The sequence below is a fragment of the Sporosarcina sp. 179-K 3D1 HS genome (assembly GCF_047228905.1).
GTDB lineage: Bacteria > Bacillota > Bacilli > Bacillales_A > Planococcaceae > Sporosarcina.
Genome location: NZ_JBFEGI010000004.1, coordinates 1 through 115,343 on the forward strand (window position 1 = coordinate 1; position 115,343 = coordinate 115,343).

Sequence of the window (115,343 nt, forward strand, 5' to 3'; positions counted from 1 at the left end):
CAAGCGATCATAACTTGCGGCACGCTCATAAGTCACGGCAGGCGATCATAACTCCCGTGAACCGCTCATAAGTCACGACAAGCGATCATAACTCCCGTGAACCGCTCATAAGTCACGACAAGCGATCATTACTTCCGGGGAACGCTCATATGTCACGGCAAGCGATCATAACTTTCGCGGAACGCTCATATGTCACAACAAGCGATCATAATTCCAGCGAAACGATTCCACTACTAATACAAAAAACTCCCCACACGCCATAGGACATGCAGGGAGTTAGGTTAGTTTTGTAACCCTTCTTCTTTTTTCTTTTGCCTTCCTTTTCTCCATACCGAGAAGAGGAAGCCGAGGAAGAGGACATATACGAGAATGGAAGCAATCAGATAAGGGGTGTTAAATCCTTTGTCTTCCCCTGCAAAATAGATTTCCACCATCTCACGTTCCAATACAACACGGAACAAACCGTCATCCGATTGGCGGACCAAGTCACCGTCCAGGAGACCTCGTAAGACTTTTTTATCCCCGATGACGTCTTCCGGAATGGCCGTATTGGCCGTTTCCGGTGAGTTGTTCAATGCGACAATCCATGTCTCGTTCGGTGATGAGATTTTATAGACGACAAATCCTTTTTCGTTATGCAGCATCTCGAACTCGCCAGTCCGGAGCGCTTCGGATTTGTTGCGCAAGCTGTTCAGGTCCGCGATGAAATCCTTCAATTCCATATCCGTCTTGAAGTTCATCAATGGGTGGCTAGCAGGCGCCGTTTCGCCATTGACCGCAATTTCCGTTCCGTACGGCACCATCGGAATTCCCGGCATGGTAAATAAAGCGGCAGCCGCCAATTTCCATCGGGTCGGCGGGAACATCCGTGCTTCCACGATATCAAATGTGTAGCGCGGACCTGTCAAATCATCCAATTGGATAAGTTGTGTCCGGTTCTCACTCGAAAAGATATCAATTGGCGAAGTGTCTGCATTGAACGAAACAAACGCACTGCGGAGGGCATTCATTTCCTCTGCATTCGGCTTCAAATCAAATTCGGCTTCCGTTTCTTCATTCGCCAAAACATACGCTTCCGGATTCACTTCTTTAATAGCCTGAATCAATTCATTCAAATAGGCCGTATCGATCTCGGTAATTTTCGTTAGCCGGATTCCATCAAGATCATACGTAGTCATAAATTCAATGACAGCGTCTTTGATGGCTTGTTGGACGGCCGTGTCGGCATAATCCCAATTAATTGTCCCTTCCCCAGCCGGAAGAGTGGTCAATTCATCCACCCACACATGATTGGCGCTCACTTCGTTTAATGGAACATCCGCAATGACTTTCAAATCATTGGCATGAATGGCTTCGATCATCGAGTTGAATTCCTCCGCGGTGCCGAAATGCGGCTCCAGCTCGGTATAATCAAGCACTTCATTCCCATCATATGTGGCCGTTTGGAAAACCGGCCCCAGTGAAATGACAGTGAATCCCATATCCAAAATATGTTGCAGCCGATCTACCACCCCGGCAAAGTCACCGCCATTAAACACCTGCGGATTCTGGGCATCGGCATCCGCATCATTTTGCCCACTGCCGTTATTGAAACGGTCCACAAGCAAGTCATATATACTTTCATCCGCAATCGTGCGCGCTTTCTCCGCCCCTGCAAGCGACGGAAAAACAGCCGACACGGAGAGCAGCACAGCAATTAGCAGTCCGATCCATCGATTCACTTTCAACAATATTGCCTCCTCACAACAAACTATCCCTCGTTATTTTACCAAACGCCCCCCCTTCCCGCTATTCTTTCAGCAAAATTTGGAATGCTCACTCATGGAAATAGGTCGATTTTGTGAATTTGGCGAATTAAGTTGGTTGGTTGCAATAACAGTTTCTCTAGGGCATACATTTGACCCTCACATTTGCGTAAATTGCCATGACAGTTGGACAACTTGACCTTACAGTTGTACGAATTGCCATGTCAGTTCCGCCGGGGCATGACAGTTTCCCGGAGAGCCACGACAGTTGTGACAGTTTGACCTTACAGTTGTACGAATTGCCATGACAGTTCTGCCGGGGCATTACAGTTTCCCGGCGGGCCATGACAGTTGGACAATTTGACCTTACAGTTGCACGAATTGCCATGACAGTTCCGCCGGGGCATGACAGTTTCCCGGCGAGCCATGACAGTTGGACAATTTGACCTCACAGTTGCACGAATTGCCATGACAGTTCTGCCGGGACATGACAGTTTCCCAGCGGGCCATGACAGTTGGACAACTTGACCTTACAGTTGAACGAATTGCCATGACAGTTCCCCGCCCAATTCCCATCCCACAAAAAAACCTGCCAGCAACACGCTAGCAGGTTCCTCTATTATTCATCCATTTCGTCTTGCACTCGCATTCTTCTATAGGTAATGAAGACTGATATGGCGAACAGCGCCATCAACAGTAAGACAACTCCAAAGGCGATCGGTCCCATCGTCCACATCCTCTCCATTTCCTATATCCTTACAAGTTAGCGAACCACGAAATCCCAATTGGAAGGTAGAATCCGATGAAAATCGTAGCTAGTAAAAAGATAAAGAACAGAATCCAAAGCGTTCCTGTCTTTTTCCCCTTTTCTCCGCGGACGAGCACCATTTCCATCAGGCCGATCGTCAGGAAGCCAAGCAAGAATTTAACTCCATACAGAGCAGCGTTCGCGCTGGAATACTTAAAGAATAACAATGCTCCAGAAATCAAAATTAGTACATAGAACAGTCGCGCAATCATGTGCGTGATTTTTTTACCTTTAGTCCCGTTCGCCATTACGGCTGCCACGAGGAATAAAATGATGCCGACCACCCATGTGAACACATGAAAATGGGTCGTGCTAGCCAATGCGTCCAAACTCGTCACCTCATTCATTATTCATACATAATGATGGTATCATAACAGGCAATTCAAGTGAAAGGATATGGACTTGCCGCTCACTGATGCCTGGCAACGTTTTTATACGAACCGATTCACCAACGTACCGATGCCTTCCACGGAGATTTTCACCGTATCTCCTTTTCTTAGGAACTTTGGCGGGGTCATCCCTTTCCCGACCCCTGCCGGCGTACCTGTCAAGATGACGTCGCCCGGCTCCAATGTCACATAACGGGAGATTTCCGCAATCACTTCATCAATTTTGAATATCATATTCGATGTGTTGCTATTCTGTCTGACGTCGTCATTCACTTTCGTCACGATGGAAAGATTATGCGGGTTCGGCAGTTCATCCTTTGTCACCAAATAAGGGCCTAATGGACAAGATCCTTCCAAACTTTTACCAAGGAAATATTGTTGATGCTCCTCTTGTACGTCTCGCGCCGTCACATCATTGGCGATTGTGTAGCCGAAGACATAATCATATGCCAATTGACGAGGGATCTGTTTCCCTTTCTTGCCGATGACCACTGCCAGTTCCCCTTCGTAGTCCAGGCTGCCGGTCACATCATCGTGAATGGGCAAGTCTTGTTCGTCCGCTGCAATCGTTGTCGGCGATTTGGTGAAGACGACCACCTTCTCAGGAGGCGCGTCCGATCCCATTTCTGCCGCGTGTTCCGCATAGTTCTTACCTACGCAGAAAATATTTTTTGGCGTTCTCGGGATCGGAGACAACCATTCGATATCCGTGAACGCGTACTTGAAGCGTTCCGGGTTTTCATCCGCCCGCGCCCGTTCCGCGAGCTGTCTCACTTTCTCGACGAAATCGAGGCCACCTGCCACGCCTTCCGTGATTGTTTGCGGAAAATCAGTCTCCCCGTAAGCTTCCGCAATGGCGAGCACGTCCCAAACCGCGTCTTCCCTTTTCACTTTCGGACCAAATGAAGTCCTGTTTTCGTAACGGAACGACAATAATTTCATCTTCTTTATCCATCCCTTCTCAAAATCAATCACGCCATCCGATTTTCCATAGTCTAATCACTTCTACCATTCTATCGTGTTGGCAACTCCTTATTTTCATGTTACAACAATTCCACAAATTTCTCCTCTTAATTCGACAATTTCTTTCCATACGTCGCTCTGCGCCACAACCATTCAAGCGGGCCCATCCGGAATTTCGACAGCCACACTTCAGCGAAAATCACTTGGATGACAAAGATGCCTAGCGCAATCCACGTCCCTGTTTCAAGATCCACCTTGCCGTACAAACCGAGACCATAAGCGTAAAAGATGAGTGTGGCCACGATGGATTGAGTGATATACGTCGTCAACGACATGCGGCCCGCCTTAGCAACCGGACGGAAAATCGAACGAAATAGCCGAATTTGCGACAAGAGCAAGAAAAGGGCAATATAGCCCAATGCAAGAATGACACCACCGAACGCTTCCTGCGTAAACTGGTTCGTCGCGGACGCCCCGTTTGTAAAAGGAAGTGCCTTAAGCCAAATCCCTGCGGCAATGAAAAGAACAGCCCCTACTGCGAGCCATCTCTTCATCTCCCCTGCCCGCTCAATCACTTTCCATTTGGAGAAAACCGCCCCCAATAGGAGCAATGGCAAAATCATGAAAAAGCCGAGGAAGATTCCGCTGACCACTCCGACTTGCAGCCAATCATGGAACCGTTGTGCCATGATATCCATAAAGTTCCCGTGGGCATAGGCTGAAATAGATAATTCCACTTGATGGATATTGACAAAGGCGCCATCCATCGTTGTTGAACCCAATTTTTCCATTAATGCGATTAAGACAAGGAGCCCGCCCATTGGAAGGACGTACAGGACAAACGCGATCGGCAGAAGCCATTTCACCGGAATTCGAACGAACAGAATGAGCAAGAAGCCCATCACCGCGTATGACATCAAAATATCGCCAGCCCAAATGAGCAGACCATGAATCAAGCCGAACACGAGCAGAAGGGTGAGGCGACGTGCCAATACCGGTGCAAACGGAGATCCGTTGCGAACGGCCTTTTCATACTGCATGTTTAACCCATATCCGAACAATATGGCGAAAATCGGATAGAAGCTCCCTTGGATGAAAATCGCAATCCATTTATACGTGGCCACATCCGAAGGCGTACTAAACCAACTATGCGGATCGATATACAGAATCGGCGTATGGAAAAAAAGCATATTCGCAATTAAAATCCCGAGGAGCGCAAAGCCCCGCATCAGATCCAGCGCTTCGATCCGTTCCCCGAGGGCCGTCGGTACTTCTTTCAAAATGATTCCTCCTGAATGTGTACAGTCCTCTCTCCATCAAATAAATACAGGACCATTTCCTTAATCTTTATCTTCAAAATTTCCTCCAGCGCTTGACGGTACAAATCCAACTGGATGCCGTACCGCGCCTGCATCTCCGCATCGACTTCCTCCGCTGAACGGAAGCGTCCTCGGACCCGATCGGTCTTATAGTCAAGGAGTACCCAGCCATCTTTTTCTTCAAACAAGCAGTCCACAATTCCTTGCAGAATCTGACGGTCCCCATCTTGCCCATCATAGGCATACGTAAACGGCAATTCACGGAACAATCGGGCTGCCGATTGAAGCCGCTTGGCAAGGGGATTTGTGAAAAAGTGGGCAACCGCCCCGGCATCTACCGCATTCGCTTCTTCCATCGTCAACAATTGCTGTTCCACCAGCTGTGAAATCAGTTCCTCGACCACGCGTACGGAGACGTCTTGGCCAAGCGGGATTTGCTGCATGATCGTGTGCATCGCCGTTCCGACTTCGGCTGCGGACAAAGTGCGGGTCTGCATGAATTCCGGTCGGTCATGCAAATACGGCGTACCCAATTCATCTTCCATCACAGTGAAAGGATCATCCTCGTCCATCTGTTGTTCCAAGATGGCGAGCCGCTTCACATCGCTCACCGTCTGTTTCGATCGTTTCGACACGGAAGCCATATGCGGATAGGTCCAATCAAACCGGCGATGCACTTCCGCTAAAGCGGCTTCATCCACCTTCTCCGACTGCAATAGCTGCGGATCTGCCACCTGTTCGTCAACCGGTTCGTCCTCCGCCTGTTCTAAGAAGGAAGAAACAGGCAGCGCATTGATTTCCCATTTCGAACGATCAGCGATCAGCTCCCCGCCTTGGATGGCGCCGAACTTTCCGAATGCCGGATGCCTCGCAACAGCAGGTCCGATCCAATCGAGATAGCCATTGGCACGGGACCGGACATAATCCGGCAACCGCTCGGCAGGATCCACGAGCTGGGCATCTTGCCATTTCACAATCGTCTTTTCGATATCTTTCACCGAAGCGATGATATCGAGCTGTTCCTTCGCACGTGTCATGGCCACGTACAAGACGCGCATCTCTTCCGCGCGCATCTCCAGCTCCTTCTGCTCTTTCATCGCTAAATAAGGAAGGGATGTATACGTAATCCGATTATCCGGATCGATCGCCTTCACCGCCAGCCCGAAATGCTGGTCGAATAAATACGTCTCATTAAAATCCATCTTATTGAATTTCCGCCCTGCCCCCGCAATGAAGACAAAAGGGAACTCCAGCCCTTTTGAAGAATGGATCGTCATGATCCGCACCACATTTTCCTTTTCGCTAAGCGAGCGCGCCGCTCCGAGATCATCCCCACGGCGTCTCATCCGGTCGACAAAACGTAAAAACCGGAACAGGCCGCGGAATGATGTTTTTTCGTAATCAATGGCCCGGTCATGCAGCGCACGAAGATTCGCCTGACGCTGGTTCCCATTTGGCATCGCGCCGACCATTTCATAATAATGCGTATCGGAATACACTTGCCAAATGAGTTCCGACAAGGATCCACGCCTTGCCAAATTACGCCAATCCTCGAACTGGACAAGGAACCGCTGCAGTTTCAATTGTGTTTCGGGTGCCATCCCCGAACCGCCCGTCGAGATGAACGTTTGCAGCGCTTCATAAAATGGCACATTTTTATTGGCCAGCCGGATTTGCGCCAATTCGTTTTCCGTCATCCCGACAAACGGGGCGCGCAGCACGGAAGCTAGCGGGATATCCTGATACGGATTATCGATGACCCGCAATGTATTCAACATGATCATCACTTCGAGCGCATCGAAATAGCCGCGCTTCAATTCCGTATAGACGGGGATCTCTGCCAATTTGAACTCTTCCGCGATTTCGCCCGACCATGTCATGGAGCGCATGAGAATGACGATATCCCGGTATTCCAACGGGCGTTTTTCGTCCGTGAATGCATCGGTCACTTCCGCTCCGGAATCCATCAGCTCCCGTATTTTATGGATCATATACCGCGCTTCGGCTTGGGAGCTCTTCAAGCTTTGGCCTGCCAATTCTGCGGCCGCATCCGTTTCCTCATCATCCTCTTCTTCCTCGTACAGGAGCGTCAAATGGGTCGGAACGCTTTTATCCGGATATTGGGCTCCATATTTCAGCGCGGCGGCTTCATCGTATTCGATTTCACCGACCCGTTCGCCCATCACTTGACGGAACACGAAATTGGTTGCGTCCAACACTTCCTCCCGGCTCCTGAAGTTTGCGTTCAAGTCGATTTTCAGCCCTTCATCGCCATCCTGCTCGGTAAATCGGTTATACTTCCCGAGGAACAACATCGGTTCAGCTAGCCGGAACCGGTAAATCGACTGTTTGACGTCGCCGACCATGAATAGATTTCCGTCCGCCTCACCGCCCCGTTTCACAAGCTGGATGATCGTTTCTTGCAGTCTGTTCGTATCCTGATATTCATCGACGAGCACTTCTTTGAAACTGTTTCGGTATTCCTGTGCGATGGCGGACGGGTACAGTTCCCCATCCACTTCATCGGACAAAATGCGGAGCGCATAATGCTCCAAATCCGAAAAGTCGACAATTCCTCTATCCAGTTTCACCCGCTCATAGCGTTGTCCGAAGTCGATGACCAGATCGATGAGGGTATGCATCGCAGGGGCCATCAAACGGATCTCCTCCAACAACCGGGCAGGCGTCCTAGTAAAGTAGCATTCCTTCACCGTGTTTATCATCTTCTTCACGTCATCGCGCAACTTCTTCGCCCGCTTCGCCATCTCTTCGTCACAGGAATCCTTTTTGATTCTCCCCGCAGTGACCCACTTCAGCGTCTTGAAGAATTCAAAAGTTTCATCCCAAGTTGTTTCATTCAACCGGCGAATCGCTTCATTGATCCAGAGCAAATCGGCCTCCGCCGTCGCTGCGAGCGGTTCCGGTCCGTCCGGCAAGTAAGCGATGCGGTGCATTTCCTGCGTCAACGCGGCAGCTTCTTCCAACGTATGGAGGATGGCCGTCTTCAAGGGCTGGATGAAATTCAACTCATCGACGGACGCAATTTCCCCGATTTCATATTGCCCCGGAATTCGTCGCAGCCACGCTTCCGGCGATGGGTGCACGCGCGAATAATCATACAGCCGGTCGATGAGCGTTTCGATCGCTTGGTCATTCCGGTCCGACGTGAAGCTATCCGCAAGCCGGTACATCGCATCCGGATTTTCCGCGCCGTACGCCTCTTCCAGAACTTCTCCGATCATATCATCCCGCAACAATGCCGCTTCCGTACTATCTGCGATGCGGAAGCCCGGGTCGATGTCGAGCAAATAGGCATACTGCCGTACGATATTCAGGCAGAAGGAGTGTAAAGTGGAGATTTGTGCTTTATTCAATAAATTCAATTGCCTGCGTAAATGGACAGATTCCGGCTTCGCCGCAATCGCCTCTTCCAACGCTTTCGCCATCCGATGTCGCATTTCCGCCGCGGAAGCATTGGTAAAGGTGACGACGAGCAGCTGATCGACATCGGTCGGATCTTTTTCATCCAGCACTTTCTCGATCATCCGGGTGATCAGCACTTTCGTTTTTCCGGAACCGGCGGCCGCAGAGACGAGAATATCTTTCCCTGATGCCCAAATCGCTTTCCACTGGGCATCCGTAAACGTCACACCCTCAGGTTTCGTTGGTATGTTCATCCTCCGCTACCTCCTTCCGCATTTTTTCTAAAGTGATGTCAGGTGCCAAATCCGTATAAGGACGATATTGCTGTTCCGGATCGGATGGATCGAACTGGCACACCGATCGGTAGGAACAGAACTGGCAAGGCATCTTGTCACGTAATTTATACGGGAACACCCGGGTGTCGCCCGCCAGCATCGCATCGCCCGCTTTCCGATGTCGGGTCCGGACAAATGAGCGCATCATGTCCAGATCTTCAGCAGCCAGCACTTTCGAAGCTTTCGTAAAGGTGCCGTCCGTTTTCAACGCTGCCGGAACAATCGCAGAGATACGGCCAATTTCCGCATCCATCCCCGTTACGACATCTGGATGTTCTAGCAAGTAGCCCTTCATCTTATAGGACTTCCGAATTTCCGCATCTAGCTGTTCAGCTGTCAACTCCATATCCGGCCGGATCATTGGATTATGGACGTGCATATAGAGAACGCCTGCCGGATGCGCTTCAATGCCGAGCCACTCGTCCGCATTTTCCAGCGCTACATCCAAATACGTCAGCATTTGCAAGGACAGGCCATAGTACACTTCTGCCAAATCGAGCGAACGGGCGGAAGATTTATAATCAATGATCCGGACATATTCCTTCCCGCCGATTTCCGTCGCATCGACCCGGTCGATCCGGCCGCGCAGCTGCATTTTATTCCCACGGCGCAGCGGGATTTCAAGAGGAGGCAGTTCCTCCCCCGGTCCGAACCCCGCTTCGATGGCGACCGGTTTGAACACCGTCGCCTTCGCCTGATGGCTGAGGGAATAAATCGTCCGCTGAATGATTTGCATCAGTTTCCGTTTAATATATTGATAGCGATGTGTCGACAATAAAATGCGGTTAAAGAAATATGGTGTAATATCATCGACCGCTTCCCGCGCTAACTTCCAGCATTCCTCCCTGGACAGTTCGCTCCATGATTTAGAAAGTCGCATCACTTCGTCGGACACCCATTTCAATGCGGCATGGAACAGATCTCCGATCGCCGGCGCTTCCAATGTGAATTCAGTCCGCTCTTCCAAGCGCAGACCATACGAAGCATAGTGCTGAAACGGACAGCTATAATACGATTCAACTCTTGACACGCTCGAAACGAACGACTCGCCATACAATCCGGCCGTCAGTTCCGGCCGGAGCCGTTCAGTCGACTTGCCTTCTTTCATCGGCCGGATAATATGACGCAGCACGGAGGACCAAAACGGATCCTCTTCGTAATACGCCATGACGGCCTGCCATTTGACATCCAACAATCCGGAGCGGAACGCTTCTTTCGCTTTGATTGAAGCATACGGCAACGCGGCCCGCGGATGGCTGATATAGGCGAACTGATCGGCATCAAGCGGAAGTTCGGATGGATCCGTCACAACCACTTCAAGCGGCGTCCCCGGCAACAACTGCTGGATCTTGGAAATATAAAGAGATGGAATGAGCGCTTTACCTTCCTCATCCGCAATCGGATACGACACGATCAGTTCTTCCCTTGCCGCGGTGAAGGCACGATATGCCATGAATGTTTCATCCATCAATTTCATCTTTGAAGTCGGGGCCAGGTCAAAGCCAACGTGCATGAACCATTCCCGGTCCGCATCGGAAAGAAGCCCTTCATTGTCAATCCGCTTTGGCAGTACGCCATCATTGACCCCGATGACGAAGACCGCACAAATCTCCATTAACGCTGAAACTTCAAGCGTCGTTACCGTCACTTGGTCGAGGGACGGCGGAATCCTGGAAAATTCGAGCGTGTCGAATCCTTCATCCAAAATGCGCGCCGCTTCTGCCGGATTCATTTCTTTATCGCCGAACATGAGCACAAACTGGTCAAGGACGTTGATCCAGTTATTCCATGCCTGCTCATGCTCCGTCGCACCGAGCAGCCGCCCCGCCTCCTCCTCTTCCACCCGGAGGTCAAGTATCTTCTCATAGACCTGCAGTTTTTCCATGAATAAAAACAATGCTTCTGCCACATCCCGGCCATTGCGGGAACGTTTCAGCCGGGCTTCGAACGAAGCGAGCGGCTCCCGGATGACATCACGGACCAAATGCAGTTCCTGCTCCAATGCCCGTTCTTCATCAGTCTGCACCTCTGTATGCAGCTCGAGCCCTCTGTATTTCTTCACCCGCCAACGCGTGTCGTCAAACCAGCGCGAACCGTAAATTCCCCGTGCCAGTACGTAGTTTTCCAAACGATCGGCCCGCTCCCGCCAAAGGATCTTCTCTTCATTATGCGGAAAAAAGAGATCCGTCTTTACCGCACGGAAAACCGATTCATACGACCAGCCAGCCGTCACCGCTTCCAGGACGGAACGGGAAAACTCGATGAGCGGATGATGCAGCATCGGTTTTTTCCGGCTAATGAACACCGGAATATCATATTGCGGGAAAATCGTTTCAATCAGCTCGTCGTATTTTTCCGGCTGTCGATACAGGATGGCAATCTCCTTATACCGCTTGCCAGCGCGAACCTTCTCGCGGATCGCCCGCGCCACGGCATGAATTTCCGCACGGCGGTCGGCGGCTTCAATGATTTGAACATGCCCTTCCGACTGTTTTGCCGGCGCTGGATAATGGTCAAATTCCGCTTCAAAATGGCGGAGATCGTCATTTTTAAAGCGTTGCCCTTTCGACATATAGACATCGTCTTCCACTTCCACTGATTCCGACCGTGCGATTTCCCGCAAGCGGAATGAAGTACGGACCGGTGTGTAAAACAGTTCGTGATCGCCAAACCCCGAATCGGCCCCTTCCATCGGGAGGGCTACCGTTACGCGGTTGGCGTATTTCATCAGTTCGGTTATGATTTCATATTCACGGGTCGGAAAATGTTCGAAACCGTCTATGTAAATATGTGCATCCCGAAGCAGGTCGGAGTGTTTGATTTGCGAAGCGAGGAGCGCCAAATGTCCTTCACTGTCGATATAGGCAGTGCCAAGCTTTTCTTCTATTTTGGTCAGAAGAATCGCGAGGTCATCCGCTTTGTCGAGCAGCGTACGAGGCGCATCCTGCCCGGCAAGGCTCGTCCGGAGATCTTGCAGCATGGCATGATCCAAGCTGTAGCGGCTGAACTCTTTGAGCAAATCGCCGATCATTTCCGTGAACCCGCGCTTATTCGCTGCCTGGCGGAACAGTTTGAACTCGTCCTGGTTCTCCTCCAGCACGCTGCGCACGAGCATTCGATAGCCGAAGCCATCCACTTCCTTGCGCGCAATCCCGCCTGTCTCCTGCAAGATGCGCCACGCTAGCCGTTTAAACGTCAACACTTGCGCCCGAATGATCCCGTTCAATCCATAATTGACCGACAGGCCATGCTCCATCGAGAAGGACATCTGGTCGGGCACGATTACGATAATCGGTGCCCCGATCGGCCGTTCCGTCAGTTCCGCCGCAATCTCCCTCTCGATAAACGTCGTCTTCCCAGACCCCGATCGTCCGGTGATAAATCGCAATGACATAGGTCGTCCTCCTCTGTTCAATGAAATAAAAAAACCTGTCACCCTTTCTTTCTATTGTACAGAAAGATGAGAGTGACAGAAACTATTTGAATGGAGAGTTTTCGAAAGAATAGAGACACCACCGCAAATCGCAAACTACCGAGGGGCGCTCATATTTCCGGAGAAACGATCATATTTCCACGCAAGCGATCATAACTTTCGAGAACCGCTCATACTTCTACGCGAACGATCATAACTCTGGAGAACCGCCTATACTTCCTCGCAAGCGATCATAACTTCGAAGAACCGCTCATACTTCCTCGCAAGCGATCATAACTTCGAAGAACCGCTCATACTTCTCCGCAAGCGATCATAACCCCCGACAAACGCTCATATTTCCTCGCAAGCGATCATAACTCCCAAGAACCGCTCATAACTCCTCGCAAGCGATTATATCTCCCATGTGCCCCCTCCCCCCTCACGAATCACCTTTGAATTTCCCTCACATCTTTCCCTTCCACACTCATCTGATAAATGCGAAATTCCGGATTCCGCTCTCCGAATTGGCGGTCCACCAAGAAATAAATTTGGTCTTCCGCCCCTCGGATAGGTTTAGACGCGTATTCCTTTAGTTTGGTCAATTGTTTGGTCTTATGCGTTTTCCAGTTATAGCTGAATAATTCATATTCAAATATGCCATCCGCCCCTGTGCCGCCCACCGCTTGGTAAATCAATTCATCCCTCTCTGGCAATACGAGGAAATCATATATATCGTCCTGTCCGACTGGATTACTAATGACAGTTTTTTCGTCAGGTGCATCAAGCGGGATTTGAAAAATCCGCTGTTTGGACGCGAACACGTCCTCCGCTGTTTCCACATTTTCATCATCATCCATCTGGACAAACACGGATTCGTCGGTGGATGACACTTGCAATGATTGCATATGATACTTTTTCATATTGGTATATCTCGTATGCGTTTCATGGACCAAATCATAACATTGTACATCAAAATCATGGGGTCGCTCTCCGACTATCGGCGAGTAATTCGTAAACACTTCCGCTTGCAAATAAAACAACTGGTTAGGATCTTTCGGATCAAACGCCAATTCGGTAATGAAAGCCGATGCCGTAAAAGCAAGCTGACTCGCCCCGGATTCCGGATCGAGAAGATGGACCGTGCTACCGCTGTTGGAGTCCACTTCTTTATCAGATACGATATATGCGAGGGTCTTGCCATCTTTTGAGAAACTGACATCGACAATCGTTTGCTCCACCGGCAATTGCACAAGAGGTTCTGTCACATCTGCCACATAGAGACCGGCCTGCCCTTTCTCAAACTCGACATAGGCGAGGGCGCCATCCACCGAAACATCGTACACATCGGTGAGCCCCTGTTGTTTTTCGTTCTCAGCTTTATCGAATTTGATTCCAAGGACAATGAGAACGGCAGTCGCCAGGCCGATCAAGCCGAGTATATAACCAAACGATTTCTTCATAATCTATCCCTCCATCCCCTACAAGCCCAGCAACCAAAAGGCAAGGCCGCCTAGCAGCACCGCCGTTTGAATGAAAACAATGGCATACGCTCCGCTTTTCTTTTTTTCCGCCAATAAGTGCATTTGTACTGCATACGATACAATCCATGCCCCAATTGGAACCAATAATAATAAAAATCCAGGCGAGAATCCTTCCGCAAACAACAGAAACGCCCATAAAAAGAATAAGGTCACCAGTACGACGATAATGCCTGTCGTAATATTGATATAATGCAGCCGTTTTGCATCCTTTTCGAGAGATTGGCGCTCCGATGGATAATCATAAATCGTCGTCCGATATATGAGGATGATGGAGAACAGCAACAGCAGCGCCGCCACAATCGTCAATATTGTGGAATAGGGCGATTGCAGGTCGGTCGCCAACAAGAAACCGTAAAAGAGTACAATTAGATGGATGAGCAGCAAGCCATTCATCCACAAGCGACGGTTCAGGGATGCGATCGGCCGCACCGTCACAAAGAGTACACCCGTGCTGCTCGAGACAGCGACCACCAACCAAGGAATATGGGCATCGCCCATCACAAGTAATTGACATAAATAGACACTATAGGCAAATAACAATGAAACAACCGAAAGTCCGAGCAGCATTTCCCGGCGGTAAGGATACATGGCATGCTGAAGCTCCTTGCCGACTTCCGGTCCACTTCCAAAGTTTGTCATCACGATCCGCTTGGCCTCCTCTTCCGAATAGCCTTGGCTCCGATAATCCCTGAATCCGTCTTCCAGATGCGAGAGCAATTCTTCAATTAAATCTTCCCGCTCCTCCCGACTGCAATCCGTCTGACGGACAACCCCTTCAACAAAACGCCGAAACGCGGCTTTCATATCAAACCTTCCGAACTTTTCCGGATGAGCGCATTCATCCACTTCCAATTCTCCTGCTTGCTCTCCAAAGCGGCTCCACCTTCATCCGTCAGCCGGTAATACTTCCTTCTGCCGCTTTCTCCCTCTCGCCAGTAAGACGAAACCCATTGTTTCTTTTCCAAACGCTTCAATGCAGCATAAAGCGTCCCTTCCCCCATTTCATAAGTGTCATCACTCAGCTCTTTCAAAACCTTGATAATTTCATAGCCATACAAATCCCGCTGGGCAATCAAAGACAATAAAAGTAAATCAATGCTTCCTTTCATCATTTCCTTGTCCATAAATCTTCACCTCGTTAGGAACATCGTAACACGCGGTACATCGTATTACAATGTATCCAAGATGACTGTCTTCTACATTACAGAAATACCTTCGGATCATACTATTTCACAACCGATCATAAATTCCGAAAACCGCTCACTTTTGCCCATATAAAAAAGATGCCCATAACGTATGGACACCTCTAAAAAGTTCTATCTCTATTGAGTCTGATAAAGATGAATAAGGGATTGATTTTGCCCTCTGGCGAACACATCGGTCCGATTCGGGCCCCACGATACGGCAGCAGGCGGAGAGGTCAACGTACCGCCTAGTTTTTCCCAATTCAACCAGCGGGAGCCGTTCCATTCCCTCAGATAGAGGTTTTGATTCGACCCTCTGGCGAAGACTTGTAGGCGATTCGGTCGTTTGGATGCGACGGCAGGGCCCGAAGTGAGCGTTCCGCCGAGGCTTTCCCAGCCGCTCCATGAAGAACCATCCCACCATTTGTGGATTAAATCCTGGTTCTGCCCTCTTGCAAATACATCCACGCGATTCGGACCCCAGGAAACCGCAGCCGGAGCGGAGGTCAACGTACCGCCAAGGTTCTCCCATTCCTCCCAACGCGAACCGTTCCACGTCTTCTTGTAAAGAGCGTTATCTGTCCCTCTGACGAAAACATCCAGCTGATTCGGTCGCTGCGAAGAAACGGTTGGAGCGCTGGTTAATACGCCGCCCAGGCTCTCCCAATCGTTCCACCTCTGTCCATCCCACCATTTATGATACAACGCGTTGTCCGTCCCCCGGACAAAGACATCGATCCGGTTCGGGCCCCATGAAACAGCTGCCGGGGCGGAAGTCAAGACGCCGCCGAGGTTCTCCCAGTCACTCCACTGACGGCCATCCCACCATTTATGGTACATCGCCTGATCCGTGCCTCGGACAAAGACGTCGAGCCGGTTCGGTTGCCAAGAAGATACGCCCGGTCCCGACGTGAGAGCGCCGCCCAAATCCTCCCAACCGATCCATCCCCGTCCCGGCTGCTGCCCATCCCGGCCCTCCAACGTAAAGCGGATGACTTGCATCAAAATTCGGTTCATAACGTTCTGCGGTATCCGGAATTGCGCAAAAAAGAGCGGAAGCCATGAATATTGGGCTTGGAATTGGTTGTAGATTTGTGCCGCCGTTTGATTTGTATTCGCCTGATTAAGGGTAAAGCCGATCACCAAAAGAAATACATAATCTGCGATGGCACGGTTCATTCCGTACTGCGCCAACTCGGTGTACAATTCGGGATGCTGTGTCCGGATCCGTTGCAACACCTGTTGAGCCGACTGCTGCCGACTTCCCGGCTGTCCGTTCTGAGCATAATAATGAGGTGGCCCAAAAGGCGGCCCTTGATATAAATAATACATGTACATACCTCCTCCAATCGATAGAGTAGTATATGTACTTTTCTACTTGAAGGTCCCGTTATTTCCAGAGGGAAAAGAGGAGACAAGCCTACAGAGCACCTCTGAACGTAAGAAAAACACCGTCTTCGAAACGGTGTCCTCTCTTTATTTCTCCTCCTGCCGAACCGAGAGCGAGCGGAATTCCGCTTCGACTTTCCGGTTGACCCGATTTTCAAACCATTTGCCGACGAACCACAAAAGAACGATCAACGCGACGACAACCGCGGTTCGAATCGGTTGGGTGAGCAAGGCTTTCAAATCATAGCCAATAAAACTGATCGTGAAAATCATGACCAACTTACCCGCCATCAATGTGAATAGATAATACGACTTTTTCATGTCGGATAAACCCGCGACCAAATTGACGAGAGCCGACGGGGTGAATGGAAAACAAAGAAAGAGGAACAGAGGAGCAAATCCATTGCGATCCACCCATTTGATCAATTTCTGGATGCGCGCACTTTTGGTTAGGAACCGTAAAAACCGATTGCGCCCATATTTTCGTACAATTAAAAACACAACGTAGGAACCAGCGACTGTCCCCGCCCACGACAAGATGAACCCGTACCACAAGCCATAGGCGCTCGCGTTCGCAAAAACGAAGACGAATAGCGGTAAAAACGGTAGAAATGACTCAATAAAGGGCAGTAAAATCCCGATGATAGGTCCAAGTGCCTTGTAATGCCTTGCCAATTCTACTATTTTATCAACATCAAGCCATTCTGCCATCGACAACACCCTCGCTACTTCGGCTGGAATTGATTCCAACCCATCATTACTTCTATTTTTCCTTATGGTACCTCCATTTAAACACGAATATAGTGTATAATCACCACAAACAACATAGAAAGATGTGGCAATATGGAGAAAAATCAATTTGTGAACGGTCTGAAAGCGGGCCTGAGCATCGCCATCGGCTATTTCCCTGTCGCCCTCACGTTCGGATTACTTGCCAAAACAGCCGGATTGTCCATCATCGAAGCGACTGCGATGAGCATGTTCGTCTATGCGGGCGCGGCCCAATACATATCTCTCAGCCTGATTTCCAAGGCGGTCGATCCCCTGTTAATCGTCTTAAATACATTCATCGTCAACATCCGCCACTTTCTAATGACGGCATCGTTGAATGAAAAGATGCAGCCCGCGCCGAAATGGGTGAAAGCGATTTACTCTTTCGGCATAACGGACGAATCCTTTTCAGTGCTGGCGACGGGACGGGAAGGCAAGATCTCGACGCCTTTCGCATTTGGAGTTAACTTGATCGCCTACGGCAGCTGGGTTTCTTTTACAGCAATCGGCCATGTCGTTGGTGCGAATTTGCCTTTATTCCTGCAAGCAGCTATGTCAATCGCACTCTATGCGATGTTCGTCGGGCTCTTGGTTCCTTCAATGAAAGGCAATCGCAAAGTCGTCATGCTTGCTGGACTCGCTGCCGCCATCCACAGCTTTTTCTATTTCACCGGACTCCTTTCAACAGGATGGGCGATTCTTGTGGCCACGCTCGTATCCTCGATCGTCATTGAAATGGTCTACGTCCGCCGCGGGAAAACGCCCGATGCACAATACAATCGAAAGGGGGAGGCCTAATGGGACCGACGTATTGGTGGATGCTGTTCGGCATGGCGCTCGTGACCTACATTCCGCGCATGATTCCGCTAACCTGGCTGGACGGCAAAGAATTACCCCCACTCGTGACAGGCGTGCTGCGGAACATCCCTTATGCCGTCCTCGGAGCACTCATTTTCCCCGCTATCCTTTTCGTTCAGGAAGGCAATCTGTTATTCGGCATCATCGGCGCCGCTACCGCGTTCCTCATCGCTTTCATCGGAGGCGGCGTCATGTCCGTCGTCTTGGGTACGATCGGGGTGCTCGCTGTATATAGCTTGTTTATGTAAGAATGAAAGACCGCAGGATTGGCGGTCTTTTTTGGTCGTATCTATTGGGGCAACAATTCGGGAAATAGCCAGAACTGTATCCGTTTTCTTGTTCTAGCCTGATCACCTGATGGATAGACCTTCAAATTCCCTCAAATAGGCTTCTGCTAACGCGTCTGTTTGCTCCGTAAACGCACTGCCAAGTTCCGTAGTGGTTTCATTCTCCCGGCTGCCAACCCAGGCAATCAGCTGTAGGCGTCGCATAAGGATGAATGTCGGGATTTCGAATTCCTCTTCCTCGGAAAGCGGTCGTACTTGGCGATAGCCTTTCAGCCAAGATTCAATTAGCTTTGGAACGTAGCGACGGTGCTCGATGAATGTTAGCGATGCTGCCAAATCAAAGAGAAACCAGCCAAACCCGCTATCGTCGAAATCAATGACTTGCACTTCCCCCTGTCTCACGAGAAGGTTCGCATGCCGCAGGTCCCCATGGATAAGGCCGAACCGTTCACGTCCCTGGCCGAACCGTTCCAACCTGTTTCTGATCACCTTAGAAACCCGGGTGAAAAGCGCTTCACGTGCCGGCGTAATGGCTAGGCCGTCATGCCATCTTCCCCATTTCGCTTTGTCACCCAACAAATTCTCGTAGTCCCAGATCGGGCGTTTGATGTTGGTGAACCCGTTCCCCTTTTCCATGACATGCTTATGGAATTGCGCAGCCGTTTTTCCGATTTCCTCGAATACTTCGATCAGCTTCTCTTCATTTTCGATATCCGGTTCATCTCCTTCAAGGAACGTAAACAGGACACAATGGTATTCAAAATCCCTATAATCCAGCCGGATGGATTGCACATATTCCCCGTTTTCTCCGACAATCGGCTTCGGTACGACGATGGAGGTGTGTTCCCCGATGGACAGCATCCACTGGATTTCACTCTCAATCTCTTCCTTCGAATGATAGTTCGGGCGGCAGACGCGAAGGATCCTCTTCCCCCCCGTCTCAGGATTTTGGAGCAAATACGTGGCGTTCTCCGAGTAATTCAGCAGTTCCAATTTAAATCCCGATAAACCATCATACAAATCTACCGCTTTTCGTGGGACTTCATTAAAAAAATCAACCGAACGATCCCAAGTGTTAATAATTACATCAGGCATACTCGACATCCCTTTCTTTTTCTACACGGCCTATCTGGAACACATTATCCATATTCCATAGTGTAATGGAATTTCTTGAAAGAATCTAATTAGAATTGAGAACGAAGAAAAACGCCGAAGGAAAGTAAATCCCTTCGACGTTGTTTTGTTGCGGGGTTTGAAAGTTTTTGTCGATCTTATAACAGTTCGTCTTCCTCGCCGTTGCGTCTCGCATTTTTCACCATCCGTGTCGCATACCAGAAACCGACCGTCAAGGATAGCGCGTCCGCCGCATAGAGCAGCCAATTATGGGTATACCCCGCGTAAACTGATGCGGCGATTAGGGCAATTGTCAAAATGAGTCCAACGATATGATGAAATGTGACACGCGTAAAAAAGACGACGAGCAGCCCAGGCAAAAACAGAGCCAAGAACAGTTTCGTTTCGAATGAATCCATTGCACACATCCCTTCCAACTCGGCGACTCCCTTTATCGGACAACCAACACCCCGAGGCGATGGTGATCATATCGGTACAGAACCTGCTGCATGAGCCGCACTTCCCCGTCACGGTCAATGACTTGAAGCCGGCAATGTGCGGCATTGATTTGAATCGCATCATATAATTCTTTTTCATTGCTAACCGGAACGCCGTTCACCGCCCGGATGCACTCGCCGGGGGCCAAGCCCATCTTCTCTCCCGGAGAATCCGGCAAAACGCCCGCGATGACAACACCGGCAGAACGGGGTGCTGCTGCATAGCGTCCTTTCCGTTCCCGGATCGACACCAGGATCGACAAGAAAAGACGGCAGATGACTCCGATTACAAGCGCAGTCCACCCAAGGATCGGCATCCATATCGCTGAAAGCCCGACAAGCACCACGGCGACGCCTGTCCAGGAAACCGCCTGTCCCATTTTAGGAAAAAGCGTTTCTGGGAACAGCGAGCGGGCAACTTGTGAAAAGCCGATTACTATAGGGACAGGAATGAAACTGAAAGCCCTCTCGCCGAGCGTAAATTGCGGCCAATACGGGAGGTAGGCCGAAATCATATCCCCCGGCACGAGAAACAGGACGGGCAACAGCCAAATCCGCTTAGCTTTAAATACAGCTGCATGAAGCCCGCGATCCGTTTCTTTTAAATAGGGCGATGCATAGCGGGCGGTATGCCGGCTGATAAGGAAGCCTTCCACGATTAGAAGTAGACCGGCAAGCACCGGAATCGTCACTAACATGCCACTTGACCAATCGACGGTAGACGGCGACCAGCCCCGGACCGTAAAATCGCCGGCGAATCGCTGGAGCAGCACCAACCCGACTGTGGCAGCCGCCGCAAAATAAACCGGCGATGCCCATTTAAAGTAGAAAGTGAGAATCGCAATGAGCATGGCAGCCGAAAAGAGAACCAGCCACCCGGGATCCACTGTAAGTCCAGCCCCACAAATCAATAAGGATAATAGCAACGCATACCCGATCGAGTCCGGTACTAGCCGTTTCAATTCTGTCCAGCCCGGCAACAAACGAACCCGGAAACTCCGCCGCTCCCGCTTCACTCGGAAATACCCGATTGCAACTGCAATGAGCAGCGTAACAAGAAATACAGGATTCAAGAAAAACAGCGCCACCGCTTGCAATACATCCATCATGATTTTCTCCGACATCAACCGCCACCACCCTATTCCGCTACATCGTTTCCCTCCATTGTATCAAAAGAATCCAACTCCATGTGAATCGGAGACGAGATTTTCATGAAATGGGAGAAATGAAGGGGGGACTGTCAGGGCATAACTCTCACTGTGGATCAGGAGAACTGTCATGGCCAGAAAAACTCTCATGGCTATACGGCAAACTGTAAGGGCAATCCTCTGAATTGTCAGGGCTCGGACGAAAACTGTCATTCCCCCACCCCAGACTCACACGCCCCTCACCAACACAAAAAACCCGGCAAGCCGCCGGGTAATCCTCACCTATCCGTAATTTTATGGTGCATATAACCGATTGCCATTTGCAGTTGGCTGTCGTTTTTACTGTCTTTCCGATACGCTTCCACTTTTTCACGCAACGCGGTGAAGAAAGCGCGATCCATCGCATCGTTCGCATCTACTTCGGCATCAATCCGGAAGGCATGAACAGCTTCGGCAGTAGATTCATCAAAGTACCCGTCATCCCGGTCGACACTATAACCCAATCCCGTGAGCAACCTCTGTGCGTAAGCGATATCGTCGTGGAAGTCCCCCTCCGCGTATATTTCGGTTACCATCCGGATGTGTTCGGTAAACAAGTAATTTTGCTCCACTTCCAAATCAGTCCCGACCCCTTTGCCGTGAATCCATTGTTCTTTCGGCGTTAACCATTTATGGGTCGACAGTTTCATTTCCCCGCCGTTGGACAAATCCATCGTCTCTTGCACGGTCCCTTTTCCGAAGCTTGTCGTTCCGGCAATGAACCCCCGTTTCAAGTCCTTCATCGCCCCGGTCAGCACCTCGCTTGCCGAAGCGCTTCCTTCATTTTGCAATAACACGATTGGCATGGTTTTCAACTTTTCATCAAACACTAATCCTTCCGGCGGTTCGGTCACTAGCGGCGTCAGCGCCCCTTTTGCATCCTGCATATAGGCAAAAACTGTGTCATTCTGCAATAAACTTCCCGCGATATTGCCGACGCTATGCAAGTATCCTCCTGGATTGCCGCGCACATCGATGATGAGACCGTCCGCTCCTTCCTTCAAGATCCGATTCGTTTCCTCCTGCCATTCTTTCGCCGTTTCCTCGCCGAATGTCGTAATCGATATGTAACCGATTTTCTCGCCGCGCTCCTCCAACAGCTCCGCCGACACCGTCTTCACCGGAATCACATCCCGCGTGACCGTCACTTCCAAATGCTTTTCCAACTCCGGACGGAAAATCGTCATCGATACGTTCGTCCCTTTTTTTCCGCGAATCCGCTTCACGACGTCCCGTAACGTATCGCCGTCCAGCCGTTCGCCATCAATCCGGACAATCTCATCATATGGGCGCAATCCCGCCTTTTCCGCCGGCGATGATTTGATCGGTGCCACAATGATGAATTTCCCATTGGAACGGGTCAGTTCCGCCCCGATGCCGATCCGCTCACTGGCCAAAGATTCCTTATGAGCCGCCGCTTCCTCTTTTGATAAATACGTCGAGTATGGGTCCCCGATGACATCCGCCATGCCTCGTAAAGCTCCTTCAACGAGCATGTCCCCCTCAACCGGATACACACCCTTTTGCTTAATAACCTCAAACGCTTCGTCAATAACACTGAACGAACTTGTAGAACTCGTTTCCTTTTCCGCTTTCCCCGCGCAGCCGTCCAGCAACAGCAAACTAGCTGTTATCATTACCGCCAATACGGCAAATAAAAGAAACCGGCTTCTCCGCATACGCAACGCCTCCTCCTCCGTTCACTATATGAACCGAGGACAGACATTACGACCGAAGAAGCCGTCTTTTTTCATTTCATTTCTCGTACGAGACTTTTTATTATTTTCTCATCCATCGGACCGATATGACGATGGAAGATGACCCCATCTGTTCCGATAAAATACGTTGTCGGAATGATCATCACTTGATACTGTTGTGCAATCTCTCCGGTCTCATCCAACGGAATCGGGAAAGTCAGACCGTACGCATCGACAAATTGTTCAACTGCGGGAAGGCCTTTCTTTTCCCCTGACGTCAAATTGACCGCCAGAAATTCCACATTATCCTTAACTGCATTCTTCTTATAATATTTCTGCATATGCGGCATTTCAGCCTTACACGGCGGACACCAGGAACCCCAGAAATTCAAGACAACCTTCTTCCCTTTCATCTCAGACAATTTAACAGTCTCACCATCTAACGTAGTAAGCTCAAAATCCGGCGGTATCTCCCCTTTTTTCAAACCGGGTATGGAATCCATCGCCTTCTGTTCCTCCGAAGTATAGACGACCGGTTCCGGCTTATCCAATTTTGATTTCACCATCATCACGACCATCGCGCCGATCAGTAAAGCGGCGACAACATAGCCTATCGTTTTCTTACTCACACGATTTCCCCCGATCTTGGAACTCTTTGAAATAAAACCATTAAAGCCAAGCTGACCACAACCGTCACAGCAAGCGGGATGCCCAACAACCCGTCCGGTTGAAAGGAAGCGCCAAATATATGAACAGCCGCGGCTAATACGATCCACGAACCCACGGTTAGATTCGTACGTTTTTTATAATATACGATTAAAAATAAAGTAAAAATGACAGCAGTCATCCATCTTCCCAGCGTGTCACCCGGGTTCAAGGCTGCCATAGCCACTTGGAATACGGACAGAGCCACAATCCAAGCGGTCACTATCGAGGCCATCCCGATATGACCTTTCCCTCTCTCTCGAAAGAGCTTCATGATCATGACAATCAAGCCCAAGAAAAACCCAACAACCCCTCCGTGAAAATAAAGGATGGAAAGAGGAGCCGATAAGACAGTTTGAAAATCGGTCACAATGACGGAAAGTTTCCAGACGAGGACGAGCCAGAAGATAGAATCCGACACCAGATCCGCTTCTTGCTTTCCATACAGAAAGCGTACTGCAATATAGGATAGAAGAAAAGCGAGGAGAAGTGCAAGCCACGAAGAGGGAACCGTCAAACTCCATATAGTGAACCATTTCGTAACCGGCATTTAGCTTTCGCTCCTTTCCTACATGTATACCCTATATCGTATAGGAAGGGGGAATAAAAATCGATTGATTTGCTCAATCGAGGAGGTGCCTGTTCGGGTGGAAACTGTCATGGCAATTCATCCAACTGTAAGGACATTTTCCGAAACTATCATGGCTACAACGGAAACTCTCATGGCAATTCACCCAAAACCATCATCGTTGAATGAAACCCATTAAAAAATCCGCCCCATAACGAGGCGGATTTTGTTTCATTTAAAATGGTACATATCGAAGCGGGTTCACAGCACTTGGACCACTGGCCGACCAGTTGCCGATGTGGAATTCAAAGTGGAGATGCGGACCGGTTGAACCGCCCGTGTTCCCCAAGCCGGCGATATATTGTCCTTTTTCGACATGCTGGCCGCTGCTGACACCGATGCTCGATAAATGAGCATACAATGTCGTGAAGATTTGACCGTCAACGGAATGGGTGATCATGATGACATTCCCGTATGTCCCCATCGTGCCCGCATAGGAGACGACCCCATCGCCCGCTGCTACGACTGGCGTTCCGATCGAGTTGGCAATATCAGCGCCACGGTGTTGACGTTTGGTCCCACTGATCGGGTGAATCCGATAACCGAAGCCGGAAGTAAATCGTCCGGAAGCCGGCTTTGTCCATGTTCCACTTGCTACGGCAGGTGGTGGTGTATAACTGCCACCGCCACCGCTATTTTTCTGTCCAGCTCGTGCGGCTGCTCGCGCAGCGGCCTCTCTACGTTTGCGCTCTTCTTCGGCTTTCCGCGCAATCTCGGCGAGACGCTTCTGTTCTGCTATGATTTTTTGTTCAACTTCTTTGCTGACTTCATGTGTTTCATGCAGTTCTTCTTCAAGCTGGCCTTTTTCATTCTCCAACTTTTCCTGCTCTTTTTCGAGTTGGTTGATCAGATTGTTTTTCTGCTTTTTCTGCGATTCCAAAGAAGCTCTCATGCCTTCCAACTTCTTTTTATTCGCGACCTGCTCGGCTAACTTTTGTTCAACGAGCGCTTTTTCCTTCTCCAGCTGCTCAATATCGCGAGCTTGCTGATCCATGATTTTCCGGTCCGCATCCATCAAGGTATTAACGGCGGAAAAGCGGTCGATGAAATCTGCAAAACTATTGGCGCCCAATAGGACATCGATATAGTTGACGGAATTTCCTTTCACCTGCATGGCGCGGACCCGCTCACGCAGGACAACATCCCGTTCTGCAATTTTCTTCTCCAGGTCTTCGATGGAAAGTCGAAGTTCAGCGATTTCCTCTTTCGTGACCTCAATGATTTCTTTTATTCTCGCGATATTTTGATTCGTTTCTTCAATCTCGCCATTCAACTTAGAGATTTGATCGAGAATCTTTTCAATCGTCGTCTTTTTCTCTGCGATTTCTTTCTTTTTCGTATTAATATTTGAATTTATTTGGTTTTGTTTTTGTTCTAGTTGCTTATGCTCTTTCTTCAAATCGTTCAAGGAATTTGCCAATACGCCCGGTCCACCTAGGATGGTAGACAATAGAAAGACCGCAACTACGCTTGGCAGTAACAGCTTGTACTTTTTCAACTTCCCAGTTCCCCTTTCGGCTTCTCTTTTAGACTCAGACTTTAAGAAACTTGCGGACTGACATGAAACTTCCCCACGCCCCGATAAAGACACCCATGAAGAGGATTAGCCCGTTCAATTGGAAAATGAAAGGCGTCACATGGAGCAGTTGAAACAGCTCATCTTGCAGTTTGGGTGACCAGTTTTCGTATAATTTGTAATAGGCGATCGAAACGACAACCATCGGAATGATCGAGCCCAGGACACCGAGCCAGATCCCTTCCAGCAGAAATGGAATGCGCACAAAATTATTGGTCGCCCCGACCAGTTTCATAATTTCAATTTCTTTTCCTCTTGCCACAATCGTGATACGAATCGTGTTGGAAATGAGAAACATTGCGGTGAATAGGAGGGCTAAAATGAGGACCAATCCTACGTTTCGGCTCGTATTCAACACTCTGAACAGCTTTTCGACTTTGCCTTCCCCATAGACGACTTCGTAAGTGTAATCATATGTATCGATTTTCTTTGCGATAGTTGCTGTCGCATGCGGGTCTTCCGCTTTCACATAAAGCGCGTCTCCAAGCGGGTTGTTCTGTTTATATAAATTTAATTCATCCCCGAAAGAGAGAATCATCTTCTCCAATTCCTCATCTCGTGATGAATAAACGACTTCTAGCACGCCTTCCGTAGCCCGAACCTCTTCTTCCAACTTCTTGACGGATTCGGTATCGGCACCAGGATCGGCAATGACTTTAATTTCCACGTCGCTTTCAATATTATCCGCCAGCTGATTCAAGTTCATCATGATTACAATGAATACACCGACGAGTAGAAGGGTGACGGTAACAGAGCTGACGGATGCGAACGTCATCCAACTATTACGGCCTAAGCTTTTCAAACTTTCCCGGAAATGCCTTCCGATTGTTCTAGCTTTCATAACCGTAATCACCTCCGTACTCGTCCCGGGTGATTAAACCGCCTTCTACCGCGATAACACGATGCCGCAACGTATTGACGATTTCCCTGTTATGGGTGGCCATGACAATTGTCGTTCCACGCGCATTGATCTGTTCGAAAATCCTCATGATCTCCCATGATGTTTCAGGGTCCAAGTTACCGGTCGGTTCATCGGCAATTACCACTTTGGGGACATTGACGATTGACCGCGCAATCGAAACACGCTGCTGCTCCCCGCCCGACAACTCGCTCGGGAACATGCGCGCCTTCTGCGTCAAGCCGACCAATCCAAGCACATCATTCACTTTCGTACGGATGTTTTTTACCGGCTCTTCAATAACTTCAAGGGCAAACGCCACATTCTCATAAACATTCAATTTTGGTAATAGTTTAAAATCTTGGAACACGACCCCGATCTGCCTTCGTAGGTATGGGACTCTCTTGTTCCGCAAGGTGGCGAGATTGATGCCGTTGATGACGATTTCGCCACTCGTCGGTATTTCTTCGCGGTACATCATTTTGATGAATGTCGATTTTCCGGCGCCGCTCGGACCAACCACGTACACAAATTCGCCGCGCTCTATTTCGACATCGATGCCATTCGCCGCCACGACACCATTCGGGTATTTCTTATATACATTTTTCATCACAATCATGTTTTGAGACCACCTGATTCATAATCCTGTTTTTCGACTCAACATGGCCATTATAGCACGATTCGCCAATAGGTAGGTATTACAGTTATATTTCATTTTAAACCGACAGCATTCGTTGCCATGAAAACAACTCGGTACCAACCGACCAACCCCGATCCATGACTGAAAGCCTACGCTATTTTTCAATTAGATGTCGATATTTGATAACAACAATGCAGAAAAATGTTGAATGAAAAAATGATAGGATATTTTGGGGAATGAGGTAGGATTGCTGGAGATAATGCGGTGAAAGCAGCACTTTGGGTGAATCAACGAGATATGAGGGTATGGTTATGAGCGGGTGAATAAAATTATGAGCGCACGACACGAGTTATCAGCGGGTGAAAAAAGTTAGGAGCGCGCGGCAAGAGTTATCATCGAATGAACAAAGTTATAAGCGCGCGACAAGAGTTATCAGCAGCTGAATAAAGTTATAAGCGAACGACGCGAGTTATCAGCGAATGAACAAAGTTATAAGCGTGCAACGCGAGGTATCAGCGACCGAACAAAGTTATGAGCGCTCGACAAGAGTTTTGGCAGATAAACAAAATGATGAGCAAATGCTAGGAGTCATAAGCGAAAAACATCCCCTACGAAGGAAAAAACCGCAACGGACGCATGTCCGATTGCGGTTTGTGTGTCGAAATCTTATTTTTTCTCAGCAAGCCATTCAGCGACAACTTGAGCTTCTTCACCTTTAAGGAGTCCAGGTGGCATGCCACCTTTTCCATCAACGATAATCGTATTAATTTCTTCTGCGGAATAACGGGAGCCTACATCGTTCAGTGCTGGGCCGCTTGCCCCTTCCAAGTTACCGCCATGGCAGCCGATACAGCTGTTTTTGTAAAGTGCTTCTGGATCCGCCGAAGCCGTTTCGCCGCCTCCGGACGTACCTGTGTTCGCATCATTGTTCGTGTCACCTGCATTGTCGTTGCCGCCGCCGCATGCCCCAAGGACAAGTCCAGCACCTAGCATCATTGCTAACAGCTTTTTCTTCATTGTGTGACCTCCTATTGTGAAATAATGTGCTACAACCCTAAGTATACCAAAACCCGTTATCATTTCCCGTCAGTCGAGCGTCCGAATTTTATCAAATCAATGACAAACGAGAGTGAATTTCGATTTTGGCAAAGTCATCTACACTACACTATTCCCCACTTTCGGTAAGTTAACCGCGGAAAATGAAAAAAGCGCACCGAGGTGCACTTTTCCCCTTCTAGACTCCGGGCGCCAGCCAATCGAACAGCGTAGGGTTCGATTTGCCGTATTTCTGTGTCCTTTGCAGAAATTAAGGCACCAATAAGATAAGGTGGCAGCGCTTGTCGGGGCTGAACAGGCGCCCTACGCTTTTGTTATTAAGAAATACGTGAACGTAAATAAGCATTAATAAATAAATCAATTTCGCCATCCATGACTGCACCGACGTTGCCGGTTTCGGCGTTCGTGCGGTGATCTTTTACCATGGAATAGGGGTGGAATACATAGGAACGGATCTGGCTGCCCCAGCCGATTTCCTTTTGGTCGCCTCGAATTTCAAGCAACCGCGCTTCCTCTTCTTCCATTTTGATTTGATAAATTTTCGCTTTCAATAAATTCAGCGCGCGCTCCCGGTTTTTAATTTGCGAACGCTCAGTTTGGCATGTGACGATGGCGCCTGTTGGAATATGTGTCATCCGGACCGCAGAATCGGTTGTGTTGACGTGCTGCCCGCCTGCACCGCTCGAGCGGTACGTATCGATTTTGACATCTTCCATTTTAATCTCCACATCAATGTCGCCGTCAAATTCCGGCATGACTTCGATCGATGAAAATGACGTATGGCGGCGCCCTGAGGAGTCGAATGGTGAGATCCGGACAAGGCGATGCACGCCTTTTTCCGCTTTCAAATAGCCGTACGCATTATGCCCCTTGATGGACAACGTGACGGATTTGACACCCGCTTCATCACCCGCTTGGTAATCGAGCGTCTCGACCTTGAAGCCTTGATCATCCGCCCAGCGTGTGTACATCCGCAGCAGCATGGATGCCCAGTCCTGAGACTCCGTACCGCCTGCGCCGGAATGAATTTCAAGGACCGCATTGTTTTTATCATATTCATCGCTCAATAGCATTTGCAGCTCGAACGCTTCGACTTTCGTCTTGAATTCCTTTAATTCCGATCCAAGTTCTTCTTGGAGTTCAGCGTCAAATTCCTCTTTCAGCAGTTCAAGCGTCATTTCCAAGTTCTCCTGCTCGTCGTTCAATTCATTGAAATCGCCGACGATGTCTTTCAAGCCATTCGACTCCGAGATCACTTTTTGCGCGGAATCCTGGTCGTCCCAAAATCCCGGCTCGAGCATCACCTCATCGAGTTCCTGGATGCGTGCCTCTTTGTTTTCTAAGTCAAAGAGACCCCCTGAAGTCCGCTAATTTCTTAGCTGTTTTGTCTAACTCATTCCGTACATCGGATAATTCAATCATCGTGGTTTCCTCCTGAAGTTGGGTTGCCCGGCCGCTTACGCTTTGCCGTGGCAGTTTTTAAATTTCTTCCCGCTGCCGCATGGGCATGGATCATTACGTCCGATGTTCACCGCACGCCGTACCGGTTTCTTTCTCACTTGCTCGCCGTCTTCTTTCGGGTTGACAGCCTGCCCTTTCGCGACTTCTTCGCGTTCCAGGTTGTTGCGGATTTCCGCTTTCATGACATATTTCGCAGCATCTGCTTCGATGGCGGAGACCATCTCTTCAAACATTGCGAATCCTTCCGCTTGGTATTCACGGAGTGGATCGGTTTGGCCATAGGCGCGTAAATGGATTCCGCCACGCAGCTGTTCCATCGCATCGATATGGTCCATCCATTTCGTGTCGATTGCACGCAAGAGAACGACTTTTTCGAACTCGCGCATGCGCTCCTCCGACATTTCCTCTTCCTTCTCGTCATAGCGCTCCGTCACGGCATCGGTGATCAATTGTTTCAACTCTTCAGCCGATTTCCCTTCCATATCCGCTTTCGTCAAACGTCCTTCCGGAAGCAAATTGGCACCGAGATAATCTTCCAATGCTTTTAAATTCCAATCCTCCGGCTTTTCCTCGGTCGTATGGATTGCCACGGCATTGTCGATGACATTTGCAAGCATTTGTTCCAGCACGCCGCGGATATTGTCGGATTCCAAAATTTCATTCCGTTCCTTATAAATGATCTCCCGTTGCTGACGAAGGACATCATCGTATTGAAGAAGTCGCTTCCGCGCGTCGAAGTTATTCCCCTCTACCCGTTTCTGCGCTGATTCAACCGATCTTGACACCATCCGCGATTGGATCGGTGTCGTGTCGTCCATTCCCAGTTTCGTCATCATATTTTTCATTTGATCCGAACCGAAGCGGCGCATCAATTCGTCTTCCAAGGATAAATAAAATTGAGTAACCCCCGGGTCTCCTTGACGTCCAGAACGACCGCGGAGCTGATTGTCGATCCGGCGCGACTCATGCCGCTCCGTACCGAGGACCGCCAGACCGCCAAGCTCCTTCACACCTTCGCCGAGCTTGATATCCGTACCGCGGCCCGCCATGTTTGTCGCGATTGTCACGGAGCCGGGTTGCCCGGCTTCCAGGATGATTTCCGCTTCCCGACCGTGGTTTTTCGCGTTTAATACATTATGCTTCACGCCGAATTTCGTCAAGTACTTCGAAATGATTTCGGACGTCTCGATTGCGACTGTCCCGACCAGCACTGGCTGGCCTTTCTCATGTCGTTCCTTGATATCTTCCGCGACCGCCTTGAACTTCCCGTCCATCGTTGCGTAAATCAAATCTGCCCGGTCGTCCCGCGCAATCGGACGGTTCGTCGGAATCACGATAACGTTCATATTATAGATGTTCCGGAACTCTTCCTCTTCCGTTTTCGCCGTCCCGGTCATACCGGCCAGCTTATCGTACATCCGGAAATAGTTCTGGAAGGTGATCGTCGCCAGCGTCATCGATTCATTCTGGACTTCCAAGCCTTCTTTCGCCTCAATTGCCTGATGCAAACCATCGCTATAGCGACGACCTTTCATGAGACGACCTGTGAATGAATCGACGATGACCACTTCGCCTTCCTGGACGACATAATCGACATCGATGTGCATACTCACATGGGCTTTCAGCGACTGGGTGATCGCATGGTTGAGCGAAACATGCTTCAGATCGAAAAGATTATCAATTGAAAATGCCTTCTCTGCCTTCTCAATGCCCGCTTCCGTCAACACGACGCCTTTTGTCGATTCGTCATAGGAATAATCCTCGTCTTTTTTCAATGAAATGACAAAGCGGTTCGCCAACCGGTACAATTCCGCAGATTTTGCGGCTTGCCCGGAAATGATCAACGGCGTCCGCGCCTCATCGATCAAAATCGAGTCGACTTCGTCAATGACCGCATAAAAAAGCGGTCGCTGCACTTTATGTTCACTGTACAGCACCATATTGTCGCGCAAATAATCGAAGCCGAGCTCATTATTCGTACTATATGTGATATCCGCTGCATACGCTTCGCGTTTTTCTTCTTTTGACATACTATTCAAATTCAAGCCGACCGACAGCCCGAGATACTCGTACAGCTGCCCCATTTCCGTCGCGTCCCGGCTCGCCAAGTATTCATTCACCGTTACGACGTGGACCCCTTTGCTAGCCAGCGCGTTTAAATAAACCGCAAGCGTCGACGTCAACGTCTTTCCTTCCCCGGTTTTCATCTCGGCGATATTGCCTTCATGCAAAGCCGCAGCCCCAATGATCTGCACACGGAACGGATACATACCAAGCACTCGGCGTGACGCTTCGCGGACGACCGCAAACGCTTCTGCCTGGAGGTCATCCAATGATTCCCCAGCCTCAAGCCGCTCCTTGAACTCGTCCGTCTTCGCTGTCAGCTGCTCATCGGACAACTGCTCCATCTCTGTAGCGAGTGCTTCCACCTTGTCCGCCACTTTTTCCAGACGCTTTAAATCTCGTTTATTCATATCAAACATTTTATTTAATACGCCAAGCATTTATAGGTCACATCCTCATTTAGTTCACCCTTCATTTTAACACTGCGAAAAGCCTCATGCAAATGAGAACAGTCGGAATTTGGGAGGTGTGGGGCTTGCGGTAAGTGTGAACTCCACATCCTCACAAAAAACCAATCCCCCGGCAGACCTGCTGCACGGGGGATGGCATGATCACTTCATTCAGTTTGTTTCAATCAGACCGTATTTGCCGTCTTTTCGTTTGTAGACGATGTGCGTGCCATCGGATTCCGCATCTGTGAAGATGAAGAAATTGTGGCCGAGCATGTTCATTTGCAAGATCGCTTCTTCCTGATCCATCGGTTTTAAATCGAATTGTTTCGTCCGGACGATTGGGAATTCCGCATCTTCATCTGTCTGAGCCGGAGCGTCGTTTGATTTTTCATTGTTCACGGATGCGAAGAAAGCAGCAACGCCTTCGCGTTCACGGAATTTGCGGTTGACCTTTGTTTTATATTTTCGAATTTGACGCTCAAGCTTGTCAACGATCAGATCGATCGCAGCATACATGTCGTCGTGCCGCTCTTCCGCACGGAGTGTCAAATTTTTCATTGGAATTGTAATTTCCACTTTTGTCTGCTTATCATTATACACTTTCAAATTTACATGAGCTGTTGCATTTGCGCCTTCTGTGAAGTATCTTTCAAGCTTTTGAACTTTTTTCTCCACATGTTCGCGTATAGCTGGAGTCACCTCGATATTTTCACCGCGGATGTTAAAGTCTAGCATATGAACTCCTCCTTTATTTACCGATAATCCTTACTTCTACACGATACCCGGTAAACCCTTTAAAGAAACACGCCTTTTTTTATAAATTGTCGAAGTGTGGCGGATTATTGAATAAACTGCACTGGCTTTCGGAAGCGCGATTCATCACCGATTACTATCCGTTTCAGCACGCCTCCGCAACTTTAATTCACCGATGATCAGCTCGCCGATTTTCCGGTCCTCATCGAATTCAAATCCATACATATGCCCTTGGTTGAATGGCTTTTTCCATAGCACTGTCCCCGGTACTTCCAATGGATAGTTGTAGACTGTGAACTTCAGCGACAACCGGGGGGCTTCATCCTGTCCAATAGGGATGTCGTACGAAGAATATAGCTTTGCGCCGCCTGGGCTGAGATCGACCATCTTGCACTCGCCCGGATTCGACTGGCCCTCCGCCTTTAGAATCCGAAACTCGGCATCCAACGGCTCGCCGAACGTATATCTGAAATACTCGGTACGTTTATAAAGCATAGATCACACTCCGTTCCCTAGCTTATTGTACGTTTACTCTTAGTATAACAGAAAAAGTGCGAATCATTAAATTTCTACTAGGCTCATGGTCCGTTTCACCGTGTCCTCCAACGTCGATACAATCTGTTCATTATCAGCTACGGTCATCTGGATCGACGCATTCAATTCCTCCAAAGAAGCACTTGATTCGGAAATCAAATCGGCCACCGTCCCGGTCATCCGCATAATATCCGTCGTTTCTTGCGTGATCAATTCCATTTTCCCATCAAACATCTCGAATTGGTCATGGAATCGGCTTAGGGTGTGGTGCATTTCGGCAACATCCGTCTCCGCATTGGCGGTCATGGCCCCCTGCTCTATCAATAGTTCCGTGCTTTGTGCTAGGTCCCGGCTCGACCGCTCGTTCATCGCGTTGACATTTGCCAGATTATTGTTAATTTCCGTTAAAGTAGTCGCTGTCATCCCGGCGAGCTTGCGAATTTCCTCTGCCACGACTGCAAACCCTTTCCCGTGGACTCCCGCCCGTGCCGCTTCGATCGACGCATTCAGCGCCAGCAAATTCGTCTGCTCGGTAATCGTCGCTATCGATGCGGCCAGTTCATTCGTCTTCCCGATATTGCCCGACAGTTCGTGGAAGGATTGATTCAACCCGCCTAAATAGGTTTGCACGGCTTCCATCCCGCGCCTCATCGTCTGCATCCGTTGTACAATCTCCTGTGAACTCTCGCATACATTTCGGGCTTCGTCCGCCATGACTCGTGTCTCCTGCAACATGTCTGTCACGTCTTCCTGTGCCCGCCCTGCATTTTCCGCAATGTTCAACACTTGCGCCGCTTCCTGCTCGACTCCTGCCGTCACGCCATTCATGATCGATAGGAGTTCCTGTTGCGACTCCAAATGACGCGTGGCCGTCTCCCCAATCGACTGCAGATCGCCCGCCACCCGCTCCACTACCGCGTGTAAGGCCAGATGCTTCTCTTCTTCCGCAATCGCTTGTGCTGCTTGTTCCTCCGTAAACAAGTCGAGTCTCTCCTGCAACTTCCGCATCTGCTTGATTTGAATAAACAATCCGACCCCCATCAAGATCAGCACAAGCGTCAGACTTCCCTTGCTGGCTGCAATCTGCTCCTGATGCGGGTACTTTACCAGAAAGACGCCCATAACCGACATTGCCAACAAAGAGCCATACGCCATGATGCCCATCGACAAATGGACACTCGCAATTCCCGCAACGAAAAACGCGATGCCCGCCGTCGCAATGGACGGATCACCTACAACACCGTTTAAAATTGCCGCAAACGCTGTCAAACCAAGCGTGATCCACGGAAAAGCCCGTTCTACAAACCGGACTTTCACCGAAGCCAAATACACGATAGTCGTCAACACAGCCGGTATGGCCATACTCACCGTCTTCATGAACCCTTGTCCCGTCAATAAATAAAAGATCAACCCGATGAAGCTTGAACCGCCTAGCGTAACGAATAAAATAAAGTTCTTTCTCGCGAACTCCTTTTCCCGAATCGCCTCCACGTTCTCCATACCGTCTCCCCCTCTTTTTATTGTCGTATCCGTACCGCCTCTTCATGTGTTTGTTGTATATATCCGGAAATTCTTTGTTGATCTTCCGTCAGCTCGGTAAGCGTGGCACTCAATTCCTCGATCGTCGCTGTGCTCTGCTGCATGATTGCCGCGAACTGTTGTGTGCGCTCACGTATCGTGTCGCTATTTTCATTGATTTTCCGGAAGTCCTGGATGAACACCGATAATTCTTCCCTCAACTTCCCCATTGTATTAAATAAAGCACCGAACGATCGATCCGATTCCTCCGCAATAGCCGTCTGCATGTCGACCTGCCGCAATCCATCGTCGAGTTTTGACAAGGCCAGTGTGTTATAGTTGTTCACTTCCGTCAAATTCGTATCAATCTTCTTGAGTGTCGCATCCGTCATTCCCGCCAGCTTTCGGATTTCACTCGCTACGACAGAGAAGCCTTTCCCGTGCTCGCCAGCACGTGCTGCCTCGATGGACGCGTTCAAAGCCAGTAAATTGGTCTGATCGGTTATTTCTTTAATTGAACTTGCAAACCCGTTTGTCTCCGTGATTTTCTCGGATAACCTGTTGAACGTTTCCGTTAACTCGTCGAAGAAAACCGCATACGAGTCTATGCCGGCCTTTAATTCAGCCATATTGACCGTGCCCTCATCCGCTTTTTGCCCAGCTTCCTCGGCCTGCTCCACGATCTCTGTCAAGCCTTCCGATATATGTTGTACTGCTTCATAAGTGTGTTCCGCATTCCGTGCAATCGTCGTAATATGATCCGTTTGTTCCTGGCTCCCTGCGCTCACTTCATGGACAGCCGCCAACATCTCGCGTTGCGAATTTGAAGCGATCTCTGCACCTGCCCGGATTTGCGCCAAGTTTGCACTGATATTCTCCACAGCTTCGTCCAAGTGTTGAGCGTGGGCCTCTTCCTCTTCCGCCTTCTCTGCCGTCAAGGCGACAAGCTCCTCGATATGCGTAAACATCCGTCCATTTTGCCGGACCAACAGAAACAGGACAACACCCGATAGGAAATGAAGGATCAGAAGATTCAACCCGCTCCCCTCCACCAATGCCGGCTCCACGAAATATTGATTATTTAACAGGAGTGCAATGAAGCTCAATGTGTAGCCAACTATGAGAATCTTGACGACACCATGGATCGAACCAATGACCAGCAACAGGATAATGATACCGATGGAGCCCAAATTGGCACCGGATAGGAAGATGACACCAAGCGCAATAAAGAAATTAAGAAAAAGTAGGATAAAAGGCAGAGTCCGGGAAATTGCTTTCACCCGAAGACTAATGATGTAAAAAAGCCCTGCTAAAATAAAAGGAATCGCCACCGAAAAAATGATAGCCGGATTGGACCGCTGAACAAGCTGAGCCGCTAAACCAAGCCCCGACGCGATCAAGAAGCCCGTCGTCATGATTTTATTTTTTTGAAGCCAATCATTTTTCTTTAATTGTTCAATTGACAATCCAAACACCCTTTCCCGCCCTAGTTATTTTCGAATAGTTATTTTACAATAAAGTATGTAAAATATATCATGAATGAACAATCATTCATATAGGATAAATAACTCAATTATTAGATAAATAGGTGTATTTTTGCCTACTTAAGGCGTTTACGGGGAAATTCTAAGACACGTTTTAATTGAGTGATAGAATTACGACCAAGTGGCGAAGGATTTCGACCATTCCATAAAGGAATACGACCAATAGATCGAGAATTACAACCACGTGATCGGATTCCTACCATTTCTTCGAGAAATACGACCATTTCGCCAAAAAGTACGACAATCGACGTAAGAATTGCGTCTATTACCGGGAGAATCACGACCAAGTGAGAGTTGGCCAACCTAGTGCGAAAGTATTACAGCGATTAGACTAAGGTTTCAACTCTTCCTCAGGAGTTCTCCAACTATTCCGTAGGGTAGTCCAACCATTTGACGATGTTCCGCAACTATCAATCGCCGCCCCCTGCTCAGTTAAACAAAAAGCCCAAAAGAGAAATCATCTCTTTCGGACCTTATTGTTTCGTATCGTAATAGCCGCCGTCCCGTCCTAGATTGCTGTAAGGATTGACGTAGCTTTTCATGTTGTCTTTTTTGGCTTGGGTTTCGGTGATGTTGTGCCGGATCTGCTTTAAAAAGGCGGCAAGCTGCTGCTGGACCTTTTGCTCGAGTACCATCAGATCTTTCCCGAAGGCTTCTTCTTCGGGAGTGTGTGGTGCCGCAACATGGGGTTGAAGCTTATCCCGTGCATCAAGCAGACCTTCGATTTCCTGGATGACTTCGTCGCGTTCCGCTTCGCCATTCCGTCGGGTGGCAGCCAGCAGTTGTTCCGTCACATCATGCCAAGCGGTCAGTGCAGGACGGATCATATTTCATCCACATTGGCATATTGTTTTTGTCGATTGATTTGGATCACTTGCTTCCAAGTGTCGCGGAATTCGGTGATGATGTCCGACGCCTCGTCGAAGAACTTGCTGTCGTTCTGAATATTGCCTTCTAAAAGCCGGTGGTTAACGAACTCATAGAGGACCATCATGTTTTTCGAAATCGGCATCGATGTGTCCAAGGTTAGCATCAATTCAGTCACAATCGCTTGCGCCTTCTGGACCGCTTTGTTCTTCTCCTCGATGTTCCCCTCTTCCAATGCTTTCTTTGCCTGCAAAATGAACTTCAGGCATCCGTTGTACAGCATGAGCGTCAGCTCGCCGGGCGTTGAAGTGTTCACCGAGTTGTTCTGGTACGCTGCATAAGGATTATTAATCGCCATTATGTGTATCTCCTTTTGTCCTACTTATTACTTACATGCCACCGCCGAAGGAACTCATCAATTGGGCTGACTGGGCGTTCGCGCGTTGGATAGCCCGCTCCATCGCTGTGAATTGCCTCCAGTACCGGTCTTCTGTCATTTTTAGGCGGTCTTCAAACCGGTCGATCTGGTTATTCATGTCTTTCAAATTGCGCCCCAGAGCGAAGGCATCGTTCGTGTCGCCAGCACGTCCCGCTTTACTGCGAATGTCCTTTTGTGCGTCCAGCAGCACTTGACGATATTGGACCGCAATTCCATTATTTTTTTCGTTATCCTTGTCTGTCCGACCGATCAATTTATATACTTTATCCGGATCGGCCGCAATCGCTTCCCGCAACTTGTCTTCATTTATCAGCAATTTTCCGTTGTCGGTGTAACTTGTAGAAACTGTAATTCCAATATCACGTAAACTCATCTTGTCATTTGGGTTATCCCCAACCTGTACGGAGCTACTCATAATTGTACGAAGCTGAGAGAGCATGCTGGAAATCATAGGATCGTTGCGCAACGTCCCACTCTTCGCCTTCTCTTCCCATAGCTCGATCTCTTTTTCTTTCATTTCCTTCTTCTGTTCATCCGAAAGCGGTTGGAAATTCCGATACTTCGGCTCCCGGAGTTTGGCGTTCAATTCTTCGATCATTTTATTATAGTCGTTGACGAATTGAACGACAGAATCCACGATTTTGTCAGTGTTCGGTGCGGAGCTGAAGGTTACAGCGTTGGTAGTCGATACCGGATCTGTTTGATTTGCTGGAAGTGGATCCGTCACTTGCTTTAGATTAATTTCAAATCCGTTAATTTGGAATGTATTGGATGGGCGCTCTGTTCTTAATCCATTAAATGTAAATACAGCATTTTTTCCTTCTTGGGCAGAGGCCCCTTTACCCGTCGTTAAATTTAAATGATTGGCCAAATCACCGCTAACCTGGATAATATTATCGGCTTCACTACCCCCGCTGTTTTTAGCCGTCATTGCAATCCTTCCTGTATGCGCATCATAGAACGCACTTACACCAGTTTCTTCATTGATTCTTGAAAGTACTTTACTAATTGTGTCGTCCGCAGTAAAGATTAAGTCTTTGGGGGTGGTTTCCCCTGGCACCTGAATGGAAACTTTAATATCTCCTGTGTTAAAGTTCAGTTCTGACAGTTTTAACGTCTTAATTTCCTCATCTGTGTAAGTAGTTGTAAGATCGCTCTTAGTAATCGCTCCACCCTGCAATGTCGCCTGTTTCGCCAACTGATGTACTGCAATGGTTCCCGAGAAATCAGCCGTCGCATTGAGAGCCCGTATATTGACAGCATTTGTATTCGAGACCGTCACCGTTTTCTGGAGATAATTCCTTTCCTTTTGAACGGTATCAAACAACTTATCACTTTGTGTCAGCAAATTCCGGTTAATGCTCCGGTAATCGTCCAGTTGCCATTCTAAGTATTGCTTTTTCTGTGTTATCTTGTCCAACGGGAGTCGGTGGGCTTTCATCATGTCGCGGATGATCGACTCCGTGTCCATTCCCGTTGCCAAACCACTGATTCTCATGTTTCTTCACACCTTTTCTTAAATTTTCCGGTCGATGAGCAGCCCGACGAATTCGCGCATGGCCGCGTGGATGTCCATCAATTTCTTCGATGGGATCTCGCGGACGATTTCGTCAGTTTTCGAATCGACGATCGTTACATAGTACTCGTGTAACTGATCATGTAGTTTAAAGCGTAGTTGCGTGTTCGTGCTCTCCAGAAAATTGTTCATGCTTTCTGTCATTTGCTTTGCTTTTTCAAGCGGCAATTCCTTTTGCTCTACCGCTAGCTGTTTTGCTTGTATCGCTTGCACTTCGCTGACCATCTCAACATCCTTGTTGAATGCCACGCTTTCGCCTGCCGCACCTGTTTGCGCTGTGCCAGGACTTCCCCCAATCCGACTGACCATCTCCCATACCTCCTTGTACTTGAAAACGCTCGTTATTTCTATTATCGGCGAGCCCAGTCCGATGTTGAGCAGATCTTGGAAATTCCCGACAAACACGGGATGCCAGGCACAACCACCATTCGCGTAGTGCTTGCGAATGGTGGCCGAAGCCTGGCCACCTGGAGCAGATTTCTATTAGAAGCTTTGTGTCGTCTCGTTCAGTGTATCCGCCGAATTGGCGATCTGCTCCGTTGCCCGGCCCATTTGCCCGATGCCTTCCACGAGTGCCTGTAACTCGCTGACCGCTGAAGTCACGTAGCGAATGTTCGTATCCATCGCGAAGACGATTTCCTCGAATGCCGTTTTTGTCCCAGCCGAATCGTCACTTCCTTCGGCAATCCTCTCCCGCATCTCCGCAAGTGTGTCCACCGCCTGTCCGATTTGGCCGCTATTACGTTGAATTAATTCCGTAATCTGCCCGATTGAACGCTTCGTCTCGTCCGCCAACTTCCTGATTTCATCCGCCACGACGGCAAAGCCTTTCCCGTACGCCCCCGCTCGTGCCGCTTCGATGCTGGAATTCAACGATAGCAAGTTTGTCTGGTCCGCAATCGTCCGTACAATTGAAATCACTTTCTGGATTTCCTTCGAAGAACCATCCAATTGCCCCATGATTCGCCGCATTTCATTCGCACTTTTCTCGATCTGCATCATTTTCTCATGTAGCGACTCCATTTGCGCGTAGCCGTCGCGTGCCAGCCCTTGCGTGATCACGGATTGCTCTTCTGTCCGCTGCACCGTCGCCGCCACTTCATTGCTGCTCGCGATCAGCTCTTCCATGGACGCTTGCGTTTCTTCGCTGATCGTCACTAGATCCCCGCTCGTTGCGCCGATCCGCTCCTTCACTTCATCTCGTACTTTTGCATTTTCTTCCTTAATGCCACGCTGATAGCTTTTATGATATTCCTCCAACACCAGTTGCTGTTCAAAATTAAACATCTTTGTAACCGCTCCCATAAAGCGATACACATCTTGTGGGTTGTCCACTTTCTCCAGAACGCAGCTCAAAATCGCATCCTGTAACAACTGAAATGCTCCAATATACCAATGCGGATCGAGATCAATCTCATAATGAACCCGAGCAATCGTCATCCGTTGCTGAATGAATGCGTCATCGATGTTTCCGTCCAGCATTTCCGACAAATGGAGACTGAGTTTCCCTTTCAATCGTTCCGGCGAGCTGTGCCGAAAAATAATCGTTTTCAATAGAGGGACTTTTAATAATTTCGCATAGAACTTGTCCACCAAATCTTCCAATTGCGGAGCGATGATCGGCTTCATCTGTTTCATGACTCGCAAATCCTCTTCCGACAAACCGATCAGCATGGCTTGCCTTGTCATTTGTCCGTCCTCCAACTGCATTGTCACTGGCTGCAATTTACTCGCTTCAACAAGACCCTCATTCCTTTTACGGAATATGCTTATTAGACTGTTCACGAAATACCCTCTCTTTCAAATGATAATCCACTTCTAGAATTACATTAGAACTTATATCTATTATACTAATTAAGTTTAATATACAACTAAAAAGTTGATTCTTTTTGAATAAAACGACCTATCCCAGTCTCATTTCCGTCACAAAACAAGGAGAACCTTTCCAATTGTAGAAACTAAAGTAGAGGGAATGAAAATTATTAATTCAACTGGGGGTAAGTGGAATGCAGCCAAAACAACCGATCAAATTGAACGAACGAATCTACATAATCGATGGATTCGACCTTGGTTTAGAAGAGCGGACCGGGACGTATATCATCATGGAAGAAGAAATCACATTGGTCGATACGGGACCGAGCACATCGATTCCTTACGTAAAAAAAGGGTTGGAGGCACTCGGGATTCCGTTGGACCAAATCAAGTACATCATTGCGACACATGTCCACTTGGATCATTCTGGAGGAGCCGGACTGCTCATGACTGAATGTCCGAATGCTAAAGTCATCGTTCATCCAAGAGGGGCCCGGCATCTAGCGGATCCTAGTCGACTGGTGGCGGGCGCACGAGCGATCTACGGTGATAAATTCGATGCGCTTTTCGCGCCTGTCGTACCGATTCCGGAAGACCGGATTTTAGAGATGACAGAAGGCGATACTTTGAAAATCGGAGAAGCGTGCACGCTGGAGTTCTGGGATACGCCGGGACACGCCAATCACCATATCGGGATTTACGACCCTGTCAGCAACGGCATTTTCATCGGAGACACGGCGGGCATCCGCTATGCGCCTTTGATTCGCGACGGAGTGGAGTTCTTCCCGCCATCCACTTCACCGAATCAATTCGACCCTGATATGATGCAGCAATCCATCGATCGATTTACAGCGAAGAACCTCGATGCGTTGTATTTCGGCCATTTCGGCATGAGCGACACGCCGAAGGAAACGTTGCAACAAGTGTCCGAATGGCTCAAGTTATTCATGGAAGAAGCCGAAGCGGCAGCTGCCAATGAAGAAGACCATGAAGCGTTGGCGGAGCGTCTATTGAATCGGGTTCGGACCCATCTTCGGGAGCTTGGCATCCCGGACGATCATAGTGCCTACCGAATGATTGAACTCGATATGTCCGTCAGTGCGATGGGGATTGTGGATTACTTAGGAAAGAAAGCGAAACAGGTAAGGTGATTCGTGGAACTGGCACACTCAGAACCATAACCACTCAAAAAGCGTTGCTTCTCCCCTCGAGACGCAACGCTTTTTATTTTAAATTAAATCCAAATGGATGTATCCCTCTCCCGTCCGCCCTTCTATATAGAAGGCAAAAGGGGGGAATTGACATGACAAGCTATTTGGAAGAATTCACTTACTTCACGGACACACAGGACTTGAACGAGGCGGTCAAGCGGCATGTCGCAAAACACTGGAACAACCTTACCGCCACCGAACGGACCGTCCTCTACACGATCCGTCGCTACTCCACTCAACATGGGGCCGCCCACTTGAGACACGGGACGATTGAACAGGAAATCGGCAAATCCAATTCCACTGTCCGGCGCGCCATCCGCAAGCTCGAAAAGCTCGGCATTATTAAAAGAGTCCACTTCATACGCCCGGCCTGGGCGCCAATATTTATGCAATCATGCCGTGTATAGAACCATAAATCTCACTTCTTCACCATCTTCAAAACCAAAAACAATCCAAATGTACAAACAGTCAAAGCCAAAAGCACTTTCCAATCGATTGTCGATTTGAATTTCACATCTTCCGGTGTAATCTCATAGACGCCTATTGGGTTGATCATAAAACCACCGCCGCCTCCTTCTCCACCGGTACCGTCACTCCCGCCGCCTACTCCGTATCTCACTTTGGCGACAGGGACGACCTTTTTCAGACCCAATTCAATCGGGTCCCCATAGACGAGCGACACATCTCGTTGATTGGCAAACTTCTTAAAGATAGTTTTGACCGGTGTTTCAATCGGTCCTTGTTTCTTTTCCGTACTCGGTAAGAGCTGTTCTGTAGTCATCGTATCCTCCTCCTTATCCATTCTTATTCGGTTCGGATGGACCGTTTTCCTGTTGTTCCTATGGTTTGATTCAGAGAATTCCGGCTAAACTTGGAGAAAAGGATATGTTAAGAAATGAGGGAATCCTACGATGACTACACTAAAAGAAAGATTACTGGCTGATATGAAAACAGCAATGAAAGAAAAAGATTCTGTAAAAAAAGGAGTCGTCAACCTGCTACGAGCGGGTCTACAAAATCAGGAGATCGAGCAGAAGCGCGAATTGACGGAGGAAGAAGAGATCAAGATTGTCCAACGCGAGTTGAAGCAGACGAAACAATCGCTGGAAGAAGCACAAAACGCGGGACGGGACGACATAGCCGAAGCGGAAAAAGCGAAAATCACCATTATCGAATCCTATTTGCCAAAACAACTCACGGAAGATGAATTGAAAGCTCTCATCCAGTCGCTCGGCATCGCGAAAGACATGCCAATGGGGCAGGCAGTCGGGTTGATGATGAAAGAAGTCGGCGGCCGTGCGGAGGGAAAAGTTGTGTCGAAGGTGGTGAAGGAGTATTTGCAGGGGTGATGATACGTTCAAGTTTGCCCTACATAAAAAACCGTTAATCCTAATGGACATAACGGTTTTTTTTCGTATTACTAAACTTTAATCCAAAGACTTTATTTCATAATGGACACTGTTTTCCTCCTTGGAAATACTGTAACAGACGATGTTTTCTTTCACTACCGTCGCTGCGCTTAGTTCCAGCCTTTTATTGATGGTCCCTTTCAGTTTATAGGCACGTTGCACTTTCTTGTCGAACGAATAATAACTGCATTTGATGACGACCTTGCTGCCCGTGCTCAGGGTCACTTCCGTCTCCTCTTTCCCACAAGGCACATAGCGTTCTACATGATGCAAGGCAAGCCAGACGCAATCGTCGCTCGCCGCCGACTTGCTCGGAAACCAGATGATCGAGTCACTGATCCATACCGGGTTCATCTGTGTATTCCCTAGTATGTATTTGGCCCCGTCACTAGCCCCTTGCAAACTCGACCCGTAGTATTGCAAAGTCCGATCCATCAGTGCATTCGGCTTTATCGCCACTTCAATCATTTCCCCGTTTTCCATCACTAGCGTGCAAAGCTTTCCAGTCCCATCATACATCGGCAGAAAAACAGCCGTGTCGTGCGTTAATACGAATTCTGTTCGAATCATCCCTGTCAGTCCTCCTTTTTTTACTTGCTTCTATCATTTCCAAAAAAAAAGGCGTATACTAACAGTAACGTTGGTATACGCCGACGTTCTATCCTCGAGTGGGTCCGTCCAAGACTTAACACTCGGGGATTCTTATTTCTGCATGCTTTTTCACACGTCACTCACCTCCTTTACGGGTCAGCCACGCTACAAGCGCCTCAATATTTCGCTTGTCGCTCGACAGATAAAAATAGTTCTCCTTCCCTCTGAACCGTCCGTTGAAATCAAGCCAGTCCTCTTGGTTTCGGGACCAATCAACCTTCGCCAACTTTCGCATCCGTCGAACGACCTCTGCTTGCTTTTCATCGAAGGACAGCTCCTCCAACCCATCGGTCGCATACACCGCGACTGCATACAACAACGGAAACCCCGCTAACATGGAAACTTCATAGTCCCCGATCGAATCGGCTGGATACAAGGAAAACAACTCATCGAACCATGTGGAGATCAATGCAATGTTCTCCTCTTCAGACATGATGCTTTCCACATCCATGCTCAGCCTGCTTGAAATTGTCTTGCCTGCCATGAAATACCCGATGATCCGGCGCAGTTGTGATAAGGACAGCAAGTGTTTATTGTTCGGCCGAACGATGGCCACCTTTTCCTCATCCACTCCAGCTTCCCGGAGCATCGTATGTTGTTGCAGGAGTCGGTTTGTAATCTGATTGATCGAACTCCTGGAGTCATAGGCAATCCGCTTCGACAGGGCGACTTTCTTCCCTTTTGTGTTCAAATCCACAAATAATTGAGACGCCTCGTCCTCTCCCATCCCTTCGTATACTTGTACGGCAATTTCCAGCGCTTCAAACCGGTACATCAAATGAATAACTTTCTTCTGCTCCTCTTCATCCTCACTCATGAATGATCGATTCACATAGGCATCCAGCTCGACGAACGCCTGCAGCCTTTGCGTACCGTCGATCAAATGAAGCCGGGTCGGTGGTCTTCCGTCCTCAAGTGTCTCGTCCGTGTAAGCGACAAGGGGTGGTAAGTACACTTGCTGTGTAGGTAAATTATCGAGGATGTAATTGCGGATCATCCGGATTTGTTCCTTATTTTGACGACGGATGGTCAAACGCTGGTCAGACAACATTTGAAGCAAATCCATGATTTTAAAATTAAGGATCATCTGCTTCTTTTCAAACACATCATGAATAATCACCGGCTCTCCTCCATTTCTTTTCGGATCGCCCGCAAAAATCCTACCGTTGTCCGCTTGATGGCTGTGGAATTCGAATGATTCCTTAGACAATGCGTCGTTGGATCGTATAAATGAATGAACAACGGATCATCCGCTCTCCAAGTACATTGTTTGTTCAAGTGTTTCAATTGATCGATTGCTTCGATATGAGTCATGCCATGTTCTTTCCGCAACGTAGCCGCAGTCAGGGCTAATGCAATTTGAATCCCGCTCAGCTTGTAGACAGATTGCTGATGTTTCGGAACCCGTTTCGGGAATAGGCTCTTCCAAGACATAAAAAAGTGCCTTCCATATGTAAGCGCTTCCCTTTTGCTGGTCAGCCGATAGGGGTCTCCCGGCTTGACGATGACATTCCCTTCCAGCAAAGCAATCATGCACTTCCGCATGGTTGTCAATGAAGTCAGCGCTGAATTTTTGGAAGTCAGTCGGGAAAGCTCCATCTCGACCTCGATCTCCTCTTTCAGAAGGTCTGCCACTTCCCGTGTCAACCGGCTATAGGAATCCCGCTGATCATACTTGACGATCAATCCGCTATGGGCATCACGCCGCTCCGAATTCAGATCGGAGAACATCTGTCTCTCCTCTTCTCTGGATAAAGATAGGTAGATTTGCATGGAAATCGGATAGGATTCAATCCTTGCCAGATGCTCTTCCAACTCTTCCGCCTCCGAAAACTTCCCCGCCTCCTCGGCCGCTTCGCGTTTGAGCGTCAACTGACTATGAGCGGATAGCAATGCGGACATACGATGCTGGCCGTCGCTTATGTATAATTTCCTACCCGGCATTAGCTCGAAACCATCGTCGGTCCGGTCGAGCGAATCCCGGCTAGAAAAGACAAACGGGGAAAAATAAAACGGTTCATCCGCTTCCAAAGAAGCGAGGATGAAATTCCGGATTTCCCTTCTTCGTTGAATATCCAACTGCCGCTGGACATCATAGTCAATGTCGAATAAGTACCTAAGTGTCTGGAATTTCATTTGCGTAATCAAAATCTCTTTTCCAAATTGCTGATAGGTAGAACCATTAATCGTTGTCGACACCTCAATATTTACCATTTTTATGATTCTCCCTCCCTATAATTAGATTGTAAGCAATTTGTACTTATTAAGCAAGTGGTTATTATCTCAATTTTATGATAACTGGCTTTTTTGGGGTTTTATCTTTTTTACCAGTCTCTTTACAGATTGATTGTTCTGATTTATAATGCCCCGCTTCAAAAATGGATACAGCTGTGAGTTTTGTATGATTCACAAGACTTCCTTCGCCGGGACCCCATACGCCTTTGCGTAGTCACGAATGTCACGCAAGACTACCGAACCGGACCCGACCAATACATGACTGCCCAGACGTACCTTTTGGATAAGGATGGCCCCCGTTCCGATATGCGAGGAATCGCCGATTGTCACGCTTCCCGAACAAGTCACCCCCGGGGCAATATGGCAATGCTGGCCGATGGAGCAGTCATGGTCAATACTTGCATTGGTGTTGATGATCGTATTATCGGCAATCGTAGCGAAAGCCTGAACAACCGCACCCGCCATAATTTGGACGCCTTCCCCCAAAGTGGCGTAAGGAGAAATGAGGGCATTCCTATGAATCAACGTCGCAAAAGAATACCCTTTTACCTTGAAATGTTGAAAGACCCTTTTCCGACTATCTGTATTATCGATCGAGCCAAAACCGAGAACCAACTCAACTTGATCGCAGGGGAAGGATCCTATCACTTCGTCCGTTCCTAAATAAGGGATGCCAAACCGATTTTCCTGCGGCATCGGGGCTGTAAATCCCAGGATATCGAACCTCTGCTGAAGAAGAATCTCAGTCAATACAGCGGCATGCCCACCGTTTCCGATCAAAATCACTTGCTTATTCATCAGTCAGCTCTCCTCGCCATTTACAGATGCAGAGTTCCCAATAAAATGGTGCCATTCCATGTTCACTGGCTAGATAGTGAAGATATGAGTTAATAAGGATTGGGTACGCGGCAATTTTTCGTCTTTGTGGACTAAAGTATAGATGGGGCCTCCTCTAGAAGGTGCGACCATAGCATAGACGGTATACGATTACCAGGTAATTCTGAAAGTGGCCTAGTCAATCCTCCTTCCATAAAATATGCCGTTTTATAATGATATTCTACAAAAAGTCTTATAAAATTTTCGGTTAAAAAAAGTCATTTGTTATCTTATATTGGGAGTATTGCAAGATGATTTGACTGTGGGTCAGTTTGGTGACTTCACTCGCCATTTTCAGACCACTAGATATATAGCCGAATTTTTTGTGAACTTCACTTTCTGTCATGATGAATAGGGCCCGATGCACAAATAAACCTGCAACCCTTCTATTAAGAAGTGTCTGCAGGTTATTTCGCTTAATTTTCAATTTCACATGCACTCTTATCTATTCGTAACAAGATTGGATTCATTCAACAGCGACTCAGCGGATACTTAATCCAACCCTTGCTCGTCGGCAACTGCTTGATAGGTTACGTGACCATTTAATGTATTGATGCCTTTTAGGAGAGATGGATTGTCTAAACATGCTTGTCGGTATCCTTTGTTAGCAATTTGAAGCGCATAAGGAACTGTGACGTTCGTCAATGCCATTGTAGAAGTTTGAGGAACTGCTCCTGGCATATTCGTCACTGCATAATGGATAACCCCATGTTTAACGTAAGTCGGATTGTCATGAGTGGTTACCCGGTCCGAGGTTGCAAAGATGCCTCCTTGGTCGATTGCGATATCAACTAGTACGGAACCAGGTTTCATGGATTTCACTACCTCCTCCGAAACAAGCTTCGGTGCTTTGGCTCCCGGAATTAACACGGCCCCGACAACGAGGTCTGCAGCTTTTACGGATTCTGCGATATTGAAAGGATTCGATACAAGTGTCTTAATGTCATTGCCAAAATTGGCGTAGACGATCGACAAAAACTCCCGCTGGTGCCATAGCAACACCCTTTTTTTGCAAATAAATTCCACAGCGCATGAATCATCCCTGAAAAGATGACCAATGCGAACACTATGACCATCAAATCGAAGCCTTTCTCCCCTATAACTATGTAAGCGTCAAATAAACCCCACCTGTTTTCCAGATGGGGATTATTTGACGCTTAAAGTAAGATGTACACACGCCGGATCTTTCCAATTAGTTAAAATATTTATTAAAAACAATTAATGGTTCATCATTACGACTACGGTAGCTCTCATCAATAATTATTACCGGTTTAATAGTTTCACCGCTATTAGAATCTGCAGCCGCTTGATTAAATTCATTGAATTTATAGAACTTCACGAATTTATCAAACGGGAATTTCCCTTGTTTATGATATTGAATAAGTTGCGGAATCGCAAGTTGTGGAACTGAATCACCCATCAAAACACCTACTACTTTACGGTTTGACATTATTAAATCTGTAAAAGGTTTAAGTTCAAGTGAGTTTGGTTTTACAGCTAAAGGTGCAAAACTACCACCCAGTGCAAGAATATCAATGGATGCTTTCATAATAGAGGAAATTCCTGTTGTATCGATTGAATAGTTAACTCCTCGTCCACCTGTAATTTCATCTATCCGCTCTTGGAGATTCTCGGTTTTACTATTTATTGTATGGGTTGCACCAAGCTCACTAGCTGTTTCCAAACGAGAGTTATGAATATCAATTGCAATTATAGTTGAACAACCTACAATTTTTGCTGTCATCAGTGCACCAAGTCCAACCGCTCCCGTACCAAATATAGCAATAGATGAACCAGTTTGTGGTTGTAAGCCATTGACTACGGTGCCAAATCCCGTTAATAAGCCACAGCCTAAAGGGCCAATTAAACGCAGATCAGCTTCCGGATCAACTTTAATTAAATTCTTTGAATTGGTAATTGTATATGTCGCAAAAGAACTTTGTGTAAAGAAATTTGACACTGGTGTCCCATCTGCTTTATAAAAAGTATAACTGCCGTCTGAACGATTGCCAGAAAAATTTAATGCTGCCCATTCGGTACAGACCGCAGGATGCCCCGTTCGGCAACTCGGACATGTACCACAATAATTATACGCCATTACAACTTGATCTCCCACAGCAAAATCCTTGACAGCGCTTCCAACCTTTTCAATAATACCAGCACCTTCATGACCAAGGACGGCAGGCATTGGATATGCTTCAGCGCCTACACGCAGCGCCTCATCTGATTGACAAATACCAGTTGCAACCATTTTCACAATTACTTCGTCGGAATAAAGTTCACCAAGTGTTAATTCCTCAAGAACATATTCTTCGTTAACTCCGTTGACTACTGCAGCTATAATTTTCACAATAAATTCCTCCTCTTTTATAATCGTTAAGATTACTATCTAAATGAACTTAAGTATTTCCAAATAATTGGGGAGGATTTTCATACAACACTCGTCAGCTATTTAATAACCATGAATCGCCGGCGATATGTTATGTAATCCAAAATCGATGAATTACAGGAAGTTGGAAATAGTCTTAAGTATGAGAAAGGAAGACGCATATTGAGCGCCAACAAGCCATTCGTTTGGATTTGATGAGCAATTCAATCCAACAACTAACTACTCTTCGCAAGCAGTTAGATAAAACAATCCGGACGTTTCTCAATTCATAGTACACAGTTTCTTGATTGCGTAACCACTAGACTTTCAACATTCCCCTGTAGATCTCCAGTTAAAGTTCGATGATCTTCTTCTTGCTTCCGAGTGTAGTCTCGAACCACGTCTTTATTGATCCCTACTGTTCTGAAATAATACCTCCCAAGCCCATGATGTCTTTTCAACTACTCCCTTCATTTCCGTTTATTGAGCTGTCCGTAATGACATGAAGGGGTTGAACAGACTCTTAAAGAAAACCAGGTAAAAATAAAACAATAATTGGTATAAAGGTTAATAGGATAGCAACAAAAAGTGAACCAATTATAAAAGGAACCAGATAAGATAATTGTTCTTTAAAAGTTGCTCCAGATATTTGCGATGATAAGAATAAATTGATCGCCATGGGCGGTGTAATTTGACCAATTGCTAATAACAAAGTTAAAACCACTCCGAAATGCACCAAATCCAAACCAATAGTGGTTGCTATGGGAACCAAGATCGGCGTCGCGATAATTACACTTGTTACTGTGTCCATTAACATTCCTAATACTAGTAGAAAGACTATAATAGTTACTATGATCATCCATTCTGCTGGAAATAGATTAACCATAAATTCAGCCAATTTTTTCGGTATCTGTTCTACCGTAAGAATTCTAGAAAATACAGTCGCAAAAACTAATGTAATCATTAGAAATGTAGTAGTATATGCTGTATTTTTTGTTAGAGAATAAAATATTTTTAGATTCAAGTCTCTATAGACAAAAAATCCAATTAAAATAGCATAAACAACTGAAACAGCAGCAGCTTCTGTTGGCGTGAAAATTCCTGAGTAGATTCCCCCTAGGATAATAACTGGCATTAGTAGAGCCATAATAGAAGATCTTGCCGTTTTAATAATTGAGAAAAATTTATTTTGCTTAATTTCTAATTCTTCTTGATAGTTTGATTCAAAGGAATCATTATTTTTTTGAAATTTATTGGAATAAAAATAATTAATGATTAAAAAAAGTAGTACTAGGATTATTCCTGGTATAATGCCACCGATAAATAATTCCGCAATAGAAGTGTTAGACATATAACCATATAAAATCATAGGTATACTTGGGGGTATAATAACTCCTAAAAACGCCGCTGTAGCAGTTAATACTGAAGCATAGCCCCTTGGGTAGCCGTTTTTAACCATTTCCGGAATCATCATTTTCCCTATTGCACCTACAGTTGCCACACCTGATCCTGATATTGCTGCAAAGAATGCACATGAAAAGACTGTTATTGCCCCTAAGTATCCTCTAACTTTACCGATCATTACGGATGCAAAAGCAATTATATTCTTAGAAATTCCCCCTTCTGACATAATATCACCTGCGTATAAAAAAAGAGGAATTGCTAAAAGAGGAAAAGAATCTAAAGATGAATATAATATTGGTGGCAATATGGAAGCCATATTTGGGTTTAATATTAAATAAATTATTGATGAAAAAGCAAATGAAAAAACAATAGGTGCTCCGGCAAGTAAAAATATTAAAAAGGTTAGCAACATTAGTCCCATTAATTCATTCTCCCCCCAGTAAAATAAAGTTTCTATACTTAAATGTTTGAAGGCTTTCCTCAGAACGCTTTTATTTGGTTAATTCCCTTACAAAGGGAATTCTCTTCAATCTTAGTAAAACTAAAAAGTTTACTAAATGACTGTAACAAATCTATTGTCTGGAAGCTTTATTACTTCCTTTAATAAATACTCTAAGATGTCTGATAATTGTTATTAGGAAATAACAACTTGTTAATAGTCCGCCTAATAAAAAAGGAAGGACAATAAGGTAAAGTGGCCAACGTAAAATTACCGTCAGTTGAGACGTCTGTAAATAATTTTGAAATAATTGATAGGAGAATAGGCTCAGGTAAATTCCGAAAACAAAACCAAAGATATTATAAAAAATAAATTGAATAACCTTCTTTATTTTTTTTGAGTGAATAATTTCATCTATAATATCTATTCGAACATGTGCCTCATAATAAAAACTATTTACCAGGCCGAAATATACAATCCACATTAAAATTATTCCTGCTAATTCTCCACTCCAAGTAAGAGAGTATACAGAGCGAAGAACTATATTGAGAAAAATTACTATAGTAAGAGATATTACTAACAAAAATAATAAAAAGTCAATACCCTTTGCAAGCGCTCTCATTAACGACATCACCTCATATTTAGATTCCCTTTTTGATTCTTCTTAGTAGATTGCTGAAACTTTCCGTAATAGAATCCCGAATTGTTATAGCTATCCCAGCCAAGTTTCCCCACCAATACAAATCCGTCCATCACACTGATGGCAACCTTTGTCCTATTCTCATCGATAGATTTTTTTGCCTGACAGTAGACGATGGGACGGACCTGAGGCTGGCATATGCTAACGATCCTATGGTGTCGGGGTGCACGATGTGATTTGGTACAATACATTCCTTCCTGCTGCCGAAGGAATACCCGGATGACAAGAGGATTTCTGTACTCTTGCTTGTTCATACGGCAAGACAGTCCCTTCAGCATACTCCCAAATATATTCGTCAAAAGGGTAAAATCCATGTAATAACTGATTTTTTAAAAATATTTTATTTAGAGAAGTCATTTTCTTTTTCTTCAAGCACTAATTGATATAATTCTTCTCCTACTACATCCGCAATTTGATCATATAAAGGTTGGGCTGCTTGCCTCCATTGCTCCTTTTCGGCTTCAGATAACTCAATTATTTCTATTCCGTTATCTTTAAGTTTTTGGATATTATCTGGAACAGCATTTTTAAACGCTTGACGTTCTGCTTCCATCGCGTTTTGTGCTTCTGATTCTAAAATACTTTGTAAATCTTCCGGTAAAGTATTCCACACTTTTTCGCTAACACTTACAGTCATTGGGTAATAATTATGATTAGTCATAGTGCTGTACTTCGTATTTTCATAAAATTTTTGCAATAAAACTAACTCCGCTCCATTATCATAACCATCAACAACTCCCTGCTGTAAAGCCGTATAAACCTCCGAGTTGCCCATGGTAACTGCATTGACGCCCATAGAAGTATAGTACTTCACTAAAATATTTGACAGGGGTACACGAAATTGCGTCCCTTTCATATCAGATGGCACACTTATAGGTTTATTTCTTGAATTAATCCACCTAAACTCGCCATGCCCAAATGCAAGAGGGCGAACCCCCTTATCTATCATTACATCCCTTGCAGCGTCTCCAATTGTACCATCCATCGCCTTCTCTGCTTCATCGTAATCCTCGAAAAGATAAGGCAAATCTAGAAACATTATTCTTTCATCAAAACTATTAAAGGTAATCGTACTAGCGTATGCCAATTCTATATTTCCGGTTTGCAACGATTCAAGGATCTCCCTTTCATCGCCCAATTGCGCATCAGGGAAAAGCTCAACTTTAATTCTTCCTTCCGATCGCTCTTCTACCGCTCTTTTAAAGTCTTCCGCACCTACAAAAAGATTAGTCCAATCACCAATCGCCGATGCCAGTTTTAAAGTGTATACCTGTTCTTCTCCAGCGGCATTAGCACCATTAGTAGGCGTTGAACTACAAGCTGATAAAAATAATACTGAAACAACAAGGATTACTAAGACTGCTTTTAATTTGATTTTTTTGTTCATTTAAATCACCCTTTCTATTTTTATTTTTGAATTGGAATTAATCAGTGTTTATTGTTCAGAGTTGGATGACGACTAAACACTGCCCATTAATCTTCTTCTCTTTTAAATAGGGGCTTAGCCTTTCATCCAACCTTCTATCTCCGAACAAGCAAATCATACGTTAATCCCAAATGAAGTATTTCTTTTACAACAGTAAGCATAATTTACGTGACATGTTTAAGGAATCACAATATTTATAGGATTGTCAAAGTCGTCCAAAAGTGATAAAAATTCACTGAACTTATTTTCATCCCCTGAAAACTTTACTTTATTGAGAGCTTTTGCTTGTCCCAAATTTTGGTCTCCGCCTGTGATTTCATAGAATGTAGATTTGTCAGTTGTCAATGAGACATCGGCATTCGAATCCAACTCTTTTTTAATATTCAATACGGAATTTTCCAGGTGAATCGTAAATTGATCCCCAGAATCAGACAGGGAGACATTTATGTTGATTTTTATTCCATCTGCTTTTGGTCCATTCAGCCTGACGGCTAGCAACTTACAGTACTCATAATACGGTATTCTATGTGTCATTTCCGTCACTTTTTTAGGAGCTGGATCCTTTTTAAGTAATCCATTTCGTAACTCCATTGCCCCCATAAGATAAGCGTTCCTCCAGTTAGATGATTCGGTTTGATATCCCAATTGTTCAAATGCATCGGCCAATAAATTTTTGGCTTCCATATTTTCCGGGTGACCCATAACAACATGTTTTAAAACTTGAGCGACCCAACGATACTCTCCTTTTTCATAATCTGCCTTCGCTTGTCTCATAATATTAGCAGTACCGCCCATATATTGCACAAATTTTTTCCCCGCTTCAACTTGTGGAAGTGGATTTAAATCAGATGGGTGCCCGTTATAAAACCCTAGATAATACGTATAAACACCTTTGGAATTAAGACTTACAGTTCCGTAATATTCCCGGTTTGCCCAGTGTTTAGCTAGTGGATCTGGCAGTACAAGCATTTCTGCAATTTCTTCCATCGTATACCCATGGTTCGCCAGTCTAACTGTTTGATCATGAGTAAATTTGAATTGATCACGTTGCTTTCTTAAATGGTCAAGTATACGTTCTTTGCCCCAGATCGGCCAACCATGTATTAGCAGTAAAGCATCAATTTCTTTGTTCCCAAACAATTCAATTGTTTGGTCGATTTTCCCAACCCATTGTAAAGTGTCTCTAGTTTTTGCTCCTCTAATCGTGTAAATTTGGTGCATCGCCTTATTCGTATTTTCCGATAGGAACAACGTTTTGTAATCTTTAATATAAAAATGCATTTCAGCAGGTGCTTCTGTATTCGGAGCTAATAAAAACTGGAAAGTTATTCCGTCTACTTCTAATCTTTCATATTCATTAGTTATTTCTACGTTCGGCAGCTGAAATCCATCTTGGGCACTCGACGCATCTCTAGAACCCCAAACCGATCCAATTCCCGCACTCACATATCCTCTATCATCCGTAGGCAGATCATGACCGAATTGATAGACTGCACGGCGACCCATGATTGGTCCTAACATAACATTTTCACTGTATGCTTCTTTCGTAAAATGCTCTGGAACAATAATCGGAATATCCGGATCTTCTGCATACTCAAGGATTGCCTTGGTCCCTCCATAATGGTCAATATGACTATGACTTAAAATGATTGCAGAAACGGGTTTCTTAGGGCGATGACTATAATATAATTCAATAGCTTTTTTTGCGGATTCCATCCCAATTGAAGTATCAACTACAATAACACCCGTTTTTCCTTCTACGAATATGGTGGTTGCAATTGCAAGTCCACGAACTTGATAAACTCCATCAACTACTTTATATAAGCCTGCCTTTGCTTGCAGTTGTACGTTTCTCCATAAGCTCGGATTTACTGTATCAGGAGATGTTCGCGAATTTGCATTTAACGTATCTTCTATATCATTTTCATATGAAGCAATTAAGCCTCTATCTGCATCTTCAAAATCTTGCCTATCATCAAAGTTTAGATACTCCAGATATTTTTCATGTATTGCTTTTGTAAAAGAAGTAGCATCTTTTGTTTTATAATTAGATTGACCGGATTGATTTGACGTATAATTCATCACTTTCAGCATTTTAAGAACCATCCCTTTCTCTGTACTCTAGTCGTAAAAATGTAATGAAAGAACTCTCCACCCCCGCTGAATGCCATAATGTATTCGGATAAGCAGATACACTACAGTGCACGGGGAGGTGAGTGATCTTGTTATATTTTTATTATTTCATTTATCGACTACTGCATTTGGTATCAATTTATTGAACAATGCCAAGGCATAGATTATAATAGTGCCATCACATTTTGCACTGATTGGGCAGATTTTTCGAGTGCTGCCCTTTCTTCATTTGTTAAAGGAAGCTCAATGACACTTTCAATCCCGTTGCCGCCTAGGATGGTTGGTACCCCTAAGTAAATTTGGTGAAAATTGTATTCACCCTCTAAATAGGCAATTGCCGGTAATAATCGTTTTTTGTCCTTAAGGATAGCTTCAGCCATTTGAACAAGTGATGCGGCTGGTGCATAATAGGCACTTCCTTGTCCGAGGAGATTAACAATTTCGCCACCGCCTTTTCTTGTTCTTTCAACGATTGCATCAAGTTTGTCTTTGGGAATGAATTTCTCTAATGGTATACCACCAACATGAGAATATTGAACTAACGGGACCATATCATCACCATGACCGCCGAGAACGAACCCAGAGACATCCTCTACGGATACATTTAACTCTTGAGCGACAAATGTATTAAAACGTGCAGTATCTAAAACACCCGATTGTCCGATGACTCGGTTCTTTGCGAAACCGGTTGTTTTATAGCAAACATAAGTCATAGCATCTACAGGATTACTTAAAACAAGAATATAGCTGTCAGGGGCATACTGAGCGACGTTTTCAGATACGCTTCGCATGATTTCCGCATTGGTTGCCACAAGGTCTGCTCGACTCATCCCAGGTTTACGGGGAATACCTGCCGTGATAATAACCAGATCAGCACCTTGTATGTCCTCGTAATTGGAGGTTCCAATAATATTTGCGTTAAAATTCTGCACCGGACTTGCTTGCTGCATATCCAGTGCTTTACCCTTTGTCGAATTAGCCATGGAAGGAATATCAACTAAAATGACATCACCAAGTTCCTTCTGAGCCAACATAAGTGCAGTCGTGGCACCCGTAAATCCAGCACCAATCACAGCAATTTTTTTTCGCTTAAAAGCCATGTCCTCTCCTCCTATAATTCAGTCGAATCTTCAAATTATCTACCGTACTATTCAATTTTCTGTTCTGAAGGTGAGTCCTCTTCCACCTTTTCCGAAGTGTGTTCAATATCCGATTTTGGCATGTTTTTTATAGGTTCACCGTCATTTTTTCTTTCATTATTCGCCGTAAATTTCCCGCCCATAATTTTCGTTACTTCAGATTGAATTAATCCTTGTATTCCTTCATCAGGACGGGGAATCACGTGTGCTGCAAAAAAATCGCCAACACTACTAGCGGCCATTTTCCCAACATCTACTGCTGCTCTTACAGCACTAACATCTCCTTCTACTACAACAGCAACTAATAATGCGGACACTTTCTCCACCTTTACTAATTGGACATCTGCAGTTTTAAGCATTACATCCGCTGCTTCAATTGAGCCGACAAAACCCCTTGTTTCAATAATCCCCAATGCCTTAGTCACATTACACACTCCTTCAGGCATCCACTGTATCAATAATGCCAATAATTAATGCATCGATGGGCAACTTGGAATCCGGTGTTATATTCGCTGCGGAACTTCCTTTAGTAACCATTACTTTATCGCCCACGCCAGCACCAATCTGATCAACAGCGATATATGTTACATTTTCAACACTTGAGTCCTTTGGAAGTTCCGGCTGGATAATTAAAAACTTTAATCCCCGTAATTCCTCCTTTTTCCTCGTTGCCCAGACATTACCGATAACTGTACCAATTTCCATTATAATTTCATCCCTTTTGTGTCAATAACATCGATGCTTTTTCCTAATTCACGTGCGACATCACGTGCTAAAGGGGTAATTATTGTTGACTGACAGACACAAATCTTGTCATCCTTTATTTTCTCAACATCCATTTTGGTTAAAAGTCTCCCCTGGAATGTGATTTGATGGTCGCTAGCAACTACTTTTTCCTCATTAGTAACATTGGAATGGATCATTACAAAATTTGTGAATGATGTCATATGGACACCGAAAGTTTCCAGCACTTTTTTATAGTTTAAAATATGCTTCGCATACTCTTTGTTCATCGCTTTGTTATAATCAACATCCAACGTCCATTCTAACAATGGGGAAGGTACAAAATGGATTCGCAAGCCTCGTAACAATGCTTTCGCTAATAGTTCACTTTCAGGTGTATCGGAAATCCCGATTGCCCCTTTAACAAGTAAATCTTGAGTGACATCTAAAAATAGTACCTCGTTAACATTTTCTAAAATATATTCATTTGCCGAAGTTGCCTCTAGAACTTCCCAATGTTTCTGCAGTTGTTCTATTAGAACTTTGTCCGATGCGTTCATAACGAGAAGGGTTGGTTTCTTTTTGCTTTCTCTTATATCAAATGTCCCCTCTAGCTTTTTCAACACTTCTTCAACGATTTCATCTATAATTGAGCGATTAATCATTCGAATCCCCAACTTTAATTATTTTTCTTATCTTGAACATCTGAATTAAGATTCAACATCCAATTTCGGTAAAATAATTTCCAATTCATCGTGTGGGCGTGGAATGACATGTACGGAGAGGAGTTCTCCAAATCGCTGAGCAGCGGCTGAGCCAGCTTCTGTTGCCGCTTTTATTGCACCTACATCACCGCGTACCATTACTGTCACAATCCCTCCGCCAACATGTTCTTTTCCGACTAAATTTACATTAGCTGCCTTCAACATTGCATCAGCCGCCTCAACAGATGCTACAAGACCTTTTGTTTCAATCATTCCTAATGAAGCTTTTTCTCTACTCATTTTATATTCCTCCTATTAATTCAATTGAAATTTTTTAATAACTTGCTCGACCACTTCAGCAATTATATTCTCATCAATTTTTGCTGTTGAGTGACCTGTATTGATGACTTGTCCGAAACTAGTTGAATTATTTGAATAAGGTGTTTCACGCCGGAATTCGGTTGATTTTGAAAATTCAACTTCCCTAACGCCATAAGCCATTCGTTTAGTATTAATTAAATGACGGGCAGTGATATTATCTGAAGTAATGTTGCCACCATACGAACCGCATCCAAGTGTTAAGGTAGGTATAAGATTTGTCGTTGCCCCGGCAGCGCCTATGGAAGACAGAGTATTAATAAGAACCCTTGAAACCGGCATTTCAACCGCGAAATCTTCCGCAATATCTTCATTATTCGTATGAAGAGCCAGCGTATGACCTCTCCCGCCAAGATTTAATATTTGTAAACACATGTCTTGCGCTTCAGAAGAATCACTTACGGTGTACAACGCTAAAATCGGTGAGAGTTTTTCCATTGAAAATGGTATCTCTTTTCCAACCTTTGTTTCTTCGGCAATTAGCACCCGTGTTTCAGCCGGCACCGAAATGCCTGCCATTTCAGCAATTTTGAACGCACTTCTTCCTACAATTTTAGGGTTTATTTGACCTGGGACTGATGAGATTACCTTTTCTACTAAACTCTTTTCACTTTCATTTAAAAAATAGGCCCCATTATTTTTCAATTCACTAATGACCATTTGTTTAATATCCCTGTCGATAACCAACGCTTGTTCTGATGAACATAATGTTCCATTATCAAATGATTTACTATCCACAATCATTTTTACTGCTTTATTAACATTTGCGGTTTTTTCAATGTAAACAGGAACATTCCCAGGTCCTACACCATATGCCGGTTTTCCGGAGCTATAAGCTGCCTTGACCAGACCCCCGCCCCCTGTTGCCAAAATTAATTTGACATCCTTATGGCTCATCAATTCAGTAGTGGCGGCCATGACCGGCTTGGATATCCATCCGATTATGCCCTTAGGTGCTCCTGCACTGTCCGCGGCCTCCTGGCAGATTTTTAAGGCGGCAATTGTACATTTTACGGCACTGGGATGTGGACTGAATACAATCGCATTTCTAGTTTTTAGTGAAATCAATGTTTTGAAAATAGCAGTAGAAGTTGGATTCGTTGTTGGTATGATTCCGGCAATGATCCCAAATGGATCAGCGATTTCCATGATTTTATTCACAGGATCTTCTTTGATGATACCAACCGTCTTTTCATTTCGAATCGATTCATAGACACCTTTTGATCCAAGTTCATTTTTAAGTTTTTTATGTTCAATAATACCCATTTCTGTTTCTTGAACAGCTAATTCAGCTAATTCAGCCGATTTGGCAAATGCAGCATCCGCTACCTTTTTGACGATTCTATCAACCTCTTGTTGAGAGAACTTTAAATATTGTAATTGTGCTTCTTTCGCGTTTTGAACAGCTTCTCTCATTTCTTGAATTGCTTGCAAATCATAATCTAATTGAGGCATTATTGCGTCTCCTTTCCATGAGTCAGTTCCTCTTCCACAAAAGTGCTTATTTGGCTACTTGGCCATTATTTGAATTCATTTAAAGCGATACCCAATGGGGTGATTAGATGTGGATGGGCTGGTTTAATTATTTCAATACCAATCTCTTTTAAAAAAACTTTTTCAAATTCTACAAAGCAGCTTGCTCCACCAACAATGTAGATTTTATCTATTTCATATCCGGCAATATGTTTTTTTACAATATGAGCCATTTTTTCTATAACAGGTTTTATTATCGGAAAAAGTTCATTTTGCTTATTGGGATCAATTTTCATCTTTTCAGCTTCCAGAAAAGAGATCTTATAATTTCCGGCAATAACTAAGCCCATATGCGTTCCACCTGTTGGTTCATCGGCTGTATAGATGACTTTTCCATTCTTCAGAATACTAATACCTGTTGTACCCCCACCAACATCGACAACAGCGCCATCGGAAACTTGTAATACCGTAGCCGCAGCTGTCGGTTCATCAACGACACCGGTGACTTCAAAATTTGCCGCTTCCAGCACATTAGACATTGCTTTCATATTTCCACCGATCGTGCCGGGTGGTACAGCGGTAGCCGCTCTTGTCAGGGTCATACCAAGTAATTTCTCAACATCTTTCTTGAGTTCTTTAACAATTCTAATAGCTCCGATATAATCAATAACCAAACCGTCCCTTACGACATTTGCAGGATAAAGGGCACCGGCTACCGGCTTTCCGGAATCATCTACTACGGTTAGCACGATATTCGCAGTCCCAAGATCCACACCAACTTTTAAATTACCGTTATATTCATTTACTTGTCTTTCATCTATTAATTTTGCTAAGCTATTTAAACAGTTATTGACTTTCAGTAAATCTACGGACATAAATTTTCTTGGCCTTTCCGGATTATTCCTACATCACCGTTTTTAATTCCGCATGCATTTGCTTCATCCGTATCCAAATGCATCTCTAATACAAATTTATCGGAAACCCGAATTAAAACGTTTTCAAAAATTGTTTTTCGTTCACCGTCAATTTCGACTGTAACGATGTCTCGATCCTTCAGTTGAAACTTCTCAGCAAATTCCGGTGGTACATGTATGTGCCGTCGTGCGGCAATGACTCCTTCTTTTAAATCCAATGTGCCTTTTGGTCCTTTGACAATAATCCCCGGTGTGCCGGCAATGTTTCCGGAATCTCGGACAGGGATTGATAGGCCAAGTGGAAAACTGTCAGTAATTGATATTTCGACTTGCGTTTCACTCCGGACAGGGCCAAGTATCCTGACACCTGTTATTTCTCCTTTTGGCCCCACAAGAGTTACCGTTTCATTGGCGGCAAAATTTCCGGGGTGTTTTAAATCTCTCATTTTCGTTAATTGATAACCTTCACCGAAAAGTGTTTCCAGATCTATTTGGCTTAGATGAATATGCCGATTAGATACTCCGATCGGTACATATGGTTCATTCTCCAAGGCTTTTATTCTTCGAGTAACTTCGTCCACAACCTTTTTTTGAAATTCCCGACTATACAACATTCAATCACCCCCTTTGGTGTGATAGCTTACTAGTGTTATTTATTTAATAAGTACATTGGGTAGCATTTTTTCAACATCCATATGAGGCCTTGGAATAACATGAACAGAGATAATTTCCCCCACATTCTGGACGGCTGCCGCACCGGCATCTACAGCGGCTTTCACAGCACCAACATCACCGCGAACCATCGTCGTAACAAGACCCGAACCAATTTTTTCATAGCCGATCAAGGTTACATTTGCCGCCTTTGTCATTGCATCTGCCGCTTCAATCGCTCCCACTAAACCTCTTGTTTCGATTAATCCTAAAGCATTACTCACGGAACATTCCTCCTAGATTTTTCATTTTTTATAATGTATGCAAGTTAATCTTAACTCCCCTTTTCTTCTCGTACATTCGGGGTCTTTGCAAATATTGCATACCTCTTTCTCATCTATCTTGTTTAAAGCTGTTGCAAATTCTATTTGCTCTTCCTCTATCTGTTCGACTTTTTGATCTATCCCAATCTGTTCATCTTTTTGGTCTTTCTCAATCCGTTCAACTTTTTGATTTTCCGCAATTTGCTGGACTTCTAGCTTATCCCTAATTTGTTTTGATGAAACTGCATTTGCGTCGCTATCTTCTATTGAGAAGCCCGTAAAATCAACCGAGTATGATACCTTTTCTATGTCAGTAGGTTCACTGTCCATTCTAGAAATGTTGACAGCACCAATCGTTTCGATATTATTAATCAATTTTTCCAGATCATCATGTGGTCTTGGAATGATATGTTTACTGACGACCCTGTTGACTTTTTCTGCTTCAATAGAAGCCGACTCGAGCGCTGCATTAACCGCTGCAACATTACCGACAAATTTAATTGTTACCATCCCACCACCTTTTGTTAACTCATAACCAATTAGCTTAACATCTGCCGATTTAATTGCTGCATCGCCTGCCGTTACAGCTGCCACCATACCAACGGTTTCAATCATTCCTAAAGCATTCACTTTCTACTATCACCCCCTTTCGATTTATCGGCCAGGCCACAAAGCCTGCCTGATTTACTTTCCATTCAGCTAATACTTGAAAGCGCTTTAATCTTTTGGCTTTCTTCTCCTTTCAAGAGGGCAAATTGCCCTTTTTTTATTTTCGGTTCGACAAAGGCTTGGTTAGAGCCATCTAGACAAGATTTGGCAAAATTCAAGAGAATTCCACGAGAATCCCTGCAAATCGAACCATAACAAATTTTAAGCTGGACCCAACTTTTGGTACACAACTAATGTGGTATTCACCGTTTTTACCATTGCACCCGCTAATTCAATGGCATTAACTAACCCCCTTGCTTCTACTATGTCCAATGCTTCTTTGTTCATATGGTTGCTCCTTTCGAAATAAAATCCATAATGGTTAAAAGTATACATTCGTACAAGTAAAAGACTTACAGGTAATTACACGAAACCTGCCTGATTTATCTTCCATTCGGGTAATACTTGAAAAGGAAACATATTAATTTTAGAATTTCTTCTCTTTTTTAAAAGAATAGAATGTCCATTTTTGTATTTCCGGTTGGACAAAGGCTCTTTTGGCTAGAGCCAACCAGATAAAGTTATCGTGCCCAGTGCCTCTTTGTTTATGTGGGCTTTGAAATAATATCCATAATGGTTAAAAGTATATGTAAAAGACTCACATAGGCACGAACAAACACTCCTACAATCAATTTTAAGATAAGATCAAGATGAAATTATTCAGTTTGGAATTTATCGGGACATCACTCCTTTAATGTGTTGGTTCAACATATGGACTTTCACTTTTCCTAGTAGGATAAATTATTTTATTATTCAGTTGATGTTGAATTATCGTTACTTTCTGATGTTTATTATACTTACTTTTTTGCGTATGTCAAATCAATTTTTTGAATATGTCGAATTGTTTTAGCTCCAACAAATAAAAATTCTAGTAATTTCAAGCTAAGGTTTGACAAAACATTCATCTTTTTCGGATGAAAGTGTCAGTAGGAGCTCTCTTCCGATAAGTATCTGCAGAATGGTGAACAAACTACGCACATTCCTATTACTAATAGAAACATTAAACCCTGCGATACCAAGACCATAAATTAATACACTATAACCCCCAGCACACCCGCAATCAAAATAATAAGCGCCGGATGCCACTTCAGTTTCCACAACGCGAATAGTCCTAATGAAAAGAGGATGATGCCGATCGCAGCGTCTCGAGTAAGGGAGAGAAGCCCATTCGTTTTGGAGAAGGAGAAAGCCGCAAATAAAATAAGGGCCGTTATGACAGGACGCAATCCATAAAATGCAGTTTGGACGATCGGCTTGTCGTTAATTTTATAAAAGAAGACCGCAATTAGGAACACGATTAATATCGAGGGCAATGTAATAGCGACTGCAGAAATAAATGCGCCTAACACCCCTTCCGTTTGAAAGCCGATAAAAACCGCCGTATTGGTTGCGATGGGACCCGGAGACATCCCCGCAATTGCAATAATATCGATCAATTGTTGGGATGTCATCCATCCGTGACGAAGCGTTTCATGTTCAATGACTGGGATGATGGCATATCCGCCGCCAAAGGAAACAAAGCCGATCAAAAAAAAAGTGATAAACAGACTCCACAGCATTACGCCTTCTCCTCCCCATCTACTTTTTTCGATTTTTTTACAAGATAAATGACAATTCCGCTTGCCAAGCCGAAAAACACAAGAAGCACTGGATGAATATCTAGCACGATTAATAGCAATAGAGCTACCGTTAAAAAAACCAACGTCATTTTGTCTGTCACTGAGGAGCGAAATGTCAGGATGGCCGCATAAGTGATAAGCGCCACAACGGCGGGACGAATTCCTTTAAACGCCGCTACCGCTGACTGATTATCCCGCACCGTCAGGAACAACAGACTTAGGATGATGACGATAAAAAACGTTGGAATCATGACTCCAATCGTAGCGGCAAGAGCTCCTTTCACCCCCGCAATCCGATACCCGATAAAAGCGGATGAATTTACACCGACCGATCCCGGAGCTGATTGCGCCAATGCAAACGCGTCAATAATTTCTTCTTCCTCTAGCCATTTTCGGCGATCTACCACTTCTTTTTTTATGATGGGCATCATCGCGAATCCACCACCGAACGTAATGGGGCTAATTTTGAAAAAGGCCCAGAACAAGTGAAGCAATAGACGAATATTATTCTTTTTCACACGGTCATCTCCTTTTCTTCCCTTTTAACTTTTTTGGACAAAAGTGGCCAAAAAATATTATTCCAGCAATTAAGCCGAGGCATAACTGCATCCTAATTTTGAATTGCACTTTGCATAATTTCCCCCCCTCAAAATTTGTGTCATCACTGGGGCTTCAACTTCTTTTAGACGTGGTTTTAACCCCCTCAGATTTGATGTTCCAGGCATTCATCCCATCACTTTTTAAGGTGGGGACTTCTGTTGAATAAAGTTAAAAAACGATTGAAAAAGTTGTATGGCACTGCCTAGAGCAATGGCCTGCTCACGCATAGAACCTTCCTTGAACACAGGTAATGAAATTTCTTTGGAATAAATATGCGCTTTGGCACCGCGAATCGCTTCCTCGAAGAAAAAAGAAGTGCCATATACGAGCGGACCATGGAGAACGGCGAGTTCCGGACGAAGCGTATTAACCATGTTGGCCAGACCAATCCCCATATAAAAAGCAGCTTCTTTTACAATTGAGACTGCCTTTTCATTTCCCGTCTGAACTTCTGCCAGAAGATCCTCCACTGAATCGCATGACCTCCCGCTAACCGCTTTGAATTCTTCAATCATGACGGCTATGGAAGCATAGGCAGACAAACATCCTCTATTTCCACAGACACAAGTGTTGCCGTTTGCCTGGACGATAACGTGCCCCAATGCACTCGTATCCCCTTGGCGATGAGAGGTGACTTTCCCATCATGAAGGACACCGCCTCGTATGCCATATCCATTAATACAGTATATGATATTCGAATACAATTCGTCATAGAAATAGAATTCGGCAATCGCCGCGGAGTTGGCACCATTATCAACTGTCAAGACAGTAGCAAATTCCGACAGTTCTTGCGGAATGCTGACTTCCTCCCATCCCGGCGCCAAAAAAGATTCGGGGCCTATAATTTTCCCTTCGCTTCGTAAAATGGGTCCGACTGCCCCGACACCGATTCCAAGAAGTCTATCGTTGGATATTTTATGTTCTATTAGCCACTTTTTGATAACAGTCCTAATTTCATCAAATACGACATCCGGTGTGTGTATACTTGTCATCCGTATTGTATATTGTTCAACTTGATTCAAATTCACGTCGGTTAAAACGATTCGCGTAGCATTTCGGGAAAGATCAATTCCGATGATCCATGCGGCCGTCTCGATCACTTCATACAATATAGGCGGTCTACCACCACTGGATAGCCCGATCCCGGCTTCGCGTATAAAACCCGCTTGCAGCAGTTCATCGATCAATCGAGTCATCGTCGTTGGTTTCAATTGAATATGCTGTCCCAAACCAATCTTCGTAATAGGACCAAAGCTATGAATCAATTTATATAGCATTTTTGGTATTTCATTTTTTCTTGAATTATCTACTAAAAATTTCTTCATCCTCTGATCCTCCCACTCCTTCTGTTTCTACACAACAAGAAACTTACTCTTTTTCAAGCGATACAACGGTATGTACATTAGTATCTATCATCTTATCACACTATTCGGAAAAATGAATACTCAGAATTCAATATTTTTCTATAGATAATCAATTACTAACACCACATGTCATTAGCCAGCATCGAACGAAAAAGAAAAATTTTGGACCTATTGGAGGGGACTGGCAAGGTCAAAGTAAAAGACCTTGCCAGTCACTTAAATGTATCGACCGAAACAATCCGAAAATATTTGGATGACTTAGAAGGGGAAAACAAATTAAAGAAAGTGTACGGGGGAGCCATCTCCCTTACCTTTTTTAATCAGGAACCCCCTACTGCGGAAAGAGAGATTATTAATAAAGAAGGAAAAGAAAAAATCGGTGAATTGGCATGCACTTTGATTCATGATGAAGACGTCATTGCCATAGACGAGGGCACGACACCGCTTTACTTGTCAAAAAGTTTAAAAAACAAAAAGAATATAACCATTGTAACACCATCCATTAATTCACTTAATGTATTGATGGAGTTGATACAACAAAATGTATTTACCGGGAAAATCATTTTAATTGGTGGACAAGTTGATGTATTTCATCAAAGATTAGTCGGAGAACACACATTGGAAATGATGAATAATATCTTTGTCGATAAAAATTTTATAGCAGCCGATGGATTATCCATAAAAGATGGAGTGACAAGCTATGATCTTTCCAAAGGAATGGTCACCAAGAAATTGATAGAACATGCAAACCAAACCATATTATTGATAGATCACACGAAATTAAATACACGAACCCATTTTAAAATGGCTAGTCTTCACAATATAGATACCATTATCTGCGATAAAAAGTATCCCGTAGAGTGGGAAAACTCATTAATCGAAGCCGGTGTCCAATGGATTACAATTGACGACTGATTTTTGATGAACCCAGAACACGACGAATTCTCCAATAGATAAGTGAAAATCTTGTCTGCTGAGGAGGAATTGTAAATCGAATACATCCAATTTTTATACGAAGAACATGTTGTCAAGTTCGCCGAATTGTATTTTCGGATCATCGTCAGTGCCTGTATCGGCATGTTCCTAGGCTGGGATCGATCCGCCAAAAACAAACCAGCCGGCCTAAAAACATTTACATTCGTCACAGTCTCCTGTACCTTAATCACCCTAGTATCGATCCATAGTGCCGTAGACTTCGGCAGCAGCAACGTCAATAACCGAATGGATCCGATGCGTTTAACGGCACAAATCGTGTCGGGACTAGGATTCTTGGGAGCCGGCCTGATCATGAAAGACGGCTTCCGGGTCACGGGCCTCACCTCCGCCGCCATGATTTTCTTCGCTGGTGGTGCGGGAATTGGAATTGGTGCTGGGTATTATGGGTTTGTTTTGTTTGCGGTTTTGATCACTTTTATACTAGCGAAAATTAGTCAGGCGATTGAGCATAGAGAGACGAAGCAGAAGGAGAAGAAGGAGAAAGAGAAGAAGGAAAAGGAGACAGAAGAGAAAAAGGAAGAGAAGGAGGAAAAAAAGAAAGAGGTTCAGCAAGAAAAGGAGGCGGAGAAACAGGTGGTGTAATGGTGTCCCGCCTCAACAATTTGAACATTCCAAGTTGTTTCTCAATTGCAAGGGAAATGAAAAAAGACAAGTATAGCCGGCGAATCGGCTGTACTTGTCTTTTGGTTTATCTATCGGGCGTTACGCTCTTTTCAAACGGTGAACCTCGGCTTGGGTTGTTAGCAATGATTGATTCAACGCTTCAAATTTAGCATCGATCATTTCAACTTTCTCGCCCATCTGCTTCATGTCTTCTTTGATAGTTTTAACATCTTCTTTTAAAACACCAACATCTTCCTTCAGACCATTAACATCCTCTTTCAAAAAACTAACGTCTTCCTTCAGGCCACTAACATCCTCTTTCAAAACGCTAACGTCTTTTTTCAAATCGCCAATACCTTCCCCAAATTCTGTCCGCATACTTTGGATCATGCCCGATAATTCCATGATTGCTTTGATAATTTCCCCTTGATAAGGTGATGAACTCATTTTCTCCTCTCCTTTCCTTTCGCTTCAAAATGTCTAATATATCTATCTGTACGTTCATCAGGTGACGGTTTCACTTTATGTATTATAGCATGATCAAGACATCATTTCTTCTGAAACTTGTAGGGCAGCGCTGAGAGTCAGCTATGTTTATAACACTGATACGAAGAACTGACTCCCCTTAATCGTTGCCAAACCTAACTTACATTCTGTTCCAAGTCCAATTCAAACACACTTTTAAATATGTAATCATCAGCTAGTGTGGCAAGTCGGAGCACAATGTTTACAACCGTTAATGCTTTTGAATGGATGTCTGTCCTTCGCTTGCTGGACTGCGCTTTCACAGCCGAAGTGATTTCCCAATTCTTCAAAGCTATTTACTGGAAAATAGTAACAACCATCTTTGTGGACCTCATAATCTCCATTACTTTGCATGTTTAGATTTAGTATATACCGATACACTTGACTCCCTCCTTCCAAGAGTTATTAAAACAGAAACGTTTGTTCTATCCATATTATTATTATACACTATAAATTCCCATCAATCAAACATTTGTTCTGTTTAATAAAATCTCTTCCACGCCACTTCCGACTAAAATGCAAACACTCCATATTTCAAAATTAACTGTCTAACCAAGCGTAAATACTACTTCTAAATAATTTATTTCGGGATTATCCAAAAATTGCATTCATAACACTACTACTCGAGTAGTAGTATCTTGTGAGGGTGATGAAATTGAATATAGAGAAAACTATCGACTCACTGAAAGCAAATGGATTTACCGAGTACGAATCTAAAGTTTACCTATCCCTTTTAAAGCACAATCCTGCCAACGGCAATATGATTGCGCTCTCGTCTGGTGTGCCAGGGCCGAAGGTTTATGAAACTTTGAGGAAATTGCACGCCAAGGGATATGTGTACTTATTTTCCGGGGGTGACAGATCAAATAGTAAAAGTTATATTCCTATGCCTTATCAAGACCTACTGAAATTATTCGAGGATTCGTTTAACGAAAACCTTGATCTTTTGAACAAAGAACTCAAAAACATCTCGACTAGCAATAGCAAAAGAGAGATGGAACTGTTTCACATCGACGGGTACGATGCCTCCATGAATCTTATTACAAATGAAATCGCCCTTTCCTCTTCTGAAATTTATTTGAGTGGCTGGTCTGTAGATGTTGCCAAGATATTCAAACCTCTACGTAAAGCCCACAAGGACGGTATCAAAATTAAAAGCGTCATATTTGGTGATAACACGCTAGATATTCCGTGGATCAATATTTCTCACTATGTCGTGGATATTTTTAACCAGCGCCATAAAAACGAAATGAATATTGTGATTGACCAAAAGAAGGCCATTATCTTTAATTCTTCGACTGATGAGGGGTATTCAGTTGTCTCCGATCATCAAGCCATGATCAATACCACTACCAATTACATCCGGCACGATATGTATGTAAATATGATTATCCATAACTTTGAAGAGCAGCTGTTGGAGAAATATGGAGAAGAATTTAATCGGTTAATTAAAATGTTCTAAATCAGCTAACCATCATATGAAAGCGAGGAATTATCTGATGAAATTTGTGGACTTATCAGTAGTGATCAAAGAGCCGAATCCAGGAGAATTCTCTAGTGATGAACTAAGGAGAAGCTTGTCCTGTTCCATCGAGTATCAAGATCATGAGGGAATTGGAGCCCAGCAAATGATGAACATTTTCAACTGTCAAAAGGAAGACTTGCCCGATGGATTAGGATGGGCAGCGGAAATTCTTGAAATCTCAACACATGCAGGAACCCATTTGGATGCGCCGTATCACTATTATCCAACCACAGGCGGAAAACCGGCGAAAACAGTGGAAGAACTTCCATTGGATTGGTTTTTCGGAAATGGCGTTGTCCTTGATTTTCGCCATAAACAAAATGGAGCAGCTGTAAGTGTAGAAGATGTGAAAAAAGCTCTTACCAAAATCGATTACACACTGCAAGCCGGCGACATCGTTTGCTTAATGTTCGGGGCAGATAAACGTTATGGGCAAGCAAGTTATTGGACTGATTTTCCGGGGATGAGCGCCGATGCCACCCATTGGATAATCGACCAAGGAGTTAAAGTAATCGGGACAGATGCAATGGGATTCGATATCCCATTTGAAAAAATTCGAAGTAACTTCGAAGAAAGCCAGGACAAGGATGCCATCTGGGAAGCACACCGGGTTGGAATGGAAAAGGAATACTGTCAAATAGAAAAAATGGCAAATCTGGACCAACTGCCGCCACACGGATTTAAAATCTGCTGTTTTCCAATCCCGATTGAAAAAGCTAGCGCAGGCTGGGTACGACCAGTCGCCATAATCGATTAAGAATAATTCGTTTAAGCCCTCTCTAGACGGTGATTTTTCACAGTTTGCTATACAAATGCCCGCCTGAGCTAGAAGGGCTTTATTTAAATCCAATACTGCAAAGGAGAATCACAATCTATGAGATTAGTAATGTTTACAGTAAACTCAAGCTTTCCACATGTTCCCCGGTTAGGCGCATTGCATCATAACCAGATCATTGACTTGGCAGCTGGTTATCGTTCTTTGCTTCTTTCAAGGGAAACATGCGACATCAATGTCGTGCACCAATTTGCCGACCTCTACCTGCCCAATGATATGAAGAAGTTTTTAGAAGGCGGCGAACTTTCCTTACACGCAGCGAAGGAAGCTTTACAATTTGCAACATCATCATCCCAAGACACCGTCAACCACGAAAAACTTTCCTATCACCAAGATGAAGTGAACATTCTTGCACCGATATCGAATCCGCCCACCATCCGTGATTTCATCTCATTTGAAGAGCATTACCGTAACTCATTAAAAGCAGATGTACCGCAAGTTTGGTATGACATCCCCATCTATTATAAATCCGTTGCCTCGACCTTGATCGGTCCTGATGCTATTTGCCATTGGCCAGCCTACTCCGAAGTGATAGATTATGAATTGGAATTTGCTTGTATCATCGGCAAAAGAGGTAAGGATATCCCCGTAGAACAGGCAAAAGAACATATAGCTGGTTACTTTATATACAACGACTTTAGCGCGCGGGATACACAATTACGAGAAATGGAAGGAAAACTAGGTCCTGCCAAAGGAAAAGACTTTTGTACCGCAATTGGGCCATATCTCGTAACAGCTGATGAAGTACCGGATCCTTATAACATGGAAATGACCGCAAAAGTGAACGGTGAAATATGGAGCAAAGGAAATACAAACACCATGTTTCGTTCCTTTGAAGAGATTATAGCGTATGTCTCTCAAAGTGAAACATTGGTTCCTGGTGATATTTTTGGTTCGGGGACTGTTGGAAACGGATGCGGATTGGAGTTAGGGAAGTTTTTGAAAAACGGAGATGTCATTGAGTTGGAAGTCGGCAATCTTGGTGTATTGAAAAATAAGGTAGTCACCCATTAATAAGGAGGGATTCTTTTGAAGAGATTAAAAGCAAGCGTTGCTTTGATTGGCCTTGTTTTCGCTCTACTATTAACAGCATGCAGTTCGGATTCAGTAAGCGAAGCGAATGAACCAGCCACTGCCCCGACAGAAACTGATACTAATAAAACCTATAAATTCAAATCAAGTATCCAAGCACCTAAAGAAGCGAAGCTGTCCCAAGGCTTTGATGCCTATCTAGACGAGGTCGAAAAGAACTCGGATGGACGAGTGAAGTTTGAACGGTATTACAGTGAGTCTTTGGTGAAAGCTGCAGATACTTCCAGTGCAGTCGGTGCCGGCATTGCCGATATTGCACTAATTGTCCCTGGATATACTCCTGCGAACAATCCATTGGCGACCATTGAATCCTTGCCCGCCTTATGGGTTGATCAGTGGACGGGCACTAGGGCTATGCAAGATTTATACAACGAGTTCCCTGAGCTTAAACAAGAGTATGAAAGTCAAGGAATTCAAGTAGTTGGAAACTTTGTTCTCCCATCCTATTATTATATTTCCACAAAAGATGTTAAAAGTTTTGATGATATCAAAGGACAAAAGGTGATTGCTGCCGGTACGCAAAGTATTTTAGCTGAGGCGTTGGATACAGTAGCTGTAGGAATTGTCATCACCGAGAGCTTTGAAGCAATGGAACGAGGCGCCGTAGATTCAGCAATGCTTGGGTTTACCTCTTCAGCGACTTACGGAATTCATGAGTTGGCCAAAAGTGTTTGGAAACTTCCACTGGGAAGCCAAGGCGGCGTATTGGGCATGAATAAAGACAAGTTCGATGCGTTACCAGACGATTTGAAGAAGATATTTGAAGAAGCCGCTGTAAAAAATGCCGTCGACTTCCATAATATCTATCAAGTCGAGGGCGAAGAATCATCGTTACAAAAGTATTTGGATGCAGGTGTAACTATAAATGAGCCAAGCGATGAGGATGTTGCAAAACTACAGGTAATCGCAAAAGAAGCAGTCTGGAAAAAGTGGATAGATGGCCCGGAACGAAAAGGTAAGCCTGCTGAGGAAATACTAAATAGATTCGTTGAGCTGATTAAAAAGTATGATAAAGAATATCAAACGAACGGAATTCCAAAGTAAGGGCTGTGAATTTGATGAAAATCATTCGAAGTTTTGATAAATTGCATCGAAAAACCGAGACAGTGAGCGTCTATTTGGCTGGTTTTTTAATTATGATCATGATGTCCCTAATAACATTGGAGGTCATTTTACGAAAACTTGCCAACTATAGCATTCCCGGCGTTTTTGAAATCTCTTCTCAGCTGATGGTTGGCGTTTGCTTGTTAGGCATTTCCTACGTCCAAAACGAAAAAGAACATATCGCTATTGATTTTGTAGCAAAGAAATTTCCACCTTCCATTCAAAAGATCACAAACATATTGATATTCTTGCTTGGATTTTTTATTACTCTCATTTTCGCTTGGCAAGGAATCAATTCATTTGTCGACTCTTTCAAAGTTGGTGAGCATACTATCGGAATCCTCCCCGTCCCGATTTGGCCCGGTAGATTCCTCGTAGCTTTTTCAATGGTATTGATTGCATTTCGATTTCTACTAGATATCGTGAATCAATTTAGAAAAGCCGAAGATTAATTGACGGAAGAAGAAAATCCCAAATAAAGTGGTGATGAAATTTGTCAGCTTTAGTTATAGGCATTGTAGGTTTAGTCGTACTTATCGGGTTGTTGTTACTACGAGTACCTGTCGCATTATCAATGGCTGCTGTCGGCTTTTTCGGTTATTGGTCTATCAGCGGATTGAATCCCACATTAAAGTTAATGGGGCTAGTTCCCTATTCCACTGTTGCTAGCTATACATTCACAGTAATCCCGCTTTTTTTACTAATGGGTTACTTTGTGTACTATGGAAACCTTGCCACCGATATGTTTTCTTCTTTTAATAAATGGTTAGGAAATATCCCCGGTGGCATTTTATATGCAACGATCATCGGCGGAGCCGCTTTCGGGGCAGCCAACGGATCCGGACCGGCTTCTACCGCCACATTGGCCAGGATTACGATTCCCGAGATGGAAAGACTTGGAGTGAATAAAAAATTAGCATACGGGGCCGTTGCGTCAGCTGGCCCCCTTGCCCAAATGATTCCTCCGAGTATGTTGATGATTATATATGCGATCTTAGCAGAACAACCGGTTGGAAAACTATTAATTGCAGGGATCATTCCGGGAATCATCATCACCCTTAGCTATATTGTCACGATTTATGTAGTACTAAAGAAAAATCCGGACTGGGCACCGAAAACGCAAAAATACAGCATCAAAGAAAAAGTCCATTCGTTAAAAGGGATTTGGGGAATCGCCATACTCATTGGCTCGATCATGATTGGTTTATATCTTGGAGTCTTTACCCCTACAGAAGCCGGGGCGGTCGGAGCAGCCATTGCCTTCGTTATTACAATTGTAACCAAAAAATTGAAATGGAGCGGTTTTACCTCTTCTATTATAGAAACAATTAAAACGTCCGCAACCGTATTCTTTATCGTCATTTCTTCGTTTTTATTCGGGTATTTTTTGGGGATTACACAAATCCCAGCATTTGTTTCGGAATTTCTCACAGGTCTTAATGTCAGTCCTATGACAATCATGGTCTTTGTCTGCTTAATGTATCTATTCTTAGGAATGTTTATCGATATGATCTCTGCCATGTTTTTAACGATACCGATCATCCTGCCAGCCATTATTCAATTAGGGTTTGACCCGATTTGGTTCGGTGTCATTGTCGTTTTCCTGGCAGAGATTTCGCTAGTCACCCCGCCATTCGGGATCAGTATTTTCATGATTCAAGGGGTAGTGAAAGGGAGCGAATACGGGGATATCATCAAAGGGTCCATACCTTTTATCATTGCCGATTTATTCATCTTAGTCATATTCCTCGCGTTCCCGAAGCTAATCTTGTTTTTGCCTGGCTTGATGTAGGAAGATTTCTAAAATGAGAGCATTCATTGGCCGTTAATTTTATTAAGAGCTTCCAAAATACGTAGACAAGTGGGTTATGAAAATGAATGACAAAGAGATGACCTATCAGGAGTTAATCGACGTACTGATAGTATTAAAGTTTTATGATTCTCTACCACTCACTCCATATGGAATAGTGGATAAAAAGGAGCTGAGAGAAAGGTTGAAGGGGGCTGTTTCATGAGCCCCCTTCCATACCCAAACAGCTGATGATATTATTCACCGCAGCAACTGCAAGATCCTTCCGGATGCCGGTTGACGTGGGCGAGCATTTCTTTGGATGCTAGAATCACTAGAATAGGATGTTCCGTTTCGTCATCTGCATGACTACCCCGGACATGTCGACGTCCTAAAAATGCGCGATACGGGTGTGGTGAGTTAGTTATTCGCGATATTGGTCCGTAAACGCAAGAGTATGTTCCAGGCGGTTCTGTAATGCCCCGAATTTGGAGCGCTGTGCTGAAATGGTTTGAATAGCATGTTTATAAAAAAGAAACAGACTGGGGCATAAAAGCTTTCACATTCACTTGGCTGAGCCCTTAAGTATCAGTTGTAATGTTGGCATCAATACAGCTATTGATTGGCCGTTCGCTCCGACTTGAAAGTTCATACAGCCGTATTGTCACGGTGACGTAACCTACGAATGGAGTGGACAAGGAATCCTTTTCGGTGGAAGCATCCCAAAGTGGCTCCTCTCATCTGATAGTTTTTCTCCATCATTAATGATCTCTTCATTGGTGCACAAGCGCCCATTAATTCTTGAATAATACTTCCGGTTCCATCCAGGAATCCAGTAGTTCCTAAAATTGCTACTCCATTCGCCTTTAATTCTGCCATAAAGGCAGTTTCTCCAAAAGAAGATTTTAATTTTTTGATTCAAAATCTCATTCAATGTCTGACCTCCAGTCTGCCCATGTATGACTTCATAATGCTTCCTACTTCGTCTAGCTTCTGATTCAAATACTTGGTGGCAACATACCGGGCAGAATTTAACGCGGAAGTATTTGTTGGTCCGTCAATCGCTTGAATCAAATTGGCAGCATCATTTGCCCAGGAAAAGTCGGCATTTAGAAGTTCATTCGCCACCGACGTCGCCTCCGTCCAATTAGATTTATCCAAAAGTTTCTAACGGGACTTTGCCCAACCCTTTTCCATTTCCCCTTCACCCCATTGAGTAGTTTTGTGAACAGTCGTTTCATTAGATATTTAGACTGTAAGTTGGAGAAAGTACAGTGCGGTGATAATATTTAAATCTCTCTTACGCAATGGATATTAAAATTCAAAACTAAAAATGGGTAAGCCTTGTGAATAATCCACCTTAATTCCGGTTTTAGATAAACTCATCTCATAACATGCACTTTTCATTCCATCATGACTTCTAAAATCCCCAAATTTCTTATAAGCAAAATCAAACATGTTCAAAAAGTCTGCATTCAACCCATGAGCATTTGAATTAAAAATGAATCGATCAACGTCTTTTTCATCAATCAACAAAAACTCCGAGTGCTCTATATCGGATACTATCTTTTCTTTTATACGGTGATCGATTAGATTGTCATTGGTACCCTGAAAAGCAATAATCTGTGTAGTTTTCTTGAAGTTTTTATATAAGTACTCAAGTTAAGCGCCTTTTTATCATCAATGATTCGCTTGGCCAGATAATCGAATTCGGTTTGCAAAGTCATAGATCCATAACCTTGAAATAAATAGCGATTTCCCGATTGATATACAGGTTCAATCCATGCAGAATTATCAACTATATATGAGAACATGTGAGGAGCCAAACGATTACTGAGATGCAGTAGGTATGCTCCATGTGAATGGCCGTACCCAATAACCTTCTTTTCATTGAATACTAGGTTGTTCTCCTTAAGAATGATTTGAACAGCCTCCAAAGCGGTAAGTAGGTCAATCGCCTGCATAAAACCCATGTCATTAAAATTGTCAATCGTTTCATCAAGTTTAGCTGTCACTGGTAATGTCACTGATTTAGTGTAAAGGAGGCTCAACAAGCCAGATGGATCGGATTGAAACTCTTTCATTTCTTCATTCGTAAGAAAAACGATTAAAGTCCGATCTCCGCTTTTCAAAGTGAAGCTATCGGCCCTTGCATAAATTCTCTTCCAAAAAAGGAACATTGCACAGTGACTAAATTGTATTCATCTGCAAGCTGTCCCCGCATTTTCTTATATACTTTTGAATCGATATTGCCGCCGAATCCGGGGACTAATAGCAATAAACCCGTTTCTTTCGAAGTCCCAGTTTCAGGTATATAAAATTCAATCTGCAGTTCTCGGTCGGATAAGCCTGTATAAATATTGTGGTGTGCTGGAATTGAGATAGTTTGATTACTAGCCATATTCAATACTCTTTCCTTTTAATTTTTCTTACAACCGCTTGATTTTTAAGTAATGAAGAGCGTTTATCGAACTTTTAAACTTATCGATATCCTTTACGCTTCAGAGCTGGTGTTTTAAGATAATAGAATTTTTCTTCCTCAAAACTTCATACCTGGTCAAATAAAAATTGGTTTAATCTAGACGTAATTATAGTGATAAAGAACGAAAGAAGGAAATCAGTCAAATGCTTAGACAGATTATTGATCATTTACCGCTTTTAACAAGCACAACCATATGCGCCAACGTAGCATAGCCATTATCCATTAAAGCTTTTTCCACATTTATTAAGTAGAATTCATTATGGGTGATAACTCTCGAATAAGATTGTATAAGTTTCACAATTAACTCTTTGCTTAAATGCCGATGGTACTTTGACATACCAATCAAATGCAGCTTAATAAGGGAAAAATTTATGATAAGCATTGAAAAGCTATTAGTTATCGATTTTTTATCAAAAGGAAATAGATTTGAGAAAACATAGTTTACCAAATAATTCTCCAAGATGTATTCGTGTTCCCTCATAAAAGGTATATAATATTCACTGTAAGCAACCTTATAATTTTTAAGAATGGCTTCTTCAGTTTCTTCCTGATCTAAGCCTAATCCCTTAACCATTTCATCTAAACATTCTAAATAACGATCACTGGTGATAGTAGTGCTAGATCTATATTCAATTAATTTCTTGCAAAGGTTAACTTGGAAAGAAAGGTTGGATGGCAATTGTTGCATTGATGCTAATAAAGTCTTATCATCTATGGAGCTATCAAACTGTTTGATAAGCTCTTCAACGGACTTTCCATTTAACTCTTCATACTTCTTTAAAAATAATCCAATTACAATGAGCCGATTCTCTATTGTCAAAGTTCGGTTTTGCAACGTTCGAATTATAAAAATCCTTAATTCCCAAAGCTTTTCTTCTTGATTTTTAGATAATCCGCTATTTTTCACAAAACCTCTTGTGTTTTCGGGCTCTAAGTCTTGTATAAAACCAAGCCCCTCTTCATTCAGCAATACTAATCTAGTTATTTCTGGACAAGACAAGGCGGCACTTTTCTCTACGACCCCATCTATCAAGCTTAAATTTCGAGGATATACAGCACAAGTGTTTGACAAGTATTCCGGACCTAGGATTCTTTGTATTGAACAAAGACCACCTTCATCTAACAAGGTGCATTTTCCACTGTTATCCATTTTTATCTTCGCATATTCCGCATCCGACTTTCCTGAACGATTTCGGGTAACATTTTCTTGTAATGCGGATTTCATCTCTTTATTGTTAGTATTTCTGTACTTCTTAAATGTATCTTTATCTACCGTAACCCTCCACCCTGCGCAGCAAGTATCTTCACAGGCCGGACCAATGCACTCAAATTTTTTCATATATTCTGGTTGGATAATTTCTCTCAAATTTTTAGCCATTAATTACACCTATTCTTTAGTGTTTTAAAGTTATTTAAACATTTAACTATTAGAATGAAATAACTTCTGGGACTCTAATTTCAAAGTAAAGGAATGATATTGTCGAATACCTCAAAATTAACTCGTACCCGGAAGAAATTTCCGAAAAATCGGACTCCCCTGACTTCTCACGTCATTGATAGAAATTCGATAAAAATAATTGTCTTTTAACCCTCACGCTTCTGTAGCTGGTTGACAATATTCATGATATTTTTAATTCGTATTTCATATGTGTGATATTTTCTAATCGTTTCAAAACCTTGAGTCCGAATACGATTTCTATCTTCTTCATGGTTTAAATAGTAACGTATTAATTCTTTTAAATCTTGTAGATCGCGATACTTAACCAAATCATGTCCATCAGAAAACAAACGATCTATATCTAATTTATGATTTGTTGCTAAAAAACCTTTACAGCCAAGTACATCAAACACTCTCATAGGTAACCCGGTTTCAACAAATGATCTAGTTATATTAACGTTTACTATTGAGTTCATAAATACTTTTGGCATCTCATTAAAATGCTCAGCATATCCTTTATAACATTTTTCTAATTTAGCTTCTGTCTTTGTAATCCATCCTTCATCTCCATATATACTTAAATCAAATTCTTTAGCCAATTCCTGCATCATTAGCTTTCTTTCCTTATAAGAATGATAGCGTCCTAACAAAAAGGCAAACTTTTCACTTTTGGGGAGCAGTTCATGTTTCTGCCGGTCTATCGTTAAACTTGTTATATTCTCTATTTCATCAACTAAGTTATCAGTGACCATTTCTTTTAATATATACTCACTAGTCTGGCTTTGGAGTTGAATCATTTCTTCAATATGATTAATATGGGAGGGTGTTAATCTATCTTTAAAGTACGTCATATATTCATTTTGGATACAAGATCCTCCCAAAAAAGATACCTCAGAAACATACTTCAGATTTCCTTCTTCTCTAGAATTAATTCCTCCTAACCTGTCAACATTAGCGGCGACTGGCATATAGTGTATATTTTTTAATCCTCGTTCTCGAAGTTCACTCATAACTTTCTTATCATAAACGAACATATAAGAGTATTTATAATTCAAATTTTCTTTTTCATATAAAGTATAAGCAGGTGTATCTACTGTCCAAGAGATGTAAGGAATCCCCAAGCTATTACTCAGCTTGGCGACTGTCGGGCTAAAGTTAATTGAGAATAAATAATCTGGTTTGGCTTTAATTATCTCGTTCAATATTGTTGATTCATTAGCCCAAGCTAGAATGGATGTCTTAAATCCAATTTGCTCAAATGCAACCTTACAATCTGCTGCAATTGTATCATGCGGGAAGATCCCCACTATTTCCTTATAGTTTCTTTCGCTCTTTAAAAATTTTAATACCTCTGTATAAAAAGGTATATCACATTGAATTAAGTTAGTATTTTCAAAAACTTGGATTTCCGAAAATTCATATGGAATCTCTTTATAATTATCTTTTCCTAGAACTTTAACATTATTAAGAAGATCACTGTTTGACTTAAGAAGTTCGTAAAATTGTAAATCAGCTTCAATAACATATATCGGCTTATTAGTGTTTTTTTTCAAATATTCAAGTTCATAGCCTAATCCTAATCCTAATTGCACTATACATGCTGTGTTACCACTTACACTAATTTTTTCCTTTATTTTCTCAGGAAAATAAGTCGAATACAAATATTTCCATTTACCATTTATATTATACTTACATGTCAAACTACCATTTTTAGCTGTCTCCAGAAAAATATTTTTATACATGTTAATCACTCTCCAAAAAATACTAAACCATTAAAAAAATTAGGATCCTCCTTAAGTTCCTATTATATTTTTTAAAATCCTAATAATAAAATTCACATCTTCATTTGTCATCTTTGGATGCAACGGCAATGTTAGTGCTTGCTTATACCACTTTTCCGCTATCAGACATTGACCTCTCTTATACCCTAACTCCTGATAATACGGATGCCAATAAACCGGGATATAGTGAACATGCACTCCAATATTAGCAGCTCGCATTTCGTCAAAAATCTGTCTCCGCGTCTTACTGAGCACATTCTCGTCCAACTGGATCATAAACAAATGCCATCCCGATTCAGTATCCTCCAACTGCTTCGGCGGAATCACTCCCGGCACATCAGCTAACAGGTCATTATATTGATCTGCAATCTCCCTACGTCGTTCTAAAAAGCCATCCAACTTCTTTAATTGAGACAGGCCCAACGCAGCTTGTATATCATTCATCCGATAATTAAACCCTAGATCCGTCATTTCATAATACCAATCGCCCTGTTCAATTGAATACGGCGTTTTGGTGATGCCGTGGCTTCGGAATAATTTCAACTTTTCGTAGTACTCTTTGGAATTCGTCGTGATAATGCCACCTTCTCCTGTTGTAATCGGTTTGACAGGATGAAAGCTAAACATCGTCATATGGGCTTGGGAACCTACTTTTCGCCCTTTGTACGTTGCCCCTAATGAGTGTGCACCGTCCTCAATGACAATCAAATTATTCTCTTTTGCAACGTCCATAATGGCATCCAAATCGACGGGCTGGCCTGTGAAATCGACGGGGATAACCGCTTTTGTCTGAGGCGTGATTTTTTTGGGGATCTCGTTCGCATCAATGTTATAAGTATCGGCATTAATATCCGCAAAAACCGGGGTGCCTCCACAATACAAGACCGCATTCGCCGTTGCAGCGAATGTAATTGGCGTTGTAATGACTTCATCTCCTTGCATAATCCCCGACGCGAAACAAGCACCATGCAACGCAGCGGTTCCGTTCGCAAATGCTACAGCATACTTTGCTCCTACATAATCGGCAATCGCCCGCTCAAACTCCTCCACTTTCGGGCCTTGCGTCAAAAAAGGCGACCGTAGTGTTCCCACTACCGCCGCGACGTCGTCTTCGTCTATTGTTTGTTTTCCATAGGAAAGAAAGGTTTCTCTTTTTTTCATAACAGCAACTCCCAACTTAAAGGCGTCCCTTTAGCCGCATCCATCTTTATCGTTTTACCTAAAACGACGTCCAAATATTTCGGCGGAAGTCCATGTCCCGGTCGGATTATGCGGACATTGTCTTTTGTCAGGACGTCACCAGCTTGCAAGTCTTTACCGATATACAAAGAACGTCTGTGTTCCAAGGAAGCCACTTCGGCATTGGTCGGCCCATACTGGATCCTACCCAAGCTTTGCCACGCCCGGTCAGTTTCTTCTACAAGCAATTTCAACTCATGAGGTTCCATTGAGAAGGCTGCATCTACCCCGCCATCCGCGCGCGATGTCGTAAAATGCTTCTCAATGACGGATGCCCCCAACGCGACGGCTGCGATGGAGGTTCCGACGCCCATCGTATGGTCGGACAATCCGACTTCCGTCCCAAACAGCTCCCGCAAATGAGAGATTGTCCTTAAATTTGAGTTTTCCGGGGAAGCGGGATACGTGCTTGTACATTTCAATAAAACGAGCTGGTCATTTCCTTCTGAACGAACTGCCCGCACCACTTCATCCAGCTCCGCAATGCTGGCCATGCCTGTCGAAATGATGACCGGCTTCCCAGTGGCCGCTACTTTGAGTATCAGCGGAAGATCCACATTCTCGAACGAAGCGATTTTATAAGCCGGAACATCCAACGTCTCCAAAAAATCAACCGCCGTCTCGTCAAATGGCGAACTAAACCCTAAAATTTCCCGTTCCTTACAACGGTCAAAAATCGCTTCATGCCATTCCCACGGTGTGTACGCTTCCTTGTAAAGGTTGTAAAGCGATTGTCCCTTCCATAAGTTCGTATCACTCTCAATGAAAAACTCACCTGTATGGATATCAAGTGTCATTGTATCTGGAGTATATGTCTGTAGCTTGACTGCATCCACCCCTGCATCCGCCGCTAAATCGACCAGATGCAGTGCGCGTTCCAGCGATTGGTTATGATTGCCGGACATTTCTGCTATAATGAATGGCTTTTCATTTGGTCCGATTCGCCGATCCTCTATATTCATAATTGCATCATCTCCATTATCATTTCAATGCAAGGATTCGGGTTTTCAGATGCTGTCAACCGCAATCCAAGTTCGCTCATCTGCTGCAACTCATCCCTTCCCTCCGTCAAAGAAGAAATCAATTCCTCATACGTTTCAGCTGTAACTTTCTTATGCCAGCCAAGATTCCACGCAACGCCCAACGTTGCCGCCGTTTCAGTAGCCACGACTTGGTTTTCAGCTACAATTGTACTGGAGGAAGGCAATCCGACATAACACCGTTCCCAGGTTGTACTGCCACCCGCGCCTATGGAAAAGTCAGCTTGTCCCATCAACTCTGCCATATAATCAATTTGACAATGATAATGAAATCCTTTTCCCACACAAACCCTCTCAATAGCTGCTCTATTCACATTCGAAGAACCAACGACCACATCGACATGTTGAAATTCCTTCTTACTCTTTTCTAACCCCTCTAAAACCTTCATCGTCTCATTTGTCGGGTCACTGCCTCCCATAAAAACAAGCAGTCGTTCCATCTGATTGTTTCGAAGCCGCATCTTCTTTCGCTCTTTTATGAACTCATCCCGCATGATCAAATATTGAGGTCCAAGCAACTGAACACAATGCTCGGGCACTAACCAATCATAGCGACTTTTATAATGGGGGACCATGTTCTGGTCAATCAACAGGTCGCAATCATGCCGCCGATTGGCCAAATCATCGATAACCATTATTTTTTTTGCCATTGGACGCACAGACCTTTCCCAAGCTACATCTATTCCATAATGGTCTACAATACACAAATCCGTTTGTTGGAACTTTTGAGTGACGGGATAGCCTTTAGCTTGCACATATTCAATCAAACTCCCAGGTAGATCTTCCATCATAAATGTTATATCGCAACCTCTATTTCGCAGCAATCCAGCCACGGTCAAACAGCGCATGACATGTCCTGAACCTAGTTCCGTAGAGGCATCTGTCCGTATGAGCACCTTCATTTCAAGTTACCGGTTTCTGTACAATATGTGCATTCAACTTCGAAACGTCAGGATTATCATTCAAAAACTGTAAGACATCCGTACTGGATACAAGTTCATTTTGGAAATGGTCGGCAATTGCCTGGCAGACTTGATAATCCTCTTCCGTATCCAATGTAATCCGTAATTTAGGATATTGTCGATCCATCGGCACGGAATAGGCGGCATGTGAAAATTCTTTAGGTTGTTCATACGCATAATATGTCACATGCTCTCGGTGTCGGTGTTCCTTACCATGCCCATGGATGTACAGAAGCGATTTGTAAGAAATCATTTCAACCGCAAGTCCTCTTGGTAGATTGCCGGCAAGATTAATAAGATCAACACGCTCGCGTTCCATCAACTTTACAATATCGGTAGCCATCTCAAAATCGACAAACGGACAATCCGCAGTGACACGAATGACATACTCCGGTTCATATTCTTTCGCGCATTGCACGTAACGGTCCAACACGTCATCTTCCGCCCCTCTGAAGCAAACGATACCCTTTTCCCTACACCACTTTTCCACTGCGTCGTCCTGTGGAAGCACCGATGTTGCTACGATCACCTCTTCAATCCCTTGAATCTGCTTGCAGCGTGCAGTGACATAGTTCAGTACATCCGTAGTCCCTAGCGGTTTCAACACCTTTTCTGGCAAGCGGGACGACCCCATTCTTGCTTGGATGATGACGATTGTTTTCATTGGATCACTTCCTTTATCTCAGGCCATATTTTCACCAATGTCATCGGTAGCTCAGTTAAAGAGTTAATATTAAATTCCGCCTCATACTCAGGCGCCACTTTAATTTCCTTATGTTGTCCAATCATCACTCGGATAGTTCGGAATCCTAGGGGTTTAATCCCAACGAAATCTTTTGTAGGGTTATCCCCTATATAAACTACATCTGCAGCTTCAACATTTTCTTTTTTTAATAAATGGAGAAAGCAATAGGGGGAAGGCTTTGCCCGCTCTACTCCATACCGATGAGTGATATAGCAATGCTTCATCCGTTCATATAGACCGAGGGCTTGTGCTTTTTTATGCTGGACAATTTTATTCCCATCCGTTACAAGGTACAAGGGAAAATCCTTAAGTTGCTCGAGACAAAAAACTGCTTCTTTAGACAACGAGATTTCTGGATTATGAAAGCGGTATACACTTAAACATTTACGGGCCAATTTTTTTGAGTAACAGTCAAACTCTTTGAGCAAATCATCGAAAATAGCTCCCCTTCCACTGCTTTGAAGACGTTGCCACATCCACTCAAACAACGACTCGGGATTTACTCTGATTTGACTGGATAAGAAAGAAGCGACTTCATAGAAGCCACTTCGGACATATGTGTATTCATCGTATAGAGTATCATCCATATCAAAAACGATGACTTTCAAAAAATCAAATCCTTTGCATATCGAACTTGTGTCAACTCTTTTTCACTTCGAGTAAAAGGGATGTCCTCTAATGATTTCCCTGTTGATTCAAGGAAAAACCAATAAAAGCTGTCTAATCCAGCAGCGACACTTAAAGTGGAAGCCCCGCCGAAACGGGGATTACATTCAATGATATGGGGGGTTCCTGTTTCGTCTACGATTGCCTGGAACATAACATGCCCCCGAAGATCTAAAACTTCGGCAAGTTCCATAGCCAGTTTTTCCAACTCAGGGAGTCGTGCAGTTCTTGTGATTTGTGATTCTCCATTTACGACAAGCACTCGTTCCCGGACAACTGCTCCCTTGCTCTTACCAACCTGGTCTACATAAACATCAATACTAAATTCTATTCCCTCAATATAAGGCTGATAAATGGCTGCATCCAAATGTCTAGCTACTTTTATAGCTTCTTCTTCCTTTACTTTTAAATACAATCTTTTTGAACCCGACCCAAATCGCTCTTTCACTACAAAATAATTACCGGAAACCGTCTTTAGATTCAACGATGTTTCTATTGCACTATAATCTCTATCTTTTAAATACTGATAAAATTTCAGTTTGTCACTTGTATGATTCAGCGCACTCAATCCTGACACCATTACAAATATGCCATTCTCTTCAAGTAACGAAAGGTTTTTTGCAAAGTATAAAAGTTCTTTATCTCGCGTTGGAATAACAAATGAGATTTGATTTTGCTGACAGTAACTGATAAAGTCTGAGACTGCTAGATCATCGAGTGGTGGCATCCACCAAAATTCATCAACAAAATAACGCCCAATGCATTTTTCATTTAAATCACCTCCATAAATCACTGAGCTTCCTAGTCGTTTCGCTACATCCTTCACATTTTCTATTAATGTTACCTTTCGGGAAACACTAGTTATCAAAAAGTTCATTTCAATTATCCCTCTCAAAAAGTTACAGCGGCTTTTGAGCATACATATATATTGATCGACCTAGGCCGATTTCGGCAAGTTTCTCATAAAGCTCCTCCAGCTTCACTTCTCTTCCCGTATCACGAAAACTTGACTCAAAACAATTAACAATCTTACTAACCATTCTTTGATAGGCTGGTTCTGCATAGTAATTTAATCCGCTTTGTAATAAAAATTCTAATGGAAAGTTACTAATCTTATATACTTCCTTAAATCCATGCTCCTTTAATAATAACTCTAACGATTCAAAAGTAAAATAATTGATGTGGTCCGGATAGGTAACCCAATGATAATCTTCGTTAAAATATTCTTTATAAGCCAACTGTCCCTCACTGAAATCATTTGGAACACATACACGCAAAATTCCCCCCGGTTCCAGTGCTTTATAGGCCTTTTTAAGAAAACCTCTTGGATTAGCTAAGTGTTCCAATACGAATTGAATATTAATAAACTTTAAATTTTCTTTTGGAAATTCTTTAATATTATCAACGGGCTTATCTATTACTTGTAATCCAAATTGTTTTAGATAATTTGACGCTTCTTTGCTCGGTTCAATAGCAATGCTTTTCCAGCCCTTTCGTTGAAAATAAAGAGAAAGCAAATCATTTCCGCACCCAACGTCAATCATTGTTAATTCCGTGTCGCTCTTACAATCGATTGATTTTTCGACCTTCTCATATATTTTTGAGTAAGACTGGTTTAACATTACATTATCTGTTTTCTCTTCTACCTCTTCTACTGATAACTCCTTGTAGTCTTGAGGCTTAATTTCCGAGTAATATTTCTCTCTGTAAAATTTATTTAAATCTTCCTCTGAAGGAAACGGATAAAGATGTTTGAAACCACACGTCTTACAATCTATGATCCGATGTATTCCTTTTTCCCAGGATTGAGTATATTCATGCACGATACTACTCATAAAAGTTCTCCTTCTATTCTGTATTAATTAGTTCACCTTATAATCACATACGACATATATGGCGATAAGATGGATCTATGTAAAGTATAATTATTTGCCCCTAAGACCTCCATAAAAGCGAGTGTTTCTCCTGGAAACTTTGGGTGATTTAATTCATCAAAACCAATGATACTTCCTTTTACAAGACGGTCTTTAATCAACTGTAAGCAAGCTTTTGTGGGCTCATATAAATCAAAATCAAAGTATGCAAATGCAATTAAGGTTTCAGGGTTTTTTTCCAAATACTTAGCTAATGTTTTTGTGGCATCTCCTTTTATTAATTCAAATTTCTTGATGTGACTGATCGGGCTTTCATTTTCATGATATTGTAATATTTTTTCCAAGTATTTCTCGTAACCATCTGTGACCGAGTAGTCATTTATTTTATTTAAATTACCGTCTTTTTCATGAATTGTGGGGAATCCCTCAAATGTATCAAAACCAATTATTTTTCTTGTGAAGTTAAACGGTTCGTACATGCCTCTAAATGATTCAAATAATGCTAAATTCTGTCCCCATCTAACTCCAAATTCCATAACTACTCCATGGACATTAACTATTTTTTGGTATAACTCATTCATAAATATAATTCTAGAAAGGGTTTGTCTGTTGATAAATAATCCTAAATTAGTCAACACTTCATCTTCGGGTAATGGGTTAATCGAATAAAGTTCATAGAATCGCTTTCTATTTTCAATTTCACTTATATTGGATAGTATTTGTTTATTAATATTCATATTTTACTTCCTCACACTTCATTTACCATTTTTTGCAACTCAGGAACTGACAACCAATCCTTATTCATATCACTTGTATATTTAAAACCTTCTGATAATGTCTCTCCCGTTTCAATGGACTTCTCTGACCACCAAGAAAATTCCGGCTGAATCACATAATAAGTATCGAATTCCCGCGTATGCCGGGCATCATCTTCCAATATCATCGCCTCATGCAATTTCTCCCCAGGGCGAATACCGATAATTTCAATATCACAATCAGGAGCAATCGCTTTAGCAAGATCTACAATGTTCATACTTGGAATTTTTGGTACAAATATCTCTCCGCCCTGCATGCGCTCCAAGTTGTCCAAAACAAACTGAACACCTTGATCCAAAGTAATCCAAAAACGTGTCATACGAGGGTCAGTGACTGGAATTTTTCCAGTTTCTTTGATTTTTTTAAAGAACGGAACAACGCTCCCTCTACTGCCTACAACATTTCCGTAACGAACTACTGAGAATTTGGTATCCTTGTCCCCTACATAAGAGTTGGCCGCTACAAAAAGTTTATCAGAGGCTAACTTTGTTGCCCCATAAAGGTTGACAGGGCTGGCCGCTTTGTCAGTACTGAGCGCGATGACTTTCTCCACTTTGCGATCTATTGCTGCTTCTATGACATTTTGTGCGCCGTGGATATTTGTTTTTACCGCTTCAAACGGATTGTATTCGCAGGCATCGACATGTTTCATAGCGGCAGCATGAATAACAATATCAACGCCGTCAAACGCCCGGTATAGCCGATCCTTATCCCTCACATCTCCAATAAAAAAACGGATTCTCGGATCAGTAAATTCCTGTTTCATCTCATACTGTTTTAATTCGTCCCGGCTGAAGACGATCACTTTTTTCACATCTTCTGTCAATACCTTTCTAATGAACTTCTTGCCAAAAGAACCGGTTCCTCCTGTGACTAAAACTATCTTTCCTTGTAACATGTGACCACTTCTTTCAATATAAAATTGTTTCAGTTTTCATTTCTTGATAAAGCTGAAAAGCCAACTGATAGTCCCGTGCACACTCCGATAAAAAGGTTCCAAATTCCTTAATAATAATTTCCGCTTTTTTTCTAGCAATCGTTTCAGATTTAACACCTTGAATATTTTGCGAAAGCCGATCTTGCTGGACACGAATCATTGGTTCAAGGAAAATATTATAAAATGAATTCTGTTTCATTTTCTCAATTACTGAATCTAATTTTGTGTAATTTATTTCAAGATGACCTATTTTCCGATCGTGCAAGACTGTTTGAATGGCTTGGATAATTGTAATTGCTCTATGAATAACGTTTTGCAGAACTTCTGCCTGTTTATCTAGAAATTGAAACTGATTTTCAACATAAGCTATATCATATGAATTATGTCCTGTCGCCCAATTCTCTCTGATTACCGGTTGGCGGAGCTGTTTTTCCATTAATTCCGCTAAAGCTATAAATTCTGTACCTTGAATAGCTGCCCCACCTTTAGTGGTATTCCAGACTTTGACGCTTGGATAAGTTGATATATACATTTCAAGTTCCTGCCTCATCCTATTAAATCCATCTGTCGTTTTTACTAGATTCCCATGAACATCATTAATTACAATCGCAGATTTCAATTTCTCTTCGATCACCGTTTGACTGTCTGTACCATAGTCGATTCCATGTGCATAGTGTTTATCGGAAATATATGCAAGGTTTTGGCCCACTAAGATAATTTGACTGACACCCAACTTTATCAACAATTGGAATGCGACCACTGCAATCGACGGTGCATCATATACAAAATCCAAGCTCGAATCATCTTTGTATTTCACTAATGCCGGAGCAACTGTATCTTGGCTCATAATCATATGCAGTAATTGGCCCGGATAATTTTCAATTGTTTCAAAACCAACACTGCTCCCAAAAATCAATGGGATGTCAATAATGTTATCATCTTTAATCCGCTGAATAACCCGATAGTTAATGTCTTGCGGATCATACGTACAAGCCGCATCTGGATAAACCCCATGTTCAATCAGGGCATTGATTGCGGAACCAACCGAGAAAATATAAGCCAGCCCATATTCTTTGATATATCGAAGATTTTCAAACTCTTCATTGAGCGACGGCCCTGCAGCCACGATAATAGCAGGTTTTCCAACAAATGCGCTGCGGTCAATGTCGTGCAAAATATTTGGTGTTTTTAGCACGGTAGGAAAATTTTTGATTGAGTTGATTATCCAGCGTTTTTGGAATGCTGCATTTACCGCAAGATTCATGTGCCTGTGCTTTAATGAGCTTAGTGCTTTCTCTAAGATAAAATTGACTTGTTCCACATACAATTTTTCATAGACAGGCAAGGTAATAATCTTTAATATATCGTTAGAGGAAACCAGAATGTGCTGGATTGTTTGTTCAACCTTATCTTGGTCCGTTCCCATAAAAATTTTCATTAGATTCCGGACGGGCAGCTCTTCCAGTGAAAAAGTTGATAAACAATGAAGCAAGACTTCTTCATTGGGTTCGTAAATTGAGAATTTCAGATCACGATGGTTCTCCAAATATTTCTTAATATGATACCCTAACCCGATTCCAATAAACAAGACATGCTTAACAGACTCTTCTTCAATCTTCCCTACGAATCGTTCTGCTTCTTGCTCTGGATCATATTTGCTTTGGAGATATTGTGTCCGCCCGTCTAGGTGTACTTTTATAGTCGGTAAGCCAGTCTTTGCTTCTTCGACTACGACATTGCCACTCGGCTCTTGCTCTTCAAGTTCTGACAGTCGATTTAGCAACTCCTTGTCCTTCAGGCGCAGAATATTGCGATTATCAATTAAGATCATGACGCATTCCCTCATTGTCAATCGTTTTTTTCACTTCATTACCAAGTTCTTCAAAATTTGGCAAGATCTCGTATTGGATAATATCGCCGATCAAGACATTGTCTTCGTTTTCAATTGCCTCTGCGAAATTGCGGATCTCTTCCTGCATTGAGGAGGAAATCGTCAAATAAGTTTCCCAATTGTATGGTACCGTTCCATTTTGGCCGATCACCATAAGCATCCCGTCCAACCATTGCAGCCCGCCTAACAGATCGTCCAGTTTGCCCCAGGTCTCTGGTTTTGGATTATCGTAAAACTCCTCCGCCAAAATTGGCAGTTCCGGAACGGCTCGCTCTAAATATTCTTCGGCAGAAAGGAACAGGTCATTGACGAACTCCTTCACCGTCTTTGCAATGACTTCAACCCGAACCAACTGGCCGAGATACCGCTCTAAAAAATCCTCATGTTCTCCATGTACTTCCTCGCCGTCCACAATAAAATGACTGAAATAGTACCCGTTCTCAAGCAATTCATTTATTTTTACAATAACCTCTTCGGCAGTAGGTGTGCCGTCAAAGGTGATAATTTCCTGTTGAAAGATAAGTTCCACAGAAGGACGCCTCCAGGTGATGTTTTTATATAAAGTGTAACATAGTCAGTGTTTATATCGGTTCTAAACCTAAAATTTATAGTTTAATATGTATGGACCAAGATAGTGTATAATGTTCAATAAACATTTTATTTCTATTCATGAAAGGGGCTGCTTGTCTGTTGGATATTTCCTTAATAAATACCAAAACTGTCCCAACAGTTAAAGTGACATATAACGGCAAAACAAATATTTTTCACAGTAAATATAATCCTGAAAATGAAGCGGACACATGGGTGATAAACTTAAGCAAGGTTTTAAAGCAAAACGAAGATGTATTAGTTATTGGCCTTGGGGCGGGTTATCATATTAAAAAACTAGCACTGCAATATAAAAGTCAAAAGATTATCGGAATAGAATTTAATGATGAATACTATTCATGGTTTCTAAATAGCATTTTTTATAAACAATTATCAAATTTAAACAATGTAGACCTCTTTTCCTTTTCTAGACTTTCAAAAAAGGAGCAAAAACAAGTTTTTTCACCTTTTAGTTCTACCAACATAGGAATCCATAAAAGTGGTTTGGATATATTTCCATCCGAGTATTCTTCAATATTTAATTTATTGAAAAAATTACAATATCATCAGCGCACAATATACCAACAAGTCGAATCTTTATACGAGAACTTTCATAAAAATATTTCACTAAATGATCCGGGCATTAAGGATTTAAAAGATACGTATAGCAACCGACCAATGATTTTGGTTTCAGCAGGACCATCTCTTAGTAAACAACTCCCTCTTTTGAAAACTATTAAAGAGGAGGGAAAGATAACAATTGGTGCAGTCGGCACAGCAATTAAACCTTTACTTCAAGCCGAGGTCATTCCTGACTTTTTTATGGTAAGCGATCCAAAAGTGGCTACACTTACCCAATTATCAAATATTCATATACCTGAGGCTAAGTTGCTTTATTTGAGCACCGCTTTTCATGAAACTATACTATTACATTCTGGTGAAAGATACATTGTGTATCAACATGGATTTCCTGAAGCGGAAATTAGAGCAAAAGAAAATAAAGAACCAATTATTCAAACAGGCGGATCTGTTGCCACTAGCTTATTGGATACAATGGTGTGGCTGGGTGCAAAGTCCGTTGCTTTAGTCGGTCAAGATTTAGCTTATACGGAGGGGCAAAGTCATGCGAAGGGAGCACATTTACAAAAAAATATTATTGTGACTTCAAACCAATTACAAGTCGAAAATTATGAAAGAAATGGATTGATCTTCACCTCAAAAAACTTATCCATTTACCGCGATTGGTTTGAAAAGTATGCGGAAGAGCATCATGGGTTACCTTTGTATAATTGCACAGAGGGAGGAGCTTATGTGACCAATTGGAGGAATATATCCTTGCAACAATATTCAAATACTTTCAAATAAACAGCGAAAACACGATCCAGTAACTCGGATCGTGTTTTATTAACCGGATTAACGAAGCAATTGAAGGACGCCTTGTGGTTGTTGATTGGCTTGTGCTAACATAGCTTGTGCTGCTTGAGTTAAGATATTGTTCTTTGTGAACTCCATCATTTCTTTCGCCATATCGACATCACGGATACGGGACTCTGCGGCTGTTAGGTTTTCGGAAGAAGTTCCAAGATTATTAATTGTGTGTTCTAGGCGATTTTGGTTCGCACCCAGTTTTGAACGTTCAGCAGATACTTTATCAATAGCTTTTTGGATTGTTTCAATAGCTGTGTTCGCACTTGTTTGCCCACTAATTGAAAGCCCGCTAACGCTGAGGCCTTTTGCAGACATGTCACCAATTTTGAGAGTAATATCTTGTCCCTTATTTGCTCCGATATGGAATTTCAAACCAGTAGTGTTTAATCCGCCACTCATTAGAACTTTAGTGTTAAACTCAGTATTTTGTGCAATCCGAGTAATTTCTGTTGTCAACTCGGCAACCTCTTTTTGAAGTTCCGCACGGTCAGACGTTGTATTTGTGTCATTTGAAGATTGAACTGCCAACTCACGCATACGCTGAAGGATTGCATGTGTTTCGTTCAAAGCACCTTCGGCAGTTTGAATCAAAGAAATACCATCTTGTGCGTTCTTTTGAGCCATATCCAACCCACGAATTTGACCACGCATTTTTTCTGAAATTGCTAGTCCTGCCGCGTCGTCTCCTGCACGGTTGATTTTTAAACCTGATGAAAGTTTTTCCAAGTTTTTAGAAGCGTTTGTGTTGTTTGCTCCTAATTGGCGGTGTGTGTTAAGTGCCGCGATATTGTGGTTGATTCTCATTGTAATTTCCTCCTTGAGTGTTTGTTGGGTTCACTTCCTTGTGACCCGTTTTGTTTGGCGGAGTTGAGAGCCGGCCGATACTCTTTCCTGCCGCTTACAATACTAATATCGGATGTTTGGGTAGAGTGTTTAGTAGTTTGAGAGAAGTTTTTTGGTTTTCTTTAGGGGATTGTGAAAGAAATGTGGCGAAAAGGTGTGCATTTCTATATACGGTATGCCAGGAATGACACCCTTTCCTGGCACGCTGGTTTGTGGTATTGTTGTGGATTATCTCTTTTTTAATAGTTGGGAGAATAGCGTTGCGTCGAGTGTGATTGCTTCAGTGTTGGTGTCTGAAATCGATTGGACAAGTTCGCCGCGCAGGATGTCCACGGATTTCGGTGCCTCGATGCCGATACGGACGGTATCGCCTCTGACTTCCAGAATGCGGATTTCGATGTCGTCGCCAATCTGTATAGTGTCGTTCGCTTTTCGTGATAGAACTAGCATATTAGTAGGTACCTCCTTTACCGATAGGATGGCGGACGTTGAAATGGTTGTCGTTGAGTATCATCTGCTTCGCTTTCCGGTTGTGGAGTTGGAAGATGAGCGGCGCTTGCAGGTTGATTGTCGAAGCGTCGAATGGTTGATTGACGGATAGGACGGCTAACACCATTATGTCTTCCGGTTGTCGAATTTTAAGCAGTTCAATCGTCGGTTCGTCGATGTCGAAGGAATACTCCTTGATTAAGGTATACGGATTGGCGACGATAAATGCTACTTCCGCTGTTGTCGCGGATTGCAGTACTCGGAAAATGTTGTTGCCTTCGATTTCCAGTAGGGTGAATTCTTTTTCATCCTCAAAGCCGGGGATGCCTTTCGGAAATTCCCATATTTGGGATTGCTGGATGTCAATTAGTCCGTGGAATTTGGTCTGGATTTGCATTGGATTCGCTCCTTTATTGTAATCATAAATTTAGCGTACCATTCTTAGAGTAATAAAAAAAGAACGAGCTCTCCCGTTCTTTTGGTCTCTACCATTTAAAATCGATTTGTATGGATGGGTATTGCTCCATGACTCCCGTTACTTTGCCAGGCGTATAGTTATGAATTGGTTTGTTAATTTGTACGTCATGGACTGGTTTTTGCGATGTCGCTTGGATATCGAGCGTTCCTGGCGATATATGGGTCTTAACTTTCACCCGGTCTCCAACAAAACGAATACCTAGCGGGGCGATGGGCCGCTCGGTGTTTTGTTTGGCGATGTCTACCATGGCGTTGCCACCGTTTTCGATTCGGACGAGCTGCTGGCCTTCCTGCGCTCGGCGGGCGATGCCTTCCATCACTTGTTGCATACCGTATTGTGCGTTTTCGTTTCCGCGGCGAAGTGCACTTTTCATGTCAATGTCAGCACGATTTTCAGTGGTATCTATGGATAGCTGTGATCGGGTAGTCGACATCTCCAGTATGGCGGCAGGTTGTTCAATGTGTTGTGTCGCCTTGGGCTGTTCGATTTCCTGAATTGGCTTGTCGATTTGCAGGACTAGCATGCCGCGGTTTGTTTGGATTTGGAGTTGTGGGATATTCATAGGCTTCACCTTTTAAGAAAGCGTTTGGAACAGGTCCAAACGCTTCTGGTTTATTTTATCGTAAGAAATCAACAAGCGAGGGTTGAATAATGCGTGCACCTACTGAAAGTGCGGCACGGTGGATGGATTCCTGGGTGATCATTTCGGTGATCACTTTTTCATAATCGATATCTTCGTTTTCGGATCGTTGCTTTTTGGCCGCGCCTTCCTGCATTTCAAGTCGGTTCCCCATTAATTCTGCTCGATTAGAGCGTGCTCCGATATCTGCACGATTGGTTAATACTGATTCCATTAATTTATCGATTTCAGAAATTGCTCCTCCAAAATCATAACTGTCGTCAGTATTAGATTGAATATCATTGAACAACTTGTCTATCTCTTTAAACATTTGCCCTGCCGCTGTATTTACTCTTAAACTAACTCCATCGAACACTTCAATTTCAACAACTTTTTCATATGCCGTTGGGTCAGATGGATTAGCAGGATCATCCGAACTCAATGCAGGATATGATCCGTCATACAAAGGTTTATCTGTCATTGTTCCACTAAAAATATATTTATCTCCGACTTTTGTATTTGCCAAGTCCCTCAATTGCTGTTGCATTTGCTCCAATTCCACTTTTATCTTATTGCGATCATCTTCCGTCATCGCCCCCGTATTCGCCGCGTTTGTAACTAGGGATCTTGCACGATGAAGCACTTCCCCGACACCATTAAGCGCATCATCGGAACTATCTAGCCAATTGTGGACTTCACCTAAATTCTTTTGAAATTGTGCAACCTTATCAACCTGCATGCCGTAGCCCAAACTTCGCATTACAACGACTGGATCATCGGATGGGCGGTTTACTTTTTTGCCGGAACTCAGTTGTTCTTGCAGTTTGCCCATTTTATTGTAACTTGACGAGAGATTACGAAGCATATTATTAGAAAGCATTGATTGTGTAACACGCATTTAAACTGCCCCCTTCTTATCTACCTACAACACCCATACCATTAATGATTTTCTCAAGGGTTTCATCCACCACAGTAATCATGCGAGCAGATGCGTTATATGCCTGTTGAAATTTGATCATGTCCGTCATTTCTTCATCCAAAGAAACGGAACTGATTGAATCTCTTCGGTTGGATACTGCTCCGAGTAAGGTTGTTGTATTGAATGTCATCCGGTCGGCTTGCTGTCCTTGGACACCGAGTTCGCCGATGATGCCTGCGAAATAGGATTGGACGGTGGAACCGTCTAAGCCACTACCATTAGTACCTAATGGAGCAAATAAGACATCCGCCAATTTTTTGGCGTTTTGACCGTTTCCGACCTCGGCTGGATCTACATCTTTAGAAGTCGAGGCGGCTACCCGATTTGGATTATTAATTAATTCATTCGTGACAGTTATGTTCCCTGCATTAATTGTTGTGGATCCATCTCTAGTAGCAAAAAAATCATCCCCTGCTTGGCCATCGAGATCCGTTCCTTCTTTATGCACTTTATTAAACTCTGTTGCAAATTCCATAGCCATCTTATCTAATTTAGCAAGCATGTCAGGATACAGCCCCTTGACATCTCCATCATTGTAACCGTAAGAATCTATTAAAGATCTCATTTTTCCCGACTTTTGCATTGCAGTTACGTTAAGATTACCCCCTGTTGCTTGGCCGTTCGCTGTAAAGGTGAAAGATATCATATCTACAGGACTTTTTGGGTTACCTTCAGTGTCTGCATTATCTACATTCATCTTAGCAAAATCTTTCCCTTTGATAACTGTAATAGGATCGCCATTTGTTTTAATACTTACTGTGACAGTACCCTCTGCAATAGCCAATGCACGTCCACCTGATTTTTGATAGTTGATTTCAATTGGTACATATGTTGATAGTTCATTAAGCAGTACATCACGCGCATCATACAGGTCATTCGGCATATAACCATTCGGTTCTACTTCGCTGATTTGACGGTTCAAGTCAGCAATCTGTTCGAGGATGGAGTTAATGTCTTTTGTGCTAACGCCGATTTCTTTACCGAGATTCGTCTGGATCTCTTCAAGGGATTTGTGCATATAGTTGAACGAATCGGCTACCGCCACCCCACGCTCCACAACAACTGCGCGTGCCCCACCATTTTGAGGATCAGTTGCGAGTTGTTGCAAAGACGACCAGAATTCACTCAATGATTTCTGGAGACCGTATTCTGACGGCTCAGCCAAAACATCCTCCATCTGCGAAATCGCCTTTGACCGCGATTCCCAATATCCCAGCTTATTCGATTCCTGTCTGAATTGCTGGTCGACGAAGGAGTCGCGGATGCGTTGGATGGAACCGGCTTCGACGCCTGTTCCGAGGAAGCCGGGCATCGTTGGGGTGTTGAGACCGACGCCTGGGAAGCCGGCGGTTGCCTGCATGTTGACGCGTTGGCGTGAGTAGCCGGGTGTGTTGGCGTTTGAGATGTTGTGGCCGGTTGTATAGAGTGCGGATTGTTGGGTAAAGAGTCCGCGTTTGTTTGTTTCGAGTCCCATGAATGTGGAGCGCATGTTTAGTTTCCTCCTCAGGCGTTGGTGTCGAAAGTGGGTAGGTCTTTCAACTTTCGGGTTTGATTTCCTTGTACTTCCGTTTTTGAGTAGTTGACCGACTCCGGGCGCGGCCGGACCATGTCCAGCGATAGATTCACGAACTGAAGGGATTGGTAGGTCAGTTTCTGATTCAGATCGTTCTGCCATTTCAAGTCATGAATCGCATGCAGGAGACGGTCCCTCGCCTCCGCCAGTTGTTGCTTTTCCGCTTCCGGCGCAGCGTCGAGCAGGTCGGCCACGGTCGGTTCGCCGGTGACGGGTCTTCCCTGATCCGCCAAGTATTGCTCTACGGCCCGCTGCCGTTGTTTGTCCATCTGCACGATGGCGGCCAGATGCGCTTGCTCGTCTTTCAGCATCTGGTCGAGTCCGATCATGTCCCCTTCTTTGATGAGCTTCGTTTTGTCGTATGCGAGCCGCAGCAGACTTCTATGAAGTTTTTCAAGGCTGTCGAGTGACGCCAGGATGGGTGTGATGGACATGTCTTTTCCTGCTTTCTTTCCTTATTTCTTGATGTTGAAATAGTTGACCAGGTTGGACGCGAGCTTTTCGGCATCCACGTTATACGTGCCGTCCTGGATTTGCGCTTTCAGCTGTTGGACGCGTTCTTTCCGTTCAAGTGTGAAAGCTGATGTTTCAGATAGTTGTTTCGCTTCGGACGAGATTTCGATTTTGTCCGCCCTTACCTTCGTCAGTTCCTTTGCCTGTTCCGTTTTGATTTGGTTGGATTTGTACGGATTGATACGCGGGATGTTCATATTGTTATTGATTTTCATCTGGATCTCGCTCCTTTCGGTTGTATATGGTGCCTTATTCTTTATTTCGGCAGTTTCCGTGGAAAATGAAGGGCATTTTGAACGAAAAATACCGGCAGGCCGAAAGCTGCCGGTAGTACTAGTATAGACCTATTTACGAATCCGATCTGCGCTCCGCATGGTATGTGCCCTTATTATGACGGTCGACAGCCTCTCGGAATTCTTTGGCCGCTTCGAACGTCCGTAGTTCATTTTTCAGATCCGCGGTGCAGCGGTCGCATAGTTTTCCTTTATTTGTCAGGCTGCCGCAGTTGTCGCATGGGTAGCCGAGGTTCGGGAAGAGGGCTGGCTGCAAGCGACCTTTGCGGACCCATTTGTGAAGCAGGGATTCTGTGACGCCGGTCGCTTCGACGATCCGTTCGATGGTCGCCGCGCGGTTTTCGCGTCTTCTGAGGAAGCGATACACCACCTCGTATAGTTTTTCTTCGTCCATTGCGCATTTCGCGCAGACGTCCCGCACGCCGGTGTAGTTGAAAAACTCACCGCATGTCGGGCATTCGCGTAATTCTGCCATTTGGTTTAAACTCCTTTCTAGTGTGACGGTTCGGCACGGATGAGGGTCACTGCCTCCACCTGTGTAGCGCCCGCCTCTCGCAAGACGGTTGCCGCGTGCCGGAGCGTCGTGCCGGTCGTGAAAATGTCATCGACGAGTATGTATGGACCTGGTCCGATGGATGTGCCCGGTTTTATTGTAAATAAAGGGCGCATGGCCAGGCGTTCTTCTTTCGATTTCTCCCCCATGACGGCCGTGTCGACTTTTTCGAGCAGGTGCGTGAATGGGATGCCCGCTCGCTTCAACAGCTCGTCGACATGGGCGAAGGTGCGCTCGATTTTCTTTTCAGGATGCATCGGAATCGGGACGACGGTCGCCTTCCCTTTCAGCACCGCCCGCAATTCATTCGCAAAGACGCCGGCGAGCGCGATGTCCTGGAGAAATTTATATTGATGCAAGTACTCCCGCATTGCGTCATTGTACGTGTAGATGGAGGTGATCCGGTCAAAAAGCGGATCATCATCTATTATGTCGGCATGCTGGAAGTTTTTTGAACAGTCGTCACATATGTCTTTTTTGTGTTCGATGCCCAGCAATCCACTCCATGTTGGGAACGCGGCGATCGGCTGTTCACAGAGAAGGCAGTGGTTCATGTGGTGTCACGCCCTTTATTCAACCTCTGGATTTCGTGTTTCGCTACATCCATGGCATACGTGATGCCGTGATGGAACAGGACGAAATCACCGGTCGGGTGCTGTGCCGAACGCCCGACCCGGCCGCCGATCTGGATGAGTGCGCCTTTGTTGAAGATGAGCTGTTCCGCCCCGACGACCGCGACTTGGACGTTCGGGATTGTGATTCCGCGTTCCAAGATCGTTGTAGTCAGAAGTCCGGGAATTTCCTTGTTGCGCAGCAGCTGGACATGCTCTTTCCGGTCGGGATGCGCCGCGTGGACCGCTTTGATGCGCGAGTCGAGATTCTCGAATAAAGGGAGTGCCTCCTCCATCAGGCCGATGTGATGGAAGAAGATGAGGAAGGGCTCGTGTTTTAGGAGCCGTTCTTCTGTCCAGGCGGCAAGTTTCTTCGGCAGTTTCCCTTTACGGATTTGCTTGGCATAATTCCATAGCGTGTCGAACCGCGGGACAGGCAGCGGATGCCCGTGATAGCGGCGGTCGATCGTCGAGATGTTGCCACTCTTCTTCATGTTCGCGAGCAGTCTGTCCGATGGCGTCGCGGTGACGAAGTGGACGGGCGCCCCCGGTTTTGCGGCTTTCCGGACGGCACGCTGGAGCGTTTCGTCTGCTGTATATGGGAACGCATCCGCTTCGTCGACGAACACGGCGTCAAATGCGTGCCGGAAACGGAAGAGCTGGTGCGTTGTCGCGAGGACGAGTTGCGGAGCGGTATCCGTTTTTGATTCGCTCCCCCCGTAGAGTGCTTCGATGGCGGTCTGCGGGAAAGCGGCACGCAGCCGCGGTTCGAGTTCAAGGACGACATCGACCCGGGGCGCGGCGAGGCATACCCGCTTCCCTTCTGTTAGTAGCCGATGGATCGGTTCGAATAAAATCTCTGTTTTCCCCGATCCGCAGACGGCATAAATGAGGTGCGACCGCTGTTTTGCGGTGCTCGCAGCGAGTTCCTCGGACGCTTTTCGTTGTCTTGGCGTCAGGGTTCCTTCCCAAGCGAGTGCATGATCCATTGGGAACACGGGAGACTCGCCATTCCAGACAATGAGCTCGGTGCAGGAAGAAACGCGCCCCATTTTCAAACAATGCCTGCAATACGTGCACGGTCCGCCGCATTTGGCACAGTCGAACGTTGTGAAACGGGACGGATCGTCATTTTCGCATCGGTTGCAAAAGGGCCAGCGTTTTTTCGTCTGGATGCCAGGAATGGTGAAAATGTGATTGGATTCAATATGTGCATCAATCGCTTCGGGCGGAAAAGGGCTGTGCCGGCGCAGCCAAATACGACCACTCAGGAAATCCCTGATGGCCGGGTAGAAGGTTGTCGTCATCGGCAGCGCCCCCTTTCCAATCTATTTATAGTTTACCAAATTTTTGGTCGTTCAGCTATTCCTCTTCGTCCAACCGAGACCCATCGAGCCTTCCCCGAGGTGCGTACCGATGACCGGGCCGAAATGGCTGATCGTAAAGTTCACATCGGGAAATCGTGCGTTCAATTCTTCGCGCCAACTTTGCGCATCTTCCGGGCAATTACCGTGGATGATGCACGCGTCGAGTGGCATGCGCGCAGCGTCTTCCCCGAGCAGGTCCGCCATCCGTTTCATCGCCTTCTTGCGTGTCCGGATCTTTTCGAACGGGACGATCACTTTATTTTGGAAATGAAGGATCGGCTTCACTTGGAGAAGTCCCCCGATAAGTGCCTGCGCGCCGGACAAGCGGCCTCCCCGTTGCAGGTGCGACAGGTCGTCCACCATGAAATAGGCACGAGTTGTCTGTTTCATTTCATGGAGGGTAGCCATGATTTCGTCAGCTGTCGCCCCCTGCTTCGCCAGTTCCGCCGCGCGAATGACGTAGAACCCTTGGATGTAGCACGAGATTTCCGTATCAAATGCGCGGACATCCACCCCTTCGACCATCTCACCCGCCTGCACAGCTCCGGCAAACGTGCCGCTGATACCGCTGGACAGATGGATGGAAATAATGGCGTCGTATTCTAGTTTCAGGGACTCGAACAACTCCACAAACCGGCCGACCGGCGGCTGCGATGTCTTCGGCAACGGCCCGTTCCCCCGCACTTTATTGTAGAAATCGGTGGTAGTGATTTCGATTCCCTCCTCATACGCCTGTCCGTCCAACGTCACGGTCAAAGGTATTACATGGATGTTTAATTCTTCTATTATATGAGCCGGCAAATACGCCGTGCTGTCCGTCACAATTGCAATTTTCACAATATCAACTCCTGCAGTTTATTCTACTTGATGTTAGGAAGAATGGGAAACTGGTTGGTGAAAAAAATTGAACCTTTTGGCATCCCCTGAAACAATTACTCTCCCATTGGCTATAGCGCCAATCTTCAAAAAATGGTATGTTTTAGTGGAATACATATGACAAGGGGGATGTTGGGATGGAGACGATCCATTATGAACAACAGGGGCATCTGGCGATTGTAACGCTGAATCGGCCGGAGGCGATGAATGCGTTTAACTACGACATGCTGGTGGATTTGGGCAATATTACGGAATCGATCCGCATCAATCCGGATATTCGGGTTGTCATTTTCAAGGGCTCAGGGGACCGCGCTTTTAGTGTGGGGGCCGATTTGAAGGAGCGGAAGACGCTGACGGATCTGCAGGTGAAACGGAATATTTATAAGATCGGCGAAGTGTTTACGGCCATTGAGAATTTGCCGCAGCCGACAATTGCGATGATGAATGGATTTGCGTTCGGCGGCGGGACTGAACTCGCACTGGCTTGCGATTTCCGCATTGCGGTCGATACGGCGTTGATGGGGTTGACCGAGACAGGACTCGCAATCATCCCGGGGGCAGGCGGAACACAGCGGTTGCCGCGGTTGATTGGTGAAGCAAAAGCGATGGAATTGATTTTGACTGCCAAACGGTTGACCGCTACGGAAGCATTGAGCTATGGCATGGTGACAAAAGTGGCGACTGCGGAGGAATTGGAAGAAACGACGTTCGCGTTTGCAGAGGCGATGCTGGCGAATGGGCCGATTGCATTGCAACAAGCGAAATTTGCCATCAAACACGGCATGAATGTGGACTTGCAAACTGGTCTCTCCATTGAGCGCAAAGCCTACGAAATTACGATTCCGACAGAAGACCGGATTGAAGCACTCAACGCATTTGCAGAAAAACGCAAGCCTGTCTTTCAAGGAAAATAAAAAATATCCCGTACCGGCGCTCCACTCGGTACGGGATATTTACTTAGTGTATGCCCGTTTTAACGGGAATTATACATGGAAACGGGAATATTTTTATTTTTCCGGACTTTTTTTGACTTGGCATTGGTTGTAATGCTAAGCCTCTCAATATTTTCGGATGACTTCTAAACATTTAGTCTTTACTTTACAACATCTTTGCTCTACCTCGAAACGCTCCGCTCTAGCCTAACAACGTTTCATACAAACTTAACAACACTGTTGACTAGCTTCGAAACATTTTGCCGAACCTCACAACGCTATTTCTCAACTTCTAAACGTTTTACCCGAACCTAAAAACGCTCCCCAACCACTTTAAATCCAAGGCGTCGTATATTTCTGCTTACGCGTTTCCGCCTTCGCAATTTCCCATGAATCCACTAATTCTCCTACCTGCAGCGCCACTTGTTCCAGCAATCCGGGGGTGTCTTGAATTCGGATTTCAATCAAGCATTGGTTCAAATAAGCGTAGTAGATTTGCAGACGCTCACCTTCTGCTGTTTTATGGTCCACCGTGGCCATAAGCTCAAAAAGTAAATCTTGGGCTTTGGCCAGTGCTTCTTTCCGTTCTTCTGGGTTGTTGGATTCTGCGTAGATTTCGATGTTCCGCAGCACTTCATTCAAACAGAGAAGAACGTAATCGATAACAGGGATGGTGGATAGGTTCGTTTCCTGATAGACTTTCGTTGCTTTCCTGAAATCCACAGTTTTCACTCCTGATGCCTTTTTCTTTATTATCGGCGGGTAATCGTTCATTTCCAAGAAAATTTGCCGATATAAAAAGCGGACATTTGATTTTGAATAAAAGGTGGGTGACACGATGCGCATACATAGCCAAGAGCACATCGCATTTTCGAAGACGCGGATGCAGCGCAATAATACGCAGATCGAGAAGAGTTTACAGAAGCTCGGGACCGGTTTGAAGATTGCGAAAGGCAGCGATAATGCGTCCGGGCTGTCAATTTCCGAGACGATGCGCGCGCAGATCCGTGGCATTTCGCGGGCGCAGAGCAATATGCAGGACGGCCTGTCCGTTCTCGAAGCGTCGAATGAAGGGCTGAATAATGTCAACGGTTTACTGCAGCGGGCACGTGAATTGGCAGTGGCGAATGCGAACGGGACGTTGACGGATAGCGACCGGGATGCGGGACAGAAAGAGTTGGATCAAATCCTTGAGGCAATCAATGACACCTCGATGAAACTTGAGTTCAACACGAAGAAGATTTTGGGGGATCGGGCTCCGATTGTATTGCACGTGGGGGCGAATCCGGGCCAGAGCATGCAGATTGATACGATTGATGTGAGTACGGATAAGTTGGGAATAAATGGGGCTTCCTTGACATCCCGTACGGATGCGGAGCAATTAATCACTGACATTGACAAAGCGATCAGCACAATTTCAGGCCATTTGACCAAAGTCGGTTCCCAAATGGAAGCAATCGAACATCATTTGACGAATGCCATGGTGTTCGAGGCAAATTTGACGAAATCCCTTTCGTTGATGGCTGACACAGACGTGGCGGAGGAAATGATGCAGTTCATCAACTTGGACATCCGCCAAAAAGGTGATCATCTGCTAGTATCGTCTGTGAATAAAAATCTGAATGACATGCTTTCGCTGTTTTCCAGATGAGGAACAAGCACCTTTCTACTTTCATGAAGGGTGCTTGTTTTATTTTAGGGGGTTATGATCGCTTGATTGGAAATATGGGCGCTTCTGGGAAGTTATAAGCGCGCCCAGGAATTTATGAGCGTGCCTAGGAAAATATAAGCGGTTCTCGCGATTTATGGGCGATAGCAGAGAGATATGAGCGGTTGAACGGAAGTATGAGCGCCTACCCGCCCGCCCCCTTCCAGCCCCCAAACAGAAAAACAAGCACCCCTCTCCCAAAAGGCGCTTGTTCTCATCTATTATTATGAAATCAAAGATTCTTCATCCGTGGCTTGCAAAGTGGCTGTGTCGCAGCGAGGGCTTTTGGAGACGCGGCCGGCCGCGGAGGCGACGACGGATAGGATGGTGGTCGCGCCTTGCCGGTCGGCTTCGTGGGCCGCTCGGACATAGGGGCTCAAATCCGAATTGGCGATATAGCGCGGTGGCAGCTGGTTCAGTGCGAGTGCCATGATGTCGTCGAAGCACCGTTCACATTTGCACGTTAAGTGTAGCTGTGATTGATACTTCAACAAGACATCCCGTACGACATCTTCCATGACATTTTTGATTGCCATTTCCCTAACCTCCAATTCTATCCAATGTTTAACGATGCTCCTTCCATCATACCATTTATTACCTAAAAAGGAGTGGCTAATTGAAAATCAGCCACTCCTACCTATTTATCAGACCCTTAATAGTTCTTTTTTCGTCAAGAGTTCCTTACCTGAAATGCCTGGTTCGGTCATTTCATACGGATGTAGGATGACGTCGAGCTCTTCTTCCGTTAAAATGCCACGTTCAACGCATAACTCGCGAATCGGTCTGCCCGTTTCAAGCGCTTCTTTGGCAATTGCAGTTGCGGCTTCGTAACCGACGTGCGGATTGATCGCCGTGATGATGCCGATGCTGTTGTCCACGTACTCTTCCATTAATTCCGCGTTCGCTTGGATGCCTTCCAAGCAATAGTTGCGGAACACGGTGAAGACGTTCGTCATGATGTCCATTGACTGCAATAGATTGAAGACAAGAACCGGTTCCATGACGTTCAACTCGAATTGGCCCGCTTCGGACGCCAAGCCGATCGTCGTGTCGTTTCCGATCACTTGGAATGCGACTTGGTTCATCACTTCCGCCATGACCGGATTGACTTTGCCCGGCATGATGGAAGAACCCGGTTGGCGCGCCGGCAATACGATTTCCGCAAGTCCGGTGCGCGGACCCGATGCCATGAGGCGCAAGTCGTTCGCAATTTTGGACATATTGATCATGCAGCCACGGAGTGCCGCCGACACTTGGACATAAGCGTCCGTATTTTGCGTTGCGTCAACAAGGTGTTCCGCGGATGTTAATTTCAACCCACTGTTTTCCGATAGGAACTGGACGACTTTTTCGATGTACAGCGGGTCGGCATTCAATCCAGTTCCGACCGCAGTCGCGCCCATGTTCACTTCATATAAATATTCGCGGGATGCGCTAATCCGGCCGATATCTCGGCTCAACACGCGTCCATACGCTTCAAATTCCTGGCCAAGCCGGATTGGAACGGCGTCTTGTAAATGTGTCCGTCCCATTTTCAATAACGGATGGAATTCCACCGCTTTCTTTTGGAAGGTTTCGTGGAGCGCTTCACTCGCGTCCAACAGTTCCTGCACTTTATCGAGAACAGCGATGTGGATCGCCGTCGGGAAGGCATCATTCGTCGATTGCGCCATATTGACATGCGTATTCGGGCTGATTAATTGATAATTCCCCTTCGCCTCGCCGAGGATTTCAAGCGCACGGTTCGCAATGACTTCGTTCGCATTCATGTTCATGGATGTACCGGCGCCACCTTGGATCGGATCGACGATGAACTGGTCATGCAGCGCACCTTCGATAATCTCATCGGACGCCTGGATGATCGCTTGCGCAATTTTCCCGTCCAGCTGCCCCGTCAGACTGTTCGCCTGAGCCGCCGATTTCTTGACGATGGCAATCGCTTTGATCAAATGCCCACTCACTGGATAGCCTGTAATCGGGAAGTTCTCCACCGCGCGCAATGTCTGAATGCCATAATACGCCTCGGCAGGCACTTGCTTTTCCCCAATATAGTCTTTTTCCACTCGATAACTTCCAACATGCTCCATTTCATTCACTCCTAGGTTTATCATGTGTTCATAGTAGACGTTTCCACTTAAAGATACAATCCCATTTTTCAAACTTCTTAGGAGATTTTCAATAATATTTTCTGGAAATGAAAAAAAGAATACCATTTTTTCAAATGATATTCTCTACAGACAATCCTTTCATCAGGAACTGGATCGTCCTTTCCAATTCCTTATCGTCCAATTCAGGAGCAATCACGTATTTCGTCGCAAAATACCCGACAATCGTCGAAGCTGCCAGCCTGATTACGGTCGGCGCTGGCAAATCGATGAGTTGCCCTTTCGCTTGGTAATGCTCCACTATTGAAACGAGACGGGCGAACACTTTCTTGCCGACATGCTCGATGAATCGTTCTCGCAATTCGGGATGGAACGGGATTTCCTGAAGCAGGATTTGGATGACCGGCATATTCTTTTCCAAAAATTCTTGCCGGTTTTGGATCATCGCCCGCAGGAATTCTTCGAAACTGGCGTACTCTTGATCCAACACTTTATTCAAATCCTTAATGATGAATGGAGCGAGCATCTTCACCATCATCGGGCTGACGATGGACATCAAAAGGTCTTTTTTCGTCTTCCAATGCCTGAAAATCGTCCCTTCCGCCACCCCCGCCTTTTTGGCGATTTCGTTCGTGGACGTGGACGCGAATCCTTTTTCCGCGAACATGTTGATGGCCGCTACGATAATTTTTTGCTGCTTTTCTGTCATCTCGCTATCGAACAATTCTTCTATCATGTTTTGATCTGCCATAGGTCCTCCTTACATGCTGCGGTATTTACGCAATGCGATGATATTAATGGCAATGAACAGCAGGGAAAAGCCTCCGATCGCCATCAAATCCAAATAGATCTCTCCCCAACCATACCCTCGGACCATGACATTCCGCAAGGCGTTCGCGGCGTAGTACAGCGGCGTGACATGGCTGATCCAACTCAGCCATTCCGCAATGGTTTCCAGGTTGAATAAACCCGAGAAGAAAATTTGCGGCACGACGACAATTGGGATGAATTGCATCATTTGCAGTTCATTATGCGCGAACGATGACAATAAAATCCCGAGCGTCAGCGCAGTAAGGGCTAGCAACAAAATGATGAGCAGCACATAAACGAATGCACCCTCCATGACCATGTCGAGCACGTAGATTGCATAGGCTGTGATGAGCGTCGATTGGATCGTCGTGAATAAACCGAAGCCGATGACATAGCCTGCGACAATCTCCCATTTGCGCAGCGGGCTGGCAAGCAGTCGTTCCAATGTCCCGGTCGTCCGTTCCCGCAGGAAGGAAACACCCGCGATGAGGAAGACGAAAAAGAAGACGAAGAATCCGAGAAGGACCGGGCCGAAGTAGTGGAATTGCCCCATGTCACTCGAGCCATGGAGGTAGTCGACTTGTAATTCGGGCATCATGCCTTTGCCGGGTTGATTGAGAAGCGCGTTTTGGAACCATCTCATCGTCGCGCCGGTCACCGTCGGGTCGCTTCCTTCGACGATTAGAGACGGCGACATTCCATCGAATGTGAGATATGCGTCAATTTCCTGATTGGCCAACTGTTCTTTAGCGGCCGCTTCGTCATTGAAATTTGTGATTTTTGCGCCCTTGGTGTCCAATTGCTGTTCGATCATATCAGGAATGCTGACCAACCCGATTTTCGGCTCATACTCCCCGCCTTCGAACACGAAGTAGAGCATCGTCAAGACGAGCATCGGCGCGAAAATGAGCAGTCCGATCGTCCGTTTATCGCGGACGATTTGCCGCAAGATCCGTTTGACAAGTGCCGCGACTCTCATGCCTCCCCACCTCCATAGACGAGGAACGCTTCCTCGATCGTCGTCGAATTGGTTTGTGACTTTAATTCCGCTGGAGAACCAACCGCAATTAACTTCCCATCTCGGAGCAGCGCAAGCCGGTCGCATTTATCCGCTTCGTCCATGACATGCGTCGTTACGATCAACGTTGTCCCTTGCTTCTTTAAATCGGAAAACGCCTGCCAAATGCTTTTACGGAGGACGGGGTCGATGCCGACAGTCGGCTCATCGAGAATCAACAACTCCGGCTCATGGAGTAGCGCAATGGCGAGGGAAAGCCGTCTCTTCATTCCACCCGAATAATTGGACACCAATTTCGTCAAGTCATTGGACAATTGGACGAGCGCCATCACCTCTTCAATACGCTGCGCTTGTTGCTTTCCCTTCAGGCCGTACAGTTCGGAGAAGAATTGAAGATTCTCTTTCGCTGATAGCTCTTCATACAACGCATCCGACTGCGCCATATAGCCGATTCGGTGAATCAATGACAATGAGGGCATCTTCTCCTGAAATAGATAATTCTCCCCGCTCGTCGGCGTATCCAGCCCCGCCAACTCCTTCACCAACGTCGTCTTCCCCGCCCCCGACGGCCCGAGAAGCCCGAAAATTTCCCCCGGCATGATGTCCAGGGTGATATTCTGGAGAACTTGGTGACTCTTGAAACTCTTTGATACTTGGCGGATGGATACACAGGGTTCGGCTGATTCCATACAATCCGCTCCTTTTTATTTGTGAGTGATTACTCACTTTATTATATGGAAAAAGGTGGTGGTTGTAAAGTGAGTAATCACTTATTTTCTGAGGGGATGGGGAAAATCACATCCCCTACAGAAATTGTTACACCCTCGACTCGGTACAGGACAATTAGAGGGTTTGCCGCGGTAGTTCCTCGATTTGCCATGACAGTTTCCACGATCGCCATGACAATTCGAGAGAGGGCCGTGACAGTTGGCCGATTTGCCATGACAGTTCGGGCGGGCCATGATAGTTTCCACGGTTGCCATGACAGTTTGAGAGATTGCCCTGAAGGCTCCTCGATTTGCCATGACAGTTTGGACGAGCCATGACAGTTTTCCCAATTGCCATGACAATTTGGGGGATTGCCCTGATAGTTTCCCGATTTGCCATGACAGTTCGGGAGAGCCATGACAGTTTCCACGGTTGCCATGACAGTTCGGGAGATTGCCATGACAACTCCACCAAACTATGCCCCACCTACTCACAAATACTTCTCAAACCAACCCACTATCTCCTCCAACCTGGCAATCCGCAAGTTTGGAATACCGGTACGTGACAGATTGTGGTCGGCATCCGGGAAGCGGACGAATTCGGTCTCTTTCCCAAGACTTTTTAATGTAATGAAAAGCTGTTCGGCCTGCTCGATCGGGCAGCGGAAGTCTTTTTCCGAATGAAGAATGAGCAATGGCGTTTCCACTTGTTCCGCATATTTCAACGGCGATCGGTCCCACAGTTTCCCCGTATCCTTCATATCCGCGCCAAGTTGCCAGTCACTGAAATAGTAACCGATGTCGGATACGCCGAAAAAGCTGATCCAATTGGAGATCGACCGTTGTGTCACCGCGGCCTTGAATTGATTTGTCTGGCTAATAATCCAGTTCGTCATAAATCCGCCATAGCTCCCACCGGTCACTCCGAGCCGATCAGGATCGATCCATTCATTTTCATTCATCACAAAATAGAGCCCCGCCATGATGTCTTCATAATCCCCGCCGCCGTAATCGCCGCGCACCGCGTCAACAAATGCCTGACTATATCCGTGGCTGCCCCGCGGATTGATGTACAGTACGCCGTACCCTTGTGCCGCCAGCAATTGCAATTCGTGGAAGAATGAATTTCCGTACATCGTATGCGGGCCGCCATGGATTTCCACGATTAACGGGTAGCGCTCCCCCTCCACAAAGTCCGTCGGTTTCATCAGCCAGCCATGTACATCCCAACCTTCGGCACCCGCAAAGACAATCGGCTCCGGGGCAACTAATTCCGTCTCCTCCACATACTTTTGGTTGAATGAAGTAAGCGCCTCTCGTTCTCCCGTGGTAATCACATGTCTCACCAGTTCCCCCGGATTAACTGGGTCACTGATACATAGAAGTGCAAACTCACCATCTGCTGAAATATCATAATCGTACACATGCTCATTTTGCGGCGTGGCGGGAAACAAAGCCCCGTCGAGCGAAGCGAAGTACAATAACACATCGCCCATCGTCGATAATTGAAAATACAGGTGGTCGTCTTTCGTCCAGACGACACCCGGCACAGCCGCCCCTTGCTGATGATCAGCCACTACCGCATCCCCGACCGGTGCACCCAATCCTTCCGTCAGATTGAGACATACTCCATTTGCCGTATCATAGACGTACACGCAAGCATGAGTCGCATTTTCATACGTACGATCTGCCCCCGTAAACGCTATATACCGATTGTCGAATGAAAAGCGGACGCTGCCATAAGCCCCATCCTCATCAATAATCACCGTTTCCTCTTTTGTATCAACATTCACCAAATACAAAGGCTGTCGGAAATCAAAATCTTGATTGTCCCGCCTGTTCACACTGATCACTAGCTGCTTGCTGTCATGGGAAACCGCGTGCAATGTATGCTGATGATCTCCTTCTGTGAATGGGGTCACGGCTCCCGTCTCCATATCAAGGCAGCCGATTTGGCGGAACGTATCCTGTTTCAGTAGACCGGCCCCGTCCATTTTGTATTTCATTTTCGTAATGCGCACGGGTTCCGGTTTCTGCGGCTCTTCCTGACCTTCGATATCCGTAAACGACTTGCCCTTTTTCAACTCGGCAGAAAACCAGATTTGATTGCCGCAGGGCGACCAATGAAAGGACATTACGCCATTGGCAAACGATGTAAACTTCCTCGCTTCCCCGCCTTTTGCAGAAAGAACATACAACTGATTCTTCTCTTCGCGGTCAGATAAGAATGCAATCTGCTCCCCATCCGCTGACCACGCCGGTGAAGAAACTCGCTGGCTTCCGTGCGTCCACTGCGTCACTTCATTTGAAACGAGGTCGATATGGAATAAATTCGCCACATACTTGTTCTGCTCTTCGTCGATATGCGTCTTGATGAACACCGCTGCCTTGCCATCCGGCGACAGCCGCGGATTCGTAACCGACTGCAACTCGAACAAATCCTCTGCCTCTACTCTACGTTCTTTCATATGAATTCCCCCATTTCTTCTGATATGTGATTTCGACTTGGCGGGGAGGGTTTCCTTTTTAAATTTACAAAACAATATCCTTTTTCCTTTCGTTTTTTGCCAAACGCCAAATCACCAGGAGGGCACCGTAAGCGAACGGGACCAGCCACTTTGGATACCAGACCTGGATGATGAATTGCAGCATCGGTTTTAGGCCGAACTTCGATCGTTGCGACCTCTTGCAACGTATAGTCCCCGGATAATTTGCTGGGACCGGGCATCCAGTTCATTAATAAGTGCCCCAACCTTCTGGTAATCTTCTTTGTATTCGGGAGAATTGGTCAGATCATAATCGTCCTCAAAGTCGTAGTCGTCGATGGATTGCTCCATCTGGGCGTATCGGTAACTCTTGGGCCGGTAATAGTCGACGAGCCGATTGGACGCCAGCTTGTACAACCATGTCCGGAATGACGCCTTCACCTTGTCGTAATTGTGGATGGACTGGAGCACGCTAATGAAAATCTCCTGCGTCATATCCATCGCGAGATCTGCGTCCAACGTCTGTTTATAACAGAAAGCATACATTTCGTTATAATACTTCATCACCAACGCATTCGCCGCTGACTCGCTGCCCTTTTCTTGGATCTGCCGAATCCACCGCTTTTCCTTGTCCATTCGTCATCAACTCGCTCGTCTTGATCTTCTCTTAAGTATATTCGGAAACGGCGTGGAAAAAGTTTTAAAGTTTGGGGGGAAAATGTGAGATTCTCTTTTTATCCGTCAAATCTCTCATTATTTCCGTCACTTCCGCTCATTTATCCGTCACTTTCCAATCGATATCCGTCAAGTTCCCAATTTTATTCTCAAAGAGGGACCTTAGACTTACTCGGAGTTTGCCTAGAAACCATTTCCCGCAATAAAAAACCGCCCTGGCAAAAGGCATTTACCTTCTGCAGGACGGTTTTACATTATTGCGTCACTTGATCCTTTAAAGAACGTCTCAAGATCTTACCCGTTGTGTTCTTTGGCAGTTCATCCAGGAATTCGAAACGTTTTGGCACTTTGTATTTAGCGAGTCTGTCAGCGCAGTAGGCGACCAATTGGTGTGCGTCGACGTTCGAGCCTTCTTTCAATACAACGAACGCATGGACCGCTTCGCCGAAGTCCGGATCAGGTAAGCCGATGACTGCAGCTTCGACGATGTCCGGGTGGGCGAAGAGTACTTCTTCGACTTCGCGCGGATACACATTGTATCCGCCGACAATGACAAGATCCTTCTTACGGTCGACAATGTAGAAATAGCCGTTTTCATCGCGCCTCGCCAAGTCTCCCGTGTAAAGCCACCCGTCACGGATCGTCGCTTCGGTATCTTCAGGCATCTTATAATACCCCTTCATGACGTTCGGTCCGTGGACAATCAGCTCGCCGACAACGTTAACCGGCACTTCATCTCCCAACTCGTCGACGACTTTATTTTCGACGTTGATGATGGAAGTGCCAATCGACCCGGGAACGCGCTCCCGATCGAGCGGATTGAAACAGGTGACCGGAGAAGCTTCGGACAGACCGTAACCCTCCGAGACCCGCACATCGAATTTCTCTTCGAAGTTATGCAGCAGTGCGACCGGCAAGGATGAGCCTCCCGAGATCGACAGGCGGATGGATTTAAAATCAGCCGGATCGCCTTGCGGATATTGGTACAGGAAATTGTACATCGTCGGCACACCCGCGAAGACCGTCGCCTGTTGCTGTTTCGCAATGGCAAATACATCAACCGGCGAAAAGCGCGGAACGAGCAAAACAGTGGCCCCCATCAAAAGTGGCGCATTGACAACGACCGTCAGCGCGAAGACATGGAACACCGGGAGCGTAGCAATAATCCGGTCATTTTCGGAAAAACCGAGATAATCGCCGACGTCTCGTGCATTGGAATACAAATTCTTGTGCGTCAGCATCGCTCCCTTCGGACGTCCTGTCGTCCCCGATGTATACAAAATGACAGCGGTTTCATCCTCATCCACAGTAACCGGATCGACATCCGGCCGGCCGGTGGCAATCAAACCCGAAAAGGAATGGACTTTCTCCTTCACCGCTTCCGGTAAAGCAGTTAATTTATTAGGCGTATTGGGTTCCGTTTCACAAATGACGTAGTGGCCGATTGCGGGAAATGTTCCCGCCGCCTTTTCCACAAGTGGCAATAACAGATCTAGCGCGATAACCGCCTTGGCGTCACTATTATGTAGAATATAGGAAATTTCATCCGGCGTGTAAATGGGGTTTACCGGAATGGCGGTCGCCCCGATTCGCATCGTCGCATAAAGCGAAATTAAAAAATGCGGCGTATTCCCAAGAAGGAATGCAACATGGTCCCCTTTCCCGACCCCCAGATCTTGCAGCGACGAAGCAAACATGGAGACAGATTGATCAAACTCCGCATACGACGTGTCTTTACCCATGAAATGATAAGCAGTCTTCCCCGGTTGTGTCATCGCCGTTTCATGAACCTGTGAAACTAAATTCATCTCCTCATCTCCTTTTCCATTGAATGAACAGTCATTCATTTAAACAATAAAATTATTATATAAGAAAAGTTCAGAAAATACAACCATCTCTTTTGAAGGTGAAGAATTACAGGTTAGATAGGCTAAATTTTTATACTAATATAGTCACGATGGACGAGGGTTACAAGGAACATTTGACTTAGGAGTGTTGCTGCTAAGAGTTATGATCGCTATGCAAGACTTATGATCCCCGCACAGAATTTATCAGCGTGCCACAAGAATTATAAGCGTTTCGCAAGATTTATGAGCGCCCCTCGAGAATTATGAGCGTTCCGCAAAACTTATGAGCGCCGCTCAAGAATTATAAACGCCCCCCACCCCAAAACCCGGGATGAGGGGCGGCTCTTCATTCAACCCGCTGCTTTGATATGCGCCAAATAGCGCCAGCGGATCAGGTAGAAATAGAGGATCTGCATGATGGTGAAACCGGCGAGCACTAGAGTGAGCTCCTTGACGATCGAGATTTCCGCGAGGGCGTCCCAGATCACTTGCAAGGACAGAAACGCGAAAGAACTGTGGACGAATGCCACGCCCCATGGGAAGAAGAACTGCGGGATGAGCTGCCGGTTGACGACTTTCTTGAATTCCCGGTCGGTGATGCCCATCCGGCGCAGGA

General features: G+C 45.0%; 115 protein-coding genes and 1 pseudogene (1 of these 116 running past the window's edge). 17 read left to right on the forward strand and 99 right to left on the reverse strand.

Features of this window, described 5'->3' with window-relative positions; translation table 11 throughout:
* Window positions 1-281 precede the first annotated feature (281 nt).
* The 12 genes from AB1K83_RS07405 to AB1K83_RS07460 all read right to left on the reverse strand — a co-directional run bounded on the left by AB1K83_RS07405 (window position 282) and on the right by AB1K83_RS07460 (window position 17,219).
* Complete coding sequence (locus tag AB1K83_RS07405) at window positions 282-1,721, reverse strand: alpha-amylase family glycosyl hydrolase (protein WP_413057732.1); 1,440 nt, start codon at window positions 1,719-1,721, stop codon at window positions 282-284.
* A 643-nt stretch (window positions 1,722-2,364) separates the two neighbouring features.
* The gene (locus AB1K83_RS07410) at window positions 2,365-2,490 is read right to left on the reverse strand and encodes a hypothetical protein (protein ID WP_413057539.1); all 126 of its coding nucleotides are present in this window, start codon (window positions 2,488-2,490) and stop codon (window positions 2,365-2,367) included.
* Window positions 2,491-2,501: 11 nt separating this feature from the next.
* A complete protein-coding gene (locus AB1K83_RS07415; RefSeq protein WP_413057540.1) occupies window positions 2,502-2,882 on the reverse strand; it encodes a YisL family protein in 381 nt (126 codons plus the stop codon).
* Window positions 2,883-2,984: 102 nt separating this feature from the next.
* Window positions 2,985-3,884, reverse strand: coding sequence for a fumarylacetoacetate hydrolase family protein (locus AB1K83_RS07420; RefSeq protein WP_413057541.1), 900 nt, complete (start codon window positions 3,882-3,884; stop codon window positions 2,985-2,987).
* Window positions 3,885-4,012: 128 nt separating this feature from the next.
* On the reverse strand, window positions 4,013-5,185 hold the full coding sequence (locus AB1K83_RS07425; RefSeq protein WP_413057542.1) for a DUF418 domain-containing protein: 1,173 nt from the start codon (window positions 5,183-5,185) through the stop codon (window positions 4,013-4,015).
* Window positions 5,182-8,901, reverse strand: a complete 3,720-nt coding sequence (gene addA / locus AB1K83_RS07430; RefSeq protein ID WP_413057543.1) for a helicase-exonuclease AddAB subunit AddA — start codon at window positions 8,899-8,901, stop codon at window positions 5,182-5,184. The genes AB1K83_RS07425 and addA overlap by 4 nt, the downstream gene beginning before the upstream one ends.
* Complete coding sequence (gene addB, locus AB1K83_RS07435) at window positions 8,879-12,376, reverse strand: helicase-exonuclease AddAB subunit AddB (protein ID WP_413057544.1); 3,498 nt, start codon at window positions 12,374-12,376, stop codon at window positions 8,879-8,881. The genes addA and addB overlap by 23 nt, the downstream gene beginning before the upstream one ends.
* 464 nt (window positions 12,377-12,840) lie before the next feature.
* Window positions 12,841-13,854, reverse strand: coding sequence for a hypothetical protein (locus AB1K83_RS07440; RefSeq protein ID WP_413057545.1), 1,014 nt, complete (start codon window positions 13,852-13,854; stop codon window positions 12,841-12,843).
* Window positions 13,855-13,872: 18 nt separating this feature from the next.
* Window positions 13,873-14,739, reverse strand: coding sequence for a permease prefix domain 1-containing protein (locus tag AB1K83_RS07445; RefSeq protein ID WP_413057546.1), 867 nt, complete (start codon window positions 14,737-14,739; stop codon window positions 13,873-13,875).
* The gene (locus tag AB1K83_RS07450; protein ID WP_413057547.1) at window positions 14,736-15,059 is read right to left on the reverse strand and encodes a PadR family transcriptional regulator; all 324 of its coding nucleotides are present in this window, start codon (window positions 15,057-15,059) and stop codon (window positions 14,736-14,738) included. Before AB1K83_RS07450 ends, AB1K83_RS07445 begins: the two co-directional genes overlap by 4 nt.
* A 198-nt stretch (window positions 15,060-15,257) precedes the next feature.
* Window positions 15,258-16,451 (reverse strand): sialidase, encoded by a 1,194-nt coding sequence (locus AB1K83_RS07455; RefSeq protein ID WP_413057548.1) that lies wholly within the window; start codon window positions 16,449-16,451, stop codon window positions 15,258-15,260.
* Window positions 16,452-16,595: 144 nt separating this feature from the next.
* A complete protein-coding gene (locus tag AB1K83_RS07460) occupies window positions 16,596-17,219 on the reverse strand; it encodes a TVP38/TMEM64 family protein (protein ID WP_413057549.1) in 624 nt (207 codons plus the stop codon).
* Window positions 17,220-17,351: 132 nt separating this feature from the next.
* Here AB1K83_RS07460 and AB1K83_RS07465 point away from each other — a divergent pair, with 132 nt between their 5' ends.
* Both AB1K83_RS07465 and AB1K83_RS07470 read left to right on the forward strand, forming a co-directional pair.
* Entirely contained in the window at window positions 17,352-18,077 is a 726-nt protein-coding gene (locus AB1K83_RS07465; protein ID WP_413057550.1) for an AzlC family ABC transporter permease, read from the forward strand.
* Window positions 18,077-18,385, forward strand: coding sequence for an AzlD domain-containing protein (locus AB1K83_RS07470; protein ID WP_413057551.1), 309 nt, complete (start codon window positions 18,077-18,079; stop codon window positions 18,383-18,385). Before AB1K83_RS07465 ends, AB1K83_RS07470 begins: the two co-directional genes overlap by 1 nt.
* Before the next feature lie 102 nt (window positions 18,386-18,487).
* Here AB1K83_RS07470 and AB1K83_RS07475 read toward each other — a convergent pair whose 3' ends face one another.
* The 21 genes from AB1K83_RS07475 to AB1K83_RS07575 form a co-directional block, all read right to left on the reverse strand.
* The gene (locus tag AB1K83_RS07475) at window positions 18,488-19,519 is read right to left on the reverse strand and encodes a phosphotransferase enzyme family protein (protein ID WP_413057552.1); all 1,032 of its coding nucleotides are present in this window, start codon (window positions 19,517-19,519) and stop codon (window positions 18,488-18,490) included.
* 176 nt (window positions 19,520-19,695) lie between these two features.
* Window positions 19,696-19,956 carry a CsbA family protein gene (locus tag AB1K83_RS07480; RefSeq protein WP_413057553.1) on the reverse strand — a complete coding sequence of 87 codons (261 nt, stop codon included), beginning with the start codon at window positions 19,954-19,956 and terminating at the stop codon, window positions 19,696-19,698.
* Window positions 19,957-19,988: 32 nt separating this feature from the next.
* A complete protein-coding gene (locus tag AB1K83_RS07485) occupies window positions 19,989-21,158 on the reverse strand; it encodes a PDZ domain-containing protein (RefSeq protein WP_413057554.1) in 1,170 nt (389 codons plus the stop codon).
* A gap of 302 nt (window positions 21,159-21,460) precedes the next feature.
* Entirely contained in the window at window positions 21,461-22,900 is a 1,440-nt protein-coding gene (locus tag AB1K83_RS07490) for a S41 family peptidase (RefSeq protein WP_413057555.1), read from the reverse strand.
* Between the two features lie 71 nt (window positions 22,901-22,971).
* A complete protein-coding gene (locus tag AB1K83_RS07495; RefSeq protein WP_413057556.1) occupies window positions 22,972-23,547 on the reverse strand; it encodes a peroxiredoxin family protein in 576 nt (191 codons plus the stop codon).
* Window positions 23,544-24,173: a hypothetical protein gene (locus tag AB1K83_RS07500; RefSeq protein WP_413057557.1), complete on the reverse strand. Its 630-nt coding sequence runs from the start codon at window positions 24,171-24,173 to the stop codon at window positions 23,544-23,546. The genes AB1K83_RS07495 and AB1K83_RS07500 overlap by 4 nt, the downstream gene beginning before the upstream one ends.
* Window positions 24,174-24,426: 253 nt before the next feature.
* Window positions 24,427-25,749: a murein hydrolase activator EnvC family protein gene (locus tag AB1K83_RS07505; protein ID WP_413057558.1), complete on the reverse strand. Its 1,323-nt coding sequence runs from the start codon at window positions 25,747-25,749 to the stop codon at window positions 24,427-24,429.
* Between the two features lie 34 nt (window positions 25,750-25,783).
* On the reverse strand, window positions 25,784-26,668 hold the full coding sequence (gene ftsX / locus AB1K83_RS07510; RefSeq protein WP_413057559.1) for a permease-like cell division protein FtsX: 885 nt from the start codon (window positions 26,666-26,668) through the stop codon (window positions 25,784-25,786).
* Window positions 26,658-27,344 carry a cell division ATP-binding protein FtsE gene (ftsE, locus tag AB1K83_RS07515; RefSeq protein WP_413057560.1) on the reverse strand — a complete coding sequence of 229 codons (687 nt, stop codon included), beginning with the start codon at window positions 27,342-27,344 and terminating at the stop codon, window positions 26,658-26,660. The genes ftsX and ftsE overlap by 11 nt, the downstream gene beginning before the upstream one ends.
* Window positions 27,345-28,031: 687 nt before the next feature.
* Window positions 28,032-28,382, reverse strand: coding sequence for a cytochrome c551 (cccB, locus tag AB1K83_RS07520; protein ID WP_413057561.1), 351 nt, complete (start codon window positions 28,380-28,382; stop codon window positions 28,032-28,034).
* A 356-nt stretch (window positions 28,383-28,738) separates the two neighbouring features.
* Window positions 28,739-29,840, reverse strand: a protein-coding gene (gene prfB / locus AB1K83_RS07525; protein ID WP_413057733.1) for a peptide chain release factor 2 whose coding sequence is annotated in 2 segments (ribosomal slippage) — window positions 28,739-29,767 and window positions 29,769-29,840 — 1,101 coding nt in all. Because the reading frame shifts where the segments join, the coding sequence is not laid out codon by codon here.
* 38 nt (window positions 29,841-29,878) lie between these two features.
* Window positions 29,879-32,386 carry a preprotein translocase subunit SecA gene (gene secA / locus AB1K83_RS07530; protein WP_413057562.1) on the reverse strand — a complete coding sequence of 836 codons (2,508 nt, stop codon included), beginning with the start codon at window positions 32,384-32,386 and terminating at the stop codon, window positions 29,879-29,881.
* Between the two features lie 180 nt (window positions 32,387-32,566).
* The gene (gene hpf, locus AB1K83_RS07535) at window positions 32,567-33,133 is read right to left on the reverse strand and encodes a ribosome hibernation-promoting factor, HPF/YfiA family (RefSeq protein ID WP_413057563.1); all 567 of its coding nucleotides are present in this window, start codon (window positions 33,131-33,133) and stop codon (window positions 32,567-32,569) included.
* 144 nt (window positions 33,134-33,277) lie between these two features.
* Entirely contained in the window at window positions 33,278-33,646 is a 369-nt protein-coding gene (locus AB1K83_RS07540; protein ID WP_413057564.1) for a PilZ domain-containing protein, read from the reverse strand.
* A gap of 66 nt (window positions 33,647-33,712) precedes the next feature.
* Window positions 33,713-35,185 carry a methyl-accepting chemotaxis protein gene (locus AB1K83_RS07545; RefSeq protein ID WP_413057565.1) on the reverse strand — a complete coding sequence of 491 codons (1,473 nt, stop codon included), beginning with the start codon at window positions 35,183-35,185 and terminating at the stop codon, window positions 33,713-33,715.
* 17 nt (window positions 35,186-35,202) lie between these two features.
* A complete protein-coding gene (locus tag AB1K83_RS07550; protein WP_413057566.1) occupies window positions 35,203-36,669 on the reverse strand; it encodes a methyl-accepting chemotaxis protein in 1,467 nt (488 codons plus the stop codon).
* 551 nt (window positions 36,670-37,220) lie between these two features.
* A complete protein-coding gene (locus AB1K83_RS07555) occupies window positions 37,221-37,574 on the reverse strand; it encodes a hypothetical protein (protein WP_413057567.1) in 354 nt (117 codons plus the stop codon).
* Window positions 37,571-37,972 (reverse strand): flagellar export chaperone FliS, encoded by a 402-nt coding sequence (gene fliS / locus AB1K83_RS07560; protein WP_413057568.1) that lies wholly within the window; start codon window positions 37,970-37,972, stop codon window positions 37,571-37,573. Before fliS (AB1K83_RS07560) ends, AB1K83_RS07555 begins: the two co-directional genes overlap by 4 nt.
* Before the next feature lie 31 nt (window positions 37,973-38,003).
* Entirely contained in the window at window positions 38,004-39,551 is a 1,548-nt protein-coding gene (locus tag AB1K83_RS07565) for a flagellar hook-associated protein 2 (protein WP_413057569.1), read from the reverse strand.
* An 18-nt stretch (window positions 39,552-39,569) separates the two neighbouring features.
* Window positions 39,570-39,938 carry a flagellar protein FlaG gene (gene flaG, locus AB1K83_RS07570; protein WP_413057570.1) on the reverse strand — a complete coding sequence of 123 codons (369 nt, stop codon included), beginning with the start codon at window positions 39,936-39,938 and terminating at the stop codon, window positions 39,570-39,572.
* A 174-nt stretch (window positions 39,939-40,112) separates the two neighbouring features.
* Window positions 40,113-41,414, reverse strand: coding sequence for a protoglobin domain-containing protein (locus tag AB1K83_RS07575; protein WP_413057571.1), 1,302 nt, complete (start codon window positions 41,412-41,414; stop codon window positions 40,113-40,115).
* A gap of 221 nt (window positions 41,415-41,635) precedes the next feature.
* Here AB1K83_RS07575 and AB1K83_RS07580 point away from each other — a divergent pair, with 221 nt between their 5' ends.
* On the forward strand, window positions 41,636-42,592 hold the full coding sequence (locus AB1K83_RS07580; RefSeq protein ID WP_413057572.1) for an MBL fold metallo-hydrolase: 957 nt from the start codon (window positions 41,636-41,638) through the stop codon (window positions 42,590-42,592).
* Between the two features lie 152 nt (window positions 42,593-42,744).
* Entirely contained in the window at window positions 42,745-43,059 is a 315-nt protein-coding gene (locus AB1K83_RS07585; RefSeq protein ID WP_413057573.1) for a helix-turn-helix domain-containing protein, read from the forward strand.
* A gap of 11 nt (window positions 43,060-43,070) precedes the next feature.
* Here AB1K83_RS07585 and AB1K83_RS07590 read toward each other — a convergent pair whose 3' ends face one another.
* On the reverse strand, window positions 43,071-43,433 hold the full coding sequence (locus AB1K83_RS07590; protein ID WP_413057574.1) for a hypothetical protein: 363 nt from the start codon (window positions 43,431-43,433) through the stop codon (window positions 43,071-43,073).
* A 130-nt stretch (window positions 43,434-43,563) separates the two neighbouring features.
* Here AB1K83_RS07590 and AB1K83_RS07595 point away from each other — a divergent pair, with 130 nt between their 5' ends.
* Window positions 43,564-44,001: a GatB/YqeY domain-containing protein gene (locus tag AB1K83_RS07595; RefSeq protein WP_413057575.1), complete on the forward strand. Its 438-nt coding sequence runs from the start codon at window positions 43,564-43,566 to the stop codon at window positions 43,999-44,001.
* A gap of 78 nt (window positions 44,002-44,079) precedes the next feature.
* Here the strand turns inward: AB1K83_RS07595 and AB1K83_RS07600 are convergent, their stop codons facing one another.
* The 24 genes and pseudogenes from AB1K83_RS07600 to AB1K83_RS07715 form a co-directional block, all read right to left on the reverse strand.
* Window positions 44,080-44,631, reverse strand: coding sequence for a competence protein ComK (locus AB1K83_RS07600; protein ID WP_413057576.1), 552 nt, complete (start codon window positions 44,629-44,631; stop codon window positions 44,080-44,082).
* A 157-nt stretch (window positions 44,632-44,788) separates the two neighbouring features.
* The gene (locus AB1K83_RS07605; RefSeq protein WP_413057577.1) at window positions 44,789-45,832 is read right to left on the reverse strand and encodes a DNA sulfur modification protein DndB; all 1,044 of its coding nucleotides are present in this window, start codon (window positions 45,830-45,832) and stop codon (window positions 44,789-44,791) included.
* Complete coding sequence (locus tag AB1K83_RS07610; RefSeq protein WP_413057578.1) at window positions 45,829-46,926, reverse strand: DNA sulfur modification protein DndB; 1,098 nt, start codon at window positions 46,924-46,926, stop codon at window positions 45,829-45,831. Before AB1K83_RS07610 ends, AB1K83_RS07605 begins: the two co-directional genes overlap by 4 nt.
* A 192-nt stretch (window positions 46,927-47,118) precedes the next feature.
* Complete coding sequence (locus AB1K83_RS07615) at window positions 47,119-47,745, reverse strand: acetyltransferase (protein WP_413057579.1); 627 nt, start codon at window positions 47,743-47,745, stop codon at window positions 47,119-47,121.
* Between the two features lie 570 nt (window positions 47,746-48,315).
* A pseudogene (locus AB1K83_RS07620) lies at window positions 48,316-48,777 on the reverse strand (alanine dehydrogenase); the annotation flags it as partial.
* A gap of 238 nt (window positions 48,778-49,015) precedes the next feature.
* Window positions 49,016-50,173 carry an NAD(P)-dependent alcohol dehydrogenase gene (locus tag AB1K83_RS07625; protein ID WP_413057580.1) on the reverse strand — a complete coding sequence of 386 codons (1,158 nt, stop codon included), beginning with the start codon at window positions 50,171-50,173 and terminating at the stop codon, window positions 49,016-49,018.
* A 541-nt stretch (window positions 50,174-50,714) separates the two neighbouring features.
* Window positions 50,715-52,016, reverse strand: a complete 1,302-nt coding sequence (locus AB1K83_RS07630; protein WP_413057581.1) for a TRAP transporter large permease — start codon at window positions 52,014-52,016, stop codon at window positions 50,715-50,717.
* 151 nt (window positions 52,017-52,167) lie between these two features.
* Entirely contained in the window at window positions 52,168-52,656 is a 489-nt protein-coding gene (locus AB1K83_RS07635) for a TRAP transporter small permease (protein WP_413057582.1), read from the reverse strand.
* 418 nt (window positions 52,657-53,074) lie between these two features.
* Window positions 53,075-54,121: a TRAP transporter substrate-binding protein gene (locus AB1K83_RS07640; RefSeq protein WP_413057583.1), complete on the reverse strand. Its 1,047-nt coding sequence runs from the start codon at window positions 54,119-54,121 to the stop codon at window positions 53,075-53,077.
* A 216-nt stretch (window positions 54,122-54,337) separates the two neighbouring features.
* On the reverse strand, window positions 54,338-56,254 hold the full coding sequence (locus tag AB1K83_RS07645) for an alkyl/aryl-sulfatase (protein ID WP_413057584.1): 1,917 nt from the start codon (window positions 56,252-56,254) through the stop codon (window positions 54,338-54,340).
* 203 nt (window positions 56,255-56,457) lie between these two features.
* Entirely contained in the window at window positions 56,458-57,393 is a 936-nt protein-coding gene (gene mdh / locus AB1K83_RS07650; protein WP_413057585.1) for a malate dehydrogenase, read from the reverse strand.
* A gap of 47 nt (window positions 57,394-57,440) precedes the next feature.
* A complete protein-coding gene (locus AB1K83_RS07655) occupies window positions 57,441-57,857 on the reverse strand; it encodes a BMC domain-containing protein (RefSeq protein WP_413057586.1) in 417 nt (138 codons plus the stop codon).
* Between the two features lie 13 nt (window positions 57,858-57,870).
* Window positions 57,871-58,137 carry a EutN/CcmL family microcompartment protein gene (locus AB1K83_RS07660; RefSeq protein WP_413057587.1) on the reverse strand — a complete coding sequence of 89 codons (267 nt, stop codon included), beginning with the start codon at window positions 58,135-58,137 and terminating at the stop codon, window positions 57,871-57,873.
* Window positions 58,137-58,820, reverse strand: a complete 684-nt coding sequence (locus AB1K83_RS07665) for a hypothetical protein (RefSeq protein ID WP_413057588.1) — start codon at window positions 58,818-58,820, stop codon at window positions 58,137-58,139. The genes AB1K83_RS07660 and AB1K83_RS07665 overlap by 1 nt, the downstream gene beginning before the upstream one ends.
* A 45-nt stretch (window positions 58,821-58,865) precedes the next feature.
* Window positions 58,866-59,159: a BMC domain-containing protein gene (locus AB1K83_RS07670; protein WP_413057589.1), complete on the reverse strand. Its 294-nt coding sequence runs from the start codon at window positions 59,157-59,159 to the stop codon at window positions 58,866-58,868.
* A 15-nt stretch (window positions 59,160-59,174) separates the two neighbouring features.
* Window positions 59,175-60,692 carry an aldehyde dehydrogenase family protein gene (locus AB1K83_RS07675; protein ID WP_413057590.1) on the reverse strand — a complete coding sequence of 506 codons (1,518 nt, stop codon included), beginning with the start codon at window positions 60,690-60,692 and terminating at the stop codon, window positions 59,175-59,177.
* Between the two features lie 65 nt (window positions 60,693-60,757).
* Window positions 60,758-61,585 (reverse strand): ethanolamine utilization protein EutJ, encoded by an 828-nt coding sequence (eutJ, locus tag AB1K83_RS07680; protein WP_413057591.1) that lies wholly within the window; start codon window positions 61,583-61,585, stop codon window positions 60,758-60,760.
* Window positions 61,576-62,238: a phosphate propanoyltransferase gene (gene pduL, locus AB1K83_RS07685; RefSeq protein WP_413057592.1), complete on the reverse strand. Its 663-nt coding sequence runs from the start codon at window positions 62,236-62,238 to the stop codon at window positions 61,576-61,578. The genes eutJ and pduL overlap by 10 nt, the downstream gene beginning before the upstream one ends.
* Window positions 62,239-62,277: 39 nt before the next feature.
* A complete protein-coding gene (locus AB1K83_RS07690) occupies window positions 62,278-62,559 on the reverse strand; it encodes a BMC domain-containing protein (RefSeq protein WP_413057593.1) in 282 nt (93 codons plus the stop codon).
* Window positions 62,560-62,580: 21 nt separating this feature from the next.
* Window positions 62,581-63,228, reverse strand: coding sequence for a BMC domain-containing protein (locus AB1K83_RS07695; RefSeq protein WP_413057594.1), 648 nt, complete (start codon window positions 63,226-63,228; stop codon window positions 62,581-62,583).
* 240 nt (window positions 63,229-63,468) lie between these two features.
* Window positions 63,469-63,594: a BMC domain-containing protein gene (locus AB1K83_RS07700; RefSeq protein ID WP_413057595.1), complete on the reverse strand. Its 126-nt coding sequence runs from the start codon at window positions 63,592-63,594 to the stop codon at window positions 63,469-63,471.
* 740 nt (window positions 63,595-64,334) lie between these two features.
* Window positions 64,335-64,865, reverse strand: coding sequence for a chromate transporter (locus AB1K83_RS07705; protein WP_413057596.1), 531 nt, complete (start codon window positions 64,863-64,865; stop codon window positions 64,335-64,337).
* Window positions 64,865-65,443: a chromate transporter gene (locus AB1K83_RS07710; RefSeq protein ID WP_413057597.1), complete on the reverse strand. Its 579-nt coding sequence runs from the start codon at window positions 65,441-65,443 to the stop codon at window positions 64,865-64,867. The genes AB1K83_RS07705 and AB1K83_RS07710 overlap by 1 nt, the downstream gene beginning before the upstream one ends.
* Window positions 65,444-65,665: 222 nt before the next feature.
* Window positions 65,666-66,850, reverse strand: a complete 1,185-nt coding sequence (locus AB1K83_RS07715) for an ROK family protein (RefSeq protein WP_413057598.1) — start codon at window positions 66,848-66,850, stop codon at window positions 65,666-65,668.
* 165 nt (window positions 66,851-67,015) lie between these two features.
* On the opposite strand from AB1K83_RS07715, the gene AB1K83_RS07720 reads away from it, so the two are divergent.
* Both AB1K83_RS07720 and AB1K83_RS07725 read left to right on the forward strand, forming a co-directional pair.
* Window positions 67,016-67,804 (forward strand): DeoR/GlpR family DNA-binding transcription regulator, encoded by a 789-nt coding sequence (locus AB1K83_RS07720; RefSeq protein ID WP_413057599.1) that lies wholly within the window; start codon window positions 67,016-67,018, stop codon window positions 67,802-67,804.
* A gap of 126 nt (window positions 67,805-67,930) precedes the next feature.
* On the forward strand, window positions 67,931-68,467 hold the full coding sequence (locus AB1K83_RS07725; protein WP_413057600.1) for an MgtC/SapB family protein: 537 nt from the start codon (window positions 67,931-67,933) through the stop codon (window positions 68,465-68,467).
* Window positions 68,468-68,587: 120 nt separating this feature from the next.
* Here the strand turns inward: AB1K83_RS07725 and AB1K83_RS07730 are convergent, their stop codons facing one another.
* Window positions 68,588-68,935, reverse strand: a complete 348-nt coding sequence (locus AB1K83_RS07730; protein WP_413057601.1) for a hypothetical protein — start codon at window positions 68,933-68,935, stop codon at window positions 68,588-68,590.
* A 733-nt stretch (window positions 68,936-69,668) separates the two neighbouring features.
* Here AB1K83_RS07730 and AB1K83_RS07735 point away from each other — a divergent pair.
* From AB1K83_RS07735 to AB1K83_RS07760, 6 genes are all read left to right on the forward strand, one after another.
* Window positions 69,669-70,475 carry a TrmB family transcriptional regulator gene (locus AB1K83_RS07735; protein ID WP_413057602.1) on the forward strand — a complete coding sequence of 269 codons (807 nt, stop codon included), beginning with the start codon at window positions 69,669-69,671 and terminating at the stop codon, window positions 70,473-70,475.
* 37 nt (window positions 70,476-70,512) lie between these two features.
* The gene (locus AB1K83_RS07740) at window positions 70,513-71,295 is read left to right on the forward strand and encodes a cyclase family protein (protein ID WP_413057603.1); all 783 of its coding nucleotides are present in this window, start codon (window positions 70,513-70,515) and stop codon (window positions 71,293-71,295) included.
* Window positions 71,296-71,412: 117 nt separating this feature from the next.
* Window positions 71,413-72,387: a fumarylacetoacetate hydrolase family protein gene (locus AB1K83_RS07745; RefSeq protein ID WP_413057604.1), complete on the forward strand. Its 975-nt coding sequence runs from the start codon at window positions 71,413-71,415 to the stop codon at window positions 72,385-72,387.
* Between the two features lie 15 nt (window positions 72,388-72,402).
* Window positions 72,403-73,509, forward strand: a complete 1,107-nt coding sequence (locus AB1K83_RS07750; RefSeq protein WP_413057605.1) for a C4-dicarboxylate TRAP transporter substrate-binding protein — start codon at window positions 72,403-72,405, stop codon at window positions 73,507-73,509.
* Between the two features lie 14 nt (window positions 73,510-73,523).
* On the forward strand, window positions 73,524-74,021 hold the full coding sequence (locus AB1K83_RS07755; RefSeq protein WP_413057606.1) for a TRAP transporter small permease: 498 nt from the start codon (window positions 73,524-73,526) through the stop codon (window positions 74,019-74,021).
* 41 nt (window positions 74,022-74,062) lie between these two features.
* Window positions 74,063-75,361, forward strand: a complete 1,299-nt coding sequence (locus AB1K83_RS07760; RefSeq protein WP_413057607.1) for a TRAP transporter large permease — start codon at window positions 74,063-74,065, stop codon at window positions 75,359-75,361.
* A 645-nt stretch (window positions 75,362-76,006) separates the two neighbouring features.
* On the opposite strand, the gene AB1K83_RS07765 is transcribed toward AB1K83_RS07760, so the two are convergent.
* The 18 genes from AB1K83_RS07765 to AB1K83_RS07850 all read right to left on the reverse strand — a co-directional run bounded on the left by AB1K83_RS07765 (window position 76,007) and on the right by AB1K83_RS07850 (window position 91,758).
* The gene (locus tag AB1K83_RS07765) at window positions 76,007-76,237 is read right to left on the reverse strand and encodes a hypothetical protein (protein ID WP_413057608.1); all 231 of its coding nucleotides are present in this window, start codon (window positions 76,235-76,237) and stop codon (window positions 76,007-76,009) included.
* Between the two features lie 51 nt (window positions 76,238-76,288).
* The gene (locus AB1K83_RS07770; protein WP_413057609.1) at window positions 76,289-76,486 is read right to left on the reverse strand and encodes a hypothetical protein; all 198 of its coding nucleotides are present in this window, start codon (window positions 76,484-76,486) and stop codon (window positions 76,289-76,291) included.
* A 186-nt stretch (window positions 76,487-76,672) separates the two neighbouring features.
* The gene (locus AB1K83_RS07775) at window positions 76,673-76,891 is read right to left on the reverse strand and encodes a hypothetical protein (RefSeq protein ID WP_413057610.1); all 219 of its coding nucleotides are present in this window, start codon (window positions 76,889-76,891) and stop codon (window positions 76,673-76,675) included.
* 56 nt (window positions 76,892-76,947) lie between these two features.
* Window positions 76,948-77,442, reverse strand: coding sequence for a DUF2920 family protein (locus tag AB1K83_RS07780; protein ID WP_413057611.1), 495 nt, complete (start codon window positions 77,440-77,442; stop codon window positions 76,948-76,950).
* A 44-nt stretch (window positions 77,443-77,486) separates the two neighbouring features.
* Window positions 77,487-77,759: a hypothetical protein gene (locus AB1K83_RS07785; protein WP_413057612.1), complete on the reverse strand. Its 273-nt coding sequence runs from the start codon at window positions 77,757-77,759 to the stop codon at window positions 77,487-77,489.
* 244 nt (window positions 77,760-78,003) lie between these two features.
* Window positions 78,004-79,218: a flagellin lysine-N-methylase gene (gene fliB / locus AB1K83_RS07790; protein WP_413057613.1), complete on the reverse strand. Its 1,215-nt coding sequence runs from the start codon at window positions 79,216-79,218 to the stop codon at window positions 78,004-78,006.
* Window positions 79,219-79,424: 206 nt separating this feature from the next.
* Window positions 79,425-81,020 (reverse strand): glycosyltransferase, encoded by a 1,596-nt coding sequence (locus AB1K83_RS07795; protein ID WP_413057614.1) that lies wholly within the window; start codon window positions 81,018-81,020, stop codon window positions 79,425-79,427.
* 51 nt (window positions 81,021-81,071) lie between these two features.
* Complete coding sequence (gene pseC / locus AB1K83_RS07800) at window positions 81,072-82,220, reverse strand: UDP-4-amino-4,6-dideoxy-N-acetyl-beta-L-altrosamine transaminase (RefSeq protein ID WP_413057615.1); 1,149 nt, start codon at window positions 82,218-82,220, stop codon at window positions 81,072-81,074.
* A complete protein-coding gene (pseI, locus tag AB1K83_RS07805) occupies window positions 82,217-83,260 on the reverse strand; it encodes a pseudaminic acid synthase (RefSeq protein ID WP_413057616.1) in 1,044 nt (347 codons plus the stop codon). Before pseI ends, pseC begins: the two co-directional genes overlap by 4 nt.
* Window positions 83,257-84,240: a UDP-2,4-diacetamido-2,4,6-trideoxy-beta-L-altropyranose hydrolase gene (gene pseG, locus AB1K83_RS07810; protein WP_413057617.1), complete on the reverse strand. Its 984-nt coding sequence runs from the start codon at window positions 84,238-84,240 to the stop codon at window positions 83,257-83,259. The genes pseI and pseG overlap by 4 nt, the downstream gene beginning before the upstream one ends.
* Before the next feature lies 1 nt (window position 84,241).
* Window positions 84,242-84,964 carry a cytidylyltransferase domain-containing protein gene (locus tag AB1K83_RS07815; protein ID WP_413057618.1) on the reverse strand — a complete coding sequence of 241 codons (723 nt, stop codon included), beginning with the start codon at window positions 84,962-84,964 and terminating at the stop codon, window positions 84,242-84,244.
* Window positions 84,961-85,653: an HAD family hydrolase gene (locus AB1K83_RS07820; protein WP_413057619.1), complete on the reverse strand. Its 693-nt coding sequence runs from the start codon at window positions 85,651-85,653 to the stop codon at window positions 84,961-84,963. The genes AB1K83_RS07815 and AB1K83_RS07820 overlap by 4 nt, the downstream gene beginning before the upstream one ends.
* Window positions 85,650-86,588: an ATP-grasp domain-containing protein gene (locus tag AB1K83_RS07825; protein WP_413057620.1), complete on the reverse strand. Its 939-nt coding sequence runs from the start codon at window positions 86,586-86,588 to the stop codon at window positions 85,650-85,652. Before AB1K83_RS07825 ends, AB1K83_RS07820 begins: the two co-directional genes overlap by 4 nt.
* A gap of 22 nt (window positions 86,589-86,610) precedes the next feature.
* Window positions 86,611-87,546 (reverse strand): class I SAM-dependent methyltransferase, encoded by a 936-nt coding sequence (locus tag AB1K83_RS07830; RefSeq protein WP_413057621.1) that lies wholly within the window; start codon window positions 87,544-87,546, stop codon window positions 86,611-86,613.
* Between the two features lie 32 nt (window positions 87,547-87,578).
* Window positions 87,579-88,322 carry a crotonobetainyl-CoA--carnitine CoA-transferase gene (locus AB1K83_RS07835; protein WP_413057622.1) on the reverse strand — a complete coding sequence of 248 codons (744 nt, stop codon included), beginning with the start codon at window positions 88,320-88,322 and terminating at the stop codon, window positions 87,579-87,581.
* Window positions 88,323-88,333: 11 nt separating this feature from the next.
* The gene (gene pseB, locus AB1K83_RS07840; RefSeq protein WP_413057623.1) at window positions 88,334-89,299 is read right to left on the reverse strand and encodes a UDP-N-acetylglucosamine 4,6-dehydratase (inverting); all 966 of its coding nucleotides are present in this window, start codon (window positions 89,297-89,299) and stop codon (window positions 88,334-88,336) included.
* A gap of 13 nt (window positions 89,300-89,312) precedes the next feature.
* Window positions 89,313-91,169 carry a motility associated factor glycosyltransferase family protein gene (locus AB1K83_RS07845; RefSeq protein ID WP_413057624.1) on the reverse strand — a complete coding sequence of 619 codons (1,857 nt, stop codon included), beginning with the start codon at window positions 91,167-91,169 and terminating at the stop codon, window positions 89,313-89,315.
* On the reverse strand, window positions 91,156-91,758 hold the full coding sequence (locus AB1K83_RS07850) for a hypothetical protein (protein ID WP_413057625.1): 603 nt from the start codon (window positions 91,756-91,758) through the stop codon (window positions 91,156-91,158). Before AB1K83_RS07850 ends, AB1K83_RS07845 begins: the two co-directional genes overlap by 14 nt.
* Before the next feature lie 161 nt (window positions 91,759-91,919).
* Between AB1K83_RS07850 and AB1K83_RS07855 the strand changes: the two genes are divergently transcribed.
* Window positions 91,920-93,182, forward strand: coding sequence for a motility associated factor glycosyltransferase family protein (locus AB1K83_RS07855; RefSeq protein ID WP_413057626.1), 1,263 nt, complete (start codon window positions 91,920-91,922; stop codon window positions 93,180-93,182).
* A gap of 48 nt (window positions 93,183-93,230) precedes the next feature.
* Here AB1K83_RS07855 and AB1K83_RS07860 read toward each other — a convergent pair whose 3' ends face one another.
* The 12 genes from AB1K83_RS07860 to AB1K83_RS07915 form a co-directional block, all read right to left on the reverse strand.
* Window positions 93,231-94,049, reverse strand: coding sequence for a flagellin (locus AB1K83_RS07860; protein ID WP_413057627.1), 819 nt, complete (start codon window positions 94,047-94,049; stop codon window positions 93,231-93,233).
* A 267-nt stretch (window positions 94,050-94,316) separates the two neighbouring features.
* Window positions 94,317-94,538, reverse strand: coding sequence for a carbon storage regulator CsrA (gene csrA, locus AB1K83_RS07865; RefSeq protein ID WP_413057628.1), 222 nt, complete (start codon window positions 94,536-94,538; stop codon window positions 94,317-94,319).
* Between the two features lies 1 nt (window position 94,539).
* Window positions 94,540-94,974: a flagellar assembly protein FliW gene (fliW, locus tag AB1K83_RS07870; protein WP_413057629.1), complete on the reverse strand. Its 435-nt coding sequence runs from the start codon at window positions 94,972-94,974 to the stop codon at window positions 94,540-94,542.
* An 88-nt stretch (window positions 94,975-95,062) separates the two neighbouring features.
* Window positions 95,063-95,617: a DUF6470 family protein gene (locus tag AB1K83_RS07875; RefSeq protein ID WP_413057630.1), complete on the reverse strand. Its 555-nt coding sequence runs from the start codon at window positions 95,615-95,617 to the stop codon at window positions 95,063-95,065.
* 55 nt (window positions 95,618-95,672) lie between these two features.
* A complete protein-coding gene (gene flgL, locus AB1K83_RS07880; protein WP_413057631.1) occupies window positions 95,673-96,572 on the reverse strand; it encodes a flagellar hook-associated protein FlgL in 900 nt (299 codons plus the stop codon).
* Window positions 96,573-96,588: 16 nt separating this feature from the next.
* Window positions 96,589-98,142 carry a flagellar hook-associated protein FlgK gene (flgK, locus tag AB1K83_RS07885; RefSeq protein WP_413057632.1) on the reverse strand — a complete coding sequence of 518 codons (1,554 nt, stop codon included), beginning with the start codon at window positions 98,140-98,142 and terminating at the stop codon, window positions 96,589-96,591.
* Between the two features lie 14 nt (window positions 98,143-98,156).
* Window positions 98,157-98,660 (reverse strand): flagellar protein FlgN, encoded by a 504-nt coding sequence (locus AB1K83_RS07890; RefSeq protein ID WP_413057633.1) that lies wholly within the window; start codon window positions 98,658-98,660, stop codon window positions 98,157-98,159.
* A gap of 21 nt (window positions 98,661-98,681) precedes the next feature.
* Window positions 98,682-98,954, reverse strand: coding sequence for a flagellar biosynthesis anti-sigma factor FlgM (flgM, locus tag AB1K83_RS07895; protein ID WP_413057634.1), 273 nt, complete (start codon window positions 98,952-98,954; stop codon window positions 98,682-98,684).
* Between the two features lie 133 nt (window positions 98,955-99,087).
* Entirely contained in the window at window positions 99,088-99,507 is a 420-nt protein-coding gene (locus AB1K83_RS07900; protein WP_413057635.1) for a TIGR03826 family flagellar region protein, read from the reverse strand.
* Window positions 99,508-99,524: 17 nt separating this feature from the next.
* Complete coding sequence (locus AB1K83_RS07905; RefSeq protein WP_413057636.1) at window positions 99,525-100,139, reverse strand: ComF family protein; 615 nt, start codon at window positions 100,137-100,139, stop codon at window positions 99,525-99,527.
* A complete protein-coding gene (locus AB1K83_RS07910; protein WP_413057637.1) occupies window positions 100,136-101,503 on the reverse strand; it encodes a DEAD/DEAH box helicase in 1,368 nt (455 codons plus the stop codon). Before AB1K83_RS07910 ends, AB1K83_RS07905 begins: the two co-directional genes overlap by 4 nt.
* Window positions 101,504-101,554: 51 nt before the next feature.
* Window positions 101,555-102,400 carry a DegV family protein gene (locus AB1K83_RS07915; RefSeq protein WP_413057638.1) on the reverse strand — a complete coding sequence of 282 codons (846 nt, stop codon included), beginning with the start codon at window positions 102,398-102,400 and terminating at the stop codon, window positions 101,555-101,557.
* Window positions 102,401-102,576: 176 nt separating this feature from the next.
* On the opposite strand from AB1K83_RS07915, the gene AB1K83_RS07920 reads away from it, so the two are divergent.
* Window positions 102,577-103,353, forward strand: a complete 777-nt coding sequence (locus AB1K83_RS07920; protein ID WP_413057639.1) for an enoyl-CoA hydratase-related protein — start codon at window positions 102,577-102,579, stop codon at window positions 103,351-103,353.
* 351 nt (window positions 103,354-103,704) lie between these two features.
* Here AB1K83_RS07920 and fliS (AB1K83_RS07925) read toward each other — a convergent pair whose 3' ends face one another.
* Window positions 103,705-104,094, reverse strand: a complete 390-nt coding sequence (gene fliS, locus AB1K83_RS07925) for a flagellar export chaperone FliS (RefSeq protein WP_413057640.1) — start codon at window positions 104,092-104,094, stop codon at window positions 103,705-103,707.
* Window positions 104,095-104,209: 115 nt separating this feature from the next.
* Here fliS (AB1K83_RS07925) and AB1K83_RS07930 point away from each other — a divergent pair, with 115 nt between their 5' ends.
* On the forward strand, window positions 104,210-105,022 hold the full coding sequence (locus AB1K83_RS07930; protein ID WP_413057641.1) for a flagellin: 813 nt from the start codon (window positions 104,210-104,212) through the stop codon (window positions 105,020-105,022).
* Between the two features lie 281 nt (window positions 105,023-105,303).
* Here AB1K83_RS07930 and AB1K83_RS07935 read toward each other — a convergent pair whose 3' ends face one another.
* The 5 genes from AB1K83_RS07935 to AB1K83_RS07955 form a co-directional block, all read right to left on the reverse strand.
* Entirely contained in the window at window positions 105,304-105,630 is a 327-nt protein-coding gene (locus AB1K83_RS07935; RefSeq protein ID WP_413057642.1) for a late competence development ComFB family protein, read from the reverse strand.
* A gap of 93 nt (window positions 105,631-105,723) precedes the next feature.
* Window positions 105,724-107,166, reverse strand: coding sequence for an aspartate ammonia-lyase (gene aspA, locus AB1K83_RS07940; RefSeq protein ID WP_413057643.1), 1,443 nt, complete (start codon window positions 107,164-107,166; stop codon window positions 105,724-105,726).
* Between the two features lie 130 nt (window positions 107,167-107,296).
* Window positions 107,297-107,935 carry a TetR/AcrR family transcriptional regulator gene (locus AB1K83_RS07945; protein ID WP_413057644.1) on the reverse strand — a complete coding sequence of 213 codons (639 nt, stop codon included), beginning with the start codon at window positions 107,933-107,935 and terminating at the stop codon, window positions 107,297-107,299.
* A 9-nt stretch (window positions 107,936-107,944) separates the two neighbouring features.
* Window positions 107,945-108,973: an ABC transporter permease gene (locus AB1K83_RS07950; RefSeq protein WP_413057645.1), complete on the reverse strand. Its 1,029-nt coding sequence runs from the start codon at window positions 108,971-108,973 to the stop codon at window positions 107,945-107,947.
* Window positions 108,970-109,701: an ABC transporter ATP-binding protein gene (locus AB1K83_RS07955; RefSeq protein WP_413057646.1), complete on the reverse strand. Its 732-nt coding sequence runs from the start codon at window positions 109,699-109,701 to the stop codon at window positions 108,970-108,972. The genes AB1K83_RS07950 and AB1K83_RS07955 overlap by 4 nt, the downstream gene beginning before the upstream one ends.
* Window positions 109,702-109,770: 69 nt before the next feature.
* On the opposite strand from AB1K83_RS07955, the gene AB1K83_RS07960 reads away from it, so the two are divergent.
* Complete coding sequence (locus AB1K83_RS07960; protein ID WP_413057647.1) at window positions 109,771-110,058, forward strand: hypothetical protein; 288 nt, start codon at window positions 109,771-109,773, stop codon at window positions 110,056-110,058.
* Window positions 110,059-110,210: 152 nt separating this feature from the next.
* Here AB1K83_RS07960 and AB1K83_RS07965 read toward each other — a convergent pair whose 3' ends face one another.
* The 4 genes from AB1K83_RS07965 to AB1K83_RS07980 form a co-directional block, all read right to left on the reverse strand.
* Window positions 110,211-112,187, reverse strand: a complete 1,977-nt coding sequence (locus tag AB1K83_RS07965) for a S9 family peptidase (protein WP_413057648.1) — start codon at window positions 112,185-112,187, stop codon at window positions 110,211-110,213.
* Window positions 112,188-112,376: 189 nt separating this feature from the next.
* Window positions 112,377-112,841: an RNA polymerase sigma factor gene (locus tag AB1K83_RS07970; protein ID WP_413057649.1), complete on the reverse strand. Its 465-nt coding sequence runs from the start codon at window positions 112,839-112,841 to the stop codon at window positions 112,377-112,379.
* Window positions 112,842-113,134: 293 nt separating this feature from the next.
* Complete coding sequence (locus AB1K83_RS07975) at window positions 113,135-114,688, reverse strand: fatty acid--CoA ligase family protein (protein ID WP_413057650.1); 1,554 nt, start codon at window positions 114,686-114,688, stop codon at window positions 113,135-113,137.
* Window positions 114,689-115,077: 389 nt separating this feature from the next.
* Window positions 115,078-115,343: the final stretch of an FtsX-like permease family protein gene (locus AB1K83_RS07980; protein WP_413057651.1), read on the reverse strand. It continues 1,669 nt past the right edge of the window; only the last 266 of its 1,935 coding nucleotides appear in the window; the start codon falls outside the window, past its right edge — the gene reads right to left on this strand; it ends in the stop codon at window positions 115,078-115,080.

Excerpts from the sequence above, each read along its gene's own strand:
- AB1K83_RS07410 (WP_413057539.1), bottom strand. The coding sequence starts at position 2,490 with ATGGAGAGGATGTGGACGATGGGACCGATCGCCTTTGGAGTTGTCTTA.
- AB1K83_RS07420 (WP_413057541.1), bottom strand. The coding sequence starts at position 3,884 with ATGAAATTATTGTCGTTCCGTTACGAAAACAGGACTTCATTTGGTCCG.
- addA (WP_413057543.1), bottom strand. The coding sequence starts at position 8,901 with ATGAACATACCAACGAAACCTGAGGGTGTGACGTTTACGGATGCCCAG.
- addB (WP_413057544.1), bottom strand. The coding sequence starts at position 12,376 with ATGTCATTGCGATTTATCACCGGACGATCGGGGTCTGGGAAGACGACG.
- AB1K83_RS07440 (WP_413057545.1), bottom strand. The coding sequence starts at position 13,854 with ATGAAGAAATCGTTTGGTTATATACTCGGCTTGATCGGCCTGGCGACT.
- AB1K83_RS07445 (WP_413057546.1), bottom strand. The coding sequence starts at position 14,739 with ATGAAAGCCGCGTTTCGGCGTTTTGTTGAAGGGGTTGTCCGTCAGACG.
- AB1K83_RS07450 (WP_413057547.1), bottom strand. The coding sequence starts at position 15,059 with ATGGACAAGGAAATGATGAAAGGAAGCATTGATTTACTTTTATTGTCT.
- AB1K83_RS07455 (WP_413057548.1), bottom strand. The coding sequence starts at position 16,451 with ATGTATTATTTATATCAAGGGCCGCCTTTTGGGCCACCTCATTATTAT.
- AB1K83_RS07460 (WP_413057549.1), bottom strand. The coding sequence starts at position 17,219 with ATGGCAGAATGGCTTGATGTTGATAAAATAGTAGAATTGGCAAGGCAT.
- AB1K83_RS07465 (WP_413057550.1), top strand. The coding sequence starts at position 17,352 with ATGGAGAAAAATCAATTTGTGAACGGTCTGAAAGCGGGCCTGAGCATC.
- AB1K83_RS07470 (WP_413057551.1), top strand. The coding sequence starts at position 18,077 with ATGGGACCGACGTATTGGTGGATGCTGTTCGGCATGGCGCTCGTGACC.
- AB1K83_RS07475 (WP_413057552.1), bottom strand. The coding sequence starts at position 19,519 with ATGCCTGATGTAATTATTAACACTTGGGATCGTTCGGTTGATTTTTTT.
- AB1K83_RS07480 (WP_413057553.1), bottom strand. The coding sequence starts at position 19,956 with ATGGATTCATTCGAAACGAAACTGTTCTTGGCTCTGTTTTTGCCTGGG.
- AB1K83_RS07485 (WP_413057554.1), bottom strand. The coding sequence starts at position 21,158 with ATGTCGGAGAAAATCATGATGGATGTATTGCAAGCGGTGGCGCTGTTT.
- AB1K83_RS07490 (WP_413057555.1), bottom strand. The coding sequence starts at position 22,900 with ATGCGGAGAAGCCGGTTTCTTTTATTTGCCGTATTGGCGGTAATGATA.
- AB1K83_RS07500 (WP_413057557.1), bottom strand. The coding sequence starts at position 24,173 with ATGCCGGTTACGAAATGGTTCACTATATGGAGTTTGACGGTTCCCTCT.
- ftsX (WP_413057559.1), bottom strand. The coding sequence starts at position 26,668 with ATGAAAGCTAGAACAATCGGAAGGCATTTCCGGGAAAGTTTGAAAAGC.
- ftsE (WP_413057560.1), bottom strand. The coding sequence starts at position 27,344 with ATGATTGTGATGAAAAATGTATATAAGAAATACCCGAATGGTGTCGTG.
- cccB (WP_413057561.1), bottom strand. The coding sequence starts at position 28,382 with ATGAAGAAAAAGCTGTTAGCAATGATGCTAGGTGCTGGACTTGTCCTT.
- secA (WP_413057562.1), bottom strand. The coding sequence starts at position 32,386 with ATGCTTGGCGTATTAAATAAAATGTTTGATATGAATAAACGAGATTTA.
- hpf (WP_413057563.1), bottom strand. The coding sequence starts at position 33,133 with ATGCTAGACTTTAACATCCGCGGTGAAAATATCGAGGTGACTCCAGCT.
- AB1K83_RS07540 (WP_413057564.1), bottom strand. The coding sequence starts at position 33,646 with ATGCTTTATAAACGTACCGAGTATTTCAGATATACGTTCGGCGAGCCG.
- AB1K83_RS07545 (WP_413057565.1), bottom strand. The coding sequence starts at position 35,185 with ATGGAGAACGTGGAGGCGATTCGGGAAAAGGAGTTCGCGAGAAAGAAC.
- AB1K83_RS07555 (WP_413057567.1), bottom strand. The coding sequence starts at position 37,574 with ATGATCCGTCCTGCACTGACCGCTTGGCATGATGTGACGGAACAACTG.
- fliS (WP_413057568.1), bottom strand. The coding sequence starts at position 37,972 with ATGGCGATTAATAATCCTTATGCAGCGTACCAGAACAACTCGGTGAAC.
- AB1K83_RS07565 (WP_413057569.1), bottom strand. The coding sequence starts at position 39,551 with ATGAGAATCAGTGGTTTGGCAACGGGAATGGACACGGAGTCGATCATC.
- flaG (WP_413057570.1), bottom strand. The coding sequence starts at position 39,938 with ATGGTCAGTCGGATTGGGGGAAGTCCTGGCACAGCGCAAACAGGTGCG.
- AB1K83_RS07580 (WP_413057572.1), top strand. The coding sequence starts at position 41,636 with ATGCAGCCAAAACAACCGATCAAATTGAACGAACGAATCTACATAATC.
- AB1K83_RS07585 (WP_413057573.1), top strand. The coding sequence starts at position 42,745 with ATGACAAGCTATTTGGAAGAATTCACTTACTTCACGGACACACAGGAC.
- AB1K83_RS07590 (WP_413057574.1), bottom strand. The coding sequence starts at position 43,433 with ATGACTACAGAACAGCTCTTACCGAGTACGGAAAAGAAACAAGGACCG.
- AB1K83_RS07595 (WP_413057575.1), top strand. The coding sequence starts at position 43,564 with ATGACTACACTAAAAGAAAGATTACTGGCTGATATGAAAACAGCAATG.
- AB1K83_RS07600 (WP_413057576.1), bottom strand. The coding sequence starts at position 44,631 with ATGATTCGAACAGAATTCGTATTAACGCACGACACGGCTGTTTTTCTG.
- AB1K83_RS07610 (WP_413057578.1), bottom strand. The coding sequence starts at position 46,926 with ATGGTAAATATTGAGGTGTCGACAACGATTAATGGTTCTACCTATCAG.
- AB1K83_RS07615 (WP_413057579.1), bottom strand. The coding sequence starts at position 47,745 with ATGAATAAGCAAGTGATTTTGATCGGAAACGGTGGGCATGCCGCTGTA.
- AB1K83_RS07630 (WP_413057581.1), bottom strand. The coding sequence starts at position 52,016 with ATGGGACTAATGTTGCTAACCTTTTTAATATTTTTACTTGCCGGAGCA.
- AB1K83_RS07635 (WP_413057582.1), bottom strand. The coding sequence starts at position 52,656 with ATGAGAGCGCTTGCAAAGGGTATTGACTTTTTATTATTTTTGTTAGTA.
- AB1K83_RS07640 (WP_413057583.1), bottom strand. The coding sequence starts at position 54,121 with ATGAACAAAAAAATCAAATTAAAAGCAGTCTTAGTAATCCTTGTTGTT.
- AB1K83_RS07645 (WP_413057584.1), bottom strand. The coding sequence starts at position 56,254 with ATGCTGAAAGTGATGAATTATACGTCAAATCAATCCGGTCAATCTAAT.
- mdh (WP_413057585.1), bottom strand. The coding sequence starts at position 57,393 with ATGGCTTTTAAGCGAAAAAAAATTGCTGTGATTGGTGCTGGATTTACG.
- AB1K83_RS07660 (WP_413057587.1), bottom strand. The coding sequence starts at position 58,137 with ATGGAAATTGGTACAGTTATCGGTAATGTCTGGGCAACGAGGAAAAAG.
- AB1K83_RS07665 (WP_413057588.1), bottom strand. The coding sequence starts at position 58,820 with ATGATTAATCGCTCAATTATAGATGAAATCGTTGAAGAAGTGTTGAAA.
- AB1K83_RS07670 (WP_413057589.1), bottom strand. The coding sequence starts at position 59,159 with ATGAGTAGAGAAAAAGCTTCATTAGGAATGATTGAAACAAAAGGTCTT.
- AB1K83_RS07675 (WP_413057590.1), bottom strand. The coding sequence starts at position 60,692 with ATGCCTCAATTAGATTATGATTTGCAAGCAATTCAAGAAATGAGAGAA.
- eutJ (WP_413057591.1), bottom strand. The coding sequence starts at position 61,585 with ATGTCCGTAGATTTACTGAAAGTCAATAACTGTTTAAATAGCTTAGCA.
- pduL (WP_413057592.1), bottom strand. The coding sequence starts at position 62,238 with ATGTTGTATAGTCGGGAATTTCAAAAAAAGGTTGTGGACGAAGTTACT.
- AB1K83_RS07700 (WP_413057595.1), bottom strand. The coding sequence starts at position 63,594 with ATGAACAAAGAAGCATTGGACATAGTAGAAGCAAGGGGGTTAGTTAAT.
- AB1K83_RS07705 (WP_413057596.1), bottom strand. The coding sequence starts at position 64,865 with ATGCTGTGGAGTCTGTTTATCACTTTTTTTTTGATCGGCTTTGTTTCC.
- AB1K83_RS07715 (WP_413057598.1), bottom strand. The coding sequence starts at position 66,850 with ATGAAGAAATTTTTAGTAGATAATTCAAGAAAAAATGAAATACCAAAA.
- AB1K83_RS07720 (WP_413057599.1), top strand. The coding sequence starts at position 67,016 with ATGTCATTAGCCAGCATCGAACGAAAAAGAAAAATTTTGGACCTATTG.
- AB1K83_RS07730 (WP_413057601.1), bottom strand. The coding sequence starts at position 68,935 with ATGAGTTCATCACCTTATCAAGGGGAAATTATCAAAGCAATCATGGAA.
- AB1K83_RS07740 (WP_413057603.1), top strand. The coding sequence starts at position 70,513 with ATGAAATTTGTGGACTTATCAGTAGTGATCAAAGAGCCGAATCCAGGA.
- AB1K83_RS07745 (WP_413057604.1), top strand. The coding sequence starts at position 71,413 with ATGAGATTAGTAATGTTTACAGTAAACTCAAGCTTTCCACATGTTCCC.
- AB1K83_RS07755 (WP_413057606.1), top strand. The coding sequence starts at position 73,524 with ATGAAAATCATTCGAAGTTTTGATAAATTGCATCGAAAAACCGAGACA.
- AB1K83_RS07765 (WP_413057608.1), bottom strand. The coding sequence starts at position 76,237 with ATGGCAGAATTAAAGGCGAATGGAGTAGCAATTTTAGGAACTACTGGA.
- AB1K83_RS07780 (WP_413057611.1), bottom strand. The coding sequence starts at position 77,442 with ATGAAAGAGTTTCAATCCGATCCATCTGGCTTGTTGAGCCTCCTTTAC.
- AB1K83_RS07785 (WP_413057612.1), bottom strand. The coding sequence starts at position 77,759 with ATGGCTAGTAATCAAACTATCTCAATTCCAGCACACCACAATATTTAT.
- fliB (WP_413057613.1), bottom strand. The coding sequence starts at position 79,218 with ATGGCTAAAAATTTGAGAGAAATTATCCAACCAGAATATATGAAAAAA.
- AB1K83_RS07795 (WP_413057614.1), bottom strand. The coding sequence starts at position 81,020 with ATGTATAAAAATATTTTTCTGGAGACAGCTAAAAATGGTAGTTTGACA.
- pseC (WP_413057615.1), bottom strand. The coding sequence starts at position 82,220 with ATGAAAAAAAGAGAAACCTTTCTTTCCTATGGAAAACAAACAATAGAC.
- pseI (WP_413057616.1), bottom strand. The coding sequence starts at position 83,260 with ATGAATATAGAGGATCGGCGAATCGGACCAAATGAAAAGCCATTCATT.
- pseG (WP_413057617.1), bottom strand. The coding sequence starts at position 84,240 with ATGAAGGTGCTCATACGGACAGATGCCTCTACGGAACTAGGTTCAGGA.
- AB1K83_RS07815 (WP_413057618.1), bottom strand. The coding sequence starts at position 84,964 with ATGAAAACAATCGTCATCATCCAAGCAAGAATGGGGTCGTCCCGCTTG.
- AB1K83_RS07825 (WP_413057620.1), bottom strand. The coding sequence starts at position 86,588 with ATGAACTTTTTGATAACTAGTGTTTCCCGAAAGGTAACATTAATAGAA.
- AB1K83_RS07830 (WP_413057621.1), bottom strand. The coding sequence starts at position 87,546 with ATGAGTAGTATCGTGCATGAATATACTCAATCCTGGGAAAAAGGAATA.
- AB1K83_RS07835 (WP_413057622.1), bottom strand. The coding sequence starts at position 88,322 with ATGAATATTAATAAACAAATACTATCCAATATAAGTGAAATTGAAAAT.
- pseB (WP_413057623.1), bottom strand. The coding sequence starts at position 89,299 with ATGTTACAAGGAAAGATAGTTTTAGTCACAGGAGGAACCGGTTCTTTT.
- AB1K83_RS07845 (WP_413057624.1), bottom strand. The coding sequence starts at position 91,169 with ATGATCTTAATTGATAATCGCAATATTCTGCGCCTGAAGGACAAGGAG.
- AB1K83_RS07860 (WP_413057627.1), bottom strand. The coding sequence starts at position 94,049 with ATGAGAATCAACCACAATATCGCGGCACTTAACACACACCGCCAATTA.
- csrA (WP_413057628.1), bottom strand. The coding sequence starts at position 94,538 with ATGCTAGTTCTATCACGAAAAGCGAACGACACTATACAGATTGGCGAC.
- fliW (WP_413057629.1), bottom strand. The coding sequence starts at position 94,974 with ATGCAAATCCAGACCAAATTCCACGGACTAATTGACATCCAGCAATCC.
- AB1K83_RS07875 (WP_413057630.1), bottom strand. The coding sequence starts at position 95,617 with ATGAATATCCCACAACTCCAAATCCAAACAAACCGCGGCATGCTAGTC.
- flgL (WP_413057631.1), bottom strand. The coding sequence starts at position 96,572 with ATGCGTGTTACACAATCAATGCTTTCTAATAATATGCTTCGTAATCTC.
- flgK (WP_413057632.1), bottom strand. The coding sequence starts at position 98,142 with ATGCGCTCCACATTCATGGGACTCGAAACAAACAAACGCGGACTCTTT.
- AB1K83_RS07890 (WP_413057633.1), bottom strand. The coding sequence starts at position 98,660 with ATGTCCATCACACCCATCCTGGCGTCACTCGACAGCCTTGAAAAACTT.
- flgM (WP_413057634.1), bottom strand. The coding sequence starts at position 98,954 with ATGAAAATCAATAACAATATGAACATCCCGCGTATCAATCCGTACAAA.
- AB1K83_RS07900 (WP_413057635.1), bottom strand. The coding sequence starts at position 99,507 with ATGGCAGAATTACGCGAATGCCCGACATGCGGTGAGTTTTTCAACTAC.
- AB1K83_RS07905 (WP_413057636.1), bottom strand. The coding sequence starts at position 100,139 with ATGAACCACTGCCTTCTCTGTGAACAGCCGATCGCCGCGTTCCCAACA.
- AB1K83_RS07910 (WP_413057637.1), bottom strand. The coding sequence starts at position 101,503 with ATGACGACAACCTTCTACCCGGCCATCAGGGATTTCCTGAGTGGTCGT.
- AB1K83_RS07920 (WP_413057639.1), top strand. The coding sequence starts at position 102,577 with ATGGAGACGATCCATTATGAACAACAGGGGCATCTGGCGATTGTAACG.
- AB1K83_RS07930 (WP_413057641.1), top strand. The coding sequence starts at position 104,210 with ATGCGCATACATAGCCAAGAGCACATCGCATTTTCGAAGACGCGGATG.
- aspA (WP_413057643.1), bottom strand. The coding sequence starts at position 107,166 with ATGGAGCATGTTGGAAGTTATCGAGTGGAAAAAGACTATATTGGGGAA.
- AB1K83_RS07945 (WP_413057644.1), bottom strand. The coding sequence starts at position 107,935 with ATGGCAGATCAAAACATGATAGAAGAATTGTTCGATAGCGAGATGACA.
- AB1K83_RS07950 (WP_413057645.1), bottom strand. The coding sequence starts at position 108,973 with ATGAGAGTCGCGGCACTTGTCAAACGGATCTTGCGGCAAATCGTCCGC.
- AB1K83_RS07955 (WP_413057646.1), bottom strand. The coding sequence starts at position 109,701 with ATGGAATCAGCCGAACCCTGTGTATCCATCCGCCAAGTATCAAAGAGT.
- AB1K83_RS07965 (WP_413057648.1), bottom strand. The coding sequence starts at position 112,187 with ATGAAAGAACGTAGAGTAGAGGCAGAGGATTTGTTCGAGTTGCAGTCG.
- AB1K83_RS07970 (WP_413057649.1), bottom strand. The coding sequence starts at position 112,841 with ATGGACAAGGAAAAGCGGTGGATTCGGCAGATCCAAGAAAAGGGCAGC.
- AB1K83_RS07975 (WP_413057650.1), bottom strand. The coding sequence starts at position 114,688 with ATGAATTTAGTTTCACAGGTTCATGAAACGGCGATGACACAACCGGGG.